The sequence below is a fragment of the Paracoccus sp. J39 genome, from assembly GCF_000518925.1.
Taxonomy (GTDB): Bacteria; Pseudomonadota; Alphaproteobacteria; order Rhodobacterales; family Rhodobacteraceae; genus Paracoccus.
In genome coordinates this window covers 1-112048 of sequence record NZ_JAEN01000009.1, presented here as the reverse complement: position 1 = coordinate 112048, position 112048 = coordinate 1, and the positions used below count along the sequence as shown (strand labels likewise).

102 protein-coding genes, 4 tRNA genes and 3 pseudogenes (1 of these 109 cut by a window edge) are annotated in these 112048 nt (G+C 68.7%); 44 read left to right on the top strand and 65 right to left on the bottom strand.

Annotated features, from left to right (window positions below; translation table 11 throughout):
- Nucleotides 1-36 carry the end of a LysR family transcriptional regulator gene (locus L632_RS0110800; protein ID WP_028713723.1) on the top strand. It extends 882 nt beyond the left edge of the window, so the window shows 36 of its 918 coding nt (coding positions 883-918); the start codon falls outside the window, past its left edge; its stop codon occupies nt 34-36.
- 31 nt (nt 37-67) lie between these two features.
- Here the strand turns inward: L632_RS0110800 and L632_RS0110795 are convergent, their stop codons facing one another.
- Entirely contained in the window at nt 68-1207 is a 1140-nt protein-coding gene (locus tag L632_RS0110795) for a hypothetical protein (protein ID WP_028713722.1), read from the bottom strand.
- 124 nt (nt 1208-1331) lie between these two features.
- Between L632_RS0110795 and L632_RS0110790 the strand changes: the two genes are divergently transcribed.
- The 11 genes from L632_RS0110790 to L632_RS0110745 all read left to right on the top strand — a co-directional run bounded on the left by L632_RS0110790 (nt 1332) and on the right by L632_RS0110745 (nt 12359).
- Nucleotides 1332-2345 carry an ATP-NAD kinase family protein gene (locus L632_RS0110790; protein WP_028713721.1) on the top strand — a complete coding sequence of 338 codons (1014 nt, stop codon included), beginning with the start codon at nt 1332-1334 and terminating at the stop codon, nt 2343-2345.
- 20 nt (nt 2346-2365) lie between these two features.
- Nucleotides 2366-3346, top strand: coding sequence for a thiamine pyrophosphate-dependent dehydrogenase E1 component subunit alpha (locus tag L632_RS0110785; RefSeq protein ID WP_028713720.1), 981 nt, complete (start codon nt 2366-2368; stop codon nt 3344-3346).
- A 13-nt stretch (nt 3347-3359) separates the two neighbouring features.
- Nucleotides 3360-4367 carry an alpha-ketoacid dehydrogenase subunit beta gene (locus L632_RS0110780; RefSeq protein ID WP_028713719.1) on the top strand — a complete coding sequence of 336 codons (1008 nt, stop codon included), beginning with the start codon at nt 3360-3362 and terminating at the stop codon, nt 4365-4367.
- A gap of 1 nt (nt 4368) precedes the next feature.
- Nucleotides 4369-5472, top strand: coding sequence for an acetoin dehydrogenase dihydrolipoyllysine-residue acetyltransferase subunit (locus tag L632_RS0110775; protein WP_028713718.1), 1104 nt, complete (start codon nt 4369-4371; stop codon nt 5470-5472).
- Between the two features lie 49 nt (nt 5473-5521).
- Nucleotides 5522-6310 carry an SDR family NAD(P)-dependent oxidoreductase gene (locus tag L632_RS0110770; protein ID WP_028713717.1) on the top strand — a complete coding sequence of 263 codons (789 nt, stop codon included), beginning with the start codon at nt 5522-5524 and terminating at the stop codon, nt 6308-6310.
- Entirely contained in the window at nt 6307-6636 is a 330-nt protein-coding gene (locus L632_RS0110765) for a carboxymuconolactone decarboxylase family protein (RefSeq protein ID WP_028713716.1), read from the top strand. Before L632_RS0110770 ends, L632_RS0110765 begins: the two co-directional genes overlap by 4 nt.
- Nucleotides 6637-6647: 11 nt before the next feature.
- On the top strand, nt 6648-7721 hold the full coding sequence (locus L632_RS0110760; protein ID WP_028713715.1) for a 2,3-butanediol dehydrogenase: 1074 nt from the start codon (nt 6648-6650) through the stop codon (nt 7719-7721).
- A gap of 80 nt (nt 7722-7801) precedes the next feature.
- Complete coding sequence (locus tag L632_RS0110755) at nt 7802-9697, top strand: sigma-54-dependent Fis family transcriptional regulator (protein WP_028716789.1); 1896 nt, start codon at nt 7802-7804, stop codon at nt 9695-9697.
- A 136-nt stretch (nt 9698-9833) separates the two neighbouring features.
- Nucleotides 9834-10235: a hypothetical protein gene (locus tag L632_RS23835; RefSeq protein ID WP_198021822.1), complete on the top strand. Its 402-nt coding sequence runs from the start codon at nt 9834-9836 to the stop codon at nt 10233-10235.
- Between the two features lie 78 nt (nt 10236-10313).
- Nucleotides 10314-10979: a hypothetical protein gene (locus L632_RS0110750; RefSeq protein ID WP_036697995.1), complete on the top strand. Its 666-nt coding sequence runs from the start codon at nt 10314-10316 to the stop codon at nt 10977-10979.
- A gap of 54 nt (nt 10980-11033) precedes the next feature.
- Nucleotides 11034-12359: a hypothetical protein gene (locus L632_RS0110745; protein WP_036697990.1), complete on the top strand. Its 1326-nt coding sequence runs from the start codon at nt 11034-11036 to the stop codon at nt 12357-12359.
- Here L632_RS0110745 and L632_RS0110740 read toward each other — a convergent pair.
- The 5 genes from L632_RS0110740 to L632_RS22505 all read right to left on the bottom strand — a co-directional run bounded on the left by L632_RS0110740 (nt 12331) and on the right by L632_RS22505 (nt 17158).
- Entirely contained in the window at nt 12331-12882 is a 552-nt protein-coding gene (locus L632_RS0110740) for a hypothetical protein (protein WP_028716786.1), read from the bottom strand. The two genes, L632_RS0110745 and L632_RS0110740, sit on opposite strands and share 29 nt — an antisense overlap.
- The gene (locus tag L632_RS23500) at nt 12879-13424 is read right to left on the bottom strand and encodes a hypothetical protein (RefSeq protein WP_051476430.1); all 546 of its coding nucleotides are present in this window, start codon (nt 13422-13424) and stop codon (nt 12879-12881) included. Before L632_RS23500 ends, L632_RS0110740 begins: the two co-directional genes overlap by 4 nt.
- Nucleotides 13421-13948 carry a hypothetical protein gene (locus L632_RS0110730; protein ID WP_028713710.1) on the bottom strand — a complete coding sequence of 176 codons (528 nt, stop codon included), beginning with the start codon at nt 13946-13948 and terminating at the stop codon, nt 13421-13423. The genes L632_RS23500 and L632_RS0110730 overlap by 4 nt, the downstream gene beginning before the upstream one ends.
- Nucleotides 13949-14080: 132 nt before the next feature.
- Nucleotides 14081-15847: a tetratricopeptide repeat protein gene (locus tag L632_RS0110725; RefSeq protein WP_028713709.1), complete on the bottom strand. Its 1767-nt coding sequence runs from the start codon at nt 15845-15847 to the stop codon at nt 14081-14083.
- Between the two features lie 246 nt (nt 15848-16093).
- Nucleotides 16094-17158: a hypothetical protein gene (locus tag L632_RS22505; protein ID WP_051476429.1), complete on the bottom strand. Its 1065-nt coding sequence runs from the start codon at nt 17156-17158 to the stop codon at nt 16094-16096.
- 143 nt (nt 17159-17301) lie between these two features.
- Here L632_RS22505 and L632_RS22500 point away from each other — a divergent pair, with 143 nt between their 5' ends.
- Complete coding sequence (locus L632_RS22500) at nt 17302-18027, top strand: Crp/Fnr family transcriptional regulator (protein WP_051416289.1); 726 nt, start codon at nt 17302-17304, stop codon at nt 18025-18027.
- Here the strand turns inward: L632_RS22500 and ald are convergent.
- Both ald and L632_RS0110705 read right to left on the bottom strand, forming a co-directional pair.
- Complete coding sequence (ald, locus tag L632_RS0110710) at nt 17999-19117, bottom strand: alanine dehydrogenase (protein WP_028713708.1); 1119 nt, start codon at nt 19115-19117, stop codon at nt 17999-18001. The genes L632_RS22500 and ald overlap by 29 nt on opposite strands.
- A 250-nt stretch (nt 19118-19367) precedes the next feature.
- Complete coding sequence (locus L632_RS0110705; RefSeq protein WP_051416288.1) at nt 19368-19715, bottom strand: metalloregulator ArsR/SmtB family transcription factor; 348 nt, start codon at nt 19713-19715, stop codon at nt 19368-19370.
- A gap of 66 nt (nt 19716-19781) precedes the next feature.
- On the opposite strand from L632_RS0110705, the gene L632_RS0110700 reads away from it, so the two are divergent.
- The 3 genes from L632_RS0110700 to L632_RS0110690 all read left to right on the top strand — a co-directional run bounded on the left by L632_RS0110700 (nt 19782) and on the right by L632_RS0110690 (nt 21665).
- Complete coding sequence (locus tag L632_RS0110700) at nt 19782-20225, top strand: co-chaperone YbbN (RefSeq protein ID WP_028713706.1); 444 nt, start codon at nt 19782-19784, stop codon at nt 20223-20225.
- Between the two features lie 69 nt (nt 20226-20294).
- Complete coding sequence (locus tag L632_RS0110695; protein WP_028716785.1) at nt 20295-21269, top strand: glutathione S-transferase family protein; 975 nt, start codon at nt 20295-20297, stop codon at nt 21267-21269.
- Nucleotides 21270-21589: 320 nt separating this feature from the next.
- Nucleotides 21590-21665, top strand: a tRNA-Ala gene (locus tag L632_RS0110690).
- A 144-nt stretch (nt 21666-21809) separates the two neighbouring features.
- Here the strand turns inward: L632_RS0110690 and L632_RS0110685 are convergent.
- Nucleotides 21810-22766: a hypothetical protein gene (locus tag L632_RS0110685; protein ID WP_084648092.1), complete on the bottom strand. Its 957-nt coding sequence runs from the start codon at nt 22764-22766 to the stop codon at nt 21810-21812.
- A gap of 12 nt (nt 22767-22778) precedes the next feature.
- Between L632_RS0110685 and L632_RS23830 the strand changes: the two genes are divergently transcribed.
- On the top strand, nt 22779-23006 hold the full coding sequence (locus tag L632_RS23830) for a CBS domain-containing protein (protein WP_232220966.1): 228 nt from the start codon (nt 22779-22781) through the stop codon (nt 23004-23006).
- A 234-nt stretch (nt 23007-23240) separates the two neighbouring features.
- Here L632_RS23830 and L632_RS0110680 read toward each other — a convergent pair whose 3' ends face one another.
- The 7 genes and pseudogenes from L632_RS0110680 to L632_RS0110650 all read right to left on the bottom strand — a co-directional run bounded on the left by L632_RS0110680 (nt 23241) and on the right by L632_RS0110650 (nt 33223).
- A complete protein-coding gene (locus tag L632_RS0110680; protein ID WP_198021821.1) occupies nt 23241-24308 on the bottom strand; it encodes a sodium:calcium antiporter in 1068 nt (355 codons plus the stop codon).
- Nucleotides 24301-26847, bottom strand: coding sequence for an NAD-dependent epimerase/dehydratase family protein (locus tag L632_RS0110675; RefSeq protein ID WP_028716782.1), 2547 nt, complete (start codon nt 26845-26847; stop codon nt 24301-24303). Before L632_RS0110675 ends, L632_RS0110680 begins: the two co-directional genes overlap by 8 nt.
- Before the next feature lie 23 nt (nt 26848-26870).
- Nucleotides 26871-27230, bottom strand: a complete 360-nt coding sequence (locus L632_RS0110670; protein WP_028716781.1) for a hypothetical protein — start codon at nt 27228-27230, stop codon at nt 26871-26873.
- A gap of 45 nt (nt 27231-27275) precedes the next feature.
- Nucleotides 27276-29540, bottom strand: a pseudogene (locus L632_RS22495) (acyl-CoA dehydrogenase).
- A 268-nt stretch (nt 29541-29808) separates the two neighbouring features.
- Nucleotides 29809-30117, bottom strand: a complete 309-nt coding sequence (locus L632_RS0110660; protein WP_028712463.1) for a hypothetical protein — start codon at nt 30115-30117, stop codon at nt 29809-29811.
- Nucleotides 30114-32579 carry a cytochrome c oxidase subunit I gene (gene ctaD / locus L632_RS0110655; RefSeq protein WP_028712462.1) on the bottom strand — a complete coding sequence of 822 codons (2466 nt, stop codon included), beginning with the start codon at nt 32577-32579 and terminating at the stop codon, nt 30114-30116. Before ctaD ends, L632_RS0110660 begins: the two co-directional genes overlap by 4 nt.
- Nucleotides 32576-33223: a cytochrome c oxidase subunit II gene (locus L632_RS0110650; RefSeq protein ID WP_036698012.1), complete on the bottom strand. Its 648-nt coding sequence runs from the start codon at nt 33221-33223 to the stop codon at nt 32576-32578. Before L632_RS0110650 ends, ctaD begins: the two co-directional genes overlap by 4 nt.
- A gap of 75 nt (nt 33224-33298) precedes the next feature.
- Between L632_RS0110650 and L632_RS22490 the strand changes: the two genes are divergently transcribed.
- Complete coding sequence (locus L632_RS22490; protein ID WP_051416181.1) at nt 33299-33847, top strand: DUF2231 domain-containing protein; 549 nt, start codon at nt 33299-33301, stop codon at nt 33845-33847.
- On the opposite strand, the gene L632_RS0110640 is transcribed toward L632_RS22490, so the two are convergent.
- The 3 genes from L632_RS0110640 to L632_RS0110630 all read right to left on the bottom strand — a co-directional run bounded on the left by L632_RS0110640 (nt 33814) and on the right by L632_RS0110630 (nt 35838).
- Nucleotides 33814-34278 (bottom strand): CopD family protein, encoded by a 465-nt coding sequence (locus tag L632_RS0110640; RefSeq protein ID WP_232220965.1) that lies wholly within the window; start codon nt 34276-34278, stop codon nt 33814-33816. The genes L632_RS22490 and L632_RS0110640 overlap by 34 nt on opposite strands.
- Before the next feature lie 8 nt (nt 34279-34286).
- Nucleotides 34287-35021, bottom strand: a complete 735-nt coding sequence (locus L632_RS0110635) for a cytochrome c oxidase assembly protein (RefSeq protein ID WP_028712459.1) — start codon at nt 35019-35021, stop codon at nt 34287-34289.
- Between the two features lie 241 nt (nt 35022-35262).
- Entirely contained in the window at nt 35263-35838 is a 576-nt protein-coding gene (locus L632_RS0110630) for a LysE family translocator (protein ID WP_028712458.1), read from the bottom strand.
- 192 nt (nt 35839-36030) lie between these two features.
- On the opposite strand from L632_RS0110630, the gene L632_RS0110625 reads away from it, so the two are divergent.
- Complete coding sequence (locus tag L632_RS0110625; RefSeq protein ID WP_028712457.1) at nt 36031-36963, top strand: sugar-binding transcriptional regulator; 933 nt, start codon at nt 36031-36033, stop codon at nt 36961-36963.
- On the opposite strand, the gene L632_RS0110620 is transcribed toward L632_RS0110625, so the two are convergent.
- The 11 genes from L632_RS0110620 to queC all read right to left on the bottom strand — a co-directional run bounded on the left by L632_RS0110620 (nt 36952) and on the right by queC (nt 47119).
- The gene (locus L632_RS0110620) at nt 36952-38403 is read right to left on the bottom strand and encodes an FGGY-family carbohydrate kinase (protein ID WP_028712456.1); all 1452 of its coding nucleotides are present in this window, start codon (nt 38401-38403) and stop codon (nt 36952-36954) included. The two genes, L632_RS0110625 and L632_RS0110620, sit on opposite strands and share 12 nt — an antisense overlap.
- Nucleotides 38404-38418: 15 nt before the next feature.
- Entirely contained in the window at nt 38419-39072 is a 654-nt protein-coding gene (locus L632_RS0110615; RefSeq protein ID WP_232220964.1) for an HAD-IA family hydrolase, read from the bottom strand.
- 6 nt (nt 39073-39078) lie between these two features.
- Nucleotides 39079-40542 carry a mannitol dehydrogenase family protein gene (locus tag L632_RS0110610; RefSeq protein ID WP_028712454.1) on the bottom strand — a complete coding sequence of 488 codons (1464 nt, stop codon included), beginning with the start codon at nt 40540-40542 and terminating at the stop codon, nt 39079-39081.
- A gap of 68 nt (nt 40543-40610) precedes the next feature.
- Nucleotides 40611-41609 (bottom strand): ABC transporter ATP-binding protein, encoded by a 999-nt coding sequence (locus tag L632_RS0110605; protein WP_028712453.1) that lies wholly within the window; start codon nt 41607-41609, stop codon nt 40611-40613.
- Nucleotides 41610-41622: 13 nt separating this feature from the next.
- Nucleotides 41623-42453: a carbohydrate ABC transporter permease gene (locus L632_RS0110600; protein ID WP_028712452.1), complete on the bottom strand. Its 831-nt coding sequence runs from the start codon at nt 42451-42453 to the stop codon at nt 41623-41625.
- A 5-nt stretch (nt 42454-42458) separates the two neighbouring features.
- On the bottom strand, nt 42459-43328 hold the full coding sequence (locus L632_RS0110595; RefSeq protein ID WP_028712451.1) for a carbohydrate ABC transporter permease: 870 nt from the start codon (nt 43326-43328) through the stop codon (nt 42459-42461).
- Between the two features lie 104 nt (nt 43329-43432).
- Complete coding sequence (locus tag L632_RS0110590) at nt 43433-44740, bottom strand: sugar ABC transporter substrate-binding protein (RefSeq protein WP_028712450.1); 1308 nt, start codon at nt 44738-44740, stop codon at nt 43433-43435.
- A gap of 140 nt (nt 44741-44880) precedes the next feature.
- The gene (gene queF, locus L632_RS0110585; protein WP_028712449.1) at nt 44881-45345 is read right to left on the bottom strand and encodes a preQ(1) synthase; all 465 of its coding nucleotides are present in this window, start codon (nt 45343-45345) and stop codon (nt 44881-44883) included.
- 15 nt (nt 45346-45360) lie between these two features.
- Nucleotides 45361-46068 carry a 7-carboxy-7-deazaguanine synthase QueE gene (gene queE, locus L632_RS0110580; RefSeq protein WP_028716779.1) on the bottom strand — a complete coding sequence of 236 codons (708 nt, stop codon included), beginning with the start codon at nt 46066-46068 and terminating at the stop codon, nt 45361-45363.
- On the bottom strand, nt 46065-46418 hold the full coding sequence (locus L632_RS0110575) for a 6-pyruvoyl tetrahydropterin synthase family protein (protein WP_028712447.1): 354 nt from the start codon (nt 46416-46418) through the stop codon (nt 46065-46067). Before L632_RS0110575 ends, queE begins: the two co-directional genes overlap by 4 nt.
- Nucleotides 46418-47119 carry a 7-cyano-7-deazaguanine synthase QueC gene (gene queC, locus L632_RS0110570; protein WP_028712446.1) on the bottom strand — a complete coding sequence of 234 codons (702 nt, stop codon included), beginning with the start codon at nt 47117-47119 and terminating at the stop codon, nt 46418-46420. Before queC ends, L632_RS0110575 begins: the two co-directional genes overlap by 1 nt.
- Before the next feature lie 168 nt (nt 47120-47287).
- Here queC and ligD point away from each other — a divergent pair, with 168 nt between their 5' ends.
- Complete coding sequence (gene ligD / locus L632_RS0110565; RefSeq protein ID WP_028712445.1) at nt 47288-48190, top strand: non-homologous end-joining DNA ligase; 903 nt, start codon at nt 47288-47290, stop codon at nt 48188-48190.
- A gap of 241 nt (nt 48191-48431) precedes the next feature.
- On the opposite strand, the gene L632_RS0110560 is transcribed toward ligD, so the two are convergent.
- The 4 genes from L632_RS0110560 to ugpB are packed head-to-tail and all read right to left on the bottom strand — an operon-like array spanning nt 48432 to nt 52579.
- Nucleotides 48432-49496, bottom strand: a complete 1065-nt coding sequence (locus tag L632_RS0110560) for a sn-glycerol-3-phosphate import ATP-binding protein UgpC (RefSeq protein WP_028716778.1) — start codon at nt 49494-49496, stop codon at nt 48432-48434.
- Nucleotides 49497-50360 (bottom strand): sn-glycerol-3-phosphate ABC transporter permease UgpE, encoded by an 864-nt coding sequence (gene ugpE, locus L632_RS0110555; protein WP_028716777.1) that lies wholly within the window; start codon nt 50358-50360, stop codon nt 49497-49499. It lies immediately after the preceding gene.
- Nucleotides 50353-51234 carry a sn-glycerol-3-phosphate ABC transporter permease UgpA gene (gene ugpA / locus L632_RS0110550; protein WP_028712442.1) on the bottom strand — a complete coding sequence of 294 codons (882 nt, stop codon included), beginning with the start codon at nt 51232-51234 and terminating at the stop codon, nt 50353-50355. The genes ugpE and ugpA overlap by 8 nt, the downstream gene beginning before the upstream one ends.
- A 49-nt stretch (nt 51235-51283) precedes the next feature.
- Nucleotides 51284-52579 (bottom strand): sn-glycerol-3-phosphate ABC transporter substrate-binding protein UgpB, encoded by a 1296-nt coding sequence (ugpB, locus tag L632_RS0110545; RefSeq protein ID WP_028716776.1) that lies wholly within the window; start codon nt 52577-52579, stop codon nt 51284-51286.
- A 477-nt stretch (nt 52580-53056) separates the two neighbouring features.
- On the opposite strand from ugpB, the gene L632_RS0110540 reads away from it, so the two are divergent.
- From L632_RS0110540 to L632_RS0110530, 3 genes are read left to right on the top strand one after another with little or no spacing between them, the layout of a single operon-like run.
- The gene (locus L632_RS0110540; RefSeq protein WP_028712440.1) at nt 53057-53935 is read left to right on the top strand and encodes a YcaO-like family protein; all 879 of its coding nucleotides are present in this window, start codon (nt 53057-53059) and stop codon (nt 53933-53935) included.
- Between the two features lie 7 nt (nt 53936-53942).
- Nucleotides 53943-55364, top strand: coding sequence for a hypothetical protein (locus L632_RS0110535; protein ID WP_028712439.1), 1422 nt, complete (start codon nt 53943-53945; stop codon nt 55362-55364).
- A gap of 13 nt (nt 55365-55377) precedes the next feature.
- Nucleotides 55378-56106: a hypothetical protein gene (locus L632_RS0110530; protein WP_028712438.1), complete on the top strand. Its 729-nt coding sequence runs from the start codon at nt 55378-55380 to the stop codon at nt 56104-56106.
- On the opposite strand, the gene L632_RS0110525 is transcribed toward L632_RS0110530, so the two are convergent.
- Nucleotides 56103-57995: a BTAD domain-containing putative transcriptional regulator gene (locus tag L632_RS0110525; RefSeq protein ID WP_028716775.1), complete on the bottom strand. Its 1893-nt coding sequence runs from the start codon at nt 57993-57995 to the stop codon at nt 56103-56105. The genes L632_RS0110530 and L632_RS0110525 overlap by 4 nt on opposite strands.
- A 217-nt stretch (nt 57996-58212) precedes the next feature.
- Nucleotides 58213-61683 carry a DNA polymerase III subunit alpha gene (gene dnaE, locus L632_RS0110520; RefSeq protein WP_028716774.1) on the bottom strand — a complete coding sequence of 1157 codons (3471 nt, stop codon included), beginning with the start codon at nt 61681-61683 and terminating at the stop codon, nt 58213-58215.
- Nucleotides 61684-61775: 92 nt separating this feature from the next.
- Here dnaE and L632_RS0110515 point away from each other — a divergent pair, with 92 nt between their 5' ends.
- The 4 genes from L632_RS0110515 to L632_RS0110500 are packed head-to-tail and all read left to right on the top strand — an operon-like array spanning nt 61776 to nt 66332.
- On the top strand, nt 61776-63290 hold the full coding sequence (locus tag L632_RS0110515; protein ID WP_028712435.1) for an ABC transporter ATP-binding protein: 1515 nt from the start codon (nt 61776-61778) through the stop codon (nt 63288-63290).
- A complete protein-coding gene (locus L632_RS0110510) occupies nt 63277-64347 on the top strand; it encodes an ABC transporter permease (RefSeq protein ID WP_028712434.1) in 1071 nt (356 codons plus the stop codon). The genes L632_RS0110515 and L632_RS0110510 overlap by 14 nt, the downstream gene beginning before the upstream one ends.
- The gene (locus L632_RS0110505; RefSeq protein ID WP_028712433.1) at nt 64344-65234 is read left to right on the top strand and encodes an ABC transporter permease; all 891 of its coding nucleotides are present in this window, start codon (nt 64344-64346) and stop codon (nt 65232-65234) included. The genes L632_RS0110510 and L632_RS0110505 overlap by 4 nt, the downstream gene beginning before the upstream one ends.
- Nucleotides 65235-65255: 21 nt before the next feature.
- Nucleotides 65256-66332 carry a BMP family ABC transporter substrate-binding protein gene (locus L632_RS0110500; protein ID WP_028716773.1) on the top strand — a complete coding sequence of 359 codons (1077 nt, stop codon included), beginning with the start codon at nt 65256-65258 and terminating at the stop codon, nt 66330-66332.
- A gap of 57 nt (nt 66333-66389) precedes the next feature.
- Here the strand turns inward: L632_RS0110500 and dps are convergent, their stop codons facing one another.
- The 5 genes from dps to L632_RS0110475 all read right to left on the bottom strand — a co-directional run bounded on the left by dps (nt 66390) and on the right by L632_RS0110475 (nt 70517).
- Nucleotides 66390-66863 carry a DNA starvation/stationary phase protection protein Dps gene (gene dps, locus L632_RS0110495; protein ID WP_028716772.1) on the bottom strand — a complete coding sequence of 158 codons (474 nt, stop codon included), beginning with the start codon at nt 66861-66863 and terminating at the stop codon, nt 66390-66392.
- A 145-nt stretch (nt 66864-67008) separates the two neighbouring features.
- A complete protein-coding gene (locus L632_RS0110490) occupies nt 67009-67242 on the bottom strand; it encodes an acyl carrier protein (RefSeq protein WP_010397399.1) in 234 nt (77 codons plus the stop codon).
- Nucleotides 67243-67378: 136 nt separating this feature from the next.
- Complete coding sequence (fabG, locus tag L632_RS0110485; RefSeq protein WP_028716771.1) at nt 67379-68116, bottom strand: 3-oxoacyl-ACP reductase FabG; 738 nt, start codon at nt 68114-68116, stop codon at nt 67379-67381.
- 64 nt (nt 68117-68180) lie between these two features.
- The gene (gene fabD, locus L632_RS0110480; RefSeq protein WP_028712429.1) at nt 68181-69107 is read right to left on the bottom strand and encodes an ACP S-malonyltransferase; all 927 of its coding nucleotides are present in this window, start codon (nt 69105-69107) and stop codon (nt 68181-68183) included.
- 72 nt (nt 69108-69179) lie between these two features.
- Complete coding sequence (locus L632_RS0110475; protein WP_028716770.1) at nt 69180-70517, bottom strand: ATP-binding protein; 1338 nt, start codon at nt 70515-70517, stop codon at nt 69180-69182.
- Nucleotides 70518-70575: 58 nt separating this feature from the next.
- Between L632_RS0110475 and L632_RS0110470 the strand changes: the two genes are divergently transcribed.
- The 3 genes and pseudogenes from L632_RS0110470 to L632_RS22485 all read left to right on the top strand — a co-directional run.
- The gene (locus L632_RS0110470; protein WP_028716769.1) at nt 70576-71439 is read left to right on the top strand and encodes an MBL fold metallo-hydrolase; all 864 of its coding nucleotides are present in this window, start codon (nt 70576-70578) and stop codon (nt 71437-71439) included.
- 105 nt (nt 71440-71544) lie between these two features.
- Nucleotides 71545-71619 (top strand) — tRNA-Asn (locus tag L632_RS0110465).
- A 396-nt stretch (nt 71620-72015) separates the two neighbouring features.
- Nucleotides 72016-72631: pseudogene (locus L632_RS22485) on the top strand (IS630 family transposase); the annotation flags it as partial.
- Nucleotides 72632-72922: 291 nt separating this feature from the next.
- Here L632_RS22485 and L632_RS0110455 read toward each other — a convergent pair.
- The 4 genes from L632_RS0110455 to phaC all read right to left on the bottom strand — a co-directional run bounded on the left by L632_RS0110455 (nt 72923) and on the right by phaC (nt 76788).
- Nucleotides 72923-73012, bottom strand: a tRNA-Ser gene (locus tag L632_RS0110455).
- A 50-nt stretch (nt 73013-73062) separates the two neighbouring features.
- On the bottom strand, nt 73063-73647 hold the full coding sequence (gene phaR / locus L632_RS0110450) for a polyhydroxyalkanoate synthesis repressor PhaR (protein ID WP_028712426.1): 585 nt from the start codon (nt 73645-73647) through the stop codon (nt 73063-73065).
- A 151-nt stretch (nt 73648-73798) separates the two neighbouring features.
- Nucleotides 73799-74272, bottom strand: a complete 474-nt coding sequence (locus tag L632_RS0110445) for a phasin family protein (protein ID WP_028712425.1) — start codon at nt 74270-74272, stop codon at nt 73799-73801.
- A 113-nt stretch (nt 74273-74385) separates the two neighbouring features.
- Nucleotides 74386-76788, bottom strand: a complete 2403-nt coding sequence (phaC, locus tag L632_RS0110440; RefSeq protein WP_028716768.1) for a class I poly(R)-hydroxyalkanoic acid synthase — start codon at nt 76786-76788, stop codon at nt 74386-74388.
- 114 nt (nt 76789-76902) lie between these two features.
- On the opposite strand from phaC, the gene phaZ reads away from it, so the two are divergent.
- Nucleotides 76903-78246 carry a polyhydroxyalkanoate depolymerase gene (gene phaZ, locus L632_RS0110435; protein ID WP_156929441.1) on the top strand — a complete coding sequence of 448 codons (1344 nt, stop codon included), beginning with the start codon at nt 76903-76905 and terminating at the stop codon, nt 78244-78246.
- 47 nt (nt 78247-78293) lie between these two features.
- Here phaZ and L632_RS0110430 read toward each other — a convergent pair whose 3' ends face one another.
- Entirely contained in the window at nt 78294-79037 is a 744-nt protein-coding gene (locus L632_RS0110430) for a carboxylesterase (protein ID WP_028716767.1), read from the bottom strand.
- Between the two features lie 166 nt (nt 79038-79203).
- On the opposite strand from L632_RS0110430, the gene thrS reads away from it, so the two are divergent.
- The 5 genes from thrS (at nt 79204) to L632_RS0110405 (ending at nt 86338) form a co-directional block, all read left to right on the top strand.
- Complete coding sequence (gene thrS / locus L632_RS0110425; RefSeq protein WP_028712421.1) at nt 79204-81150, top strand: threonine--tRNA ligase; 1947 nt, start codon at nt 79204-79206, stop codon at nt 81148-81150.
- Nucleotides 81151-81377: 227 nt separating this feature from the next.
- Entirely contained in the window at nt 81378-81584 is a 207-nt protein-coding gene (locus L632_RS0110420) for a cold-shock protein (protein ID WP_011747293.1), read from the top strand.
- Nucleotides 81585-81791: 207 nt separating this feature from the next.
- Nucleotides 81792-83249: a class I adenylate-forming enzyme family protein gene (locus tag L632_RS0110415; protein WP_028716766.1), complete on the top strand. Its 1458-nt coding sequence runs from the start codon at nt 81792-81794 to the stop codon at nt 83247-83249.
- Nucleotides 83250-83906 carry a DsbA family oxidoreductase gene (locus tag L632_RS0110410; RefSeq protein ID WP_028712419.1) on the top strand — a complete coding sequence of 219 codons (657 nt, stop codon included), beginning with the start codon at nt 83250-83252 and terminating at the stop codon, nt 83904-83906.
- Nucleotides 83907-84073: 167 nt separating this feature from the next.
- Nucleotides 84074-86338: an adenosylcobalamin-dependent ribonucleoside-diphosphate reductase gene (locus L632_RS0110405; RefSeq protein WP_028712418.1), complete on the top strand. Its 2265-nt coding sequence runs from the start codon at nt 84074-84076 to the stop codon at nt 86336-86338.
- 271 nt (nt 86339-86609) lie between these two features.
- Here L632_RS0110405 and miaB read toward each other — a convergent pair whose 3' ends face one another.
- Nucleotides 86610-87950 carry a tRNA (N6-isopentenyl adenosine(37)-C2)-methylthiotransferase MiaB gene (gene miaB, locus L632_RS0110400; protein WP_051416180.1) on the bottom strand — a complete coding sequence of 447 codons (1341 nt, stop codon included), beginning with the start codon at nt 87948-87950 and terminating at the stop codon, nt 86610-86612.
- Nucleotides 87951-88017: 67 nt separating this feature from the next.
- Here miaB and L632_RS0110395 point away from each other — a divergent pair, with 67 nt between their 5' ends.
- Both L632_RS0110395 and L632_RS0110390 read left to right on the top strand, forming a co-directional pair.
- Nucleotides 88018-88344 (top strand): TfoX/Sxy family protein, encoded by a 327-nt coding sequence (locus tag L632_RS0110395; protein WP_028712416.1) that lies wholly within the window; start codon nt 88018-88020, stop codon nt 88342-88344.
- A gap of 142 nt (nt 88345-88486) precedes the next feature.
- Entirely contained in the window at nt 88487-89848 is a 1362-nt protein-coding gene (locus L632_RS0110390) for an aminotransferase (protein WP_028712415.1), read from the top strand.
- A gap of 14 nt (nt 89849-89862) precedes the next feature.
- Here the strand turns inward: L632_RS0110390 and L632_RS0110385 are convergent, their stop codons facing one another.
- Nucleotides 89863-90132 (bottom strand): DUF3572 domain-containing protein, encoded by a 270-nt coding sequence (locus L632_RS0110385; RefSeq protein ID WP_028712414.1) that lies wholly within the window; start codon nt 90130-90132, stop codon nt 89863-89865.
- Nucleotides 90133-90245: 113 nt separating this feature from the next.
- Here L632_RS0110385 and L632_RS0110380 point away from each other — a divergent pair, with 113 nt between their 5' ends.
- The 3 genes from L632_RS0110380 (at nt 90246) to L632_RS0110370 (ending at nt 92893) form a co-directional block, all read left to right on the top strand.
- Nucleotides 90246-91649: a diguanylate cyclase domain-containing protein gene (locus L632_RS0110380; RefSeq protein ID WP_028712413.1), complete on the top strand. Its 1404-nt coding sequence runs from the start codon at nt 90246-90248 to the stop codon at nt 91647-91649.
- A gap of 102 nt (nt 91650-91751) precedes the next feature.
- Complete coding sequence (locus L632_RS0110375) at nt 91752-92171, top strand: DUF983 domain-containing protein (RefSeq protein ID WP_028716765.1); 420 nt, start codon at nt 91752-91754, stop codon at nt 92169-92171.
- Nucleotides 92168-92893: a DNA mismatch repair protein MutT gene (locus L632_RS0110370; RefSeq protein ID WP_028712411.1), complete on the top strand. Its 726-nt coding sequence runs from the start codon at nt 92168-92170 to the stop codon at nt 92891-92893. The genes L632_RS0110375 and L632_RS0110370 overlap by 4 nt, the downstream gene beginning before the upstream one ends.
- Nucleotides 92894-92915: 22 nt before the next feature.
- Here L632_RS0110370 and L632_RS0110365 read toward each other — a convergent pair whose 3' ends face one another.
- The 7 genes from L632_RS0110365 to L632_RS0110335 all read right to left on the bottom strand — a co-directional run bounded on the left by L632_RS0110365 (nt 92916) and on the right by L632_RS0110335 (nt 98726).
- Nucleotides 92916-93686, bottom strand: coding sequence for an enoyl-CoA hydratase-related protein (locus L632_RS0110365; protein WP_028712410.1), 771 nt, complete (start codon nt 93684-93686; stop codon nt 92916-92918).
- A 64-nt stretch (nt 93687-93750) separates the two neighbouring features.
- Nucleotides 93751-94203: a cytochrome c-type biogenesis protein gene (locus tag L632_RS0110360; RefSeq protein ID WP_028712409.1), complete on the bottom strand. Its 453-nt coding sequence runs from the start codon at nt 94201-94203 to the stop codon at nt 93751-93753.
- Nucleotides 94204-94206: 3 nt separating this feature from the next.
- Nucleotides 94207-96168 (bottom strand): heme lyase CcmF/NrfE family subunit, encoded by a 1962-nt coding sequence (locus tag L632_RS0110355; RefSeq protein ID WP_028716764.1) that lies wholly within the window; start codon nt 96166-96168, stop codon nt 94207-94209.
- Between the two features lie 88 nt (nt 96169-96256).
- A complete protein-coding gene (locus L632_RS0110350; protein ID WP_028716763.1) occupies nt 96257-96772 on the bottom strand; it encodes a holin family protein in 516 nt (171 codons plus the stop codon).
- On the bottom strand, nt 96763-97374 hold the full coding sequence (locus L632_RS0110345; RefSeq protein WP_028716762.1) for a holin-associated N-acetylmuramidase: 612 nt from the start codon (nt 97372-97374) through the stop codon (nt 96763-96765). Before L632_RS0110345 ends, L632_RS0110350 begins: the two co-directional genes overlap by 10 nt.
- Before the next feature lie 77 nt (nt 97375-97451).
- Nucleotides 97452-97895 (bottom strand): cytochrome c maturation protein CcmE, encoded by a 444-nt coding sequence (ccmE, locus tag L632_RS0110340; protein ID WP_028712405.1) that lies wholly within the window; start codon nt 97893-97895, stop codon nt 97452-97454.
- Between the two features lie 18 nt (nt 97896-97913).
- Nucleotides 97914-98726: a glutamate racemase gene (locus L632_RS0110335; RefSeq protein WP_028712404.1), complete on the bottom strand. Its 813-nt coding sequence runs from the start codon at nt 98724-98726 to the stop codon at nt 97914-97916.
- 331 nt (nt 98727-99057) lie between these two features.
- On the opposite strand from L632_RS0110335, the gene L632_RS0110330 reads away from it, so the two are divergent.
- Both L632_RS0110330 and purL read left to right on the top strand, forming a co-directional pair.
- On the top strand, nt 99058-99978 hold the full coding sequence (locus L632_RS0110330) for a LysR family transcriptional regulator (RefSeq protein WP_028712403.1): 921 nt from the start codon (nt 99058-99060) through the stop codon (nt 99976-99978).
- A gap of 341 nt (nt 99979-100319) precedes the next feature.
- Nucleotides 100320-102491 (top strand): phosphoribosylformylglycinamidine synthase subunit PurL, encoded by a 2172-nt coding sequence (gene purL, locus L632_RS0110320; protein ID WP_028712402.1) that lies wholly within the window; start codon nt 100320-100322, stop codon nt 102489-102491.
- Nucleotides 102492-102791: 300 nt separating this feature from the next.
- Here the strand turns inward: purL and L632_RS0110315 are convergent.
- The 10 genes from L632_RS0110315 to coaBC form a co-directional block, all read right to left on the bottom strand.
- Nucleotides 102792-102868 (bottom strand) — tRNA-Arg (locus L632_RS0110315).
- 47 nt (nt 102869-102915) lie between these two features.
- Nucleotides 102916-104127, bottom strand: coding sequence for a cysteine desulfurase (locus L632_RS0110310; protein WP_028716761.1), 1212 nt, complete (start codon nt 104125-104127; stop codon nt 102916-102918).
- Nucleotides 104124-104711, bottom strand: coding sequence for a YIP1 family protein (locus L632_RS0110305; RefSeq protein ID WP_028712400.1), 588 nt, complete (start codon nt 104709-104711; stop codon nt 104124-104126). Before L632_RS0110305 ends, L632_RS0110310 begins: the two co-directional genes overlap by 4 nt.
- The gene (locus tag L632_RS0110300; protein WP_028712399.1) at nt 104708-105196 is read right to left on the bottom strand and encodes a hypothetical protein; all 489 of its coding nucleotides are present in this window, start codon (nt 105194-105196) and stop codon (nt 104708-104710) included. The genes L632_RS0110305 and L632_RS0110300 overlap by 4 nt, the downstream gene beginning before the upstream one ends.
- Nucleotides 105193-106554: a SufD family Fe-S cluster assembly protein gene (locus tag L632_RS0110295; protein ID WP_156933639.1), complete on the bottom strand. Its 1362-nt coding sequence runs from the start codon at nt 106552-106554 to the stop codon at nt 105193-105195. The genes L632_RS0110300 and L632_RS0110295 overlap by 4 nt, the downstream gene beginning before the upstream one ends.
- A complete protein-coding gene (sufC, locus tag L632_RS0110290; protein ID WP_028712397.1) occupies nt 106554-107309 on the bottom strand; it encodes a Fe-S cluster assembly ATPase SufC in 756 nt (251 codons plus the stop codon). Before sufC ends, L632_RS0110295 begins: the two co-directional genes overlap by 1 nt.
- A 10-nt stretch (nt 107310-107319) precedes the next feature.
- The gene (locus L632_RS0110285; protein WP_028712396.1) at nt 107320-107631 is read right to left on the bottom strand and encodes a heavy metal-binding domain-containing protein; all 312 of its coding nucleotides are present in this window, start codon (nt 107629-107631) and stop codon (nt 107320-107322) included.
- Entirely contained in the window at nt 107628-109154 is a 1527-nt protein-coding gene (gene sufB, locus L632_RS0110280) for a Fe-S cluster assembly protein SufB (protein ID WP_028716760.1), read from the bottom strand. Before sufB ends, L632_RS0110285 begins: the two co-directional genes overlap by 4 nt.
- Nucleotide 109155: 1 nt before the next feature.
- Nucleotides 109156-110223, bottom strand: a complete 1068-nt coding sequence (locus L632_RS0110275; protein WP_028712394.1) for a cysteine desulfurase family protein — start codon at nt 110221-110223, stop codon at nt 109156-109158.
- A complete protein-coding gene (coaBC, locus tag L632_RS0110270) occupies nt 110220-111491 on the bottom strand; it encodes a bifunctional phosphopantothenoylcysteine decarboxylase/phosphopantothenate--cysteine ligase CoaBC (protein WP_028712393.1) in 1272 nt (423 codons plus the stop codon). The genes L632_RS0110275 and coaBC overlap by 4 nt, the downstream gene beginning before the upstream one ends.
- A 259-nt stretch (nt 111492-111750) precedes the next feature.
- Between coaBC and L632_RS24885 the strand changes: the two are divergent.
- Nucleotides 111751-111885 (top strand): annotated as a pseudogene (locus L632_RS24885) (IS3 family transposase); the annotation flags it as partial.
- Nucleotides 111886-112048 lie beyond the last annotated feature (163 nt).

Here is a 112048-nt window from a genome sequence, read left to right as displayed (position 1 = left end):
CTGTCCCGCCCCATGGACCATGCCGGGCCGGGCTGACCGCGGCGCGCGCCCCGCCTGAAGGCCGGGATCAGCGCCGGCCCCGGGCGGCCAGCCCCATCTCGGCGCGGTATTTCGCCACCGTGCGGCGCGACAGGGCGATGCCATGCCCGGCCAGCCGCTGCGCCAGCGCCGCGTCCGATATCCGCTGTCCCGCCGGCCAGTCCGCGATCAGCCGGCGCAGCGCCTCCTGCGCCTCGCCGCGGCTCAGATCGGGATTGCGCGGGCTGGCCGGGATGCGCAGCAATTGGCGCAGCAGCACCGTGCCGCGCGGTGTCCGCATGGCCACGCCCGCCACCGCCCGGCTGACGGTGCTTGTCGCAAGCCCCAGCCGTCCAGCCAGTTGGGCCATGGTCAGCGCCCGCAAGGCCCCCTGCCCGCGCAGCCAATCCGCCTGCGCCTCGGCCAGCGCCGAGGCGATGCGCAGCAGGCTGGCGCCGCGTGCCTCGCAACCCGTGATCAGGGCACGGGCAAGGGCGGCCTGCCCGGCGGCGCCCGCGCCGGCGCGCAGCGTCGGGGCCGGTGCGTCCAGCGGCAGGACACGGCCGTCCGCCGTCAGCTCCAGTTCGGGCGCCATGGAGGGTGTCATGTCCTCGGAGAGCGGAAAGGGCGACAGGGCGCGCAGATCGGCCAGCATCCCGGCCGCGTCCTCGGCATCGCAGCCGCAATGCGCCCGGATCGCCGCCAGATCGCCCGAGGCGGCCAGGTCCAGCCGCTGCAACAGCCGCTCGATCATCGGGTCCAGCCGTCCCCGCGCCCGCAATTGCAGCCGCAGGCACTCGGCCAGATCGCGAGCGAAGATGCCGGGCGGGTCGAGGCCCTGAAGGACGGGCAGCAGCGCCTCGATCCGCGCGGCCGGCACCGCCAGCCAGCCGGCGATCTCGGGCAGCGGGTCGGCGAGCCAGCCGCGCTCGTCCAGGCAATGCACCAGCGCCCGGGCCAGATCGGCCTCGTCCCGGGTCAGGCGCAGCAGCCCGATCTGCGCGGCCAGCGCCTGCCTTGCCGTCAGCGCCTCGGGCGTCTCGACCAGGTCCAGGCACGGGTTCCGCGCCGCCTCCAGCCGCAGACGGCGGCGCAGGCGCGCGCCATCCATATGCAGCAGGTCCAGCGACAGCCGCATCTGCTGGCTCAGCGCAAGGCCGCGGATCTGGCGCTGCTGCTGGTTCTGCATCCCCCACCCCTGTGGCGCCACAGTGTTGCACGGCCATGCAACAGCCCGGCGCGAAAACCCCGGCAAACCCTGCGCCAGAAAATTGGCACGGCCGTTGCTTGCATGATGGGCAGGGAGGACAGACATGGTCAAGGTCGGCATCATCGCCAATCCGATTTCGGCCCGCGACATCCGGCGGGTGATCTCGCATGCGGGCAACCTGCCCATCAACGACCGCGCCAATATCGTGCTGCGCATGATGGCCGGGCTGGCCGCGTCCGGCGTCGATGAGGTGGTGGTCATGCCGGAAAACGGCGGCATCCGCTTTCACCTGGAACGCAGCATCCAGCGCGAGCTTCGACTCGGCCACGGGAATTTCCCGCGCCTGCGCTATCTGGACATGCCCGTCACCGCCACGCCCGAAGACAGCGCCCGCGCCGCGCGGATGATGGCCGGGGACGGCGTGGGCGCCATCGTGGTTCTGGGCGGCGACGGCACCAGCCGCGTCGTGGTGGGGGCCTGCGGCGCGGTGCCGGTGGCCGGGGTCTCGACCGGCACCAACAACGCCTTTCCCGAGCTGCGCGAGCCGACGATCACCGGCCTCGCCGTGGGGCTGGCCGTCACCGGGCAGGTGCCCGAGGCCGTGGCGCTGCGGCCGAACAAATGGCTGGAGGTGACGCTGGGCGAGCGGCGCGAGATCGCGCTGGTCGATGTCGCCGTGGTCGAGGACCGCTTCGTCGGGGCCCGCGCCATCTGGAAGGCCGCCGGGTTCCGCGACCTGTTCGTGACCTTCGGCCTGCCGCAGGCCATCGGCATGTCGGCCATCGTCGGGCTCTGCGACCCGGTGGACCGCGCCACGCCCGAGGGCCGGCATGTCCGCCTGTCGCCCGATGCGCCGCGCCAGTTGCTTGCCCCCATCGCGCCGGGGCTGATCGACCGGGTGGGCATCGCCGGCATCGCGCGCATGGCGCCGGGCCGGGCGCATCGCCCCTCGATCCCCGCCGGCACGCTGGCCTTCGATGGCGAGCGCGAGCTGACATTCACCGAAAGCGACCAGGTCTCGGTGCGGCTGGTGCCCGACGCCTTCCGCACCATCGACGTGCCCGCCTGCATGGCCCATGCCGCGCAGGCCGGGCTGTTCATCCGCAACCCAGACTGAACCAGACAAGGGAGGAGTTCATGTCCAATCCGTTTCCGCTGCCCAAGGAGCGGCTGCTTGAAGCCTATCGCAAGATGCGCACCATCCGCGATTTCGAGGAACGGCTGCATGTCGATTTCGCCCGCGGCGAGATCCCGGGCTTCGTGCATCTTTACGCCGGCGAGGAGGCGACGGCGGTCGGCATCATGATGCATCTGCACGACCGCGACCGCATCGCCTCGACCCATCGCGGCCATGGCCATTGCATCGCCAAGGGCGTCGACGTCAAGGCGATGATGGCCGAGATCTATGGCAAGGCCACCGGCTGCTGCGCCGGCAAGGGCGGCTCGATGCATATCGCCGACCTGTCCTTGGGGATGATGGGCGCGAACGGCATCCTGGGCGCCGGCGCGCCATTGGTCTGCGGCGCGGCGCTGGCGGCCCAGAAGCTGGGCCATGACGGCGTCGGCATCACCTTCTTCGGCGACGGCGCCTCGAACCAGGGCACGGTGCTGGAAAGCATGAACCTGGCCGCGATCTGGAACCTGCCGGTGATTTTCGTGGTGGAAAACAACGGTTATGCCGAATCGACCTCGGTCGATTACGCCACCGCCTCGGACAGCTACGTGGACCGGGCGACCGGCTTCGGCATGCCGGGGATCACCGTGGACGGGCTGGATTTCTTCGCCGTCCACGAGGCGGCGGGCGAGGTCATCCGCCGCGCCCGCGAAGGCGCCGGCCCGACGCTGCTGGAGTGCAAGAACGTCCGCTTCTTCGGCCATTTCGAAGGCGACGCCCAGACCTACAAGGCGCCGGGCGAGAACGAATACAACCGCGCGCACAACGATTGCCTGAAGCTGTTCCGCCAGAAAGTGACCGAGGCCGGGGTGATCTCGGATGCCGAGCTGGACGCCATCGACGCCGAGGTGGCGGCGCTGATCGACGAGGCGGTGGTCGAGGCCATCGCCGCGCCGCTGCCCGGCCCGGAACAACTGACCACCGACGTTTACGTGTCCTATTGAGGGAGGGGAAACCATGGCACGCATCATCAGCATGAAGGACGCGGTGAACGAGGCGCTGGATCAGGAGATGAGCCGCGACCCCACCGTGATCATGATGGGCGAGGATATCGTCGGCGGCGCCGGCGCGCAGGGCGAGGACGACGCCTGGGGCGGCGTCCTCGGTGTCAGCAAGGGGCTTTACGCCAAGCATCCGAAGCAGATGATCGACACGCCGCTGTCGGAAAGCGCCTATGTCGGCGCGGCGGTGGGCGCGGCGACGGCGGGGCTGCGGCCGGTGGCGGAACTGATGTTCGTCGATTTCATCGGCGTCTGCCTGGACCAGGTGTTCAACCAGGCAGCGAAGTTTCGCTACATGTTCGGCGGCAAGGCGGAAACCCCGGTGGTGATCCGGGCGATGTGCGGCGCGGGCTTTCGCGCGGCGGGCCAGCACAGCCAGATGCTGACGCCGCTTTTCACGCATCTGCCGGGGCTGAAGGTGGTCTGCCCCTCGAACGCCTATGACTGCAAGGGTCTGCTGATCCAGGCGATCCGCGACAACGACCCGGTGATCTTCCTCGAACACAAGAACCTTTACGCCAGCACCTGCGACGTGCCCGAGGAACCCTATGCCATCCCCTTCGGCGAGGCGAACATCGTCCGCGAGGGCGCGGACGCCACCATCGTCACCTATGGCCAGATGGTCGGCCGCTCGCTGGAAGCCGCCGAGCTGCTGAAGAAGGACGGCGTCGATGTCGAGGTGATCGACCTGCGCACGCTGTCGCCCATCGACATGGACACGGTGCTGGAAAGCGTCGAGGCGACCGGCCGGCTGGTCTGCGTGGACGAGGCGAACCCGCGCTGTTCCATCGCCGCCGACATCGCCGCCACCGTGGCGCAGGACGCCTTCGGCGCGCTCAAGGCACCCATCCAGATGGTGACGCCGCCGCATGCGCCGGTGCCCTTCTCGCCCTCGCTGGAGGACGCCTATGTGCCCTCGGCCGAGCGTATCGCCGCGGCCGTTCGCAAGACGCTGGAGAACTGACATGGCAGACATCACCCCGATCCTGATGCCGAAATGGGGGCTCTCGATGCGCGAGGGCAAGCTGGCGGCCTGGCACGTGGCCGAGGGCGCCGAGATCAAGCCCGGCGACGAGATCATGGATGTCGAGACCGACAAGATCGCCAATGTGGTCGAGGCCGCCGACGGGGGCCTCTTGCGCCGCCGCGTCGGCATCGAGGGCGAGACCTATCCGGTGCGCGCGCTGCTGGCGGTGATGGCGCCGGAATCGGTGCCGGACGCGGAAATCGACGCCTATGTCGCCGCCTATCAGGCGCCCTCGGCCGGCGACGAGGACGAGAATGCCGGACCCGCCTATCAATATGCCGACCTGCCCATGGGCCGCATCCGCTATGCCGAGCGTCCGGGCGAGGGCGCGCCGCTGGTGCTGATCCACGGCTTCGGCGGCGATCTGGACAACTGGCTGTTCAATATCGACGCGCTGGCGGAAGCCGCGCCGGTCTATGCGCTGGACCTGCCCGGTCATGGCCAGTCGGTGAAATCCGCGCGCCCGGCCGGGCTGGGGCTGATGGTGGAAACCGTCCTGGCCTTCCTCGACCATATCGGCGCGGACAGGGCGCATCTGGCCGGCCATTCCATGGGCGGGCTGGTCGCCGGCACGCTGGCGGCGCAGCACCCGGCGCGCGCCGCCTCGGTCACGCTGATCTGTCCGGCGGGCCTCGGGTCCGAGATCAATGCCGAATACATCGACGGCTTCGTGCAGGCCGCCGGGCGCAAGGACCTGAAGCCGGTGCTGGCGCATCTGTTCAGGGACCAGTCGCTGGTCAGCCGCGCGATGGTCGAGGACCTGCTGAAATACAAGCGCCTCGACGGGGTGCAGGATTTCCTGGCCGAACTGGCCGGAAACCTGTTCCGCGAGGGCCGGCAGGCCGAGCGACTGGCCGAGGCGCTGGCCGCCTCGGGCGTGCCGGCGCAGGTGATCTGGGGCGAGGCCGATGCGATCATTCCCGCCGCCCATGCCGAAAGCCTGCCGGGGGCGTCGCGCCATGTCATCCCGGACGCCGGCCACATGGTGCAGATGGAGCAATCGGCCGAGGTCAACCGCCTGATCCGCGACTTCATCGCCTGACAATCCGGCCGTCCCCTCGGGGGCGGCCCTTTGCAATGGGAGGAGAGAGATGAGCAATTCCGTCGAAGGCCGCGTGGTCATCGTCACCGGCGCGGGCCGCGGCATCGGGCGTTCCATCGCCGAAGGGCTGGCGCAGGCCGGCGCCCGGGTGGTGATCGCCGACATCGCCGCCGATACCGCCGAATCCACCGCCGCCGAGATCCGCGAGGCGGGCGGGCAGGCCATCGGCCTTGCCGTCGATGTGACCGACCGCGCCAGCACGCGCGCGCTGATCGCCCGCACCGCCGCCGAACATGGCCGGCTGGACGCCATGTTCAACAATGCCGGCATCGCCCAGGTCAAGCCGTTCAACGACATCACCGAGGACGACTGGCACCGCGTCATGGACGTGAACGCCATGGGCGTGCTGATCGGCATCCAGGAGGCGGCGAAGCAGTTCATCGCCCAGGGCGGCGGCGGAAAGATCGTCAACACCGCCTCGATTGCCGGCAAGCAGGGCTACGAGCCCTTGGCGCATTACTCGGCCAGCAAGTTCGCCGTGGTGGCGCTGACCCAGGCCGCGGCCCGCGCCTTCGGCAGGCACGGCATCTGCGTCAACGCCATCTGCCCCGGCGTGGTCGCCACCGACATGTGGAAGCTGATCGACAAGGGCTTCAAGGACGAGGGGCTGACCCAACGCGACAACGAGGCTTTCGAGGGCTTCTCGGCCGACATCCTGCTGGGCCGCCCGTCGCGCCCCGAGGATCTGGCCGGCGTCTCGATCTTCCTCGCCTCGGCCGGGTCGGATTACATGACCGGGCAAAGCCTGGTCGTCGACGGCGGCATGGTGCTGCTATGAGCGCGAAACAGAAACTGGCCGAGATGAACGCGCGCGCCGCCGCGCTTTACAAGGCCGACGGCAAGACCATGTCCGCATTCCGCGGGCTGATGCTCGCCGCCAACCGCGAGGGCAAGGTCAGCCCCGCCATGAAGGAAATGATCGCCATCGCCGTCGCCATCGGGCGCGGCTGCGAGGATTGCATCGTCTTTCACGCCAGCGAGGCCAAGGCCCACGGCGCCAGCCGCGAGGAACTGCTGGAGGTGCTGGCCGTCGCCATCGAGATGTCGGGCGGGCCGGGCACGGTCTATGCCGCCAAGGCGCTGGCCGCCTTTGACGAATTGTAAGGGGGAACACCATGAAAGCCTTGCGTTTCCATGCCGCGCGGGACCTTAGGGTCGAGGATATTCCCGAACCGCCCCGGCCCGGTCCCGGGCAGGTGCTGATCCGCAACCGCCATGTCGGCATCTGCGGCACCGACCTGCACGAATACGCCTCGGGGCCGATCTTCATTCCGACCGCGCCGCATCCCTATTCCGGCGCCCATGGCCCGCAGGTGCTGGGCCACGAATTCGGCGGCGAGGTGCTGGCGGTGGGCGAGGGCGTGACCAAGGTGGCGCCCGGCGACCGGGTGGCGGTGCAGCCGCTGATCATGCCGCGCGGCGGCGAGCATTTCGCCGACCGCGGCTGGCACAACCTCTCGGGCAGTCTGGCGCTGGTCGGGCTGTCCTGGGTCTCGGGCGGCATGGCCGAGATGGCGCTGCTCAACGATTACAATGTCGAGAAGATCCCCGACGGCATGAGCGACGAGGAGGCGGCGCTGGTCGAGCCGACCGCCGTCTGCGTCTATGCCTGCGACCGGGGCCGGATCACCGCCGGGGATTCGGTGCTGGTGACGGGCGCCGGGCCCATCGGCATCCTGGCGCTGCTGACCGCGCGGGCCTTCGGCGCGACGCGGCTGTTCGTGTCGGACGTGAACGACACGCGGCTGCGGCTCGCCGCCGAGGTGGTGCCGGGTGTCGTCGCCATCAACCCCGCGCGCGAGGATGTGGGCGAGCGGGTGCGCGCCGGCACCCAAGGCGGCATCGGCTGCGACGTGGCGCTGGAATGCGTCGGCAATGAACGGGCGCTGCAATCCTGCCTGGACGCGGTGCGCAAGCAGGGGGTGATCGTGCAGACCGGCCTGCATCCCGGCAAGGGCAGCGTGGATTTCTTCCAGCTGACCTTCAAGGATGCCGAGATCCGCGGCTCGTGGTGCTATCCGACCCATGGCTGGCCGCGCACCATCGAGCTGATCGCCTCGGGCGCGATCCCGGCCAGGCGGGTGGTGACGAAGCGCATCGCGCTGGACGAGGCGGTGGCCGAGGGGTTCGAGGCGCTGCTGGACCCGGCCGGCAGCCAGCTGAAGATCCTGATCGACCTGTCGCGCTGACGGCCCGCGCCTGCGGCAAGATTTCTGCCCCGGCGCGGCCCGGCCCGTGCTATGGTCGCGCCGGGCTTTGGGAGGAGCCGATGCGGGGAATGCCGGATACCGGGACGCATGTCCTTGAAGTCATTCGCGTGGCCGAGGGCGAACCTTCGCCGCGCCGCGATGCCGATGTGCTGGCCTCGTGGCGGCGCTGCGTGAACGAACACCAGCTCGACCCCGGCCGCCATGCCGGGCCGCGCATCGTCACCCAGCAGGAACTGCGCCAGCACCGCCAGGAATCCGAGGAATTGCTGGGCATGGCCCGGCACGGCATGGAGGACCTTTACCGCCGCGTGAACACGATGGGCTATGTCCTGCTGCTGTCCAATGCGCGCGGCGTGACCGTCGATGCCATCGGCGACGCGGAACTGGACCGCGAGCTGCGCCATGCCGGCCTGATCGCCGGCTCGGAATGGCATGAAAGCCATGTCGGCACCAACGGCGTGGGCGCCTGCCTCGCCACCGGGCGGGCGATCACCGTGCATCGCACCGACCATTTCGACCTGGCGCTGACGCCGCTGTCCTGCACCGCCGTGCCGGTGCATGACACGCGCGGCGGGCTGATCGGGGTGCTGGACCTGTCGCATCTGCAGGCGCCGCAGGACAAGATGAGCCAGGCGCTGACGCTGGAGGTGATGAAATCCTGCGCCCGCCGCATCGAGATGGCCAATCTGGTGCGCCGGCACCGCGCCGACTGGATCCTGCGGCTGAACCCCTCGCCCGAATTCCTGGACGTGGACCCGATGGCCGCGGTCGCCATCGACGCCGGGGGCCGCATCAGCGGCATGACCAACAACGCGCGCGAGCTTCTGGCCGGCGGGCCGGCCGAGGCGCTGATCGGCCGGCGCTTCGACGACATCTTCGCCTGCGACCTGGACGACCTGCCCAAGCTGTCGCGCGCCATGGCCCCGGTCGACGGCGCGCTGGAGATGCAGGCCGGCGGGCTGATCTTTGCCCGCGCCGTGCCGCCCACCGCGCCGCCGCGCCGGGCCGCGGAGACCAGCCTGCCCCAGCCGCTGCGCGCGATCCATGGCGGCGACCCGGCCATGCAGCGCCTGGCCGAGCGCGCCGCCAAGGTGGTGGACCGCCAGATCAGCGTCATTCTGCGCGGCGAGACCGGCACCGGCAAGGAATTCATCGCCCGCGCCATGCATGCCTCGTCCCGGCGGCGGGGTTCCTTCGTGGCGATCAACTGCGCCGCCCTGCCCGAGGCGCTGATCGAAAGCGAGCTGTTCGGCTATGCCCCGAACGCCTTCACCGGCGCCCATGCCCGCGGCAAGAAGGGCCTGATCCGCGAGGCGCATGGCGGCACGCTGTTCCTGGACGAGATCGGCGACATGCCGCTGGCCCTGCAGGCGCGGCTGCTGCGCGTGCTGTCCGAGCGCGAGGTGCTGCCGGTCGGCGCCACCCGCGCCGAGCCGGTGGACATCCGCGTCATCTCGGCCTCGCATCGCGACCTGGGCGGGCTGGTGGCCGAGGGGCGGTTCCGGCAGGACCTGTATTACCGGCTGAACGGGCTGGTGCTGGACATCCCGCCGGTGCGGGCGCGGGCAGACCTGGAATGGCTGATCGCCCGCATCGCCGCCGCGACCGAGGGCAGGCCGCGTTTCTCGCCGCAGGCCATGGTGCTGCTGCTGGCGCATGACTGGCCCGGCAATGTGCGCGAGATCGTCAATCTTTGCACGCTTTGCGCGGCGCTCTGCGACGGCGCCACGGTCGGCCCCGAGGATCTGCCCGATGAGATCGGCGCGGCGCAGGCGACCGCCCGACCCGGCCCCGACGGGACCGAGCGCGCCGGGCTGCGCCGGCTGATCGCGGAATGCGAGGGCAATATCTCGGCCGTGGCGCGGCAGGCGGGGGTGGACCGCAGCACGATCTATCGCCGCATGCGCAGGCTTGGCCTGAACGAGGATCCAAGAGGTGGCCCGGCCGCTGGCTGACCGCCCGGTTCCTGGCCCGGCCGCCGGAATATCCGAAAGGAACGGAGCGAAAAAATCGGCCCCGCATGTCGGTTCCCGCGCTGGCCGGCCATGCGTTGGCCCTTGCATCCGCTGCGATCGAAGAAAGAAGACGATCATGCGCGCCATGGCATTGGTCAGGGCCGACGAGGACAGCGAGGCCGGCGTGATGCCGACCGCCTGGGAGCTGGAGGAAGTGACCCGCTTCAACGAAAGGCTTGCCGAGGCGGGGGTGATGCCGGCGAGGGGCTGCACCGCAGCAGCCGCGGCCACCGCATCCGCTTCGCTGCCGCCGGGCCGGCGGTGCTCGACGGGCCTTTCGCCGGGACAGGGAGCCGGTGGCGGGCTTCTGGCTCTGGAAGGTCGGCTCACTGCAGGAGGCGCTGGACCGGGCGAGGCAGGCCCCCTTCCGCAGCGGCGAGCCGGAGTTGCGCACGGTCTTCGAAAGCGAGGAATGCGGCGAGGAGCCGACCCCGATCTGCGCGCCCGCGAGACGGACCTGCGCCGCAAGCTGGAATAACCGGCGGCGCGGACAACCCTCTGGCGCAGCGCCCCGAAGCGATGGGATAAAGGTCCGTGCCGGGCCAAAGGGGGATGGATGATGCGCTATTTCGATTTCAGCTCGTGGCAGGGGATTCTGACGACGCTGCTGGGCCTTGCGCTGTTCACGCTGATCGGCGTGGGCATCCGGGTGCTGATGCTGCTGACCATCCAGCAGCGCCAGCAGCGCATGAACCGCCAGATCAACGAACGCCTGCGCACGCTGATCGCGGCCTACAAGGTGCTCGGCGGCTCGTTCACCGGCGAGCTTCTGGTCGATCCGGCGCATCTGCGCGACCTGCGGCAGCAGGCCCAGACCGCCGGCGCGGAAGAGGCCGGCGGCTCGGACCGCGCCCGCCGCATCCGCGACGCGGTCGAGGCGGCGCTGTCCGACATCATCCTGCTGGGCACCGAGGAACAGGTCCGCCTGGCCAGCCATGCCGCGGCCGAAATGGCCGCCGGCCGGCCGATCCATACCGCCGAGCTGGTCGTCTCGCTGCGCGATTTCATCCGCAAGGCGCTGGACCTGGCGCCGGTGCCCGGGGACGTGACCATTCCGCTGCAGGGCCCGGCGCGCCAGCAGGGCGGTTCGTCCCGGGGCGGGCGCGGCGAAGGCGGCGGCAAGACCGGCGGCGGCGGCGGCGGTGCCGCGATGGGCGGCGGCATGGGCGTGGGCATGGGTCTTGGCGGGCTGGGGCGCCACGCCGACGACGCGCGATCCTGAACCGCCGCCAGCGCCAGGCTTGCGATGCGAGGGCGATCCTGCGATCCTGCGGCCATGACCGGGGACCTGAAGATCCTGCGCCAGCATGTCCTGCTGGCGGCGCGGCTGTTTCGGAACTACGGCGCGGTGCTGGCCGCCACCTGGCTGGCCGGCACCCTGCTCGGCGCGCTGCTGATGATGCTGGCGGTCGAGATCGGCTTCGCCGACCGGCTGGCCGGGCTGATCGCGCTGGTGCCGGTGATCCTGCTGCAACTGGTGCTGTTCGTCGCCATGTTCGTGATCCTGCGCGATGGGCTGCCGGTGCTGCGTTTTCGCGCAAGACGCCGCCGCGAGGCGCCGGCCGCCGGAACGGAGGCGGCCGACGGCCGGCCCGGCATCGGCATGCTGGCCGGGGCGCTTCTGGCGGTGCTGATCCCGTTCTACGGCTATTATGCCGGCTGGGGCCTGCTCGGGAACACGCTGCGCGACTATTCCAAGGCGTTCCTTTCGACCTCGATGGAGCGCATCGACTTCACGGAGGTCTCGCCCGAGCGGGCGCCCACCGCGCTTGAGGTGCAAAGCACGCTGTGGGTGGTGGCGGCGGTGCTGCTGATCTGGGCGATCCGGCGCGGCGCGAAAGCCATGCACAAGCGCAGCGAGGCCGGGATCTGGCCGCTGCTGGTCGTCGCCTGCGAGGCGAGCTGGGCGGTGCTGGGCCTTTACGTCATCGCGGGCTGGCAGGAGGGCTTCGTCGCATGGCTGGCTCAGCTGCCCTCGCCCGGCGCCTTGTGGCAGAGCCTGTTCCCGCCCGCCGCGGCCGAGGTCGTCGATGCCGCGCGCCGCCCGGTGGACTGGCCGCCCGCCTTCCAGCCCTGGCCCTGGCTGGTGCGGCTGTTCTGGTATGCGCTGCTGCCGCTGATCTGGTTCAACCTCGGTGCCATCGTCTACGGCCACGACCTGAACCTCATGGCCGAGGAGACGCGGCGCTCGGCCGGCAAGGTGCTGGACCGCTGGCAGGGGCTGCCGAAACCGCTGACCGACTTTCTCGGGCATTTCTGGGCCGGGCTGGTCAGGCGCTGGCATGCGGTGGCAAACGGCGTGCTGCTGGCCGGATCGGCGGGGTTTTCGCTGACCGTCTCGGTGCTGGTGCTGTGGCGGCTGGCCGACTGGGCGGGCCGCTGGGCCTGGATCGGGCTGGCCGAGCTGATCGGGCCGCAGGACCTGCGGGTCTGGCAGGTGGCGCAATATCCGCTGAACCTGCTGTTCGGTGCGCCGGGCCAGCAGCAGGACGGGGTGCTGGTCTGCGTCCTGCAGTTCTGCATCCTCGCCGCCGGGCTGGAGCTGGCCGGGCGGGCGCAGGCGGCCCGGGCCGCTAGCGCAGATCGCGCAGCACCGGCCTGACCGGGAATTCCAGCGCCTCGGGCCGCGTTCCCAAGGCCGAGACGCGCAGCCGCGCCCCCTTCAGCAACTCGGCAGGCACCAGGAAAAGCTGGTCCGACAGAATCTCTTGCCCCTCGGGCGGCGCGTCATGGGGCAAGGGGTTGCAACGGCCCATGTTCTCGCCGTCGGGTGCGATCACCCGGACCGCCCCTTCGGCATCGGCGCTTGTCAGCGGCAGCCATTGCCGGCCGGCGGCGTCGCGCAGGCCGACATCGCAGCCGGCCCAGCCATGCCGCGCCGCCTCGGGACCGCGCAGCGCCAGGCGGACCAGGACCAGCGCCCGCTCGGGCAGGTTGGGCGCGGTTCCCGCCCAGACCTGAACGACCCGGACATGCACGCCGCGCAGCTCGGCCTCCGCCTCGCCCGCCTGCGTCACCTGCCATTCGCGCGCGCGGCGCAGGTCGGCGATCTCGGTCCAGCCGGCGACCACCACATTGGCAAGCAGCAGCACCGCGGCAAGGATGATCCACAGCAGGTGTTTCATGGCGCGAACCGGATGATCGGCTGGCGCTCGGGCAAGGCCGGCGGGGCGAGGTGCAGGGCGCTGTCGAAGACCGCGCTGGCGCTGCCCGTCAGCACCAGCGCCCCGCCCGCGACCTCGTCCTCGGGCAGCTCGAAGACGGCGATGGCGCGGTCGGTCAGGCCGGGCTGGAACCAGCGGCTTTCAAGCCCGCGCGGAATGTCCTCGGCGCGGTGCGACAGCGCATAGCGCCGCCCGCTCGCCCCCTGCCAGACCGCGTCGAGGCGCTGCGAGGCCAGCCTGGGCTCGGCCTCGATCTCGGCGATCAGGAACAGGCCGTCGCTGTCGCGGACCAGATCGCGGCCATAGCGGCGAAAGGCGATGCGCTCGGCCAGCCGCATGCCGGTGAAGCGGGCCCGGAAGCTGCGCGCCTCGCCGGTTTCGCCGGCCGCGACAGGGCTGCGGAACGGCTGCACGGTGCTGTCATAATCCGGCGCGCTCTGCATCATGGCGCCCAGCAGCGCCGCCCCGGCCAGAACGATCAGGACGCGCCCCGCCCGGATCATGGCGCCCCCTCTGGCGTGGTCGCCATGCGGCCGGCGGGCTGGAACAGCAGCCAGCTCGACTTGCCATAGAGATTGTCCCTGAGCTTGAAGGTCTGCCGCTGGAAGGTCAGCGAGACCGGCCCGGGCTGCCAGCCCGGCGGCACCCGCCAGGCCAGCGTCACCCGCTCGGCCAGCCGCGGCTGCAGGTGCCAGAGCAGCTCGCCGTCGCGGTCGAGCGTGACCTCCGGCTCGGGCCAGGCCACGCCTGCGGCAGCCAGTTCGGGCGGGTGCGGCGGAAAGCCGAAGACGGCGGACTGGGTCTCTCCGGTCAGGTTCAGCAGCCGGGCGCGCAACAGCAGCCGCCGGGGCTCGCCCTCGCGTTCCGGCGGTGCCAGCGAAAGCGACAGCGGCGTGATCTCGGTCCGGCCCAGATCGACCGGCTGCCCCAGCGCCACCGCAGGCGGCTCCTGCGGCGCCCGCGCTTCCTCGACCTTCAGCCAAAGGCCGAGCAGCACCGCGGCCGCGACCCCGATCGAGGCGGCCATGCGCACCCTCAGACGCCGCAGCAGAGAGGCCCGTTGCTTACCCGTCATGCGGGAATTAAGGCGCAAGCCGCCGGGCAAGCTCAAGACGCGGGCGGCCGGGTCGGCGGAATCCGGCCGGAAAACCGCCCCGGTTCAGCGCAGCCCGGCCATGCGCAGCGCATCGACATAAAGCTCAAGATCCTCGGGATGCTGCAGCGGCGGCACCTTGCGCCAATGCGCGATGGTGAAGTTCGGGTGCACGCGTATCACCTCGCGCGCATGGTGGCGGGCCTCGTCCATCTGGCCCAGCAGCGCGTGGCTGGCGGCCAGAAGCCGATGCGCCTCGGAACCGTCGCGCATGCGGGAAAGCGCCTCGATGGCCTCGGCATATTCGCCCATGTGGAAATGGGCGTCACCCAGGAACCACAGATAGGCGTCCGGGTGATAGGGATTCAGCCGCATCGCCCGCCGGATCAGCCGCACCGCCCTTTCGCCTTGCCGGACATAGGCCAGGCAATCCCCCGTATAGGCCAGCAGGTCGGCGTCGTTGGGGTTCAGCGCCAGCGCATGCTCATAGGCCGACGTCGCCTCGGCGTGCTGCTTCTTGTAAAGATGCGCCAGCCCCATCTCGGAAAAGCCGCGCGCGTCGAACCCGTCGCATTCCACCGCGCGCTTCGCCAGGTCCAGCGCCCGGTCCAGCGCCGCCTGCGGATCGCTGCTCCAGTTGTAGCGCCATTCCACGTTGAAGGTCCGCGACATCGCCGCATAGCTGCGGCCATAGAGCGGATCGAGCTCCTGCGCCTGCTCGAACAGGCGGCGCGCGTGCAGGTTCGCCTCGGGACGGAAGCGGAAGTCCAGTTCCAGCCCGCGCAGCACCAGCCCATAGGCGTAAAGCGCCGGGTGGGTCTGCTCGGCCAGCCGGCGCCGTTCGGCCGCCTCGATGCGCAGGGCGACGCGTGCGGCGGTCGTGGCGGCGATATCGTCCTGGATGTCGAGAATGCCCGCCATCGCCCCGTCGTAGCGTTCGGACCAGAGCGTGTTCTCGGTCTCGGCCTCGATCAGGTCCGCAGTGATCCTGATGCGGCTGTCCACGCGCCGGAAACTGCCGGCGAGCAGATAGCGCACCCCCAGCCGCCGGCCGATCTCGCGCAGCGACGCGACCTCGGCCGCCGCCAGGAAGGCGGAATGGCGGGCAATCACCATCAGGTGCCGGAACCGGCTGAGGCTGGTGATCAGATCGGCGGCAAGGCCCCGGCACAGATGCAGGTCGTTCGGGTCGCCCGAGAGGTTTTCCAGCGGCAAGACCGCCAGCGAGGCATCGGGCAAGGCCAGCGTCCCGGCGGCAGGCGGTGGCGCGGCAGGGATCGCGCGGGGCCCCGCCGCCGCCGAGGCGAGCCCGACCGCATAGATCTCGACCGGCGCCGTCATGTTCCTGAGCCGCTTGCGCCCCAGCGAGCGCAGGACCAGGTCGGGATGGCCGCGCACCAGCCGATAGACCGCTTCGGTGATGCAGACGCCGCCGGGCGCGGCGAAGCTCTGGATGCGCGCGGCCAGGTTGACGCTGTGGCCATAGACCCCGTCGCTGCCGGCAAAGACCTCGCCGATGGAGATGCCGATGCGATAGGCGATCGGCTCGGCCCCGCCGGTCCAGGCCGCGTCCTGCGACAGTTCCTGCTGCATCTCGAGCGCGAAATGCAGCGCCTGGTGGACGCTTTCGAAAACCGCCACCAGCCCGTCGCCGGCGGTATTCACCACCGAGCCGCCGTAATCGCCGGCCAGCCGGCGGATCAGGCGCAGCGAGCGCGCCAGCCGGGCGACGGTGCCGGCCTCGTCCCGCTCGACCAGCCCGGTATAGCCGTGCACATCGGCATAAAGCACGGTGAGCAGCCGGGGACCGGACAGATCGGACTGCGCGCTCATCACCCTGACATCGGCTCCCGGCTTTCCTGCATGGCGGCAATGCCTGCCGGAGACCGTGAAATCCGCCCTGAACTGAACTGTCAAGTGCGGAAACCCCGGAAGCGGGCGGCTCCCCGACAGGCGGAACCGGCCGGACGGGTGCCGCCGCGCGCGGAGCAGCCGGCCGGAACCGGGATCGCGCCGGCGGTGCGCGCCGGACCGGCCGGACCGAAAGCGACGCCGCCTTGCCGTTGTCGGATCGTCCCGTCAGGCCCGCGCCATCGGCGGGGGCGCAGGCGTCGGTCCGGGCTGCGATGGCGCTTCGGCGGCCGGCCCAAGCAGCGCCAGCGGTTCGGCAAGGGCGCGGGCCGCCTCGCGCCAGGCGGGCGCATCCAGGTCCAGCCGCCGCAGCACCGCCGCCCTGCCCTGCCCCCGCTGCGCCAGCTTGACCATGGCGCGGTAATCGGCGGCCAGTCCGCCCAGCAGCCGGTCCAGCTCTTGCAGGTCCTGCTCCAGCCGGGCGGCGACCGCGGATTGCGCGCTGGCCTGCGTGGCGATGGCCAGCGCCGCCGCCACCGGAACGCTGCCGGCCCGAAGCCCGCGATAGTCCAATTCCAGCCGGTCGAGCAGCGCGGCCGGCCGCGACAGCCGGCCGGCATGAGGCCCCGCCGCCCCCAGCAGCGCCTCGCCGCGCCAGTTCCCCGCCGCCGCCCGGGCCGCGGCGCCGGTCAGCGCCCGGCCCAGCCGGTGACGCTGCGCCAAGGGCATCTCGGTCCCGGCTTCCAGCAGCGCCTCGACCGCCGCCGCCAGCTTCTGGGCCAGTTCCTCGATGCGGGTGCAGGCCTGTATCATCGGCCCGTCGGCGCCCTCGGTCCGGTGCAGTTCGGCCGCCAGCGCGCCCCAGAGCCGCTGCGCGCTGAACCGGATCATCCCGGCGCCGCGCGGCGCGGTGCGGGTATGGCCGCGCAGGATGGAGCGGCAGCGATCCAGATCGCCCGCGGCGGCCTTCAGCAGCGCCGGCAGCTGCGCGGCCTCGCAGGGCGGCGCGGCCAGGCCGCGGGCCAGCGTCCCGGCCTGGACCAGCAGGCTGCGGGTGCGGGGCAGCAGATGGTCCAGGCAATAGCGCGACATGGCGCGCAGATCGGCCTCGGCCTTGGCGGCCGCGCCCTCCATGGCGCCGGTGCCGCGCCCGCAGACCGGGCCCGGCTGCCCGCCCTGCAAGCCGGCCCGGACCTGCAAAAGCAGCGCCGTCATCGCCAGCCGATGCAGGGCCGCCCCGGTCAGGGCCGGAAGATCGGGGGCATGGACGGCTGTGCATGGCGGCTTGGACATTGCGGCGGCTCTCGGGCTGTCATGGTTGCGCCTTGCTCCTGCCGTATCGATCGGCCACAATCAGTGCGCGAACGCACAGAGCCGGCATATTCGACCTGCAACCGGCCGGATCGAGGCCATGACACCGGAACAGGGCGCGGGTGATGACGGAAACGCTGGGGCTGGGCGATCTGGATTGGTTTGCCGGGCTGACGCCGCGGGATCTGGCCCCGATCGAGGCCGCCCTGAGGCGGCGGCAGTTCGACCAGGGACAGCTGATCCTGGAGCGCGGCGATCCGGGCGATACGGTGCTGTTCGTGCTGTCGGGCCGCGTGCTTGCCGTGCACTGGACGCAGGCCGGGCGCGAGATCGTCTATAGCGACATCGGGCCCGGCTGCGCCTGCGGCGAGCTGTCGGTGCTGTCGGGCAGCCCGCGCTCGCTGTCGCTTTACGCCCGCAGCGCCTGCACGCTGTTCGAGATGCCCGGCGCGCTGCTGCTGGAGCTGATCGGGACCCATCCCTCGGTGCGGCAAGCGATCATGGGCCATCTGGTGCGCCAGATCCACGGCCTGACCGACCGGGTGCATGCGCTGATCTCGCTCAGCGTCGAGGAGCGGCTGCGCGCCTATCTGCTGCGCATCGCGCTGGAGCGCGGCGGGCTTGAGCGCGGCCGCGTGCTGCGCGACCTGCCGACCCATGCCGAGATCGCCAATATCGTCGGCGCCAACCGCGAGGCGATCAGCCGAAACCTGGCCAAGCTTGGCCGCGAGGGCGTGATCGAGAGCGGCCGCCGCTTCCTGCGCATCCTGCGCCCCGAGGCGCTGTTCCCGCAGGCCGCCGAAACGGCCGCCCCGCCCGCGTTCAGCCCGCCAGAAGCTCGTCCGGAGTGACCGCCGCCAGCCCCAGCGCCTCGCCCACCGGCGGCGAGGTCAGCCGCCCCTCATGCGTGGCAAGCCCGGCGCGCAGATGCGGGTCCTGTTCCAGCGCGCGCCGCCAGCCCTTGTCGGCCAGCGCCAGCAGGAAGGGCAGCGTGGCATTGCCAAGCGCCTGGGTCGAGGTCCGCGCCACCGCGCCGGGCATGTTGGCGACGCAGTAATGGACGATGCCATCGACCTCGTAGATCGGGTCCTGATGGGTGGTCGGGCGCGAGGTCTCGAAGCAGCCGCCCTGATCGATGGCGACATCGACCAGCACCGCGCCGCGCGGCATGGTTTCCAGCTGGGCCCGCGACACCAGCTTGGGCGCCGCCGCGCCCGGCACCAGCACGGCGCCGATCACCATGTCGGCGGTCTGGATCAGCTCGGCGGTCGCCGCGGCGCTGGCGTGCTGGGTGGTCAGCTTGCCCATGAACAGGTCGTCCAGCCAGGACAGCCGGGGCAGCGAGCGGTCCATCACCGTCACGTTCGCGCCCATGCCGACCGCGACCCGCGCCGCCGCGGCGCCGACCACGCCGCCGCCGATGATCAGCACATTGGCCGGCCGGACCCCCGGCACCCCGCCCAGCAGCACGCCGCGCCCGCCATTGGCCTTTTGCAGCGCCCATGAGCCGACCTGCGGCGCCAAGCGCCCCGCCACCTCGGACATGGGGGCAAGCAGGGGCAGGCCGCCGCGCGCATCCGTCACCGTCTCATAGGCGATGGCCGTCACGCCCGAGTCGAGCAGGTCGCGGGTCTGCGCCGGATCGGGCGCCAGATGCAGATAGGTGAAGAGCACCTGCCCCTGCCGCAGCATGGCGCGTTCCTGGGCCTGCGGTTCCTTGACCTTGACGATCAGGTCGGCGGCGGCAAAGACCGAGGCCGCGTCCGGCGCGATCTGCGCCCCGGCGGCCAGATAGTCCTGATCCGCGAAACCGGCGCCCAGCCCGGCATCGGTCTCGACCAGGACCTGATGACCGTGGGCCACGGCTTCGGCGGCGGCGGCCGGCGTCAGGCCGACGCGGAATTCCTGCGGCTTGATTTCCCTGGGGCAGCCGATCTTCATGCTCATCTCCTCTCCTCGCGCTGGTTTCGGTGCGGGTGCGCGACCAGTCTGCCCTGCTTGGCCCGCAAGCTGTTGCGAAGATGGCCCCGGCTGGCGCGCCCGAACGGAACAGGACCCTCCGGATGGCGAGAAGAATCGAAGATCCTTCCATCGTCAAGCCGATTGGCGCAATGCCGCCCCCGTTTCCGGCCCCGCGGCGCGCGGAATGCCCGAATCGATGCGGAGGAAGAGCGGCGGCCTCGGCCGGCGATCAGCCGCCGGTGCAGAAACTGGCGTAAAGCACCGCCATCACCCGCCGCGCCGGCTCGCTTTCGATGCGATACCAGATCACCTGCCCGTCCCGGCGCCCGGCGATGATGCGGTCGCGGCGCAGCAGCGCCAGATGCTGCGAGACCGTCGAATCGCGGATGCCCAGAAAAGCGGCAAGCTGGCCCACCGACTTTTCTCCCGAACTCAGCGCGCAAAGGATCATCAGCCGGTGCTGGTTGCCCAGCGATTTCAGGAACTCGCTGGCCTCGGCCGCAGCCGCGCGCATCGCCTCCGGGTCGATCCCGGCAGCATCGGGTCGGGAGCAGTCTGGCTGGGTGTCGCTGGTCATTCTTGCATACCTACACGATTCCGAATATATGGTCAAGCTGCCCGCCCGGAACAACGAGGTTCGACCATGCCCGGCCCGGACAGCCAGATCGTCTGCATCGCCTGCGGCGCGGTGAACCGCCTGCCGCCCGCGCGCGATCCGGCCGCCGCGCGCTGCGGCAAATGCCGGAAGGCGCTGTTTTCCGGCCAGCCGGCCGAGGTGGACGGACGGATGTTCCAGCGCCAGATCGGCCGCAGTTCGATCCCGGTTCTGGTCGATGTCTGGGCGCCCTGGTGCGGCCCCTGCCGGATGATGGCGCCGGAATTCGCCCGCGCCGCCGCCCTTCTGGAACCGGCGATGCGGCTGATCAAGCTGAACTCCGAGGCCGAGCCGCAGGCCGCCGCCGCCCTTGGCATCCGCGGCATCCCGACGCTGCTTCTCTATCGCGGCGGGCGCGAGATCGCGCGGCAATCCGGCGCCATGGACGCGGCTTCGATCGCCGGCTGGGCCCAGGCGCGGCTGCGCGGCTGAGGGCGGCGCGGTTGCCCCGGCGGCACGCTCGGTTAAGCTGGAGGCCGGAGCAAGACGGGCGAGGACGACATGGGCCAACTGATCGACGGCATCTGGCATGACGAATGGTATGACACGGAAAGCAGCGGTGGACGTTTCCAGCGCAGCGTGACCGCCTATCGCAACTGGATCACCCCGGACGGGAGTCCCGGTCCCAGCGGCAAGGGCGGCTTTGGCCCCGAAAGCGGGCGCTACCATCTCTATGTCTCCTATGCCTGCCCCTGGGCGCATCGCACGCTGATCTTTCGCGCGATCAAGGGGCTGGCGCCGCATATCGACGTCTCGGCCGTGCATCCCGACATGCTGTCCGAAGGCTGGACCTTCGCCACCGACTTCCCCGGCGCGACCGGAGACCGGCTGTTCGGCCTGCCCTACCTGCGCGACATCTACCTGAAGGTGGATCCGAAGGCTTCGGGCCGGGTGACGGTGCCGGTGCTGTGGGACAAGGCGCAGGGCACCATCGTCAGCAACGAAAGCGCCGAGATCATCCGCATGTTCAATTCGGCCTTCGACGGGCTGACCGGCAATCGCGACGACTATTGCCCGGCCGACCTGCGGGAGCGCATCGACGCGATGAACGAGCGCATCTACGACCGGGTGAACAACGGCGTCTACAAGGCCGGATTCGCCACCTCGCAGGCAGCCTATGACGAGGCCGTGCAACCGCTGTTCGAAACGCTGGACTGGCTCGAGGGCCATCTGGGCGCCAACCGCTACCTGTGCGGCGACCGGATCACCGAGGCGGACTGGCGGCTTTTCACCACCGCGCTGCGCTTCGATCCGGTCTATCACACGCATTTCAAATGCAACCGCCGCTGGCTGCGCGAATATCCGAACCTCTGGGGCTGGACGCGCGAGCTTTACCAATGGCCCGGCGTCGCCGAGACGGTGCATTTCGACCATATCGTGCGGCATTACCATTACAGCCACGTCACGATAAACCCGCATCGCATCGTCCCGATCAATCCTCTGATCGACTGGGAGGAGCCGCACGGCCGGGGTTGAGACGAGGCGCCGCAGGGTTTTCCCCTGGACTGACAAGTCTGCCCGCACCAGCCAGGCGATAATCGCGCCGGTCGCCGTTCCTGGATCTGGAGATGTCGATCGGCGTCCGCGCGGAGGATGACGAGCAGGCCGAACAGGGCCCGGCCGGAATGGGAGGCCGGAGGGAGGTGATTTCCGGGGCGGAACCGGGGCTTTCAAAGGCGCTGCGCCGGCCCCGAGAAATTTTCCCGACGGCTGTATTTTTCCGCTTGCGCCCGCCGACGCGCCCTCCTATACGACGCCTCACACGGGCGCCGGAGACGCCGCCCGAGACCTCCGGTGGGGCCATAGCTCAGTTGGTAGAGCGCTTGAATGGCATTCAAGAGGTCAGGGGTTCGACTCCCCTTGGCTCCACCAGTTTAAATATATCATTGTATTTCAACAGGATAGGCGGAAATCTCTGCCTTGCTGCCTAGGCCATTCTGCCTAACTTGCCGAATAAAGCGCGGGCCGAAAAAAGCGGCCGCCCGAAGGTGACCGCCAAGTTTGCCATTAAGGCTCCTACTGCGAGTATTGCGGCAGGTCAGCCCCCATCATCGCGAGACCGTTGCGCACGATGAAGGCGTTCTGGAAGATGGCGAGGGAGGAGAGCGCCCGCCAGTCCTGCTGCGAAAGCTTATAGTCCGGACTGATGATGGATGCTGACGCGCCCGCCACCCCACGCTCCAGGTTCCTGAGAAGGTCCCCGGTTGGGTTGCTGGTGAGAGTTCCAATGATGCCGCCACCATTTGAAAGGCCGCTGGACCGGAAATCGAAGATCGGTTCAACCCCCGCAAAGCCGGCTACAAAATCAACACCAATCGGCAGGATGGAACTGAACCCGGCGCGCTGGAAGGACGCCCGAGCGATGGCATCAGGGGCCAGCCGCTTCTCCAAGTATTCGTCCCGGTCGGCCCTGCCCTGCGCGTTAACTGCCGTTTGGGCGGCATAGAACAGCCCCCCGAACAGCATGGATGACATGAAGGCCGAGAAGGTTTCCCAATCGCGGTGATGGATGCCGGCCAGAAGTTGCTTCGAGTAGGCCGCCAACATGAAGGACCGGAACTGGAAGACCGTCTTGCCAAGCTCCTTGGTCATAAAGGCCGGCATGTTGCCGGGGTCGTTCTCCTGCACGGACCTCTTGGCCCACCTATCGACCCCGTTAACGAAAGCGTTCCGGGCATCCAGATCGTCCCACTTCTCGATGTTGATGCGGGAGACCTTCCGGCCCAGCAGGCCCGTTGTCTGGTCCACATGCTTCTGCAACTGGGCTTGGATGCGTGGGTGAAGCTCGTCGGAAATTCCGAGGGCTCGCAGCCGCTTCTGGTTGATCGGGCGTCGACCCGTGGCGTCATCCATGAACCGCTGGACCAGAACCCTGCCGTTGAGGCGCTGAAGGACCATGTTGATGTGCGCCATCCCTGAGGAAACGGAGGTGACCATCTTGCCCCGCTGAAGGGTGTGATCCAGCAGTTGCATCTTGGTGGACCCGTGAGCTCGGAGGTCAGATATTGCTTCGAGGATGAAGAAGTCGAGCAAGTCCTGGAGAATATGGGAGACTTGCAGGTGCGGCGCCTGCCCGTTCTCAATCGTGACAAGCGGCTGGTCGGGATCATCTCTCTGGGCGACCTCGCGAGGAACGGCGAGGTGGCGGAAGCCGGCGAGGCTTTGAGCGACATCTCGGAGCCGGGCGGCGAGCATTCGCAAACGGCGCAATAGCACACATTCAGGGCGGACCCTTGCGGCCTTGGCCTCCTGTCGGTCAGCGACCCTCCCGCAAGCTCCCGGCGAGTGGCCCCGCAATGCAGGCGCAGGCTGGCCCCCTGCTTGCCTCCAAGGCCAAAGTCGGCCTTGCACCGGCCGGTCGCAGCCGGATGGCAATCAGCCGGTCGCTCACAGGTGCAAGCCAGGGGAACAGCCAAGGAGACCTCGCGGCCGGGGGCCAGCCGCTGTTCAGCCCCCGAAGCCGTAGAGGATCGCGACGCCGCCGAGAAAGACCGCAAGCATCGCGGCCGAATCGTAACCCATGCCGAGGACGGTCTTGTCTCTCCGTTCCAGCAGGCCGAGCAGCAGGATGCCTGTCATGACGATCGCCAGCAGGCTGGTGACGATCTCGAACCGCCCTACCTGATTCAACACCGGCCCGCCGACATAAAGGACATCGGTGAGAAAGACGAGAAGCAGGTTGAAGACATTGGAGCCCAGGATGTCGCCGACCGCCATTTCATGGCGCTTCATGCGCAGCGCGGCGGTGATGGTGCTCAGCTCCGGCAGCGAGGTCGAGATGCCGACCAGCAGGAATCCCACGAAGCTGGCGCCGAGGCCGGTCTGCTCGGCCAGCGCGTCCCCGGTCAGGGAAAGAAACAGGCCGGCGAGAAGGATGACCCCCGCCAGGGCCGTCAGCTTGAGACAGAGAGGCCCGAGGCTTTCCTGGCGATGCTTGTCGCGATCCGGCCCACCGTCGTCCCCGGATTCGTCGCCCGGTTTTTCGGTCTGGTCCTGGACGGTCCAGACCTTGCGATGCTCGTAGCGGGCGGACATCCACAACGCCCCCAGGCAGAGCAGGAAAAGCGCCGACGACCAAAGGCCGACCCCGAAGACCAGGACGTCGCCGACGGCCATGGCCAGGGCCGTGAAGGCCAGAAGAACGATGCCCATCGTTCCCTGGAACAGCATCGCGGGCTTGGCGATGAAGGAGGTCAGCGCCTCGCGGCCGGTCAGCGGATCGACGGCGGCAAGCAGAAAGAGATTGATCGACTCGCTGCCGAGAAGGTTGTTGAGCGCCAGCAGCGGGCTTCCGGTGAAGGCGGCAGTCGAGACGGTCGATATCTCTGTCAGCGAGACGATGCCGCCAAGCAGAAGCATTCCCGCAAAGCCCTTTCCCATTCCGGTCCGGTCGGCCAGGCGATCGACCAGCCGGACCATGCGGGTTCCGGCGATCCAGACGATCGCGGCCGCCGCGGCAAACAGCGTGACATTGAACCAGACGGAGCGGCCGCTGAAATCGAGCAGTTCAGACAATTGCCCGGTCCCAACCGCTGTAATGCTCGTCGCTGCGCGCGCCGCGCGGCAGGCTCAGCCCGATCAAGGCGATGCCCATCGCGATCTCGGCAGCGGTCGCGGCGCCCGACCCGCCGCCCAGCAGGAACGGCGAGGCGCAGATCCAGGCGCCGAGCGCAACATTGAGGAAACGCACCGCGCGCACCACTTCGGCCATGGCCGTGACAGCCACCATGACGACGAGGCAGCCGACGACATGGTCGCTGAAATAGAGCGGAGGCTGCGTTCCGAAGATCAGGGGCGTCGCCATCAGCACGACGCCGAGCGCCGCGCTGGCGGCGAGCGTCCAGGGGAAGGTCACGCCGCCGAACACGAAATCCTTCAGGAACGCGCCTGCGGAACGGTTCAGATCGGGCTCGGGCGTCTGGTTCTCGGACAGCGCCGGGCCCCCCTTCCAGAAAGTGCGCCAGAACGGCTCGCCCGCCCGCTTGGCACGCCAGAGATACTGGGCTGTCGCCAGCACCTCGTCGACCGAGTAGGGAATGAGGACGACCGTGACGGCCGCCTGGATGATGCAGAGCGTGCAAAGCGCGCCGATCAGCGGCGGCTGGATGATGATGAAGGACACGCTGACCACGCCGAGCGGGATGATCAGCAGGCCGAACAGGAAGACTATCCACGGCATGGTGCGCCAGCGGCGCCGGTCGCCGATGGCCCCGGCCAGGATGTCGACGGCGTAGGCGAAGGCGCCGAGCCCGGCGTCGGCGATGGGAAATCCTTTCGACACCCAGGAGGTCACGACCGCCTCGCTGCCGTTGCGGGCCGAGGTCTCTGCCGGGCCGAAGAACGGATCCCACAGCCCGTCTATATGGCCCATCTGGTAGGCGGCGAGATAGCGGGAGACGAAAAGCCCGACCAAGGCCAGCGCCACGATAGGAATGCGCTGCGTGAAGGATGAGGGCGAATAGCTCCAGCCCAGCGGCCGGTCATCATCGGCCGCCAGCGCCCGGCGGCTGATGCCGGGCGTCGGCGGAATCATCACCGCGAAGGCCACCACCAGCATGCCGACCAGCGTGTCGAGACCATAGGCGGCCGCGCTGGTGGTCCAGAACACCAGCGGCGCGAACATCACCCATAGCCCGACGGCGGCGGTGGCCCATTGCATCCAGCGGCGGCGGCGCGCCATGCCCGCCAGCGCCAGAACCGCGATGAGCAGGCCGGACAGGATTTCGCTGATGCCGAGCCGCATGTTCCGGACCTGCGGTTCGGCGATCTCGTGGCCGAGCGCGGGCGGCAACGTCGCCGAGACCGGATCGAAGAGCCCGAGCGTCATCGGCGCGGCCATCAGCCACAGGCCCAGCGCCGCATTCGCCATCGGCGCCCAGAGTGTCCAGAACCGATGCCGCTCGACGGCCTCCTCGACCTGATCAAGGCTGCGCTCGAGCGGCTGCCGAAGGCGTTCCTTGGCCTGATCCAGTTCCGGCTGCGACGCGGCGACCGCGGACGGGTCGAGCTTGTTCTTTTCATACCAGTCGGTGGGGTCCTGCTTGAGCCTGCGGATCATCTCGGGCAGCGTTCCGGTCAGGCTGTGCCTGGGCGCCCATCCAAGCAGCGAGCGGGCGCGCGAGATGTCGATCTCGTAGTGATCGTCGGAGTTTTCGATCATCCACGGCTTGATGTCGGTTTCCTCGTCCAGAACCTCGGTCTGGACCCAGGCGCCGGCCTTGGTCATGCCCTTGGGCAGGCTGAGCGTGCGCCACTCCTCGTTATGGATCAGCCGGCCTAGGCGCTTCTGCATCTCCTCGTAGGACGGCGTCTCCTCCTCGCCGATCAGCATGACCGTTTCTTCGGGAAGCGCGGCGCGACGATCCACGGTGCGCATGATCGCGTCGACCAGGTCGTCCTTGTGAAGATAGGGCTGGCCCGCAGTCAGATCGCCGGTGAAAAGATAGGCCGTCGGCAACCGCTCGAAGATGCGGGCGATCTGCTGGGCGACGAAAGCGGCCCGGCAGTCCTCGTCGTAGACGCCCGCGAGCCGCAGGATCACCGTCCTGACGTCGCCGCGCTCGCGGGCGATCAGCTCTTCGGTATCGGCCTTCGACTGGGGATAGGCCCAGGGCGGATCCAGCGGGGAATCCTCGTCGATGCGCACGCCCTTGCCGGGGCTCGGCGCATGCACCAGCAGGGTGCTGGAAAAGACGAACTGCTCGGCGCCCACCGCCTTCAGCGCCTGAAGCAGCCGGCGCGTGCCCTGCACCGTCACGGCGTCGTATTTGGGATTGTCCTCGCCGGTCGTGTCGTAATAGGCGGCCAGATGGATGACCGAGGCGATGGGCCCGCCGGCTTTGCTGGCCGCCTGCCGCACGGCGCCCTCGACGCTTTCGTCCGAGGTGAGGTCGATCTCGACCGTCTCCACGCCCTGGATCGGGTGCTTCGGTTGCGCGACGTCAAGGCCGATGATGCGATAGCGGTCGCGCAGGCCCCTGGCGATGGCCTCTCCCAGAAACCCCGAGCTTCCGGTGATCAGGACCGTCGGGCGGTTCGATTCGTCATTTGGCATCGTCATCCTCCCGAAAAGGACGCTCAGCGCAACGCATCCCCCGAGCTGGCTTGTTCCAGCGCCCATGTCAGCAGGCGCCTGCAGATCATCTCCCGAAAGCCGTTCGCCCTGCCAAGCTGCATCCGGGCGAGTTCTTCCCTGCGATCCGTGCGCCGTGCGCCTGCGGCCATCGCCGAGAGGGCGGCCGAGGCCGTCCCCCGCCGCGTGGCGGTCCTCTCCTTCAGGAACGAAAGCGCCGGGAGCAGTTTTCGTTCCCCGGGCGTGAAATCCGTTCCGAAGGGGAACGGCCCGCCGCCGCCGCGGTTGCGCGCCTCGCGCAGGCGGCCGGGACCCGCGTCCGGGCCGTTCGGGCAGCCGCCAGGCGCGTTCGATCTTTCCTGCATCGCGTGCCTGCCGCCTCGCCGCGCGTTCTGGCGGCTGCACAGCCATTATTCCGCGGCCTCGTGCAGCTTCTTGCCCCGACGATGCTGACTCGCCAGCGGCGAGATGTCCTCCATCGCAAAGCCATCGACGGCAATCACGCGCGCGGTCGCAGCCTCGGCGGCCCGGATATGGGCAAGCTCGTCGTCGCTGATCAGGCCGCGGCGGTGCGCCTGTTCGGGATCGCGGAGCTTTGCCTCGCGCATCTTCTTCTCGATCGGGGCGCTGGCGGCGACCAGGTGGAAGGCTTCCTCCAGATCCCGGACCGGATGACCGTCCCGGCCTTAGCCCAGATAGAGGTTCGGCGTCAGCCGCTCGCGTTGGGCCGTCGGCTCCAGCAGGATCGCGGCCACCTGATCGGCCAGCCTGTCGGGCGGATGGGCACGAGGAACGCCCAAGGGGAATGCGAGAAAGCGCACGAGCCACGCCGCCCAGCGTGCAGGCAGGTTGGCCAGCACGCCGTCGAAGGCGGCGGCGATGCGGTCGGTCCCCGTCAGCATGACGTAATCGACGATCGGCAGGTCCTCCTCCTGCCGGCCCTCGTCCTCGTATCGCTTCAGCACCGCGCCGAGCAGGTAAAGCTCGGCCAGGATGTCGCCCATGCGCGCCGACAGCATCTCCTTGCGCTTGAGCGCCCCGCCCAGCGTCAGCAGCGCCATGTCGGAAAGCAGCGCGAAAGCGGCGGACAGTCGGGACAGCCGGCGCCAATGATGCGGCAGCGCGGCACCGTCGGGCGCAGGTGCGATGCGGCCGCCGGTCCAGCCCCGCCCCCAGGTGCGGAAGACGGTGCGGAGGGCATGGCCCGCATGGGCCCAGAAGCTGCGGTCGAAGGCGTCGAGGCCGGCGGCCTTGTCGGCCTCCGACAGCGCCGTCATCTCGTCGAGCATGTAGGGATGCGACCGGATCGCGCCCTGGCCGAAGATCATCAGGTTGCGGGTCAGGATATTCGCCCCCTCGACGGTGATGCCGATCGGCACCGAGCGGTGCTGCCCGCCGAGATAGTTCCTCGGCCCGTCGATGATCGTCTTGCCGCCATGGATATCCATGGCCTTCTCGACCGATTGCCGCATGCGCTCGGTCGCGTGATATTTCATGATCGCCGAGATCACGGAGGGCCGATGGCCTTCATCAAGCGCCGCGACCGTCAGACGGCGCGCGGCGTCGATCAGGTAGGCATTGGCGGCAAGGTCGGCAAGATGTTCGCGCACGCCCTCGAAATCGCCGATGGGAAGGTTGAACTGCCGCCGGATGCGGGCATAGGCGCCGGTGACGCGCGCGCATATCGCCGCCGATCCCGCCGATTGCGACGGCAGCGAGATGCCGCGGCCGGCGGCAAGCGCCGTCATCAGCATCTTCCACCCCTGGCCGATCTGCTTCCTGCCGCCAAGGATCCAGTCCAGCGGAATGAAGACGTCCTTGCCGTGAAGCGGCCCGTTCTGGAAATGCGTGAACTGGGGCATATGGCGTTCGCCGTGGCTGACGCCCGGCGTCGCGGTCGGGATCAGCGCCACGGTAATGCCGCGCTCCACCCCCTCGCCCAGCAGGTTGTCGGGGTCCCGAAGCTTGAAGGCGAGACCCATCACCGTCGCCACCGGGCCGAGCGTGATATAGCGCTTGTGGAAGTCGAGCCTGATGCCCAGCGTCCGCTCGCCGTCGATATCCCCATGCTCGACGACGCCGGTATCCGTCATCGCCGCCGCGTCGGAGCCCGCATCCTCGGACGTAAGGCCGAAACAGGGGATTTCGCGGCCGTCGGCCAGCCGCGGGAGCCAGTAATCCTTCTGCTCCTCGGTGCCGAAATGCAAAAGCAACTCGCCGGGGCCGAGCGAGTTCGGCACCATGACGGTGACGCCGGCCACCACGCTTGCGGTGGACACCGTTCGAACCACCTCGGAATGCATCGCGTTCGAAAAGCCAAGCCCGCCATATTTCTCGGGGATGATCATCCCGAAGAATTTCTGCTCGCGCATGAAGCGCCAGACCTCGGGCGGCAAGTCGCGATCCTGCCAGGCGATCTTCCAGTCGTCGACCATCGCGCAGAGTTCGCGCACGGGCCCGTCCATGAAGGCCTGTTCGCGCTCTGTCAGCCTCGCCGGAGGCATCGCCAGAAGCGCCTTCCAGTCCGGATTGCCCGAAAACAGCGCGCCGTCCCACCAGACGGTGCCGGCATCGATCGCTTCGCGTTCCGTCTCCGAAATGGGCGGCATGGCGGCGCTGGCCCATCGGAAGACAGGCTTGGTCAGGTAATCCTTTCGAAGCTTGCGTAAACCCATGATGCGCTCGGATGCCTTTCCGGGTAATGCGCCTTCGTTCGGATTGGTTCCTTGAGCGTCGTCACAGCTTGGTGTGCCGTCCCGGATGTCAGGCCCAGGACCTGCGGGCCTGCGATGATCGGGGTCGAAGGGTCGGCGCCTGGCGCGGGCCGCCTGCGGATCCGGCTCGAATGCGGTTGCAACTGCCGCAAAGGCGAAATCTCGCCCCCTTTGTCCGGCCGCCTCTTGCGGCGACCTCGGGGGCTGGGCGCGGATCGCTCTTCCCTGCCTAGCCGCAGGTCGTCAGGCCCAGAACCGGAAACAGCGTTAGCAGGATGGCCAGGAAACCGATCCAGCCGCCCGCGCGGGCGATCCTGCCGCCTGCGTCCCCGGCTTTCGGCATCCGCCAGAGGATCAGCGCCCCGCCCATGAGCGATGCCAACCACAGCGAGATCAGGGCGAAGCGGTGCAGGTCGCCAACCGGGGCGGGACGGGCGGGCCAGTCCAGCGCACAGCCCAGCCCGTGAACGGCATAGATCGCCGAAAATGCCGCCGCCCAGAGCATCGGACCCAGCAAGGCGCGCAGGGGCCAGGTCATGACAGCACCTCCTGCGCGGCAACCAGGCCCGTCAGGACGGCGGTGGTCGCCAGGGTGTAGTCCTGCCAGATGCGCCAGACGGGCCAGGCGGAAACCCGGCCCGGCGCGATCCGGCCGTCCCGGCGCTGCACGAGGCACAGCAAGGCAAGCATCAGCGCGATCCCGACATGAAGCACGACATAGCCCAGCCCCGCCGCCCGCAGAGCATCCCGGGCATGGCGGGTCGGATCGTCCAGCCCGGCCGCAAGCAGCCCGGCGGCAGCCAGCGCCGCCCCCAGAGCCAACAGGGCAGCTGACGCCCCCCGCGCCAGCGACAGCCGCGCCAGGGCCGAGGCGGCGAGCAGCGACAGAAGCAGCAGCCCCGCCGGGATCGCCGCCCGCGCCGTGCCCGGGCCGCTTTCCGGCGCGGGCCAGTTCGGCGCGATCACCGACAGGAACCCCACCGCGAAAAGAAAGCAGGCAAACAGCGTGCCGTTGGCGATCAGAAGGCAGACCAGCCCGGTCCGGGCCAGACCGTCCTCTACCGCCCAGTTCGGCGGCAGGCGCAGTCCGGGAGAGACCTCGACCGGGCCGGCGTCGCGGCGGCAGCCCATGAACCCCTGCCACTGCCAGGCGGTCAGCGCGATGGCGGCCAGCGCGACCGCGGCGGGACGGTAGAAGCCAAACAGCATCAGCAGCACGAAGCCCCCGATCACCGCCGCCGTGACCACCGGCAGGAGGGTGTTCCCCGGCAGCACCGCCACATGTCGCGGCGCGCCGCCCAGGGCCTCGACCACCAGCGTTTCGCGGCGGTCCCGCGGCGCGCCGGGCAACATCCCTTCGCCGCGCGCCAGGTCCAGCGCGGTCTGCCCGGGCAAGGGCAGCGAGGCGATGTTGTAGCTGGGCGCCGGCATCGGCATGGCCCATTCCAGCGTGCCCGCTTCCCAGGGATCGCGGCGCGCGCGCGACCCGAAAACGACCTGAAGCAGCAGGTCCAGCAGGAACAGGGCAAAGCCCATTGCCATGACGAAGCCGAACAGCGAGCTGACGAGGTTGGGAAGGATCCATTCGGGATTGTCGGGATAGGCGTCGATCCGGCGCGGCATGCCCAGAAGGCCGGTCAGGTGCATGATCAGGAAGGTGCCGTGAAAGCCGATCAGGATCAGCCAGAAGGCGGCCTCGCCCACCCCCTTCACCCGCGCGCAGCCGCTGAACAGCGGCAGCCAGTAGACCGCGGCCGCCATCATCGGAAAGACGAAGCCGCCGATCAGCACGTAATGCAGATGCGCGGTGACGAAGGCCGTATCATGCGCCTGCCAGTTGAAGGGCACGATGGCCAGCATCACCCCGGTCAGCCCGCCCATGACGAAGGTCGAGAAGAAGCCCATCAGGTGCAGCATCGGCAGCCGCATCTGCGGCCGCCCCTGCCACATCGTCCCGATCCAGGCGAAGATCTGCACCGCGGTCGGCACCGCGACCAGCGCCGATGCGGCCGAGAAGAAGGCCAGCGCCATATGCGGGATGCCCACGGCGAACATGTGATGCACCCACAGGCCGAAGGACAGGAACACCAGCCCCAGGACGGCCGCGACGATGGCGCCGTAGCCCATGATCCGCGTGCGGCACATCACCGGCAGGATGGTGGAAATCGCCCCCGCCGCCGGCAGGAAGATGATATAGACCTCGGGATGGCCGAACAGCCAGAACAGGTGCTGCCACAGCAGCGGATCGCCGCCGCGCGCCACGTCGAAGAACGGCCAGCCGAAGGCGCGCTCGATCTCCAGCAGCACCGAGCCGAGGATCAGCGGCGGAAAGCCCACCAGCATCATCGCCGCCGTGCCCAGCATGTACCAGGCCATCAGCGGCATGTCGGTCAGCCGCATGCCCGGCGCGCGCATCCGCAGGACCGTCACGATGATCTCGACCGCCGCCGCCACCGCCGAGACTTCGACGAAGGTGATGCCCAGGAGCCAGACATCGGCATTGATGCCGGGGCTGTAGGTCTTCGACGACAGCGGCGTATACATGAACCAGCCGCCATCCGGCGCCACCCTGGCCAGCAGCGCCAGCAGGATGATCGCGCCCCCGAAGAGATAGCACCACCAGCCAAAGGCCGACAGGCGCGGAAAGGCCAGGTCGCGCGCGCCCAGCATCTTGGGCAGCAGATACATCCCCAGCCCCTCCAGCATGGGAATGGCAAAGAGGAACATCATGATGCTGCCATGCATGGTGAATATCTGGTTGTAATGCGCGGTATCGAGGAACGCGCCCCCCGGCGTCGCAAGCTGGGTGCGGATCAGCATCGCCAGCATCCCGGCGACGGCGAAGAACACGAAGGCGGCGATCATGAACCGCAACCCCAGCTCGCTGTGGTTCACCGAAGACAGGAAGCCCCGCAACCCCGGCGGCCGGCCCCAGACCCGGTCCAGCTCGCGATGAAGGCGCAGCGCGTTCTGCGGCGGATTGGGGCGCGGCGGGATCATTCGGACTCCTCCGCGGTCAGATCGGGCGGATCGTCCGGCGGCCAGACCAGCACCTCGAAGCGCATCCCGGCATAGCCGGTCCCGGAAAACTCGGCCGAAGTGCCGTGATAGAGGCCCGGCGCATCCGCCTGGATCCGCAGCAGGTTGTCCCGTCCGGGCAGCGCATCCATCTTGCCGGCAAGGCGCGGCACCCAGAAGCTGTGGATCACGTCCTCGGACCGGATCACCACATCGACCGGACGCCCGGCGGGGATATGCAGCTGGCCGCGCGTTTCGACCATGCGCCCGTCAGGCCCCGGCTGGCGGAAGCGCCAGTCCCATTGCCGGGCGATGGCCTCGACCCGGATCGCCTCGGGGTCCGGCCGGGCCTGCAGCCTTTCGCCCACCCAGATGCCGGCGCCCACCACCGCCGCCAGCACCGCCAGCGAAAAACCCAGCCCCATGCCGTGGATCCAGAAGCTTTCGCCGGGCCGAGGATGCGGCGGCGCGGCGAAACCGCGCCAGACAAGCGCCAGCACCATCAGCGTGATCAGCACCGCCCCGGCCAGCATCGCCCACCACAGAACCGCGATCTGCGCCGCCGCCGGCCCGGCGGGCGCAAGGCTGGACAAGGGGCCCTCGCAACCCGCCAGAAAAGGAACCATCAGCGCCGCCGCCGGTTGCGGCACAGGGGATGCGGGCGCCGCCCGGTCCCGGCAGGCAGCAGGGAAGGTCCGGGCATGGCGAGACGCAGGCGGCCCCGCCGCAGGTTCAGGGATCCGATTCACGAACACCGCAGCTTCCACCTGACGGAATCCCGCATCGCCATCGCCGGGCATCCGATCCATGCCATGCTGGTGACCTTTCCGATCGCGCTGTGCATCTGCACGCTGGGCGCCGATGCGCTCTATTGGTGGACGGGCGACCCGTTCTGGCCCCGGACCGCGCTCTGGGCGTCGGGCGTGGGTTTCCTCATGGGGCTGCTTGCCGGGCTCGCGGGCACGGCCGAGCTGCTGCTGGTGCCCGGCATCCGCATCCGCGCGGCAAGCTGGACCCATTTCGTCCTGGCGGTCATGCTGCTCTCGGTTCTGGGCGCCAACTGGGCGATCCGGCTGGACGATCCGGTCGCGGCGGTCCTGCCCTGGGGCGTGCTGACCTCGCTTCTCGCTGCGGGCATGACCGGCATGACCGGCTGGCACGGGGGCAAGCTGGTCTTCGATTACGGGCTGGGCACGCAGGGAGGACCGGAACAGGATCATGGGGCCGCTCCGCGGGGAACGAGGAACTGATCCGGGATCAGGGCCGTCAGCGCCGAAAGGTCGGGCTTGGTCAGAACCAGCGCCAGCACCACGCCGATCAGCGGCAGCGCCAGCGCCAGCCCGACCAGCGGATGGGCCGGCCGCGCGCGGCCCGGCTGCTCGCCCGAGCGCTGGATCAGATGGCCAAGCCAGACATGGACCAGCACCATGGCCGCGACGAAGGCCAGCTTCGCCAGAAGCCAGGGCTCGAAGACCCGGGCAAGGAAGACCAGCGCGGTTCCCGCCGCGATGGCGATCAGCGCGGCGGGCGTGGCGAAGGCGATGTAGCTGACATGGGTCACCAGGCGGAACCGCGCGAACTGCCGCTGGTCGCGCATCCCGCCATGGGCATGCATCAGCAGGGGAAGCGCGATCAGCGCCGCGCACCAGCAGGCAAGCCCGACGAAATGGATGAATTTCACCGCCGCGATCATGCCGCCGCGCCCAGCCGCCAGACCCGCCGCAGCATCAGCGCCGCGACCAGCGCCAGCGGCACCAGACCCGGCACCCACATGACCAGCCCCGCCGCCTGCTGATCGGCAAGGGCCTCCACCCCCCAAGCCCAGCTGCCGGCGAGATGCTGGGGATAGAGAACGCGGTCCGAAAAGGCCAGCACCGCGCCGATCAGCCCCATCGTCCCGGCCAGCGCCCCCACCAGCAAGGCATGGACAAGCAGAGCCTCGGCGCTTCGGTCTCCGGGAAGGAACACCGCGGACCAGAAGGCCCAGGCCGGAACGAACAGCGCGGCCTGCATCAGCCAGTAGAGGGCCGCGCTGTTCCACGCCGCCGAATAGGCGGCCGGCACATGCCAGATGACCAGGGCGAGGCCCGTGACGGCAAAACCTGCCGCGGCCGGAACCCGGCGAAACGGCAGGCCGGCGGCAAGCGCAGGCGCGGCCAGCCCGACCAGCAGCAGGTGATGAACCGCCCGCGCGGAGAAAAGCGCCGTGGTCAGGGCGCAGAGCGGCGAAACGAAGGCGAGAACCAGACCCGTCCAGCCGGCTAGGAAAAGAGTCCTTGCCTCCGCGTGCCGCAGCCCCCAGACCAGCGACAACAACAATGCCGCGATCAGGACCGGATCGAGGTTCCAGCTGCTCCAGAGCCCTCCGGGTTCGGGCGTGGGCCCGCAATAGGAGGTGCCGATTTGCGCCTGCTCGCTGTCCATGGGCGCCCTCCTCGCGGCGATCTCTGTCCGGTTGCGGTGAAGCATCTGTCCAGTGACAACCGGCAAAGGGGGCTGCGGTTTCATCCGCCCCGCATGCGCATCAGCCGGATCGGCCCTCGGCCTCCTCGCGCTTCCGCGGCCGTCAGCTCCGGTCGCGGCGGCGCATGAGGTATACATCAGGCCGGCGGCCCGATCGCACCGGCCCTTGCCCGACAGCTTCCCGGCCCGGCCGCAGCGGGCGTCACGCCGCGATCACTCCCGCGATCAGCGTGACCGAGACTGCCGCCAGCCAGGCCGAGGCCAGGCGCTGCACCACGCGCAGCCGGCCGAGACCGCGATCCCCGATCCGGGTCAGCGTCCCCGCCGAACCCCAGAGCAGCGCCGCCGCGACCACCATGGCGCAGAACAGTGCCAGCCTTGGCGCAAAGCCCGGATCCGCGGGCGCCGGCAGCAGCACCAGGCCGAAGATCAGCGCCTTGGGGTTCAGCACCGTGGTCAGCCAGACCCGCCGCGCCGTCACCTCGTCGCCCGCGCCATCCTCGCCGCCTCGCCCCCACAGGCGGACGGCCAGCAGCATGACCCAGAGCGCCGCCACGAGCTTCAGCCCCACCGCCGCCGCCGGCCAGCGTTCCAGCAGCCCGGCGCCGAGCCAGGCCAGCGGCAGGATGGCGGCCAGATAGCCCAGCAGCTCTGCCGGCATCAGGCGCAGCACGGCGCGCAGCCCCTTCTGCGCCCCGGCAAGGCCCATCAGCGTATTCGTCGGCCCGGGCGCGATCAGCAGCGCCAGGACGGCGGAAAGGAAGGCCATGACGCTCATCGCGCGAATCCCCGGCAGGTCTGTCCAGCCCCGGCGGTTTACGCCGGATCGGCCGGCCCTGAAATTGACATGGATCATCGGCGCGCGGCTTTTCCGGCGGGGCGGGGGTGCTGGACAGCCGGTCCGCCGGCAAGCTAGACACGGGATCGGGGGAACGCATCCCGGGCAGGCGCAGGACGGGAACCGCAACCGATGTCGAACCAGGGCCGGAAACTGGAACAGGCAGCCAAGGCGGCATGGCTTTCCTATGTCGCGGGCAAGACCCAGGACGAGATCGCCGGCATCATGGGCGTCTCGCGCCAGACCGCGCAGCGCCTGGTCGCGCAGGCCATGGCCGAGGGCATCGTCAAGATCCGCATCGACCATCCCTTCGCCCATTGCATGGACCTTGCCGTCGAATTGCAGCGGAAATACGGGCTGGAATTCTGCCAGATCGCGCCCTCGGACGCGCCCGAGGTCGGGGTGGCGCTGATGCTGGCCGATGTGATCGAGCAATGGCTGCGGCGGCCCGATCCGATGACCATGGCGATCGGCACCGGCCGCACGCTGCGCAGCGCCATCGCGCAATTGCCGCATATCGACTGCCCGCAGCACCGCATCGTCTCGCTGACCGGCAATATCGCGCCGGACGGCTCGACCGCCTATTACAACGTGCTGTTCACGCTCTCCGACCTGGTCAGCGCCCGCAGCTTTCCCCTGCCCCTGCCCGTCATCGCCCCCAGCATGCGCGAGCGGCAGGCGGTCAACAGCCAGCCCAGCATCGAGCGGCTGATCCGCATGTCGGCCGAGGCGGCGGTGGCCTTCGTCGGCATCGGCACGCTGGGCGAAGGCGCGCCGCTGATGCTGGACGGGTTCCTGTCCCAGCCCGATCTGGACGCGCTGGTCGCGGCCGGCGCGGTGGGCGAGATCACCGGCTGGGCCTATGACGCCCGGGGCGCGCTGGTGGCGGGGCTCAGCAACGACCGGGTGGCCTCGGCCCCGATCCCGCCGCGCGAGACGACGCTGGTAATCGGCGCCGCCCATGGCGCGGAAAAGGTGCCGGCGATCCGCGGCGCGCTGCAGGGCGGGCTGATCAGCGGGCTGATCACCGATGCCGCGACCGGCGCGGCGCTGCTAGAGGGCTGACATCGCGGCGATTTCGGCGCGCTGCTCTTGCATGCGCAGGAAGATGCGCCAGTCCCGCTCGCGCCGCGCCCGGGCCTGCGGATCGGGGCGGGTGATCTCGACCGGTCTTGCGAAACGGGCGCGCGCCGCGCGGATCCCGCCCATGAGCGGCGCGGCGGCGGCGATGGCGGTGCCGCGCAGCACCGCGTCCTCGGGCTGCCAGTGGATCTCGGCCCCGGTCGCATCGGCATAAAGCTGGCGCAGCAGGGCCGAGCGCGCCTGCCCGCCGGCCATGGCCAGCGCCGCGGGCGCCAACCCCATATGCGCGATGACCTGCCGCGTTCCCAGCGCGATGCCCACCGCCGCGCGCCAGTAAAGCGCATCCAGCGCCTGCGCGCTGCGTTCCAGCGTCAGGCCGTGGATCGCGCCGCGCATCAGCGGATCGGCGAAGGGCGTGCGGCTGCCCTTGATGTCGGGCAGGACATGCAGGCCGGGCTCCGGCTCGGGATCGGCGGCGATGCGGGCCAGGATCGCGTCGTGGCTGACCGGCTGCGGATAGAGCCCGCGCACCCGCTCCAGCAGCGCGCCGGTCGCGGACTGGCCGCCTTCGCTGACGCTTTCGCCGGGCAGGATGGCGCCGGGATAGGGCCCCCAAAGCGCGGGGCGCGGCGCCAGCCCGGTCGCCATCACGCAGTTCGAGGTGCCGGCGATCAGCGCCGGCATGTCCGGCGCCGCGCCGAGCGCCCCGGCAAAGGCGTCGATCAGCCCGGCAGCGACCAGCGTCTGGGGCTCCAGCCCCAGCTCGGCCGCGCCCTGCAAGGAAAGCGGGCCGATGCGCGCGCCGGGCGGCAGGACCGGCCCCGGGCGCGGGAAATCGGCGATCCCGGCCTGTTCCAGCAGGTCCGCCTGCCAGCCGCCGCGATCCGGCAGCCAGGGCCATTTCGCCGCCGTCGCGCAAAGCGAGCGCGCCTCGATGCCGGTGGCGCGAAAGGCCAGCTGGTCGCAAAGGTCGCGCACCCCGGCCAGAACCGCCCAGACCTCGGGCCGATGGCGCTTGAGCCACATCAGCTTCGGCGTCTGCATCTCGGGCGAGACCGAGCCGCCGGCCCGCGCGACGATCTCATGCGGGATGCGGCTGAGTTCGCCCGCCTCGGCCACGGCGCGATGGTCGTGCCAGGCGATCACGTCCGGGGCAAAGCCCGGCGCCTCGACCGCCAGCGAGCAGGTGGCATCGAAGGCCAGCGCCCCGACCTGCGCGGGGCTGGCGCCGGCCTGACGCCGCGCCTCGGCCAGGGCCTCGGCCACGGCCCGCCAGATCTCGGCGAAATCGTGCATGGCCTGCCGGTCGGGCCCCGCGATGGTGGCGAAACCCCGGCTCGCGCGGGCGATCAGCCGGCCGTCGAGGGTGAAAAGCCCCGCTCGCGCCCGGGCCGAGCCCACATCCACGGCCCCGATCAGCACGCCGATTCCCCTTCCCTAGCCCAGCTCGGCCAAAGTCTTGGGCAAATCCCGGGCGTGGTCAATCAGCGCGTCGGGGGCCAGCGCCGCCAGCTTTTCGGCCAGCCGGGCGGGTGCGGCATGGCTGCCGCCCAGAAAGCCGATCACCCGCATGCCTGCCGCGCGGGCGGCGCGCAGGCCGGCCGGGCTGTCCTCGATCACCACGCAATCGGCCGGTGCGATGCCCAGATGCCGGGCGGCGAACAGGAACAGGTCGGGCTCGGGCTTGCCGCGCGCCACCTGTGTCGCGGAATAGACATGCGGCCCGAAGAGCGGCGCCAGCCCGGTCAGCGACAGGGACAGCCGCAGCCGGTCCGGCGCGCTGGATGAGGCCACGGCGCGCGGCCCGGAAAGCCCCGCGACCGCCTCGGCCATGCCCGGCACCGGGCGCAGCTCGCGGCGAAAGCGCAGGGCCAGCGCCTCGGCATAGCCGGGCAGCGCCGGGCCCAGATCGACGCCCTGCCCCCGCGCCGCCTCGACGATGGTCGAGAAGGAGCGGCCCAGGAATTCGTCATAGATGCGGGCGCGGGTGATCGGCGCGCCCAGCCTTTGCAGCAGCGCCTCGATCTCGACTGCGGCGAGGGGCTCGGAATCGACCAGCACCCCGTCGCAATCGAAGATCAGCCCGCGCACCACCGCCTAGCCCTTGAGATAGGCGTCGAGCGTCGCGCGCGTGCCCCTGTCCCACAGCATGGCCAGCCAGCGCGCGAAGGGTTCGGCAAAGCGCGGATCGCGGCCGGTCGCGCCATAGATCTCGGCCATGTCCAGCCAGGCCGAGGGATCGGACTTCGCCGCCTGCGCCACCTGCGTCAGGTGGTCCCAGTTCGGATCGTTCGGCTCGATGGCCGCGCCGCTGTCCGTAGTTCCGGCGCAATAGCGGCACCACAGCGCCGATTCCAGCGCCAGCCCGTCCACGGGCAGGTCGCGCTCCAGCCGGTGGGCGATGGTCGGCACGATGAACTTCGGCTGCCGGTTCGAACCGTCGAGGCAAAGCCTGCGCACCGTATCGCCGATCTTGGGATTGGCGCAGCGTTCGGCCACCTTGGCGAAATAGGCGCCAAGGTCGGTGCCGGGCACCGGCGGCACGGCGGGGATGATCTCGTCCGCCTCGACCTTTTCCAGGAAGGCGCGGACCTGAGCGTCGGCCATCGCCTCATGCACGAAATGGATGTCCAGCATCCCGGCCGGATAGGCGATCACCGCATGGCCGCCGTTGAGGATGCGGATCTTCATCAGTTCCCAGGGCGTCACGTCGGCGACGAATTCGACGCCGGCCTTCTCAAGCGGCGGGCGGCCGGCGGGGAAGTTATCTTCGAGCACCCATTGGATGAAATCCTCGCAGAAGACCGGGGCGTCGTCGGCGATGCCGAAATCCTCGCGCACCATGCGGCGTTCGCGGTCGCTGGTGGCGGGGGTGATGCGGTCCACCATGGCGTTCGGGAAGGCGACATGCGCCGTGATCCACCGGGCCAGTTCCGGGTCCGAGAGCCGCGCGGTTTCGGCCACCGCCTCGCAGGTGATCTTGCCGTTATGCGGGATGTTGTCGCAGCACATGACGGTGAAGGGCGCATGGCCCGCCGCCCGCCGCGCCTTCAGCCCCGCGACGATCAGCCCGAACACGGTCCGCGGCGCGTCGGGATTTTGCGCATCCGCCGCGATGGCGGGATGGGCCGGGTCGAAATGCCCGGTGGCGGCATCGATGAAATAGCCGCCCTCGGTGATGGTCAGCGCCACGATGCGGATCGCCGGATCGGCCAGCGCGGCGATGACCCGCGCGGGATCGCCCGGCGCGATATAGTCCACGATCGGCCCCAGAACCCGGGCATCCGAGCGTTCGGCCGATTGCTCGACCAGCGTGTAAAGATAGTCCTGCGCCGCCAGCGTGTCGCGCATCCGCACGTCCCCCGGCATGACGCCGGCGCCGATGATGGCGAAGTCCTGCGCCAGCCCCATGTTCATCAGCCGGTCCAGATAGGCGGCCTGATGGGCGCGGAAGAAATTCCCGACGCCGAAATGCAGGATGCCGGGGCGCAGGGCGGCGCGGTCATAGCCCGGCACCGGCTGGCCGAGGCGGTCTAGGGTCTGGTTGGAAAGCCTGTCCATCCGAATTCATCCCGGTTCTGTCATGCAGGAACGAAGCCGCGGGCGCGGCCCCGATAGGGGCGGCGCGCTTACAGCGCCAGCCCCTGCTGGTCGAAGCGATAGACCCGGCCGTCCTGCGGGGTCAGCCAGATGCGGTCGCCGTGATCCACCGGGAACTCGCCCGCCGCCCGCGCGACGATGGGGGTGCCGCCGTCCAGCTCGATATGCAGGAAGGTGTCCGAGCCCAGATGCTCGGCCACGCCCACGGTGCCGGCGAACTGGCCGCCGGTGGTGGACATGGTGAAATGCTCGGGGCGCACGCCGATGGCATGGGCCCCCATGGCGGCGGCGGCCTCGCCCTCGATGAAATTCATGTTCGGGCTGCCGATGAAGCCCGCCACGAAGCGGTTCGCGGGCTGGCGGTAAAGTTCGAGCGGCGAACCCACCTGCTCGACCCGGCCGGCGCGCAGCACGACGATCTTGTCGGCCATGGTCATCGCCTCGACCTGGTCATGGGTGACATAGATCATCGTCGTCGCCAGCTTCTTGTGCAGCTCGGAAATCTCGACCCGCATGTTCACCCGCAAGGCCGCGTCGAGGTTCGACAAGGGCTCGTCGAACAGAAAGGCCGAGGGCTCGCGCACGATGGCGCGGCCGATGGCAACGCGCTGGCGCTGGCCACCGGACAGCTGGCCCGGACGGCGGTCCAGATAGTCGGTCAGGTTCAGGATTCCGGCCGCGTGCTGGACGCGCCGCTCCTGCTCGTCCGCCGCCATGCCCGCCATCTTCAGCGGAAAGGCGATGTTCTTCCTGACCGACATATGCGGGTAAAGCGCATAGGACTGGAACACCATGGCCAGCTTGCGCTTGGCCGGCGCCGCCTGGGTCACGTCCTGCCCGTCGATGACGATCCGGCCCGAGGTCACATCCTCAAGCCCGGCGATCAGCCGCAGAAGCGTGGACTTGCCGCAGCCCGAAGGGCCGACGAAGACCACGAATTCGCCGTCGCTGATCTCCAGATCGACGCCCGGAATGACCTCGACCTCGCCGAAGGTCTTGCGGACCTGTTGAAGCGTGATGCTACCCATCATTCCCCCCTTTTCATTTCACCGCGCCGAAGGTCAGGCCGCGCACGAGTTGCTTCTGGCTGAACCAGCCCAGGATCAGGATCGGGGCGATGGCCATGGTGCTCGCCGCCGAGAGTTTCGCGTAGAAGAGCCCCTCGGGGCTGGAATAGCTGGCGATGAAGGTCGTCAGCGGCGCCGCCTTGGAGGTGGTCAGGTTCAGCGTCCAGAACGCCTCGTTCCAGGCCAGGATCACGTTCAGAAGCAGCGTCGAGGCGATGCCGGGCACCGCCATCGGCGTCAGCACGTGCAGGATCTCGTTCCTGAGGCTGGCGCCGTCCATCCGCGCGGCTTCCAGGATTTCCGAAGGAATCTCGCGGAAATAGGTGTAGAGCATCCAGGTGATGATCGGCAGGTTGATCAGCATCAGGACGACGGTGATCCCTGCGCGGGTGTCCAGAAGCCCCCAGCCGCGGAACAGCAGATACATCGGGATCAGCACCCCGGCCGCCGGCATCATCTTGGTGGACAGCATCCACATCAGCAGGTCCTTGGTGCGCTTGGCCGGCTGGAAGGCCATCGACCAGGCGGCCGGAATGGCGATCAGCAGGCCAAGAAGCGTCGAGCCGACCGAGATGATGACCGAGTTCATGAAATGCCGGAAATAGGGCGAGCGCGACTGCACCTCGGCATAGTTCTGGGTCGTCCAGTCGAAGAACAGGAACTTCGGCGGGCTGGCGATGGCGTCGGCCTCGGACTTGAAGCTGGTCAGGATCGTCCACAGGATCGGGAAGAAGATCAGGAACGCCACGCCCCAGGCCAGGATGGTGAAGCCCCAGCGGCGGGTATCGGAAGTCTTGCGGGCCATGGTTCTTACTCCAGCGTCTTGCCGATCATCCGCATCAGGAAGATCGCGACGATGTTGGCAAGGATGACGGCGATGATGCCCCCGGCGGATGCGCCGCCCACGTCGAACTGCAGCAGCGCCTGCGAAAAGACCAGATAGGTCAGGTTGGTGGACTGGTAGCCCGGCCCGCCATTGGTGGTGACCAGGATCTCGGCAAAGACCGAAAGCAGGAAGATGGTCTCGATCAGGATCACCACGGTGATGGCGCGCGACAGGTGCGGCAGGATCAGGTGGGTGAACTTGGCCCAGGTCCCGGCGCCGTCCATCTCGGCCGCCTCCATCTGCTCGCTGTCGAGCGATTGCAGCGCGGTCAGCAGGATCAGCGTGGCGAAGGGCAGCCATTGCCAGGCGACGATCAGGATGATCGACATCAGCGGATATTGCGCCAGGAAATCGATGGGCTGCGCGCCCACCGCCTTGGCGAGCCAGGCGAAAAGCCCGTTCACCGGGTTCATGAACATGTTCTTCCACACCAGCGCCGAGACGGTCGGCATGATGAAGAAGGGCGCGATCACCAGGATGCGCACGATGCCCTGCCCGAACATCGGCTGGTCCAGCAGCAAGGCCAGCAGGATGCCGCCGCCCACGGTGATGACCAGTACGCCCCCGACCAGCAGCAGCGTGTTCTGCATCGCGGTCCAGAAGGCGGGATCGGACAGGAAATACTGGTAATTGGCCCAGCCGATGAAGCGTTCCATGCCGGGCGAGAGCAGGTTGTAGCTCTGGAAGCTGAACCACAGCGTCATGGCCAGCGGCACGATCATCCAGCCCAGAAGCAGCAGGACCGAGGGCGCGACCATCAGGCGCGCGAGTGTTTTCTGATGTCTGGTAGCCATCGGCGCGCCTCCCACGCGAGCGATGAAGGTTCGGGTTGGGTGGCAGGGGCCGGGCTTGCCGCCCCCTGCCCCGGCTCAGGTCCGGGTTGACTCAGCAACGCCTGTCACTTGGGATAGCCGGCCCGGGCCATTTCGCGCTCGGCGATCTGCTGGGCCATCTGCAGGGCCTGATCGACGCTGGCCTGCCCCGCCAGAGCGGCCGAGAATTGCTGGCCGACCGCGGTGCCAAGCGCCTGGAACTCGGGGATGCCCACCCATTGCGTGCCGATATAGGGCACTTCCACGGTGGTCGGGTTCGCGAGATCGGCCGACATGATGCTGTCGAGCGTCGGCTTGGCGAAGGGCGCGGCCTGCTGGTATTCCGGATTCTCGTAAAGCGAGGTCCGGGTGCCCGGCGGCACGTTCGCCCAGCCCTCTTCCGCCGCGACCTGCTCGGTATAGGCTTTCGAGGTCGCCCAGGCGACGAACTTCTTGGCCGCATCCGGCGCATCGGTCGAGGACGGGATCGCCAGCGTCCAGGCCCAGAGCCACATCTGCGGCTTCTCGCCCTCGGGCGCCAGCGCATAGCCGACCTTGTCGGCCACGGTCGAATCCTTGGGGTTCGACACGAAGCTTGCCGCCACGGTGGCGTCGATCCACATGCCGCATTTGCCGGTCTGGAACAGCGCCAGGTTCTCGTTGAAGCCGTTCGACGAGGCGCCGGGCGGGCCGGCCTCGTTCATGATGGTGACGTAATCGGTCAGCGCCTTCTTCCAGGCCTCGCCCGAGAATTGCGGCTTCCAGTCCATGTCGAACCAGGGCGCGCCGTAGCTTGCGCCCATCGAGGTCAGGAAGGCCATGTTCTCGCCCCAGCCGGCCTTGCCGCGCAGGCAGATGCCATAGACCTCGGCGGATTTGTCGGTCATCTTGCGCGCCGCGTCATAGACGAAATCCCAGGTCGGGCGCTCGGGCATTTCCAGCCCGGCCTTTTCCATCAGGTCGGTGCGATACATGATCATCGCGGATTCGCCGTAGAAGGGCGCGGCATAAAGCTTGCCGTCCAGCGACAGCCCCTCGGCGATGGGCGGCAGGATGTCGGCGGCGTCGTAATCCTCGCCCATGTCCTCGAGCGGCGTCAGCCAGCCCTGCTTGGCCCAGATCGGCACCTCGTAATTGCCGACCGTCACGATGTCGTATTGCCCGCCCTTGGTGGCGATGTCGGTGGTGACGCGCTGGCGCAGCACGTTCTCCTCCAGCGTGACCCATTCCAGCTGAATGTCCGGGTTCGCATCGGTGAACGGCTTGGTCATCTTCTGCATGCGGATCATGTCGCCGTTGTTCACGGTGGCGATGGTCAGCGTCTCGGCCAAGGCGGGCGCCGCCAGCGCCGTCATGGCGCAAGCCCCCATCAGGCCGCGCAGCATCATGCTCATTCGATTGTCCTCCCCTACGGATCGGCATTTGCTAATGCGATGGGCAAATGCTCACATACTCGCGAGGGGACTGTCAAGAAAAATCGGCGCGGCCCGATACTCGGGACCGCGCCGACTGATAGGTTCTTGCCGGGGCAGGTTCAGCCGCGGCCGCGATAGGGCGGAACGCCTTGGTCGGGGATCCAGACCCCCTCGGGCATGGGTCCGGTCTGCCAGAAGACATCGATGGGCATGCCGCCGCGCGGATACCAATAGCCGCCGATGCGCAGCCAGCGCGGCGCAAGGAACCCGGCCAGCCGCCGGCCGATCGAGACGGTGCAATCCTCATGGAAAGCACCATGATTGCGGAAGCTTCCGAGATATAGCTTCAGCGATTTCGACTCGACCAGCCAGTCTCCGGGCACATAGTCGATGACCAGATGCGCGAAATCCGGCTGCCCGGTCATCGGGCAGAGCGAGGTGAACTCGGGCGCGGTGAAGCGCACGTTATAGGACAGGTCGGCCTGCGGGTTCTGCACCCGCTCCAGCTCGGCCTTGTCGGGGCTTTCGGGCAGCACGGTGGCGCCGCCCAGCTGCTTGAGGCCGCTGTAGATCGTCTCGGTCATGGTTCTCTCCGAATGTCAGACGCCGCGCCGGTTGCCCCAGATCAGGACATGCAGCTGCGGCAGGATGCGCGGTTTCAGCCAGCCGCGGCCGACCGTGTTCTCGACCAGCCACAGCAGCCGGTCGGCCAGGGCCTGCGGATCGACCGGCAGGGCGGGATCGGTCTCGGGGTTGCCGGGTTGCAGGTAAAGCGGCAGCTGGGGATGGCGAGCCGCCACCCCGCGCGCCCAGTCCAGGTCGCGCTGGTCGAAGATCACGATCTTCAGCACCCGCTGGCCCGCGCCCTCGCCCGCCCGCAAGCAGCGGTCGAAGGCGTCCCAATCGACCAGCTGCCCGCTCGACGGCGGTTTCGGAGACAGCACCAGCATGGACAGGTCCGCGAACCAGGGCTGCGCGACCGAGCCCTGCGTCTCGCAGGCGAAACGATAGCCCGCGGCGCGTCCCAGCGCGATCAGCGGGGCGAAATCCTGGATCGCCGGATTGCCGCCGGACAGCGAGACGGTCAGCGGCTGGCCCCCGGACAGGCGCCGCACCTCGGCCCAGATCGCCTCGGCGCTCATCGGCCGCCATTCGTGGCGATGGCTGCTGTCCACGGCGTGCAGGCTGTCGCACCAGAAGCAGCGATAATCGCAGCCGCCGGCACGGACAAAGACCGTGGGCTCGCCGATCAGCGCGCCCTCGCCCTGGATGGTCGGGCCGAAGATTTCCGCGATGCGCAGCGTCATGGCCGATACTCGGCCCAGGTCTTGGGCGTCTCGGACACCCGGACCGCCACCGTCTCGGGCCAGCGCGCCTTGCACCAGTCATGGAAATGCCGCGCCATGTTCTCGGCGGTCGAAGGACCGTCCAGCACGTCGTTCAGGTGGCGATGGTCGAAATGCGTGTCGATATAATGCTTCAGCGCCGCAAGCTCGTGATAGTCGCGCACGAAGCCGTCGGCATTCAGCTCGGCCGCCGCCAGCTCGACCACGACGATGTAATTGTGCCCGTGCAGCCGGGCGCATTGGTGATCCGGCGGCAGATGCGCCAGCTGGTGCGAGGCCGAGAAATGGAACTCTTTGGCGATGCGGAACATCAGGCCCGCCCCCGTTCCGCGATGGCCTGCCGCCAGAAATCGGCATCCTCATAGGCGGTCGGGTCGGGGATGCCGGCCAGGTGGAAGGCCTCGCGCCGTTCGACGCAGGTGCCGCAGCGCCCGCAATGCAGGGCGCCGCCCTTGTAGCAGGACCAGGTCTCGGCAAAGGGCGTGCCGTGGCGGGCGCCCTCGGTGACGATGTCGGCCTTGGTGCGATGCACGAAGGGGGTCAGCAGCCGCAGTCGCGCATAGCCGTCCAGCGCCGCGTCCTGCATCTGCTGGAACGCTTCGGTGAAGGCGGGGCGGCAATCGGGATAGATGAAATGATCGCCGCCATGCACGGCGGCCGCCACCGCCTGATCGCCCACCGCCGCCGCCATGCCGAAGGCGATGGTCAGCATGATGGCGTTGCGGTTCGGGACCACGGTGATGCGCATGGTCTCCTCGGCATAATGCCCGTCCGGCACCTCGGCCCCGCCGGTCAGGGCCGAGCCGGTCAGCACCGCCCCCACCCCGCGCATGTCGATGACGTGATGCGGCACGTCCAGCCGCCGGGCGGCGCTGGCCGCGAAATCCAGCTCCTTGCGGTGGCGCTGGCCGTAGTCGAAGGAGATCAGGCGCGAAAGCCCGCCCTGCGCGGCGATCATATGCGCCAGCGACACGGAATCGAGTCCGCCCGAGCAGACAACTGTCGTCTTCATGATGTGACCCTTGTTTTGATGACCGGGTAGGCTGCGACCGGTATGGGCGCCCGACATAGCGGGCTTTGGCCGGCGGCGCAACCACCCCGGCCCGCCGGGGCGCCGCGGGCGGGGGCGAACCCAAACCGCCCGCCCGGCGTTGCCCCGCAGGCAGAAGAGGAGCCATCCATGCCCGAACGGATCGAAGGCGTCGCGATCTCGCATCCCGAGCGGGTGATCTTTGCCGATGCCGGCCCGGGCAAGGCCGGGCTGACCAAGGCCGGGCTTGCCCGCTATTACCAGCAGGTCGCGCCGCTGATGCTGCAGGAGGCCGCCGACCGCCCGCTGTCGATGCTGCGCCTGCCCGAGGGCATGGCGGGCGAGCGGTTCTTCCAGAAGCATCCGGGCAAGGGGTTTCCCAAGCCGGTGAAGCAGATGCAGATCACCGAAAGCGATGGCGAGGCGGCGCCCTATGCCTATGTCACCGATGCGGCCGGGCTGGTGGCGGCGGTGCAGATGGGCACGGTCGAATTCCACATCTGGGCCGCGCGCCGCGACCGGCTGGAGCGGCCGGACCGGCTGGTCTTCGACCTCGACCCCGACGAGGGGCTGGGTTTCGCCGCCGTGCGCGCCGCCGCCCTGGCGCTGCGCGGCCGGCTGCGGGACCTGGACCTGGACCCCTGGGCGATGCTGACCGGCGGCAAGGGGGTGCATCTGGTGGTGAACCTGCGCCGCAACCTGGGCTGGGACGAGCTCAAGCATTTCGCCCGCGGCTTCGCCACGCTCTGCGCCCGGGACGAGCCGGACCGCTATACGGTGGCGCTGTCCAAGGCCAGCCGCAAGGGGCGGATCTTCATCGACTGGCTCCGGAACGAACGCGGCGCCACGGCGGTCGCACCCTTCTCGGTCCGCGCGCGGCCCGGCGCTCCGGTGGCGGCACCGCTCGGCTGGGACGAGCTGACCGAAACCGAGACCGCCCGCGCCATCGACATCGACGCGGCGCTTGAGCGCGGCTGGGCCGGCATCGACCGCAGGCCGCAGACCCTGACCCGGCCGATGGTCGAGGCGCTGGACAAGGCGCTGGCCGAATAGGCGGCCGGCTATGCTGCCTTGCTTGCCACGGGACAGGCAGGCCCGTCATGTCGCAGGCCTCTCTCTTGGCACCCTGCCCGGCCATATCGGTCGGGGCGCGGCAATGGCAGGGCCGGCCCGACGCTGCCGGATGCCGCGCAGTCCCTGCCGGCGAAGCCCGGGAACGGTGCCCGCAGCATCCCCTCCGGGCGGCCGGCTTGCGGCCGCCGCGGCCCGCCTTTCGCGCTGGCTGATCGACCCCTCAACCCTCGACGCGGCGGCCGCTGCCGGGGTCGAAGAAATGCAGATGCGCCGGATCGGGCACCGCTGCGATGCGGTCGCCGCGCTCGGCCCGGCTGGTGCCGGGCAGGCGCAGCACCATCGGCACCTCCGAGCCCTCGATCATGCCATAGCCGAAGGCGTCCGCGCCCAGCCGCTCGACCGAGCGCAGCAGGACCGGGATCGCCGCCTCGCCCGGCTGCGCCAGCCGCAGATGTTCGGGGCGCAGCCCAAGGCGCAGGTCGCCGCCGCGCGGCACGCCGGGCAGCGGCAGGACCGCGCCGCCCGGCAGGGTGACGCCGCCCTCGGCCGTCCCGACGGTGAAGATGTTCATCGCCGGCGAGCCGATGAAGCCCGCCACGAATTCGCTGGCCGGGCGCTCATAGACCTCCAGCGGCGTGGCGATCTGCTCGGCCACGCCCTTGTTCATCACGATCAGCCGGTCGGCGAGCGTCATCGCCTCGACCTGGTCATGGGTGACATAAAGCGTGGTCTGGCCGGTGCGCAGGTGCATCTCCTTGATCTGCAGGCGCATCTGCACCCGCAGCTTGGCGTCCAGATTCGACAGCGGCTCGTCCAGCAGCAGCGCCGCCGGCTCGCGCACCAGCGCCCGGCCCATGGCGACGCGCTGGCGCTGGCCGCCCGACAGCGCGCGCGGCTTGCGGTCCAGATAGGGCTCCAGCTCCAGCATGGTCGCGGCCTTGGCGACGCGGGCCTCGATCTCGGCCTTCGGCATCCGGGCGATCTTGAGCCCGTAGGCCATGTTCTCGCGCACCGACATATGCGGATAAAGCGCATAGTTCTGGAACACCATGGCGATGTCGCGCTGGCGCGGTTCCAGGTCGTTGACCACCTTGCCGCCGATCTCGATGGTGCCGGCGCTGATCGCCTCCAGCCCGGCCACCATGCGCAGAAGCGTGGACTTGCCGCAGCCCGAAGGTCCGACGATCACCACGAATTCGCCGTCGGCGATCTCGATGCTGATGCCATGGATCACCTGATTTCCCGCATAGCTCTTGCGGACGTCGTTGAGCAGGATGCGGGCCATCTATTTCTCCGTCTCGACCAGGCCCTTGACGAACCAGCGCTGCATCAGCACCACCACCAGGATCGGCGGCAGGATGGCCAGCACGCTTGTGACCATCACGAGGTTCCAGGGCGTATCGGCATCGGCGAAGGAGATCATCTTCTTCAGCGCGATGACGATGGTGTTCATTTCGTTGGAATTGGTGACCAGCAGCGGCCACAGGTATTGCGTCCAGCCATAGATGAACTGGATCACGAAGATCGCCGCCACATTGGTCAGCGACAGCGGCCACAGGATGTCCCTGAAGAACCGCCAGGGCCCGGCGCCGTCGACCCGCGCCGCCTCCAGCAATTCATCGGGAATGGTCATGAAGAACTGCCGGAACAGAAGCGTCGCGGTGGCCGAGGCGATCAGCGGCAGGATCAGCCCCGGATAGGTGTCGATCAGCCCCAGGTCGACCATGACCTTGTAGGTGGGCTGGATGCGCACCTCGACCGGCAGCATCAAGGTGATGAAGATCAGCCAGAAACAGGCCATCCGCAGCGGAAAGCGGAAAAAGACGATGGCATAGGCCGAGGCCATCGAGATCGCGATCTTCCCCAGCGCGATGCCCATGGCGACGATGGTGGTATTGGCCAGAAGCCGCCACAGGCTGACCCCGCCGATGCGGCTGATCCCGCCCGAGAAGGCATCGGAATAGTTCCGCGCCGCCTCGGGTCCGGGCAGCAGGGGCAGCGGCGGGCGCAGGATGGTCTGCACCGAATGGGTCGAGGCGACGAAGACGTAATAGACCGGAAAGGCCACCACGATCACGCCCAGCACCATCCAGAAATGCGCCAGTAATCGCCCGGCGCCGCGCGCGGCCAGCGGAGAGGATTCAGCCATAATGCACCCTCCGCTCGATGAAGCGGAACTGGAAGGCGGTCAGCGCGATCACGATGATCATCAGGATCACCGATTGCGCGGCGGAATCGCCCATGATCAGGTTCACGAAACCGTCGTTATAGACCTTGTAGACCAGCGTCTCGGTCGCCTTGCCGGGGCCGCCGCCGGTCACGGCATGGATGATCCCGAAGGTGTCGAACAGCGCATAGACGGTGTTCACCACCAGCAGGAAGAAGGTCGTCGGCGCGAGCAGCGGAAAGGCGATGGTCCAGAAGGCATGCCGGCGCGAGGCGCCGTCGATGGCCGCAGCCTCCAGCAGCGAGCGGGGAATCGCCTGCAGGCCCGCGACGAAGAACAGGAAGTTGTAGCTGATCTGCTTCCATGTCGCGGCGGCGACCACCAGCGCCATCGCCTGCTCGCCGTCCAGCAGCGGGTTCCAGTAGATGCCCATCCGCCGCAGCGGCCAGGCCAGCGTGCCGAAGCTGGGATTGAACATGAACAGCCACAGCATGCCGGCGATGGCGGGCGCCACCGCATAGGGCCAGATCATCAGCGTGCGATAGAAGCCCTTGCCGCGGATGATCTTTTCCGCCTGCACCGCCAGGAACAGCGCGATCGCCATGGCGCAGAAGGCGACCAGCACCGAGAACACCACCGTCACCCGGACCGAGTTCAGATAGTTCGGATCGCTCAGCACCTTGCGGAAATTCGCCAGCCCCACGAAGGTCGTCTTCAGGCCGAAGGCGTCCTCGCGCAGCACGGACTGGCGAAAGGCCTGCGCCGCCGGCCAGTAGAAGAAGATCAGCGTGATCGCCAGTTGCGGCGCCAGCAGCAGCCAGGGCAGCAGCTTGTGCGGAAAGACCGTGCGTCTCATCCGTCCCCCTTGTCGGATCGGGCGGGCGCCGCAACGCCCGCCCCTGGTTTCAGCCGCCCGCGGCCTCGCGGATCGCGGCATTGCCGCGCTCGACGGCGTTCTTCAGCGCCGTGGCCGCGTCCTGCTGGCCGGCCAGCATCTTTTCGTATTCCTCGTTCTGGATGTCGCGCAGCTGCGGCAGGTTCGGCGCCCGCACGCCCTTGGAGTTCTCGGTCGGCTCCTTGCCCATCATCTGCAGGATCGGCGTCTCGCGGCCCGGGTTCTGCTGGTAGAAGTCCGAGCCCTTGGTCGCCTCGTAAGCCGCCATGGTCACCGGCAGATAGCCCGATTGTTCGTGCAGGTATTGCTGCACCTCGGTCTGCGACAGGTAGTTGAAGAAGGCGGCGACGCCCTTGTAGGTCTCGTCCGACTTGCCGCCCATCACCCAAAGCGAGGCACCGCCCGGCGTGGTGTTCTGCGGCGCGCCCTCGGCGGTCTCGTCATAGGGCAGCTGGCCGATGCCGTAGTTCATGCCCGATTTCACGATGTCGCCCAGCCCGCCCGAGCTTTCGGTCAGGATGCCGCATTCGCCCGAGGTAAAGTTCTGCTTGGCCTCGCTGGTGCGGCCGCCATAGACGAAGACGCCCTCTTTCGCCTGGTCCGCAAGTTCCTGGAAATGCTTGACGAACAGCGGGCCGTCGATCTTCAGCTCGGGCGTGCCGGCCAGGCCGTTCTCGTTCGTGCCCCAGCTGACATTGTTCCAAGCGGCGAAATTCTCGGTATGGATCCAGGTCAGCCAGGTCGAGGTATAGCCGCAGGTCGCGGCCCCCGATTCCTTGATCTGGCGCGCGGCGGCCCAGACCTCGGCCCAGGTCTTGGGCGGGTTGTCCACGTCCAGCCCCGCCTTCTCGAAGATGTCCTTGTTGTAATACAGGATCGGCGAGGAGGAGTTGTAGGGGAAGGACAGCATGTCCCCCTCGGGCGTCGAGTAATAGCCGACGATGCCGGGCAGATACTGGCTCTTGTCGAAGTCGTAGCCGCCTTCCTGCAGCACCTCGGCCACCGGCTTGATGGCGCCCTGCGCGCCCATCATCACCCCGGTGCCGACGTCGAAGACCTGGATGATGTCCGGGGCCTGGCCGGCGCGGAAGGCGGCAATGCCGGCGTTCAGCGTTTCGGGATAGGTGCCCTTGAAGACGGGCTTGACCTCATAATTCTCCTGGCTGGCGTTGAAATCATTGGCGATCTTGGTCACCACCTCGGCATTGGCGCCGGTCATCGCGTGCCACCAGGAAATTTCGGTCCTGGCCTCGGCCGCGACGGGCAGCACCATCAGCCCGGCAAGCCAGAATACGGTTCGTTGCATGTTTCCCTCCGAGTCGTGCCTTGCGGCGTCATCGTTCCCGAACGGCCTTGCCAGGGCCTCGGCCCTTGGGGGCCGCCCGCCTCCCTGTCCGGATTTGTCACCTGCCAGGGGCCGGGGTGTCAATTCGCAACTGGACTGTCTGGTATGGCAGGCGGCAGGCAGAGGCCGCGCCGGTCACGCCCCTCCAGTCGCACCGATTTGTAAATTTCCCATGACTGCAAGGGGTAAAAGGCGATTCCTGCAGCCGCTCCCTGCGCCGTGCGGGGGATGGCGGCCGGTCGTTCCGTCACGTCCGGACTTGGCTGTGTCAGTCGCGCGTGACGGATCGGGCCAGCCGCGCGCCGCCCGACCGTCCCCCGGCGTCGGACGAAACCGCATGACCGGGGTCGAGAACGCGGGCGGGCGGGGAAAATTCACGCCGCGATCACAGGCTTGCGCTAGGAACAGGGAAACCTGCTGCCAAGGACCCCTGCGCCGATGGAGAAACCCGGCCGAAGCGCCCATGACCTGACCGCAAGCTGGCAACGGCACGACTGGCGCGAAAGCTTCTTCGCGCCGGGGCTTGTCATCCTGCAGGCGCTGACCGCCGACGGCCGCACCGCCAGCGGCGCCGGCCAGAGCCGCGACGAGGCCTTCGACCGCTGCATCGGCGAGACGGCCGAGATCCTGGCGCTGGCCGCCTTCCGGGCGGGCGGCGGCGGTTTCGAGCCCTGGCGCGACGGGCTGGCCGCGCATCCCGATGCCGGGCAGGCACGCTTGGCCGCCATGGACGAAGCCTGCGAGCGACGGGCGGTCGCGGATTGGTGGCTGGGCCGGCGCCCCGCCCTGCCGGTGGCCGCGGACTGGATCCGGCTGGCCGGGCTGGCCGGGCGGCTGGATCGGGCCCGGGGCGGCGCGGCGCTGCGGCGGCGCACCGACTGGTGGCAGATCCAGACCCCGCGCGGCCCCTGCGCCATGATCTGCCGCAGCATGAGCCTGGAGGGTCAGGACCCGGTGCTGGGCTATGGCGTGCATCGCGACCCGGCACTGGCCGCGGACAAGGCCCTGCGCGAGCTTCTGCTGATGGAGCTGAACCTGATGGAGTTGCTGGCCGCCCGCTCTCTGGGCGGCGCGGACGCGCTGCAGCCGGTGCGCAACCGCATCCGCGGCTATGCCCGCCGCGCCGCCCTGCTGTTTCCCGAAGCCGCCGCCATCCACCCCGCCCCGCCCGGCGACCCGGATGCCGCGGGCTGCTTCGACACCCCGCCCGCCTGCCGCGAGATCTCGGTGCCCGAAGGGCCGCTCAGCGTCTGGGTCTGCCGGCCCGACGCCCCCCCTCCGCCTTTCACCGAAGAGACCGGCCTGCCCTATTTGTGAGGACCACATGCGTGATGACGGCCTGGCCATGACGGCGCCACGAGAGGAACCCCGACCGGGCGCCTGTCCCATGGGATGCGCGCCGATGCGCGGGGCGCTGCGCGACATGGGGGCGCTGGCCTCGCCCCTTTCCGCGCCGGACGACCGCGCCGGGATCGGCCAGCGCCTGCCCGAGATCCTGATGCGCACCACCCCGGACTGGCGCATCGCCTGCCTCGAACGGACGGCGCATATTCCCTCGGGCTATACCTATCTGGCCCAGCTCATGGGCCATGACATGGGCAGCAGCGTGCCGGCCGACAGCGTGCCCTATGCCCGCAGCGGCGGCGACGGGGACGCCAAGCCCGTGCGGCGCTACAACCTGATCGACAATCCGCTGACGCTGGAAACCGTCTACGGACCCGGCCCGGCCATGCTGACCCATGTCTATGATCCCGAGACCTGCCTGTTCCGCCTGACCCCGGGCGCAAGGCTGGCGCGGCTTTATGCGCGGGCGGCCGGCGCCATCTCGGACCCCGACCCGCGGCCGATCCGCGCGCTTTATGACGAGCGCAACCGCGACTCGCTGATGCTGCACGAGTTGACCGTGGCCTGGATGCAGTTCCACAACCGGCTGGCCCGCAGGCTGATGGCAAGGGGGGAGGAGCCGTTCCGCGCCTATGCGCTGTCCCGCGTCCACGCCGTGCGCTGCTGGCACGCCATCCTGACCGGCGACCTGCTGCCGCGCTTCCTGCATCCCGAGATCGCCGGGCTGGACGGCGACGCCCTGCCCGGCTGCTGGGCGCTGGACGAAACCACGCTGCTGCACGGGCTGTGCCGGGCCTTCCACGCCCTGCCGCTGGCGGCCTATCATCTGGGCCGCTCGGGATTGCACAATCTGGGCACGCTGCTCAAGCGCGGCTATGCCCCCAGCGAGGCCGAGACCGACTGGCGCATTGACTGGCCGCTGTTCTTCGGCGCAAGCCCCGGCGCGCCGCTGACCGGCATCTCGGCCAGCGTGGCGCCGGAATTGCGCGCCCCGGTGACGGCGGCGGCGGTCATCGCGATGGACAATGCCTCGGCCGCCATCGCCCTGCCGCTGCGGCCCGGCAACAAGGCGCTTCGCGCCGCCGTCGCCGCCCTGCCCGGCGACTGGCCCGCCCGCATCGCCCCCGCCCGCCTGGCCGCGGATTTCGCCGCCGCCCATCCCGAGGCGCCGATCCGCATCGACGCCGAAATGCTGGAATGGGGCCCGCTCTACCAGTTCCTGATGGTCGAGGCGCAGCTGCACGGCCAGCGGGGCGGCTTCGGTCCCTTGGGCAGCGCGCTGCTGCGCGGCTCGGTGCTGGGCTCGATCCGCCGGGTGGTGCTGGCCGGCGAGGACGAGGCGGCGGCCGGGCTGCCCAGGCCCGCGACCATGCTGGAACTGATCGCCCTCGCCAGAGAATGACGGAGACAAGACCATGACCGGGACGAAACGCAAATACATCATCGTCGGGGCCGAGGTGGACCAGCCCGAGGCCTGGCTGCACAAGGACGGCAGCATCAGCCCCCGCAAGGGCAGCGACGGCGAGCCGCTGAACGTCGAATATATCGGCCGGCTGATGGTCGAGCTGTCGCAGCGCGGCAAGGCCGGCGTGCCCAAGGCCGAGCTCGACGCGCTGGAGGAACGCGTCAAGCGCGCGCTGGTGGTGCAGGATTTCTCGGTGCATGACGGCGGCGCGGCGCTCAGCGACGCCGAACGCGAGGCGATCCTGAACAGCACCACCGTCCGCATCGAGTTCGAAAGCCGCCGCCGCGGCAGCAAGAAGCCGGACCGCAACACCCGTATCCTGGTGGTGCCATCGGACGAGACGCTGGGCATCGCCGATGCCATGCTGCGCGCCCAGGGCGAGGCCGAGGGCTTTCGCCCGCCCCTGTCCTACGAGCTGGACCGGGCGCTGATGCTGGCCGGCATGCAGACCGAGATCCTTGAAATGGTGCGCGAATTCGCCGGCAAGGCCACGCCGGGCTGGACCCCCGCGCTGCAGGCCGCGCTGGAGGCGCATATGGAAGAGGCGATCCGCGAGCGCAGCCGGTTCAAGGACGGCAACGGCCGCCCGGCCAAGGACGTCAAGAACGAGATCATGTCGAGCCCGCTGCGCGCCTTCCACCGCTCGGTCGGGATCTACGCCACCAACATGTGCCGCTAGACATGGAAGCGGCTGCGGGCCGCGGCGGCCTGTTCCAGCGTCTCGCGCAGCTCCTGCCGCCAGGCTTCGTCGCGCAGCGGAAAGACCGACAGGAACCAGTCCAGCAGCTGCGCATCCGTCGGCGCCGGCGGGCCGCGCCATTGTCCGCGCAGCTCGGCCAGATAGGCGTCGAGGCGGCGCGCCGCCGCCTCGGCCTCGCCCAGCCGCCACAGGGCGGCGCTGTGCCAGCCGCCCACCGTCGGCATCAGCCCGGCGCCGCTTTCGCATTGCCGCGCCGCCGCCGCGAAATCGCCGCAGAGGTAATCCGCCGCCGCCAGATAGATCTGGTGAAACGGCTCCATCACCGCGGCATGGCGCTTGGTCTCGGCGACCAGCCCGGCGGCCTTTCGCAGATCGCCCGAGAAGGCGAAGCCGAGCGCGCAGGAGGCCAGGGTCAGCGGGTTGTTGCGGTTCAAGACCAGCGCCTGGTCGAAATGGAACTCGGCCAGGTCGAAATAGCCCAGATGGCAGAAGCACCAGGCCAGCACGCGATGCGCGCGGGTGTCCAGCGGGTCCGCAGTCACCGCGACGATGGCGTGATGCATGGCGTCGCGCTTGAGCTCCTCGGTCTGGTAGGTGCCGGGCAGAAGCACATGGCGCACGTTCAGCGCGCCCGCCAGCTCGGCATGGGCGGGGCCGAAGGGCGGCGAGCGCGCGGCGATCTCGCGCAGGATGGCCAGCGCCTCGGCCTCGGTTTCGGGCGACCAGCTGTCCAGGAGCGCCTGCGCCCGAAGCCAATCGTCATAGATGCCCGAGCCGGAATCCGACAGCGAGCGGTCCGAGACCACCACGGAAAGCGCATTGGCGATGTTGGACAGCAGCAGGCGGACCTTGGCTTCCCAATCGGTCTGCGGCTCCTCGATCCATTCCGACCAGACCAGATGACCGCCGGCGCCGCGCTGCACCTCGGCGAACAGCCGCAAGCCGCCCTGCAGATAGAACGGCTTCAGCGTGATGCGCACCTGCGCCGGTTCGGGCGTGCCCTCCTCGACGATCCACCATTCGCGGAATCGGCCCATGCGCATGCGCAGGTCGGCGAAAAGCACGTTGGTCAGGCTTTCCAACTCGTGCCCGTCGCCCTCGGCGCGCCGCAGCGAGACCGACAGGCTGACCTGGGGCAGCCGGTCGCGCTGCGGACCGTGGCGCCCGCCGCCGCCGGGGTCCAGCTTGATCGCCGCCAGCAGCTCGACGGTCTCGGCCTCGGGTTCCTGGTCGAAAAGCTCGTCGAGATGGGCGTAAAGCGTGTTGTAGCGCTCGATGGCGCGGGTCGGCCGGCCCGCCTGCCAGTCGAGCCGCATCAGGAGCCGCGTGGCATTCTCGTTCGAAGGCTCCAGCGCGATGGCGAACTCGGCCAGCGCGCGCTGGGTGTCGGGGTCGGAACCGGCCAGCCCGGCCAGCCGGCGGTCCAGCACCTGCCGCAGCCCGGCCAGCAGGCTGGCGCGGGTGATCGCGAGCCAGCTGTCGAACGAGGCGCTGATCCCTTCAAGCTGCACGGTCTGGTCGATCAGCAGGCGCAGGCGACCCGCCTCTTCGGGGTCCCAGCCCGGCCCGGCCAGCCGCGCGGCCAGTTCCTGCTGCAGCACGAATCCGTCCGGCAGGCGCAACGCGATCTCGCCGGCATTGGTCTCCAGCGCCCAGCCGGGGGTGCCCGCCATGGCGCGGCGGATATGCTTGACCGCCTGCCGATACGAGGCCGAGGCCTTGTGTTCGTCCGAATTCTGCCAGAACAGGTCGGTGACCTTTTCCGTGCGATGCACCGGGGCCCGGTCGGCCAGCAGGAAATACAACAGCGCCCGCGCCTTGCGCAGGCGCAACGCATCGAGAACCTGCAAGACGGCGTCCAGCTGCATCCGAATCCCTTGCCGCGAGTCGCCCCAGCCCAACGACAGCCCGCAATCCATGAGGTTCCTTAGGATTCGCCATAACGCGGCCGTGATCAACGGTCCATCGCCGCCGCCCGGGGGTTTTTGCCGCCGGCGGATCAGGAACGGGCCATGCCGGGGGCGCGCGCCCGCGCCGCAGGCAGGCGCTTGACCATCGCCGCCGCATTGCCCGGAAGCGCCGGCGTTACTCCTCGACCACCTCCAGCACCCCCGGCAGCACGCGCAGCGCCTGGCGGGCGGGGGTGGTCAGGGGCGCGTCCTCGGCGATCTCGATATCGACCAGATCGCCGCCATCCTTCAGCCGCAGCGCGATGGGACCACGGGCGCGGGCGGGCGCGTTGAGCTCGGCCTGAATGCGGGCCAGCGCCTCGGCGATGCCCGGCACGGCATCCAGCCCGGCGATCTCGACCGCCAGGCGGTTCGCCCCGGCATCCGCCACCGCCTGATCCAGCGGCGTGACCGAGCGCGCCAGCAGCTTGACCTGATCCCCCGACGGCTCGACCTGCACCTGCAGGACGACGTTCTCGCCCGGCTCCAGATGCTGGCGATGCGCGTCGAGCGTGTCGGAAAACACCGTGACTTCGTAAAGCCCGGTCGGATCGGACAGGCCGACAAAGGCGAAGCGGGTGCCGCGCGCGGATTTCTTTTCCTGCCGATGCGCGACGGTGCCGGCCAGCTGCGCCACCAGCGCCCCGTCGGCCGCCGCCTGCGTCACCTCGGCCAGCGTCTGCACCCCCTTGCGGCGCAGCGCCGGCTGATAGTCGTCCAGCGGATGGCCGGACAGATAGAAGCCCACCGCCGCATGTTCCTCGGCCAGCTTCTCGGCCGGCATCCAGACCGGAGCGGCGACCGGGCGCGGCGGCGGCAGATCCTCGCCCCCGCCGAACAGCGAGGACTGGCTGGAGGCCGCCGCCTCCTGCACCGCCGCCGACCAGGCGACCAGCCCGTCCAGCGATTTCAGCACCCGCGCCCGGTTCGGCTCCAGCGCGTCGAAGGCGCCGGCGCGGGCCAGCATCTCCAGCGGCCGCTTGCCGACCCGGCGCATGTCCACCCGACGGGCGAAGTCGTGCAGGTCGGCAAAGGGCCGGTCGCCGCGCGCCTGCACGATCAGGTTCATCGCCTCGACGCCGACGCCCTTCAGTGCTCCGAGCGCATAGAGGATCTTGCCGTCCCGGACGCTGAACATGGCCTCCGAACGGTTCACGCAGGGCGGCATGGTCTCGATCCCCATCCGGTCGGCCTCGCGCTTGTAGACGGCGAGCTTGTCAGTCAGGTGGATATCGCAGTTCATCACCGCGGCCATGAACTCCACCGGGTGGTTCGCCTTCAGCCAGGCGGTCTGGTAGCTGACCACGGCATAGGCGGCGGCGTGGGACTTGTTGAAGCCGTAATTCGCGAATTTCTCAAGCAGGTCAAAGACCTCTCCGGCCTTCTTCTTGTCGATTCCCTGTGCCGCGCAACCATCGACGAATTTCGGCCGTTCCTTGGCCATTTCCTCGGCGATCTTCTTGCCCATGGCGCGGCGCAACAGGTCAGCGCCGCCGAGGCTGTAGCCGGCCATGACCTGGGCGATCTGCATCACCTGTTCCTGATAGACGATGATGCCCTGGGTCTCGGCCAGGATATGATCGATGGAAGGATGAATGGATTCAAGCGGCCGCAGGCCGTTCTTGACCTCGCAATAGGTCGGGATGTTCTCCATCGGGCCGGGGCGGTAGAGGGCGACCAGCGCCACGATATCCTCGATGCAGGTCGGCTTCATGCGCCGCAGCGCGTCCATCATGCCCGAGCTTTCGACCTGGAACACCGCCACGGTGCGGGCGCTGGCAAAGAGGTCATAGCTGGGCTTGTCGTCCAGCGGGATGGCGTTGATCTGGTTCTCGGCCCCACTGGCGGGCTCGTAGAGCACCCGGCCGTCGGCCGCGACATGCAGCGGCCGCCCGCCGGCATTGATCAGGTCCACCGCGTTCTGGATCACCGTCAGGGTCTTGAGGCCGAGGAAGTCGAACTTGACCAGCCCGGCCTGCTCGACCCATTTCATGTTGAACTGCGTCGCCGGCATGTCCGAGGCCGGGTCGCGATAAAGCGGCACCAGCCGGTGCAGCGGCCGGTCGCCGATCACCACGCCCGCGGCATGGGTCGAGGCGTTGCGCAGCAGCCCCTCGATCTTGGCGGCATAGTCCAGCAGGCGGGCGACGACCTCCTCCTTGGCGGCCTCGCGCAGGCGCGGCTCGTCGGCCAGCGCCTTGGTGACGCTGACGGGCTTGACGCCCTCGACCGGGATCATCTTGGACAGCCGGTCCACCTGGCCGAAGGGCAGTTGCAGCACCCGGCCGACGTCGCGGACTGCCGCCTTGGAGAGAAGCGCGCCGAAGGTGATAATCTGGCCGACCTTGTCGCGGCCGTATTTCTCCTGCACGTATTGGATCACCTCCTCGCGGCGATCCATGCAGAAGTCGATGTCGAAGTCGGGCATCGAGACCCGCTCGGGATTCAGGAACCGCTCGAAGAGCAGGCTGTAACGGATTGGATCAAGGTCGGTAATCGTCAGCGCATAGGCGACCAGAGACCCCGCACCCGAGCCGCGGCCGGGGCCCACAGGGATGCCGTGTTCCTTCGCCCATTTGATGAAGTCGGCAACGATCAGGAAATAGCCGGGAAAGCCCATCTGCTCGATGATGCCCAGCTCGAAGCGCAGGCGTTCCTCGTATTCCTCGACCGTGGCGGAATGCGGGATCACCGCCAGCCGGGCGCGCAGGCCGTCCCAGGCCTGGCGGCGCAGCTCCTCGACCTCGTCATCGGCGAAGCGCGGCAGGATCGGCTTGTGCTTCTTGACCGCGAAGGCGCAGCGGCGGGCGATCTCGACGGTGTTCTGGATCGCCTCGGGCAGGTCGGCGAACAGCGTCGCCATCTCGGCGGCGGTCTTGAAGTAATGCTGCGGGGTCAGCCGGCGGCGCGGCGCGGTCTGGTCGACATAGGCGCGGTCCGAGATGCAGATCAGCGCGTCATGGGCGTCGAAAAGCTCGGCTTTCGGGAAATACACGTCGTTGGTGGCGACAAGCGGCAGGTCGAGCGCATAGGCGAGGTCGATCATGCCGCCTTCCGAGCCCGCCTCCTCGGGGACCGGCTGGCCCTCGGCATCGTGGTGGCGCTGCAACTCGACATAAAGCCGGGTCGGGAAGGCGGCGGCCAGCCGCTCGGCCAGGGCGCGGGCCTCGGGCACGCGACCCTGCAGCACCAGCTGGCCCAGCGGCCCACCGGCGCCACCGGTCAGGCAGATCAGACCCTCGGCATGGGCTTCCAGTTCGGCCAGCGTCACATGCGGCAGCGCATTGTCGTCGCGCAGGTAAAGGCAGGTCGACAGCTCCATCAGGTTCAGCCAGCCGGCCTCGTTCTGCGCCAGCAGCACGACGGGGCCGGTCACTTCGGCCTGCAGCGTCACCTGGCAGCCGATGATCGGCTGCACGCCGGCATCCTGCGCCTTGACCGAGAATTCCAGCGCCGCAAACAGCGCATTGGTATCGGTCAGCGCCACGGCGGGCATGCCGTTCTGCGCCGCAAGATCGGCAAGCTTCTTGACCGGCACCGCGCCTTCCAGCAGCGAATGTTCGGAATGGGTGCGCAGGTGGATGAATCGGGGTGAATTTTCCGGCATGGCGCAATCTAGGTCCGACCTGACGGATTGTGCAATTGCCCCTCGGCGGAAAACCGCTAATCTTGTCGCAAAAAGCAGCGAGGCGCGCAACAGTGACCGATGTTTTCCGGGCCGAGGGCCTGGGCAAGAGCTATCCCGGCGTGCGCGCCAATGACGACGTGTCCTTCGCGGTCGCGGGGGGCGAGATCCATGCCCTGCTGGGCGAGAACGGCGCCGGCAAGTCCACGCTGGTCAAGATGATCTACGGCCTGGTGCGGCCGGACGAGGGGCGGATGGCGCTGCTGGGCGCGCCCTACGCGCCGCACGACCCGCGCGCCGCCCGCGCCGCCGGCGTCGCCATGGTGTTCCAGCATTTCAGCCTGTTCGATGCGATGACGGTCGCGGAAAACATCGCGCTGGGGATGGAGAACCCGCCGCCGCGCCCCGAACTCGCGCGCCGCATCGCGGAACTGTCGCAGGGCTACGGGCTGCCGCTGAACCCCGCCCGCCGCATCGCCAGCCTGTCGGCGGGCGAGCGGCAGCGGGTCGAGATCCTGCGCTGCCTGCTGCAAGGCCCGCGGCTGCTGATCATGGACGAGCCGACCTCGGTCCTGACCCCGCAGGAGGCCGAGATCCTGTTCGCCACCCTGCGCCAACTGGCCGAGGCCGGGACGGCGATCCTGTATATCAGCCACAAGCTGGAGGAAATCCGCAGCCATTGCGACCGCGCGACCATCCTGCGCCAGGGCAGGCTGGTCGGCACGGTCGATCCGCGCGCCCATTCCGCCCGCGAACTGGCGGCGATGATGGTCGGGGCCGAGATGCGGCTGGTGGACCGTTCCGGCCGCAAGCCCGGCGCCTCCGTGCTGGAAGTGCGCGGCCTGTCCACCCAGGGCGGCGAGGGCGTGGCGCTGCAGGAGATCGCGCTGAGCCTGCGCGCGGGCGAGATCCTGGGCATCGGCGGCGTCGCCGGCAACGGGCAGGAGGAACTGCTTTCGGCCCTGTCGGGCGAGACCGCGACCGCCCCGGGCACCGTGGTGCTGGAGGGGCGCGACCTCTCCGACGCCGGCCCCGAGGCGCGGCGCCGCGCCGGGCTGCTCGCCGCGCCCGAGGACCGGCTGGGCCATGCCGCCGTGCCCGAATTCAGCCTGGCGGAAAACACGCTGCTGACCGCCGGGGCGCGGCAGAACCTGATCCGGCGCGGCCTGATCCACCGCAAGGTGGCCACGGCTTTCGCGCAACAGGTGATCCGCGCCTTCGATGTGCGCACCCCCGGCCCCGGCACGGCGGCGGGCGCGCTGTCGGGTGGCAACCTGCAGAAATTCGTCATCGGCCGCGAGGTGCTGGGCCGGCCGCGGGTGCTGGTCGTCAACCAGCCGACCTGGGGCGTCGATGCCGGCGCCGCCGCCGCCATCCGCCAGGCGCTGCTGGACCTGGCTGCGCAGGGCGCCGGGCTGATCGTCATCAGCCAGGACCTCGACGAGCTCTTGGAACTGTCGGACCGCTTCTGCGCCCTGAACCAGGGCCGGCTGTCCGCCCCCCGGCCCACCGAGGGGCTGACGGTCGAGGAGATCGGGCTGATGCTGGGCGGCGCGCATGGCATGGAGGTGGCGCATGTTCCGGCTTGAACCGCGCGCCAGCGCCCCGCTGCTCTGGCAGGTCGCGACTCCGGTGCTTGCCGTCCTGGCCACCATGATCGTCGGCGGCGCGCTGTTCGCCGCCATGGGCTTCGACCCGCTGGCGGCGATCCGCACCATCTTCTGGGACCCGCTCTTCGGTCCCGCCGCCAGCTATTCGCGGCCGCAGCTTCTGATCAAGGCCGGGCCGCTGATCCTGATCGCCTGCGGCCTGGCGCTGGGGTTTCGCGCCGGGATCTGGAACATCGGCGCCGAGGGGCAATACATCATCGGCGCGATCTGCGGCGCCGCGGTGGCGCTGGCCGCCTATCCGCTGGATGCGTTCTGGATCTTCCCGGCGATGATCCTGGCCGGCGCGGCGGGCGGCTGGGCCTGGGGCATGGTCCCGGCGCTGCTGAGGAACTGGTTCGGCGCGTCCGAGATCCTCGTCTCGCTGATGCTGGTCTATGTCGCGCAGAAGGTCGCCGCCTGGATGGCCTTCGGGCCGATGAAGAACCCCGAGGGCTTCAACTTTCCCGGCTCGCGCAACCTGCAGCAATATGATGCCGCCGCGAATCCCGAGCTGATCGCGGGCTCCGGCCTGCACTGGGGCGGCGTGGCGGCGGTGCTGGCGCTGGCGGCGACCTGGTTCGTCATGTCGCGCCACGTGCTCGGTTTCCACATCCGCACCGCCGGGGCCGCGCCCTGCGCCGCGCGCTTCGCCGGCGTGCGCCCCGAGCGGCTGGTGGCGCTGTGCCTGGGCGTCTCGGGGGCGCTGGCGGGGCTGGCGGGGCTTTTCGAGGTCGCGGGGCCGGCCGGGCAGATCACCGAAAGCTTCGGCTCGGGCTACGGCTTCACCGCGATCATCGTGGCCTTCCTGGGCCGGCTGCACCCCTTGGGCATCCTGCTGGCCGGGCTGCTCATGGCGCTGACCTATATCGGCGGCGAGCTGGCGCAGATGATGCTGAACCTGCCCGCGGCGTCGGTCCAGGTCTTCCAGGGAATGCTGCTGTTCTTCCTGCTCGGCTTCGACATCCTGACCCGCTATCGCATCCGGAGGCGCGCATGATGATCGACCCGCTTTCCGTCTTCATCCTGCTGCTGGGCGCCGCCACGCCGATCCTGTTCGCGGCCTTGGGCGAGTTGGTCGTCGAACGCGCCGGCGTGCTGAACCTGGGCGTCGAGGGCATGATGATCGGCGGCGCGCTGGCGGGCTTTGCCGCAGCCCATGCCAGCGGCAGCCCGGCGCTGGGTTTCGTCGCCGCCGCCGTCGCCGGGGCTGCGCTGTCGATGATCTTCGCGGTGCTGACGCAATTCCTGCTGTCGAACCAGGTTGCCACGGGCCTTGCGCTGACGCTGTTCGGCCTGGGCCTGACCGCGATGTTCGGCAAGCCTTACGAAGGCGTCAAGGCGCCGCCGATGCTGGCCGGGCCGTTGCGGCTGAACCTGATGATCTGGCTGGGCCTCGCCCTTGTGCCAGCGGTCTGGTGGTTCCTGATGCGCTCGCGCCCCGGCCTCATCCTGCGCGCGGTGGGCGAGAACCACGACGCCGCCCATGCCCTCGGCTATCCGGTGCGCGCCCTGCGCATGGCCGCCATCGGCTTCGGCGGCGCGCTGGCCGGGATGGGCGGCGCCTATATCTCGATCGCCACGGTGCTGCAATGGACCGAGGGCATGACCGCCGGCGCCGGCTGGATTGCGCTGGCCATCGTGGTCTTTGCGCAATGGAACCCCTGGGGCGTGCTGGCCGGCGCCTGGCTCTTCGGCGGCGTCACCGTGCTGCAGCTGCGCCTGCAGGCGGCGGGGGTCGCGGTGCCGGTGCAGCTGCTCAGCATGGCGCCCTATCTGGCCACCATCGCCGTGCTGGTGCTGATCTCGGCCCGGCAGAAATTCGGCCGCTCGGGCGGGGCTGCTGCCCCCGGATCGCTGGGCAGGCCCTTCCACGCGCTGCGCTAGCGCAACCAACAGGAGACCATGATGAACCGCAGAACCCTTCTCGGCAGCGCCGCCGCCCTTGTGGCCGCCTCGGCCCTGCCCGCCTTTGCGCAGGATGAAAAGCTCAAGGTGGGCTTCATCTATGTCGGGCCGGTGGGCGACGGCGGCTGGACCTATCAGCACGACCTGGCCCGTCAGGCGGTCGAAAAGGAATATGGCGACCGGGTCGAGACCACCTATATCGAATCCGTGCCCGAGGGCGCCGATGCCGAACGCGCCATCACCCAGCTGGCGCTCTCCGGCCACAAGCTGATCTTCACCACCAGCTTCGGCTTCATGGACGCCACGATCAACGTCGCCAAGAAATTCCCCGACGTGAAGTTCGAGCACGCCACCGGCTACAAGACCGCCGAGAACGTCGCCACCTACGACGCCCGCTTCTACGAGGGCCGCGCCGTCATGGGCTCCATCGCCGGGCGCATGACCAAGTCGAACAAGATCGGCTATATCGGCTCTTTCCCGATTCCCGAGGTGGTCCAGGGCATCAACAGCTCGTATATCCACGCCAAGAAGGTGAACCCGGATGTCGAGATGAAGGTGGTCTGGGCCTATAGCTGGTTCGACCCCGCGAAAGAGGCCGACGCCGCCGCCGCGCTGATCGCCGAGGGCGTGGACGTGATTCTGCAGCACACCGACTCGACCGCGCCGCTGGCCAAGGCGCAGGAGGCCGGCGCCTTCGGCTTCGGCCAGGCCAGCGACATGGCGGCCTTCAAGCCCACGCCGCGGGTCTCGTCGATCATCGACAATTGGGCGCCCTACTACGTCAAGCGCGTGGGCGAGGTGCTGGACGGCAGCTGGACCTCACATTCGGTCTGGCTGGGCATCGGCGACGGCGAGGTCGAGATCGGCGAGATCACCGAGGCCGTGCCGCCCGAGGTCAAGGAGGAGGCGCTGGCGCTGAAGGACAGGATCGCCTCGGGCGAATACCACCCCTTCACCGGGCCGCTGAAGAAGCAGGATGGCAGCGACTGGCTGGCCGAGGGGCAAGTGGCCAGCGACCAGGACCTGTCCTCGATGAATTTCTATGTCGAGGGCATCACCGCGCCGATGCCGAAATAAGCGGCGCAGAAAGCAAGACCGGGGCCAAGGCCCCGGTTCGTCACTCTGGCAGGCCCCTCACTCCAGATGGCTTTCCAGGAACCACAGATCCTTGTCGGCGGCGCGCGAGGCGGCGGTGAACAGGTCGGCGGTATCGGCATCGCCCGCCTCGTCGGCGGCGTCGATGGCGGCGCGCACCTTCTCGCCGTAATCGCGCATCCGCTCGCAAACCGCCTTGATATGGTCCTCGGCCTTGGTCAGGTCGGTCGGGTATTCCTTCAGCGTGCTGGCCTTGGCCACCTTCTCGACCGTGCCGACAGCCACCCCGTCCAGCACCTGCACGCGCTCGGCCATCATGTCCACATGCTCGTCCAGCCGCGCCTTGACCGTGTCGAACAGCTCGTGCACCGCGATGAAGTTGCGGCCCTTGACGTTCCAATGCGCCTGCTTGATCGCCGCCGACAGCGCCAGGGCGTCGGCCAGGCGGGCATTCAGCTCGGCGATCGCGGTCTTGCGGGCATTGTCGCTGAGCCCTTTGACATTTACGGCCATGAAACTCTCCTTCGTCAGGTTCGCCCTGAAAACGAAGGCCGGGACGCGGCGGTTCCGCGCGACGTCGGGTCAAACCGCCGCAGGCAAAGAAAAAGGGCGGCGCTTCCCCGGGAAAGCACCGCCCTTCACGTCTCTCAGAGCAGGATCAGACCGCGCCCTGGATGAACTTCACCGCATCGCCGAAGGTCTGGATCGTCTCGGCGGCGTCGTCCGGGATCTCGATGCCGAACTCTTCCTCGAACGCCATGACCAGTTCCACGGTATCCAGCGAATCGGCGCCGAGATCGTCGATGAACGAGGCGGTTTCCGTCACCTTGTCCTCATCGACACCCAGGTGCTCGACGACAATTTTCTTCACGCGATCAGCGATATCGCTCATGTCTCTTCCTCGTTTTCGCGGGCAATCCGCCCAGATGTTCCAGCGATTGCCGGTCACAGCCCAGGGCGGTTCCCCTGCAGCCTTGCTTGCGGGATATAGCACGGAGACGTGATCTTGCAACCCGCATAAACCATCATCAGATCATCGCCATGCCGCCGTTGACATGCAGCGTGGCGCCGGTGACATAACCCGCCTCGGGGCTGGTCAGATACAGCACCGCAGCGGCGATTTCCTGCGCCGAACCCATGCGGCCGGCGGGGATCTGCGTCAGGATCCGGCCCTTCTGCTCGTCGTTCAGCTTGTCGGTCATCGCGGTCTCGATGAAGCCGGGGGCGACACAGTTCACCGTGATCCCGCGCGAGGCCACCTCATAGGCCAGGCTCTTCGACATGCCGACCAGACCCGCCTTGGCTGCGGCATAGTTGCCCTGCCCCGGGTTGCCGGTGGCGCCGACGACCGAGCCGATGTTCACGATCCGCCCCCAGCGCGCCTTCATCATGCCGCGCAAGACCCCCCGGCACAGCCGGAAGCTCGAGGTCAGGTTGACCTCGATCACCTGCGCCCATTCCTCGTCCGACATGCGCATGAACAGGTTGTCGCGGGTGATCCCTGCATTGTTGACCAGAATATCGACCGATCCCATGGCCTCGGCCGCCGCCTTGGGCAGCGCCTCGACCGCGGCCGCATCGGCCAGGTTGGCGGTCACGACATGCGCCCGCGCCCCCAGCTTCTCGGCCAGTTCCCGCAGCGGCGCCTCGCGCGTGCCCGACAGCGCCACCGTGGCCCCGGCGGCATGCAGCGCCTCGGCCACCGCGCCGCCGATCCCGCCCGAGGCCCCGGTCACCAGCGCATTCCTGCCCGTCAGATCAAACATCAAGCTCTTCTCCGTTTTCCAAATACCCCGGGGGAATCCCGCAGGGATGGGGGCGGAGCCCCCTTTACCCCTTCAGCGCCGCGATATCCGCCGGAGCGCCGATATTCTTCACCGCCGCCTCCCTGGCGATGCGCTTGATCATGCCCGACAGCGCCTTGCCGGCGCCGATCTCCCAGAACTCCGTCACGCCCGCGCCGGCCAGGAACTCGACCGACTCGCGCCAGCGCACGGCACCGGTCACCTGCTCGACCAGAAGCCGGCGGATGGCGCCCGGCTCGCTCACCGGCTCGGCGCGGACATTGGCGACCAGCGGCACGGCCGGGGCCGCGATCTCGACCGCGGCCAGCGCCTCGGCCATCACCGCCGCCGCCGGCTGCATCAGCGCCGAATGGAACGGTGCCGAGACCGGCAGCATCAGCGCCCGCTTGGCGCCGCGCTCCTTGGCCAGCGCCGCCGCGCGCTCCACCGCCGCCTTGTGGCCCGAGATCACCACCTGCGCCGGGTCGTTGTCATTGGCGGCCTGGCAGACCTCGCCCTCGGCCGCGTCGCGCGCGATCTGGTCGACGGCGGCGAAGTCCAGCCCGAGGATCGCCGCCATGGCGCCCTGCCCGACCGGCACCGCCTCCTGCATGGCCTGGCCGCGCAGGCGCAGAAGCCGCGCGGTATCGGCCAGGCTCAGCGCGCCGGCCGCGCAAAGCGCCGAATATTCGCCCAGGGAATGGCCGGCGACGAAATCCGCGTCCGCGATGCCGAAACCCTCGGCCTCCAGCGCCCGGAAGGCGGCCAGCGAGGTGGCCATCAGCGCCGGCTGGGCGTTCTGGGTCAGGGTCAGCGTCTCGATATCGCCGTTCCAGATCAGGTCGGAGAGGCTCTCTCCCAGCGCCTCGTCCACTTCGGCAAAGACTGCGCGCGCCGCCGGATAGGCCTCGGCCAGCTCGCGCCCCATGCCCACGACCTGGGCGCCCTGTCCCGGAAATACGAATGCCCGCATCGCGGAATCCCTTCTGTCTTATGTCCTTGTGACAGCCTTAGCCCGCCGGGGGGCGTCCCGCAACCGCGCCGCTCAGCGCGGAATCACGATCTCGGCCCGCAAGCCGCCCAGGCGTTCGCCCTCGCCCAGCCGCAGCTGACCGCCATGGGCGCGGGCGATGTCGGCGGCGATGGACAGGCCCAGCCCCACCCCCTGCCCGCGGTTCTGGTTGCGCGAGGGATCGAGCCGGGTGAAGGGCTTCAGCGCCTCCTCGCGCTTCTCTGGCGGGATGCCGGGCCCGTCATCCTCGACCGAGATGCGGAAATAGCTCGGCCCCAGCGCCGCATCGACCTCGGCGCGGTCGCCATAGCGCACGGCATTGCCGATCAGGTTCTCGACGGCGCGGCGCAGGCTGTCGCGGCTGAAGGTGGCGCGGCCCGCCTCTTCGCCCGCGACCGAATGCAGCACCACCCGCTGCCCGCCGCGCTCCGCGTCGGCGACGATGCCGCGCAGGAAATCCAGCGCCGGCACCGGCTCGGGCGGGCCGTCCTGGGCCGCGTCGCGGGCATGGTCCAGGAAGGCGTCGACCATCCGGCCCATCGCCGCCACGTCGCCTTCCAGCGTCGCGATCTCGTCCGGGTCGGGCGGATAGTCCGGGCTCAGCATCGACAGGCCCAGCCGCAGCCGGGTCAAGGGTGTCCTCAGATCGTGGCTCACGCCGGACAGCATCTGCTTGCGCTGCTCGTTCTGGCGCTCGATGCGGGCGCGCATCTCCAGGAAGGCGGTGCCGGCGCTGCGGATCTCGCTGGCGCCGCCGGGGCGATAGGGGATGATCCGGCCCTTGCCGTATTCCTCGGCGGCGCGCGCCAGGCGCTTGATCGGCCGCAGCTGGTTGCGCAGGAAGATCGTGGCGATGGCGGTCATCAACAGCGAGGTGCCGATCATCAGCACCAGCAGCTGATGCGGATTCGAGGCACTGACCCGGCCGCGCGGAAACACCAGCCGATAGTCGCCCCAGCGCCCCTGCAGCGTCACCCGCACCTCTCGGCGCTGGCTCAGATCGACGGCGCGCACCGCCGGGACGCGCTCGTGCAGCTCGGCGATGACGATGCGGCCGGAAAGATCGTAAAAGCCACGCCAGTCCGCGCCGGGCTCGGCCGGCAGGACCAGCTCCAGCCCCAGCGGGTCAGCCACCTCGCCGGCCGAGATGCGCGCCGACTCGATATCCGGCGCCGCCTCGATCCGCGCGGCGACCAGTGCGACCTCATGGGCCATGCCCGAGGTCATCTGCCGGGTCACGTCCTCGAAATGCCGCTGCAGGAACATGACGGTGACCACGATGGTCACCACCACGACCGGCAGGAACAGGATCAGCGCCGCCCGCCCGTAGAGGCCGCGCGGCATGACCCGTTTCAGCCAGTCGAAATTCATCGCCCTTCGCCTCATTGCGGCCTTGGAAAACCGGCCCGTCCCTGGCTAGGTTAGCCGCATGACAAGCGCCGAGAAAGCCCTGCGGATCATCACCGCCGACAATCCCTCGCCTCTGACCGGGCCGGGCACCAACACCTTCCTTTTGGGGCGCGAGCGGGTCGCCGTGATCGATCCCGGCCCCGACCTTGCCGCGCATCGCCAGGCGATCCTGGCCGCCGGGGCAGGCCGCATCAGCCATATCTTCGTCACCCATGCGCATCTGGACCATTCCGGCGGCGCCCGCGCGCTCACGCAGGCCACCGGCGCGCCGATCCTGGGCTTCGGCCCCGCCGAGGCGGGTCGCTCGGCGGTGATGGAGCGGCTGGCACGCGAAGGGGCCATCGAAGGCGGCGAAGGTCTTGACCGCGATTTCGCCCCCGACATCGCCCTGGGCGACGGCGCGGTGGTCGAGACCGACGAATGGCGGCTGACCGCGCTGCACACGCCCGGCCATTTCGCCGGCCACCTCGCCTTTCGCCAGGACGAGACGATCTTTTGCGGCGATGTGGTGATGGGCTGGTCCTCGACGATCATCTCGCCGCCGGACGGGGATCTGGCGGATTATTTCCGTTCGCTGGAGCGGCTCGATTCGGCGGGCGCGCGGCTGCTGCTGCCGGCGCATGGCGCGGCGGTGCACGATCCTTCGGCGCGTCTGGCCGAGCTTGCGGCGCACCGGCGCGCGCGCACGGTGCAGATCCTTTCGGCGCTGCGCGCCGGCCCCGCCACGGCCGAGTCGCTTGCGCGGCAAATCTACCAGGTGCCGCCCATGCTGATTCCCGCGGCGACGCGCAATGTGCTGGCGCATCTGATTGCCCTGTCCGAGCTGGGCGCGGTCTCGACCAGCGGTCCGATCACCTCGGGATCGGTGTTTTCCGCCCATTGAACACCCGGCTGAATACCCGGCAGCGGGAATTTCCGAGATCGAGGAAAAAAATCCGCAAACCCCTCTGGACGCCCCCAAAGAGCGAAGCTATACACCGCCCCGTGTTCCGGCGTAGCTCAGCGGTAGAGCAGTTGACTGTTAATCAATTGGTCGTAGGTTCGATCCCTACCGCCGGAGCCATTGAACTTCTCATAATCGCTTGAAGTCATTGGCAAACACAAATCCTCAACCGGATATGTCCCAAGTTGTGCCCCCTTTCTGCTACGGGGTTTGATTTCCCTCGTTTCCTGCGCGAATCGCCCGGCCCCTAACCACCACTGGACGATCAGAAACGAGGTTGTGATAGGCTACACAGAGCTTGAGAGAGGATACGGTCAGCATCGCTGGCGGTGGCATCCTCTACGACCAGCCCAAAGACGCTTCGTCTGACAAATGGTTATACGGATCGACACTTGAGGAAGCCTTGAACATGGCCGCGACCACATCGAGTCTAAGCCGACAGGACCGGTCAGCATGGCCTGGTCACCTGGAACTGTAGTTTCATATCCTTGACCCTGACGATTTTGGAGGGACGGTATGGTTGGTCGAGTGGCGGACGAGGTGGTTCTGAGTACCGATGAGCGCGACTTTCTCGAGGCGCATGTCCGGCATCGCAAGGCCGCGCGGTCGCTGTCGGACCGGTGCCGGACGATACTGCTCTGTGCGGAAGGGCTGCAAAGCAAGGAGGTCGGCGCGGCTCGGAGTGCATGAGCATACGGTCGGCAAATGGCGCAGGCGGTTCGTCAGGGACCGGATCGAGGAGCTGACCGACGAATATCGTCTTGGTCGGCCCCGCAGGGCGTCGGACGATCAGGGAGCCGAGGTGATCGGGCGGACACTGAACACCACGCCGAGAGATGCCACCCATTGGTCGATCCGCTCGATCGCTGCCGCGACGGGCCTGTCGCACACCACCATCCGCCGGATCTGGACTGCGTTCGGCCTGCAGCCGCATCGCAGTGAGACCTTCAAACTTTCCACCGATCCGCTGTTCGTCGACAAGGTGCGGGATATCGTCGACCTTTACATGGCCCCGCCGAACCGGGCCATCGTGCTGTGTGTGGACGAAAAATCCCAGATCCAGGCGCTGGATCGGGAACAGCCGGTGCTGCCGATGGCGCCGGGTGTCGCCGAGCTTCGAGTCCACAGCTATAATCCTGTTGACCATCAAGCCAACGATCCGGGCGGGCAGGAAGAGGACGAACCGGAAAGCTATGAGGCGCTTTTGGCTGGCCTAAGGCTGCCCTCGCCTTCGGCAATCCCCCGGGCATCTGACGATATTCCGGCGAGAATGAGGAGAAGGCCGCCGCCTCCGCAGAACTGACTCGCTTCAGGCACTCTTCCGGGCTACCAGCCACGCACCATATCAAGCGCTTCGCGCGTGGCGGGCACAATGGCGGGCGCGCTCCAAAAATTCATATTTATCAATTAAATCAACGGAATATGGCGGACGGTGAGGGATTCGAACCCTCGAGACGGTTCCCCGCCTACACACTTTCCAGGCGTGCGCCTTCGACCACTCGGCCAACCGTCCGTGGCGGCTCGTCTAGCGCGACGGGCCGGGCTGCGCAAGTCGCAGTTCTCTCAAAGCTTCGAAATCCGCTTCTGAAGCTCGGCCAGCTGCCGGCGGATCTCGGCCATGTCCTCGCCGCCCGAGCCCTTCTTGCCGCCGGAAGACGCCTCGCCCTCCATCTCGTCCATGTCGGGGCCGCTGCTGCCCGCGCCCCAGCCCGCTGCCATCGCCTTCAGGAACAGCTGCTGCTGGCGCTGCAGCGCCTCGAACCCCGGCATCGAGGACATCGGGTTGGGAAAGGTCGAAAGGTTCTCCATCATCTTGGACTGGCCCTCGCGCAGCATCTCGAAACTCGCGGCCAGGAATTGCGGCACCACCGATTGCGCCTGCGTGGTATAGCTGCGCACCAGGTCGATCAGCACGTCGATGGGCAGCACGTTCTCGCCCCGCCCCTCGTGCTCGGCGATGATCTGCAACAGATATTGCCGGGTCAGGTCGTCGCCGGTCTTGAGATCGACGATGCGCACCTGGCGCCCGGCACGGATGAAACCCGCGATGTCCTCCAGCGTGACGTAATCGCTCGTCTCGGTGTTGTAGAGGCGGCGACTTGCATAGCGCTTGATCAGAAGCGGGGTCGTGTTCTCGGCCTCAGCCATGGCTCCTCCGGCAATGCATTTGCAGCATGATGGGAAATGACCCGGAGAAATGCAAAGAAAATCGCCATGCTGGGCAAAGTGGGACGCCCCGGCGGGCATGAGAAAAGGGGGCAGAAACCTGCCCCCTTGTCCCGAAACGTCCGAGGCCGGATCAGGCCTTGGTCACCGTGCTGGCCGTGGTCGCGGCGGCAGCGGCTTTCTTGACCGCGGCCTGGGTCTCGCGCGTGGCCTTCTCGGCGGCCTTCTGGGCGTCCGAGGCCAGGTCCTTGCCGGCGGTCAGCATCAGATCGACGGTGTCCATCTGCACTTTCTTGGCGACTTCGGCGAAGGCGGCCATGTGCTCGGCGGCCATTTCGGCGGCGGCGGTGGCGAAGTCGCTCAGCGCCTTGGCGTATTCGGCCGGCTCTTCCTTGGACGAGGTCAGCTCACCCATGCGGGCGATGGTGTCCTTGGCCCACTGGGCCGAGATCTCGGTCGAACGCTCGGCAGCGGCCAGGGCAACCTTGGCCATCTTTTCGCCCAGGGCGGTCTGCGACTTGAAGGCGTCCTGGAACGACGAGGTATCGACCGGGAATTTCGCCATCACTTCTTGCATGGTCTTGGTAAAGTCAGGGGTCTTGGCCATTTGCTCTCTCCTAGGTCGGCGCGAAGCTTCGGCACCGGTTGAACTCTTCTGTCCCCCATATACTTTCTGCACTGCAGCATTGCAAGATTTTCTTGCTGCAGCGCAGAAAAAATTTACGCCCGCTCGTGGACGTAAAGCCCGGGCGCGGGGCCGAAACCATCGCCGGGGTCGCGCGCCTCGACCATCTCTCCTGCCCGCCGGGCCAGCCATTCGCCCCAGCGGCCCCACCAGCTGCCCTCATGGTGCTGCGCCCGGTCCAACCAGTGCTGCTCGTCCCGATCGAAGCCGGCATCCGAGGTGTAGTGACCGTATTTCTTCTTGCTGGGCGGGTTGACGATGCCGGCGATATGGCCCGATTCGGACAGGATGAAAGTCTTGTCCTTCGAACCCATCTGCGCGATGCCGCGCCAGCTGTCCTTCCAGGGCGCGATATGGTCGGTCTCGCAGGCGATGGCGCAGAGCGGCACGGTGACATCGCCGACATGCAGGCGATGGCCCATCAGCTCGAACCCGTCGCGGACGAAGCGGTTCTGCTGGCACAGGCTGCGCAGATACTCCACCGCCATGCGCCCGGGCAGGTTGGTGCCGTCGCCATTCCAGAACAGCAGGTCGAAGGCGGGCGGCATCTCGCCCAGCATGTAGCTGCGAATCGCCGGGCCCCAGACCAGATCGTTGGCGCGCAGGAAGCTGAAGGTGCGGGTCATCAGCTGTGCGCCCAGCACGCCGGTCCGCGCCGCCTCCTCCTCGATGCCCGAGACGAAATCCTCCTGCAGATAGGCGGTGAATTCGCCCTGGTCGGCGAAATCGGTCAGCGCGGTGAAGAAGGTGGCCGCGTTCACCCTGTCGTCGCCGCGCTGCTTCAGAAGCGACAGCGTCAGCGCCAGCGTGGTGCCGGCGATGCAATAGCCGACCACGTTCAGCTTCTTCTGGTCGGTCAGGTCCAGCACCCGGTCCATGACCTCGAGATAGGCCGAGACATAGTCGTCCATGCCGGTGTCGGCATAGCTGGGATCGGGGTTCTTCCAGGCCACCACGAACAGCGTATGCCCCTGATCGACGATCCATTTGATCAGGCTGTTCTGCGGCTTGAGGTCGAGGATGTAGAACTTGTTGATCCAGGGCGGAAAGATCACCAGCGGGATCTCGTGCACCTGCGGGGTGGTGGGCTTGTACTGGATCAGTTCGTAAAGCCTGGTGCGCGCGACCACCGTCCCCTCGCTGGTGCCGATGTTCTCGCCCACGCGGAAGGCGTCGCGGTCGGCCAGCGAGACGATCAGCTCGCCGCTGTTCTGCTCGACGTCGCGCACCAGGTTCTCTAGCCCCTTGACCAGGCTCTCGCCCTCGGTCTCCAGCGCCTTTTCCAGCGCGTCGGGATTGGTCGCCAGGAAGTTCGTCGGCGCCATCATGTCGATCATCTGGCGGGTGAACCACTCGATGCGGCGCCGGTCGCTCATCTCGGGCAGGTCGAGGGCGCTGGCCGCCTCCTGCAGCGCCTGGGCGTTGATGTGGTATTGCCGCTTGATGAAGTTGAAGAAGGGATGCGCCTCCCAGAGCGGGTTCGAGAAGCGCCGGTCCCGCGGCCCCTCGCTGGGCGGCGGGGTCAGCGTGCCGCGGGCCAGCGCGGCCTGGGCCTCGGCGAAATGGCGCAGAGTCTCGCCCCAATAGCTGACCTGCTGGCCGATCACCCGCTCGGGCTGCTCGGCCAGCAGCTTGATCCAGGCCGAGGTCGCGGTGGCGAAAAGGTCGGGGCCGGGCATCTCGACCCCGGGGCTGTGGGGGCGGCGCTGTGCCAGGGCGCTGATCAGGCGCTGCGTCAGCGATTCGATGCGCTCGATGTTCTGGGCCAGTTTCTCGGGCAGGCGGCTGCCGACGCCGAAGGCGGCCTCGGCAAAGGCGGCGGCGGAACCGGGTGCGGGCGACGCGTCGGCGGCGGGCTTTTCAGCCGCGGCGGGCGCCGGGGTCGTGGCGACGGGCGCGCCCATGGGCGGCAGGCCGCCCGGGCCGACGGCGCCCAGCGGACGCAGCGCCTCGTCCACGGCGCCCAGCGTCGCCGGCTCGGCCTTGGCCTTGGCCGCCGATTTGGCGGCCGGCTTGCGGCGCGTGCCGGTGCGGGGATCGCTGCGGCTGGCCGCCCGGGCCCGCGACGCGGCATTGCGCGCCCCCGACTTGGTCGCGGCTTTCGCGCCGCCGGGCTTTGCGGCGGCAGGCTTCGCTGCGGCGGGTTTGGGAGCGGCGGCCTTCGGCGCGGCCGGCTTCACCGGCTGCTCGGCGGCGGGCTTTGCGGTGGCAGGCTTTGCGGCGGCGGGTTTGGGAGCGGTGGCCTTCGGCGCGGCCGGCTGCTCGGCGACGGACGCGGATTTTGCCCGGCGGGTCCGTTTCGGCTTGTCCGATTCGGCCGGGGCGGCCTCGGCCTGCGCGGCTGCCCGGCCCTTCGCCCCCGCCTTGCGGCCCCTGCCCGGGCTGGCCGCAGTCTGGGCCCCGGTTTCGCTTTCCGGCTTTTCGTCTTTGCCCGCCATAATTGACAATCCTCCCTGAACCGTAAAATCATTATGCCCAGCACAATACGCAGGTAAAGCCGTGTCATTCCCCGGCAAGGCCGAATCCGGCGGGTTCACGGGAGAAGGTTGGGAATGACGACGTATAAAGGTTTGAGAGGTATCATCTCCTACGACGCGATGGAGACGATCCGGAACACCAACGAATGGATGGGCGCCAGCGCGCGCGCCCTGGCCTCCTATCCGGCCTTCGCGCTGATGCCGAATCCGCTGTTCAAGCTCATGTCGGCCTGGGGCCGGGTGACCGAGCGCAGCTTCGCCCGCATGGTCATCAAGCCCGACTGGGAGATTCCGCCCATCGTCTCCGAGGACGGCCAGGACCATGTCGTCTATGTCGAGCCGGTGATCGAGCGCCCCTTCGGCGACCTGGTGCATTTCCGCGTCGCGCGGCGCACGCCGCTGGCCCGCAAGGTTCTTCTGGTCGCGCCGATGTCGGGTCACTATGCCACTCTCCTCCGCACCACGGTCACATCATTGCTTCCGGACTGCGAAGTCTATGTGACGGATTGGCACAATGCCCGCGACATTCCGGTCAGCTGCGGCAAGTTCGACATCGACGACTACACCCAGTATCTGGTCGATTTCATCCGCCATCTCGGCCCCGACACCAATGTGATCGCGGTCTGCCAGCCGGCGCCGCTGGCCCTGGCCGCGACCGCGCTCCTGGCCGAGGAGGACCCCAAGGCCCAGCCCCGCTCGCTGATCCTGATCGGCGGTCCCATCGATCCCGACGCGGCGGCGACCGAGGTGACCGATTTCGGCAACCGCATCACCATGGGCGAACTCGACTACCTGATGATCCAGCAGGTCGGCTTCAAGTATCGCGGCGCCGGGCGCATGGTCTATCCCGGCCTCGCGCAGCTTTCCTCCTTCATCGCCATGAATGCCGAGACCCATGCCAAGGCCTTCCTCGACAAGATCTTCGCCGAGGCCCGCGGCCAGGCCTCCGAGGGCGACAAGCACAACACGTTCTACGACGAATATCTCGCCGTGATGGACATGACCGCCGAATTCTACCTCTCCACCGTCGAGCGCATCTTCAAGGAGCGCGAAATCGCGCTGAACCGCTTCACCGTGAACGGCAAGCCGGTCGATCTGGGCAAGATCACCGATGTCGCGGTGATGACGGTCGAGGGCGCCAATGACGACATCTCGGCCCCGGGCCAATGCGTCGCGGCGCTGGCGCTCTGCACCGGGGTGCCGGAAAGCCGCAAGACCCAGCACCTGGAGCCCGGCGCCGGCCATTACGGCATCTTCGCCGGCAAGAGCTGGCGGCTGAACATCCGCCCGCTGGTGCTGGACTTCATCGACGAACAGGTCCAGCCCGCCGGCCAGCGCAAGCGCCGCCGCAGCGGCCCGGTCCCGGTCGATTGCGGCGTCAGCAACCTCACCGAACACGATTCCAAGATCGCGGTCTGACGACCCGCGGGAACGGGGCGCGGCCCGCTCTGCCGGCCGCGCCCCTCTCATCCCCGCGCCAGGACCTCCTCGATCGCCGCGCCGATCTGCGCCAGGCAGTCGGGCGTCGAAAAACGGTGATCCGCCCCCTTCACCAGCGTCAGCCGCATGTCCTCGCCGCGCGCATGGTCCAGCAGGTCCAGCGCCCAGGACATCGGCACATCGGCATCCGCGGTGCCCTGCAGGAAGCGCACCGGGAAGGGCAGCGGCAGGGGCTGGTCCAGCACCAGATGGTCGCGCCCGTCCTCGATCAGCCGGCGGGTGATGACATAGGGCTCGCCATAGTCGCTGGGCTGCTCGACCCGGCCCCGCTCCTGCAGCGCCGCGCGCTCGGCGGGCGAAAACCCGGCCCAATAGCCGCGCTCGGTGAAATCCGGCGCCGCCGCCACCGTGACCAGCCCGGCCAGCCGTTCGGGCATGGTCCTTGCCAGCAGCAGGCTGATCCAGCCGCCCATCGAGGAACCGACCAGCACCTGCCGCCCCTCGGTCAGCCCGCGGATCGCGACCATGGCATCGGCGAACCAGTCGCCGATGCTGCCCTCCTCGAAGGCACCCGAGGATTCGCCGTGCCCCGAATAGTCGAAGCGCAGGAAGGCCCGGCCCCGCGCCCGCGCCCAATCCTCCAGCCACAGCGCCTTGGTGCCCTGCATGTCCGAGCGGAACCCGCCCAGGAACACCACGCCCGGCCCCCGCCCCTCGACCCGTTCATAAGCGATGCGCCGCCCCTGCGGCCCTTCCAGAAACTGCGTCATTTCTCTGTTTCCCAAATACCCTGCGGGGAGTCGCGCCTCGCGCGACGGGGGCGCAAAGCCCCCCGCGACCCTAGCCGCATTGACAACGCCCGGCAATCGGGCCACACCCGCCCGACATACCCGCAACCGGGCGTTCCGTGGGCGCCAAACCGACGAGGAGGACTCCATGTCCCAGATCTCCCTGACCTTTCCCGATGGCAATGCGCGCGACTACCCCGCCGGCGTGACGGCGGCCGAGGTCGCGGCCTCCATCGCCCCCAGCCTCGCCAAGAACGCCATCTCGGCCAGCCTCGACGGCCGCCATATCGACCTGCAATGGCCGATCACGACCGGCGGCAAGATCGCCATCAACACCATGAAGGACAGCGAGCCGGCGCTGGAGCTGATCCGCCACGACCTCGCCCATATCATGGCCCGCGCCGTGCAGGAGCTCTGGCCGGACGTGAAGGTCACCATCGGCCCGGTGCGCGATTACGGCTGGTTCTACGACTTCGACCGCGCCGAGCCCTTCACCCCCGAGGACCTGGGCGCCATCGAGGCGCGGATGAAGCAGATCATCGCCGCCCGCGATCCGGTGCGCACCGAGGTCTGGGACCGCGCCCGGGCGCTGGCCTATTACGAGGACCGCGGCGAACCCTTCAAGGTCGAGCTGGTGAACCGCATCCCCGAGGGCGAGGATCTGCGGATGTATTGGCACGGCGACTGGCAGGATCTCTGCCGCGGCCCGCATCTGCAGCATACCGGCCAGGTGCCAGCCGACGCCTTCAAGCTGACGCATGTCGCCGGCGCCTATTGGCTGGGCGACGCCTCGCGGCCGATGCTGCAGCGCATCTACGGCGTGGCCTTCAAGAACCGCGACGACCTCAAGGCGCATCTGACCATGCTGGAGGAGGCCGCCAAGCGCGACCACCGCAAGCTGGGCCGCGAAATGGAACTCTTCCATTTCCAGGAGGAAGCGCCGGGCATGGTGTTCTGGCACCCCAACGGCTGGTCGATCTATCGCGAGCTGGAAGCCTATATGCGCCGCCGGCTGATCCGCGCCGATTACAAGGAGATCAAGACCCCGCAGGTCGTCGACCGCATCCTGTGGGAGAAGTCGGGCCATTGGGAAGCCTATCGCGAGAACATGTTCATCGTCGAGGTGGACGAGGAAGGCGCCAAGGAAAAGCGCATCAACGCGCTCAAGCCGATGAACTGCCCCTGCCATGTCCAGGTCTACAACCAGGGCCTGAAATCCTATCGCGACCTGCCGCTGCGGCTGGCCGAATTCGGCTCCTGCCACCGCTACGAGCCCTCGGGCTCCATGCACGGGCTGATGCGGGTGCGCGGCTTCGTCCAGGACGATGCGCATATCTTCTGCACCGAGGACCAGATCGAGGCGGAATGCGCCGGCTTCATCGGGCTCCTGTCCTCGGTCTACAAGGATCTCGGCTTCGAGAAATTCGACATCAAGCTCTCGACCCGGCCGGATGTGCGCGTCGGTTCCGACGAGATCTGGGACAAGGCCGAGGCGGCGCTGAAAGGCGCCATCGAGCACCTGGGCCTGCCCTATGAGGTCAATCCCGGCGACGGCGCCTTCTACGGGCCGAAGCTCGACTTCAAGCTGACCGACGCCATCGGCCGGGAATGGCAATGCGGCACCTTCCAATGCGACTTCAACCTGCCGCAGCGGCTTGAGGCGGAATATGTCGGCGAGGACGGGCAGAAACACATGCCGGTCATGCTGCACCGCGCCGTGCTGGGCAGCTTCGAGCGATTCATCGGCATCCTGATCGAGAACTATTCCGGCAAGCTGCCGCTTTGGCTGGCGCCGCGCCAGGTCGTGGTCGCCTCGATCGTCTCGGGCGCCGACGATTACGTGCATCAGGTGGTGGCCGCGCTGCGCAAGGCCGGACTGCGGGCCGAGGCCGACACCCGCAACGAAAAGATCAACTACAAGGTCCGCGAGCATTCGGTCGGCAAGGTGCCGGTCATCATGGCCGTCGGCCTGAAGGAGGTCGAGGAGCGCAGCGTTTCCGTGCGCCGCCTCGACCGGCAGGGCAGCGAAAGCCTGGGGCTGGATCAGGCGATCCAGGCCCTCGCCGCCGAGGCCACGCCGCCCGATCTGCGCTGACCGGCGCAGATCAGCAAGAATCTGCCCATGGCACCGCGCAAGCTGACCTCGCGTCAACTTGCGCGACGCATTATTGCTTGCGTTTTTCCGCGAATCGTTCATCCTCTCGTCCGCGTGAGCACGACTTTCTACCGCCTCCCTTCACGGGGCAGCCGGACTTGACGGGAAAGGGCTGCACGGCCCGGGCGCAATCTCGCCCCGGGAGGACTTGAAGGAGAGACGGTATAATGGCTACCGGCACCGTGAAATGGTTCAACGCCACCAAAGGCTATGGCTTCATCGCGCCCGATGACGGCGGCAAGGACGTGTTCGTCCACATCTCGGCGGTCGAGCGCGCCGGCCTGACCGGCCTGAACGACAACCAGAAGATCGCCTACGAACTGCAATCCGGCCGCGACGGCCGCAGCTCGGCCTCGGATCTGAAGCTGCTCTGATTCGACAGCACCCGGAATTTCGGAACCGGCCGGCCCCGCAAGGCGCCGGCCGCTTTCATGCCGGCCCCCGGCTTCTTTCTTGCACAAGTATCCCGGGGGACGCGAGGCAGGCCCCGGAAGGGGCCGGCCTCGCGGGGGACAGAGCCCCCTTTCCAGCCGCGCTGCAAGCCTCTATCCCGAAGCCCTGGACCGGGCGGAGGTGACGGGATGAATCTGGCCGAACATGTGCTGCAAGCCGGGCTGGCGGTGCCGGACAAGCTAGCCATGTCGGTCCTCGGCCTCAGCCGCGCCGACCGCTGGTCGCACGCCCGGCTGCGCCGGGCGGTGCTGGGCACCGCCACGGGCCTGCTGCAAGCCGGCCTTGCACCCGGCGACCGGCTGCTGATGCGGCTGGGCAACAATCCCGGCTTCCCGGTGACCTATCTCGGCGCCATCGCCGCCGGCATCGTGCCGGTCCCGACCTCGCCGATGCTGACCGCGCCCGAGATCGGCAGGATCGCCGCCGCCATCCGCCCGGCGATGATCGTCGCCGACCAGGGCATCGCGCTCCCGGACCACCCGGCCCCGGTTCTGCCCGCCGCCCGGCTCGCCGATTTCGCCGCCCTGCCGCCGGCCGGCTTCGCGCAACGCGATCCCGACGACCTGGCCTATATCGTCTTCACCTCGGGCACCTCCGGCCAGCCGCGCGCCGTCTGCCACGCGCATCGCGCCATCCTCGCCCGCCGGATGATGTTCGACGGCTGGTATGGGCTGACGGCGCAGGACCGGCTCTTGCATGCCGGCGCCTTCAACTGGACCTTCACGCTCGGCACCGGGCTCATGGACCCCTGGACCGTCGGCGCCACGGCGCTGATCCCGGTCGAAGGCGTCGCGCCCGAGCAGATCCCGCTGATCGCCAGCCGCCACGGCGCCACCATCCTCGCCGCCGCGCCCGGCGTCTTCCGCCGCATTCTGCGCGCCGAGTGGAAGCCTTGGGCCGGGCTGCGCCATGGCCTCACCGCCGGCGAGCGGCTCGACCCCGGGTTGCGCCGCGACTGGCAGGCGCGCACCGGCACCGACCTGCACGAGGCCATGGGCATGTCGGAATGCTCGACCTTCCTGTCCGGCAGCCCGGCCCGGCCGGCGCCCGAGGGCACGGCCGGCTTCCCCCAGCCCGGCCGCCGCATCGCCATCCTCGACGATAGCGGCGCACCGGGCCCGGGCCCCGGCATCCTGGCCGTGCACCGCTCGGACCCCGGCCTGTTCCTGGGCTATCTCGACCAGCCCGAGGAGACCGCCGCCCGCTTCCGGGGCGACTGGTTCCTGACCGGCGATCTGGCCGAGGCCACGCCCGAGGGGGCAATCCGCACCCTGGGCCGCGCCGACGACATGATGAATGCCGGCGGCTTCCGCGTCGCACCGGGCGAGGTCGAGGACGCGCTTTCCGCCCTGCCCGATGCCGGCGACGTCGCCGCCGCCGAACTGCCTGTCGGCCCCGGCACGAGCATCATCGCCGCCTTCTGGACCGGCCCCGCCACGGCCGAGGCGATGCGGCGGCAGGCCGAGGCGGCGCTGGCGCGCTACAAGCAGCCGCGCGAATACATCCGCCTGCCCGCCCTGCCCCGGACGCCCACGGGCAAGATCAACCGCCGCGCCCTGCGCGACATCCATCGCAAGGATCGCTGAATGACCGACCCCCTTCCCGGCCAAGTGCGCCTCGACATCTTCGCCGACCCGGTCTGCCCCTGGTGCCTGATCGGCAAGGCCGAGCTGGACCGGGCGCTGGAAAGCCGCCCCGGCCACCCTTTCGCCATCACCTGGCAGCCCTTTCGCCTCGACCCGCAGATGCCGCAGGCCGGGATGGATTACGTCGCCTACATGAAGATGAAATTCACCGACGAGAAGGGCATCATCGCCGCCATGAAGCCGGTGATGGAGGCCAGCGAGCGGCTGGGCCTGTGGATCAACCCCTCGCTGATCGAGCGGGTGCCGAACACGCTCGACGCCCATCGCCTGCTCTACTGGGCCGGGCTGGAGGGTGTGCAGAGCCCGGTCATGTCCGGCCTGATGCGGGCGCATTGGCGCGAGGGCCGGAACATCTCGAACCCGGACGTTCTGGTCGAGATCGGCGAGAAGGCCGGGATGGACGGCCGGATGATCCGCCGCCTGCTCGCCACGGCCGAGGACCGCGACCAGATCGCCAGCCGCGAACTGCATGCCCGGCAACGCGGCATCAACTCGGTGCCGACCTTCATCGTCGCCGACACCCATGTCGTCACCGGCGCGCAGCCGGCCAGCCTGTGGCAGAACGTCATCGACGAGCTGGGCGGCGGGCAGCAATAGCCTGCCCCCACAGGTTGTGCGGGCCGTGCGCGCGCCCGCAAGATCTGGAAATCGGCGCCGGTTTCGCCTATATTCATACCTCTCATGTTTTTCCGACTCCAACCGGGCGGGCGCGGCTGTATAAGACCCGCTCGCCCCGATTCCGACCCTAGCCAAGGACGCCTGCCATGAGCCGATTCTCCGCCCCTATCGCCGAGCAGATCTGGGACATGAAGTATCGGCTCAAGGACGCCGAGGGCCAGCCGATCGACCTGTCGGTCGAGGACAGCTGGCGCCGCGTCGCCCGCGACCTCGCACGCGTCGAGAAGGAGCCGGCGCTGTGGGAGGACCGCTTCTATGCCGCGCTGGAGGATTTCAAGTTCCTGCCCGCCGGCCGCATCCTGGCCGGCGCCGGCACCGGGCGCGAGGTGACGCTGTTCAACTGCTTCGTCATGGGCACGATCCCCGACAGCATGGCCGGCATCTTCGACATGCTCAAGGAGGCCGCGCTGACCATGCAGCAGGGCGGCGGCATCGGCTATGACTTCAGCACCATCCGCCCGCGCGGCGCCGAGGTGAAGGGCGTGGCCGCCGACGCCTCGGGGCCGCTGTCCTTCATGGATGTCTGGGACGCCATGTGCCGCACCATCATGTCGGCGGGCTCGCGCCGCGGCGCGATGATGGCGACGATGCGCTGCGACCATCCCGACATCGAGGCCTTCATCGAGGCCAAGCAGGACAGCGCCCGGCTGCGCATGTTCAACCTGTCGGTGCTGGTGACGGATGCCTTCATGCAGGCGGTCAAGGCGGATGCCTCCTGGGACCTGCAATTCGACGGCAAGGTCTATCACACCGTGCGGGCGCGCGACCTGTGGAACCGCATCATGCGCGCGACCTATGACTATGCCGAGCCGGGCGTGATCTTCATCGACCGCATCAACCAGCAGAACAATCTGAACTATGCCGAGACCATCGCGGCGACCAATCCCTGCGGCGAACAGCCCCTGCCGCCCTATGGCGCCTGCCTCCTGGGCTCGGTCAACCTGGCCCGGCTGGTCGAGGCGCCCTTTACCGCCGATGCGCGCCTGAACCCCGAGGCGCTGGACGAACTGGTCCGCACCGCGGTGCGGATGATGGATAACGTGGTCGATGCCTCGAAATTCCCGCTGCCGCAACAGGCGGCCGAGGCGCAGGCCAAGCGCCGCATCGGGCTGGGCGTCACCGGGCTGGCCGATGCCCTGCTGATGCTGGGCCTGCGCTATGGCGCGGCGGATGCGGTCGAGCAGACGCGGGCCTGGATGAAGGCCATCGCGCGTTCCGCCTATCTCGCCTCGGTCGATCTGGCCCGCGAAAAGGGCGCCTTCCCGCTGTTCGACGCGAAGAAATACCTGGCTTCGGGCTTCATGCAGCGCATGGATGCGGATCTGCGCGAGGCGGTGGCGCAGCACGGCATCCGCAACGCGCTGCTGACCTCCATCGCGCCGACCGGGACGATCAGCCTCTATGCCGGCAATGTCAGTTCCGGGATCGAGCCGGTCTTTGCCTATGCCTATACCCGCAAGGTGCTGCAAAAGGACGGCTCGCGCACCGAGGAGGAGGTCGTGGACTACGCCGTGCAGATGTGGCGCGACCTGAAGGGCGACGCGCCCCTGCCGGATTACTTCGTCAACGCCCAGACCCTGGCGCCGCTGGACCATGTCGCCATGCAGGCGGCGGCGCAGGACTGGGTGGACAGCTCGATTTCCAAGACCATCAACTGCCCCGAGGATATTTCCTTCGAGGATTTCAAGGACGTCTACCTGGCCGCCTGGGACAAGGGCTGCAAGGGCTGCACCACCTATCGCCCGAACGACGTCACCGGCTCGGTCCTGTCGGTCAGCGAAAAGACCGAGGAGGCGCCGCAGGCCGACAAGGGCGCCGACGTGGTCTATCTGACCGAGCCGCTGGACCGCCCGGCGGCGCTGGAGGGCGCGACCTACAAGCTGAAATTCCCCGGCAGCGAGCATGCGATCTACATCACCATCAACGACATCGTGCAGGGCGGCCACCGCCGGCCGTTCGAGGTGTTCATCAACTCGAAGAACATGGAGCATTTCGCCTGGACCGTGGCGCTGACGCGGATGATCTCGGCGGTGTTCCGGCGCGGCGGCGACGTGAGCTTCGTGGTCGAGGAGTTGAAGGCGGTCTTCGACCCGCGCGGCGGTGCCTGGATCGAGGGGCGCTACGTGCCCTCGATCCTCGCCGCCATCGGCGGGGTGATCGAACGGCACATGATCGCCACCGGCTTCCTGGCCGGCGAGGGCATGGGGCTGAAATCCGACCCCCAGGCCGAGGTCATGGCGGTGGGCGAACGCCCGCGCGGCCCGGCCTGCCCGGCCTGCGGCCAATACGGCATGCGCATGATCGAGGGCTGCATGACCTGCCCGTCCTGCGGCCATTCGAAATGCGGGTGAGAGGGCGGCCGGCTGTTGTTTGCCGGCCAGCCATGACCCAGGCATTCCCGCCCTCGTTCCCGCCCGGACGGGGCCGTAACTGACGACCGCCTGAGCCCGGCGGCGGCCCCCGCCGCCGGAGAGGGTGGCGGCAGGGTGCGCCACGCGCGGCTGGCCGATCAGCCCCCCGGGCGGTTTTGGGCGATGCAGCGCACGGAAAACCACTTCTGCAGGGCGGCAAGGCGCGACGCCCAAGAAACGGCACGCGCCCGGCGGCGCGGGCCAGTGCCGTTCAGGCGGCCAGCACGCCCGCCAGCGAATTCGGCGCGCTGTGGGTGATGCGCACCCGCACCAGGTCGCCGACCCTGGCCTGGGGCGCCTCGACGAAGACCGCGTGCAGATAGTCCGACTTGCCGACCATCTGCCCCGGGTTGCGGCCGGGCTTCTCGAACAGCACGCCCAGCTCGCGGCCGACCATGCCTTCCTGCGCGGCCTTCTGCTGGCTGGTCAGCAGCGCCTGCAGCTCCTGCAGGCGGGCATCGGCCACGGCGCCCTCGACCTCCGGCCGCTCATAGGCTGGGGTGCCGGGACGCGGCGAATACTTGAAGCTGAAGGCGGTGCCGAAGTTCACCGCGCGCACCAGCGCCAGCGTGTCCTGATGGTCCTGGTCCGTCTCGCCGGGGAAGCCGACGATGAAGTCGCTGGTCAGCATGATGTCGGGACGCGCCTCGCGGATGCGCTCGATCAGCCGCAGATACTGGTCCACCGTATGCTTGCGGTTCATCGCCTTGAGGATGCGGTTCGAGCCCGACTGCACCGGCAGGTGCAGATAGGGCATCAGCTTCGGCTCGTCGCGATGCGCGGCGATCAGGTCCTCGGCCATGTCGTTGGGGTGGCTGGTGGTATAGCGGATGCGGTCCAGCCCGTCGATTTCCGCAATCGCCCGGATCAGCCGGCCGAAGCCCCATTCGGCCCCTTCGGGCCCCTCGCCGTGCCAGCCGTTGACGTTCTGGCCCAGAAGCGTGATCTCGCGCACGCCGCGGGCGACAAGGTCGCGCGCCTCGGCCAGGATGCGCGAGACGGGGCGCGAGACCTCGGCCCCGCGCGTATAGGGCACGACGCAGAAGGCGCAGAACTTGTCGCAGCCCTCCTGCACGGTCAGGAAAGCGGCGGGGGCGCGGCGGGTGGCGGCGGCGGGCTTCGGCAGGTGCTCGAACTTGTCCTCGGCCGGGAATTCGGTATCGACGCCGCCTCCGGCCCGCGCCATGGCCGGCAGGCGATGATAGGCCTGCGGTCCCACCACCAGATCGACGATCGGCATGCGGCGCTGGATCTCCTGCCCCTCGGCCTGGGCGACGCAGCCGGCCACGCCGATCTTCAGGTCCGGCTTTTCCGCCTTGAGCGGCTTCAGCCGGCCGAGGTCGGAATAAAGCTTCTCGGCCGCCTTTTCGCGGATGTGGCAGGTGTTCAGCAGCACCATGTCCGCCTCGGCCTGGTTCTCGGTCAGGACATAGCCCTCGGCGCCCATGGCCTCGGCCATGCGCTGGCTGTCATAGACGTTCATCTGGCAGCCATAGGTCTTGATGAAGAGTTTCTTCACCGCCGGGGCGGATTTCGGGGCTTGGTCGCTCATGCCGTGCTGTCCTTGGGGTTCGCGCGCTGATACAGGAAATCGGCTGCCTTGGAAAGTCTGGGCGAAGATGAGCGACCTGACCACGATCCCGAATATCGGCCCCGCGACCGCCCGCGCCCTGGTCGCGGCCGGCATTCCCGATGCGGCCGCCCTGCGCCGCTGCGGCGCGCACGAGGCCTATCGCGCGCTGCTGGCCGCCGGCGAGCGGCCGCATTTCATCGGCTATTACGTGCTGCACATGGGCTTGCAGGGCCGGCCCTGGAACGATTGCCGGGACGAGGAGAAAGCCGCGCTGCGCCGCCGCTTCGACGCGCTGGTGGCCGAGACGCGCGCCGCGCCGCTTTCCGCCATCGAGGCGGCACTGGACCGGATCGGCCTGCCCCGCCCGCGCTAGGCGGCGTTTTCGCCGCACCGTCGGGCAATTCGCCGGGCGGGCCGCGCCGCGGCCGGCACTTGGCCCGAACCGCGACGGCGCCCCATTGAACCGCCCCCGGCGCCCGGCTAGCCTGCCCGCAAAGCAGATGGAGGCTGACGACATGAACCAACCGCAAAGCTGGGAAGCCCGGGCCGAGACCTATTCGCTCTATGGTTTCACCGACATGCCCTCGGTCCATCAGCGGGGCACCGTCGTCGTGACCCATGGCGAGGGTCCCTATATCGTCGATGTGCATGGCCGCCGCTATCTGGATGCGAATTCCGGCCTGTGGAACATGGTCGCCGGCTTCGACCACAAGGGCCTGATCGAGGCCGCCAAGGCGCAATACGACCGCTTTCCCGGCTATCACGCCTTTTTCGGCCGCATGTCCGACCAGACGGTGATGCTGTCGGAAAAGCTGGTCGAGGTCTCGCCCTTCGACAGCGGCCGGGTCTTCTATACCAATTCCGGCTCCGAGGCGAACGACACCATGGTCAAGATGCTGTGGTTCCTGCACGCCGCCGAAGGCAAGCCGCAGAAGCGCAAGATCCTGACGCGCTGGAACGCCTATCACGGCGTGACCGCGGTTTCGGCCTCGATGACCGGCAAGCCCTACAATTCGGTCTTCGGCCTGCCGCTGCCCGGCTTCATCCACCTGACCTGCCCGCATTACTGGCGCTATGGCGAGGAAGGCGAGACCGAGGCGCAATTCGTCGCCCGCCTGGCCCGCGAGCTGGAGGATACCATCACCCGCGAGGGCGCCGACACCATCGCCGGCTTCTTCGCCGAGCCGGTGATGGGCGCGGGGGGCGTGATCCCGCCGGCCCAGGGCTATTTCCAGGCCATCCTGCCGATCCTGAAAAAGCACGACATCCCGATGATCTCGGACGAGGTGATCTGCGGCTTCGGGCGGACCGGCAGCACCTGGGGCTGCCTGACCTACGACTTCATGCCCGATGCCATCATCTCGTCCAAGAACCTGACGGCGGGCTTTTTCCCCATGGGCGCGGTGATCCTTGGCCCCGACCTCGCGAAACGGGTCGAGGCCGCCGTCGAGGCGATCGAGGAGTTTCCGCACGGCTTCACCGCCTCGGGCCATCCGGTCGGCTGCGCCATCGCGCTGAAGGCCATCGACGTGGTGATGAACGAGGGGCTGGCCGAGAATGTCCGCCGCCTCGCCCCCCGCTTCGAAGAGGGGCTGAAGCGCATCGCCGACCGGCCGAACATCGGCGAATATCGCGGCATCGGCTTCATGTGGGCGCTGGAGGCGGTCAAGGACAAGCCGAGCAAGACCCCCTTCGACGGCAAGCTTTCGGTCAGCGAGCGCATCGCCAATACCTGCACCGATCTGGGGCTGATCTGCCGGCCGCTGGGCCAGTCCATCGTGCTGTGCCCGCCCTTCATCCTGACCGAGGCGCAGATGGACGAGATGTTCGAGAAGCTGGAAAAGGCGCTCGACAAGGTCTTCGCCGAGGTCGCCTGAGGCGGCGGGCGGCCCTACCAGGGGTCGCCCCCGCCCAGCACGGCGCGCGCCATCTGCACCCGCTGCGGCGCGATCTGCGCGACCTGTGCGAAGTCCAGCACGCGCTGGTCCTGCTCCAGCAGGAAATCCAGCACGAAGACCGCGAATTCCGGCCGCGCCGCCATGGCGCGCAGGCCCGCCACGTCGCTGCCCGATTGCGCCAGCAGCGCCCCCGCCAGATCGGCGTCCCCGGCGATATGGGCGAAGCCCGCCTCCGCGATGTCGCGCGCCTCGTTCGGTGTCATGCGTCTCTCGCCTTCTTCGAGGCCGCGGCGAAATCGTCGCGGCCGGAAAGGATTTGTTAACCATTGTCGCGCAAGATGCGGGCCAGGGCAGCGGGTGTAAAGCGGGCATGACCATGGCGGGACGTATTCTTGTCGTTGACGGCGTGCCGACGAATCGCATCACCATGAAGGTGCGGCTGGTCTCGGCCTGCTACGAGGTCTCGACCGCCGCCTCGGGGGCCGAGGCGCTGCGCATGGCGCGGCTGATCCACCCGCAGATCGTGCTGATCGGCGCCAGCCTGCCCGATATGGCCGGGCCGGCGCTTTGCGCGGCACTGCGCGCCCTGCCCTGCGGCGCCGAGCTGCCGGTGCTGCTCCAGGCCAGCGGCCCGGATCGCGTGGCGGCGCTGCGCGCCGGCGCCGCGGCGCTGGTCGAACCGGGCGACGAACTGACGCTGCTGGCCCGGATCCGCGGGCTGATCCGGCACGAGGCGGGCGCGTTGCCAGACCCCCTTCCCGGCCTGGCCGAGGCGGCGGCGGGCTTTGCCCATGACGCCCATGACGCCCATGACGCCCGGCCGCGCGCGGTCTTCGTCGCCGACCAGCCGGCCACCGCCCTGGGCTGGCGCCACGCCCTGCAGGGCCGGGTCGATTTCGCGATCTCGGTCAGCGATCCCGAGCGCGCCCTGGCCGAGGCGGCGGCGGGCCGGGTGGCCGACCTTTACCTGATCGCGGCGGATATCCAGCAGCCGGGCGACGGGCTGCGCTTGCTGTCCGAGCTGCGCTCGCGCCCGCATTCGCGCGAGGCGGGCTTCGTCGTCGCACTGCGCGCCGGGCGGGCCGAGATGATGCCGGTGGCGCTGGACCTCGGCGCCGGGGACGTGCTGGCCTGGGATCTCGCCGGTCCCGACGCAGCGCCCGAATCGGCCATGCGCCTGCAAGCCCAGCTTGCCCGCAAGCACGAGGCCGACCGCCGCCGGCATGAAACCCGGCGCAACATGCGCTGGGCGATGACCGACCCGCTGACCGGGCTGCACAATCGCCGCTATGCCCTGCCCCGCCTGGCCGAACTCGCGGCCGAGGCGCAGGAGGGCCGGGGCGATCTGGCGGTCATGCTGCTGGACCTGGACCGTTTCAAGCAGGTGAACGACGTCCACGGCCATCCCGCCGGCGACGCGGTGCTGGCCGAGATCGCCGCCCGCCTCGCCGCCGCGCTGCCCGAGGGCGCGCTGCTGGCCCGGATCGGCGGCGAGGAATTCCTGGCCGTGCTGCCCGATTGCCCGGCCCGCAGCGCCCGCCGGATCGCCGAGGCGCTGCGCCATGCGGTGATGGCCGCGCCGGTCGCCCTGCCGCATGGCTGCGCGCTGCCCGAGCTGGACGTCACCATCTCGGCGGGCGTGGCGGTCGGCCATCCCGGTCCGCATGCGCCGGCACTGGACCCCGAGGCGCTACTGACCAGCGCCGACCGGGCGCTGCTCAATGCGAAATCCTCGGGGCGCAACCGGATCGTCATGGCCTCGCAGATGATCGCGGCGTGAGGCCGCTGCGTCGCTTTGCCGCTGCCGCCGCGGTCGGCCGCGGCGCTTTTCTTTGCGGGCCTCTTGTCCTACATAGGGGCGGAACAGGAAAGGAACGCGCCGATGCCTCATGCCTATTCCGATGCCACCCTGCCCGAACGTCCCGTCAAGCCGGCCATGCTGCGCGGCGCCCTGGGCCGTTGTCCCGCCTGCGGCGAGGGGCGGCTGTTCCGGGGCTACCTGTCGGTCCGCCCGGCCTGCCCGCATTGCGGCGAGGAACTGCACCACCAGCGGGCCGATGACGGGCCGGCCTATCTGACCATCCTGCTGGTCTCGCATCTGGGCGCGCCGCTGCTGCTGGCGGTCTACATGATGTATCGGCCCTCGGCCATGGCGATGCTGATCGGCTTCAGCCTGGGCGCGGTCGTGCTGTCGCTCTTGCTGCTGCCGCTGATCAAGGGCGGGATGATCGGCTTCCAATGGGCGCGCCGCATGCATGGCTTCGGCGCCGGGCCCGCGGGAATCGAGGCTGCCGCGTCGTGAGCGCCGAGGCCGGAACCGCCCCCGCAAGCCGCAGCGCCGCCGAGCCGCCGATCCGCGACGCCGCCACCGTCATCGTGCTGGACCGCAAGGCCCGCGGCGGGCCGTCGGTGCTGATGGGGCAAAGGGGCGCCTCGGCCGTGTTCATGCCCTCGAAATACGTCTTTCCCGGCGGGGCGGTGGATGCCGCCGATGCGCAGGTTCGGCTGGCCGGCGACCTGCCGCCCCGGACCTCGGCGCTGCTGGCGGCCGAGCCGCGCCCCGACTCGGCCGCCACGCCGCTGGCGCTGGCCGCCGCCGCCCTGCGCGAACTGGCCGAGGAAACCGGCCTGCTGACCGGCCGGCCCGGCCCCGCCCCCAGCGGCTGGGACCATTATTCCGGCGCCGGGCTGGCGCCCGATCCTTCGGCGCTGATCTACCTGTTCCGTGCCATCACCCCGCCCGGCCGGCCGCGCCGCTTCGACGCCCGCTTCCTGCTGCTGGATGCCGAGCGCCTGCATGGCGACCGCAACGATTTCAGCGCCGCCTGCGACGAGCTTTCGCATCTGCATTGGGTGCCGCTGCCCGAGGCGCGGGCGCTGGACCTGCCCTTCATCACCGAAGTGGTGCTGGCCGAAGTCGCCGGCCTGCTGGCCGCGGCCGGGGACAGCCCGCTCGTCCCGCCGCCGACGGTGCCCTTCTTCGACAACCGCGACTCGGCGCCGCGCTTCCTGCGCATCGGCTGAGCCTGGCCGCAGCGCGCCCGGCTCAGCGTCCGATGAACCGCGGCGCGCGCTTTTCCAGAAAGGCCGCGACGCCCTCGGCGAAATCCCGGCTGCGCGCCATCTCGCCCTGCAGCCGCGCCTCCAGCTGCAGTTGCGCCGCCATGTCGTTGCCGCTTGATGCCCGCAGCGCCTGGCGGATCGCCAGGAAGGCCGCGGTCGGCCCCTCGGCCAGGGTTCGCGCCCGCTCTGCCACCACGGTCGCGAATTCCGCGTCCGGCACCGCCTCCCAGATCAGCCCCCATTCCGCCGCCCGGGCCGCCGGGATGCGGTCGGCGAACAGCATCATTCCCATGGCGCGCGGCACGCCGACCGAGCGCGGCACGATGAAGGTGCCGCCCGCATCCGGGATCAGCCCGATGCGGCTGAAAGCCTGCACGAAACTGGCGCTTTCGCTGGCGATGACCACATCGGCAGCCAGCGCCAGATTGGCCCCCGCCCCGGCCGCGATGCCGTTCACCGCCGCGATCACCGGCACCGGCGCGTCCGAGATGGCGGCCAGCATCGGCTCGTATTCCTCGCGCAGGATGGTTTCCACGTCGAAGCCGGCCGTGGCGTCGGTCAGGTCCTGGCCCGAGCAGAAGCCGCGCCCGGTCCCGGTCAGCACCACGCAACGCGTGCCCTGCGGCAGGTTCGTCATCGCCGCCACGATCTCGGCCCGCATGGTGCGGTTCAGCGCGTTGACGGTGTCGGGCCGGTTCAGCGCCAGCCGCGCAATGCCGTCCCGATGCGTGAATTCGATGGTCTGAAAGCTCATCCGGTCCCCCTGCTTTCGGCCATCCTGCCCAAGCACCGGCCAGGGGAAAAGGCCCGACCCTGCGTCAGTCGCGCATGATCCGGTCCAGCCGGGCCTTTTCCTCGTCCGAGAGCCGGGCCGGACCTTCTTCGGGCAGGTTGCGCGAGCGCACGAAGCGCCAGCCCAGCAGCAGCGCCAGGACCGCCATGACCGGCCCGGCCAGATAAAGCAGCCAGTTCACCCCGCGCGCCGGCGGCTCGAACAGCACGTATTCGCCGAAACGGTCGGTGACAGCCTGCACCGCCTCGGCATCGCTGTCGCCCGCGACCAGCCGCTCGCGCAGGTAAAGCCGCAGGTCGCGGCTGATCGGCGCATTGGATTCGTCGATGGTCTCGCCCTGACAGACCGGGCAGCGCAGGATCTTCGAGATCTCGCGCGCCCGCGACTCCAGCGCCGGGTCGGACAGCACCTCGTCGGGCTGGACCGCCAGGGCCGGCAGCGCCAAGAGCAGCGACAGGGTCAGGATCAGCGCGCGCATCGCCTACTCCGCCGGCTGGGCCGCGGCCCGGCTCTGCCGTGCGCCGGCGGCGACGCGATAGCGCCGGTCGGACAGGCTGATGCAGCCGCCAAGCGCCATCAGCGCCGAGCCCAGCCAGATCCAGCTGGCGAAGGGCTTGATATAGCTGCGCACCGCCCAGCCGCCGGCCTGCTGCTCGTCGCCGATCACCAGATAGAGGTCGCGGAACAGCCCGTTCTGGATCGCCGCCTCGGTCGTCGGCATGGCCTGCACCGGATAGACCCGCTTTTCGGGATGCAGCAGGGCGACCTGCCGGCCGTCGCGGCCGACCCTCATCGTGGCCACGATGGAATCGTAGTTCGGGCCGGTGCGCTCCTCGACCGCCTCCAGGGTGATGTCATAGCCGGCGACGGTAAAGGTCTGGCCGACCTGGGCGACGCGGATGTCCTCGACCTGCCAGGCCATCAGCAGGCTGATGCCGATGAAGGTGACGCCCAGCCCGGCATGGGCCACCGCCTTGCCCCAATCGGCGCGCGGCAGGCGGCGCAGGCGCGCAAGGCCGGAATTGCCGGTGCGCAGCCACAGGTCGGCCACCGCGCCGCCGACCAGCCAGGCACCCAGCCCGGCGCCGATCACCGCCAGCGCCGAATGCCCGGTCGAGACGGCAAAGACCAGCGCCATGACGGCGGCGGCAAAGACCAGCGCGCCGCGCAGCGGATAAAGCACGCGCTTCAGCCGGCCGCGCTTCCAGGGCAGGATCGCGCCCAGCGGCAGGATGATCGCCAGCGCCACCATGAAGGGGGTGAAGGCCTTCTCGAAGAAGGGCGCGCCGACCGAGAGCTTCTTGTCCCAGGCCATCTCGGCCACCAGCGGCCAGACCGTGCCGATGAAGACCACGAAGGCCGAAACCGCCAGCAGGATGTTGTTCAGCACCAGCGCCCCCTCGCGCGAGACCGGGGCGAAGGCGCCCCGCGCCTGCATCGAGGCCGCGCGCACGGAAAAGAGCAGCAGCGCCCCCCCGACGAAGAAGGCCAGGATCGCCAGGATGAACACGCCGCGCTCGGGGTCGCTGGCGAAGCTGTGCACCGAGGTGATGATGCCCGAACGCACGATGAAGGTGCCGATCAGCGAGAAGCCGAAGGCCATGATGGCCAGCAGGATGGTCCAGCTTTTCAGCACCTCGCGCTTTTCCACGACGATGGCGGAATGCAGCAGCGCGGCGGCGATCAGCCAGGGCATGAAACTGGCGTTCTCCACCGGGTCCCAGAACCAGAACCCGCCCCAGCCCAACTCGTAATAGGCCCACCAGGACCCCAGCGCGATGCCGATGGTCAGAAAGACCCAGGCCGCCAGCGTCCAGGGCCTGACCCAGCGCGCCCAGGCGGCATCGACCCGCCCCTCGATCAGCGCCGCCACGGCGAAGCTGAAGGCCATGCTGAGCCCGACATAGCCGAGATAAAGGAACGGCGGATGAAAGGCGAGGCCGGGGTCCTGCAGCAGCGGGTTCAGGTCGCGCCCGTTGAAGGGCGGGCTCGCCATGCGGGCGAACGGGTTCGAGGTGAACAGGATGAAGGCCAGAAAGGCCGCGCCGATCGCCGCCTGCACCGACAGCACCCGCGCCCGCAGCTTGGGCGGCAGGTTGGCGTCGAAGCTGGCCGCCGCCGCGCCGAACAGCGACAGGATCAGCACCCAGAGCAGCATCGAGCCCTCGTGATTGCCCCAGACGCCGCTGATCTTGTAGAGCATGGGCTTGGCGGTATGCGAATTCTCGTAGACCAGCGCGACCGAGAAGTCCGAGGTCACGAAGGCCATGGTCAGCGCCGCGAAGGAAATGCCGATCAGCCCGAATTGCGCCAGCGCGGCGGGGCGGGCGCTGTCGATCCAGCCGCCCCAGCCCCTGGCGGCGCCGATCATCGGCACGATCATCTGGAAAAGCGCCACGGCAAAGGCAAGGATCAGGGCGAAATGGCCGATTTCGGCGATCATGGGCTTCCTCCGGGTGGCTGCCCCGCAGAATAGCCGTGGCGCGGGCGGCAAGCCAGCCCCCCGCGCCTGCCAGATTGTCACAGCATCGCTATTTCGCGGCTTCCGCCTCGGCCCAGTCGCGCAGGGCCGGATTGTCGCCGAAGGACCCGCCGGCCTCCGGCGCCGGCAGCGTCAGCGGCGTGGCCGGGGGCGTGTGGCGGATGACGGGCCGGCTGCGAAAGTAATGCGCCTCGCGCGCGCCGAAATAGAAGCTGATGACGGCGCCCAGCAGCCACCAGAGCGGCTCGGGCACAAGGTTCAGGTTCTGCATCCGCAGCCCGAAGCCCTCGGGCTCGACCATGGCATAGCCGAAGAGCGCCAGCGTCCCCAGCGTCATCATGGGACGCGGCAGCCGGTTCAGCCCGTTCATCATGCCGTCGAACCAGCCCCGCGGCGCGGCGGCGAATTCCGCGCCGTGCTGGGTGATGGCGCGGGCATAGGCTTGCTCGTCCAGCTCCATGCGGCGGGTGGCGTTCTCGCGGAACACCTCGGCCATGCCGGTGGCGGCATTGGCGACGGTGGCGGCGGCGGCGCCCGCCCCCAGGAAACGGTCCATCAGCCCCATGCCGCCACCCTTGCGCGATGCTCGGCCAGCGACAGGTGATAGCGGGGCGAGATGAACTCCTCGGCCCGCAGGATCCAGCCGCCCTTGCCCCCCGATTGCGTGCGGGCGTATTTGCGGCTGGCCGGGCGCGCATCGCCCAGCGAATAGTAGTAGTTGCGCCGCGCGATGCCGTAGGCATCGGCGAAATGGCCGGGCGCCGCCGCCTCGGCCTGCCGGGCGGCTAGGATGGTGCGCGGCCCGACCAAGCCGTCGTCGGTCGCGGCAAAGCCCATGCGCGTCACCAGCCGTTGCAGGATCTTCACCGCATTGGTGCCGGCATTGACATACATGTCGAAGACCGAGGCCTGCACCGAGGCCGGCAGTTCCGCCAGACGCGGCCGGCGGAAGTAATGCTCGACGAAGATGCGCTCGGCATCGGCGCGGGTCAGCGCCTTGACGTCGCGGATGTCGACGCGCCCGTCGCCGGTCTTGTCGATGCCCAGCCGCTGCAGCGTCGCCAGCGTCACGCCGAAATTCGTCGCCCCGCCCGGATCGTCGGGATCGTTGACGTAGCCCCCCTCACGCGCGACGATCTCGGCCGCGATCTGTTCCACTGTCTTCATGCCAGCCCCCACTTGCGGAAATGGGGCCAAGGCTGGGGGAGTGCGGTTAACGCCCTGTTAACCGGGCGCGCGTTGCGTCAGGAGTTCGGGTCCTCGTAGACGCCCTGCTCCTTGAGCGAGTCGATGACCTCGCGCGGCATGTAGTTCTCGTCATGCTTGGCCAGGATCTCGGTGGCGACGAAGGTGTCGCCCTCCATCCGGCCGGTGCCGATCATGCCCTGACCTTCGGCGAACAGGTCGGGCAGCACGCCGGTAAAGCGCACCGGGATCGAGGCGCCGCCGTCGGTGACGCGGAAGCTCACCGTCTCGCTGGCGCCGCGGATCAGGCTGCCGTCCTCGACCAGCCCGCCCAGACGAAAGACCTCGCCGGCCTCGGGGGGGCTTTCAGCCATCTGGCTGGGCGAACGATACAGGTTGATGCCGTCGCGAAACCCGTAGCCGATCAGCCCGACCGCCAGCACCAGCGCCAGGGCGGCGGCGACAATGATCTGGATGCGGCGCTTTTTCTTCAGTGATTTCATTGTTCAAGCTTTCCAGTTTCAGGCGCTTTCGAACCTGATCGGATGGCGGAGGAATTGCGTGGCCTTGCCCGACACGCGCTCGGCATCGCCGGTGGTCAGGAAGCGCGAGACGGTGCCGCTGCCCAGCATCTCCGGATGGCGCTTCAGGTAGTCCTCAAGGCTTTCGGCGACAAGATCGGGCTGGGAATAGACCTTGACCTGCGGCCCCAGCGCCTTCTGGAAGGCGGCCTGCACCAGCGGGTAATGCGTGCAGCCCAGGATCGCCGCCTCGGGATGCGGCATGCGGCGCAGCAGCGCCTCGACATGGCTGGTCACCAGCGCCTCTGCCAGGATCTCGTCGCCCATCTCGATCGCGTCGACCACGCCGCCGCAGGGCTGGGCCTCGACATCGACGCCGATGGCGCGGAAGGCCAGTTCGCGCTGGAAGGCACGGCTGGCGACGGTGGCCGGGGTGGCGAACAGCGCCACATGCTTGACCGCCACCTCGCGCGGCGGCGAGTTGTCGCCCCAGCGCCGCTCGGTCAGCGCCTCGATCATCGGCACGAAGACCCCCAGCACGCGCTTGCCCTCGGGCAGCCAGGTCTCCTGCATGCGCCGCAGCGCCGCGGCCGAGGCGGTGTTGCAGGCCAGGATCACCAGGTCGCAGCCTTCGTCCCAAAGCCGTTCGACCCCGGCGCAGGTCAGGTCGAAGATATCCTCGGCGTCGCGCACCCCATAGGGCGTGTGCTTGTTGTCGCCCAGATAGGCCAAGGGCAGGTCCGGCATGCGGGCGGCAATCGCGGCCAGAACCGTCAGCCCGCCCAGACCCGAATCGAAAACCCCTACCGCCATGACTAGCCTCCTGCTCGCGACGCGCCTTTTTAGGACGCAAGGCGAGGGAACGCCATGATTTATGTCATGCGGCCAGGGCCCGCGGCGGCCCATCCCGATGCCGCCGGCGTTCAAAAGCCCGTGACGGCGCCCGGCGGAGAATCGGACCCCGCGGGCGGTATTCTGCACGCTTGTCCGGCCCTTTCCGGGCGGATGGCGGTTCGGCGGGCAGTGTGCGTCAGCAACACTGACGGATAAAGGGTTTTCCGGGCGTTTTGCAGGCTTGTTCCGCTAACCTTCTGTGGTAAGGGTTGCACGGATTGCATGGCTGATGCCGCAAGAAAGCACTGTTATGGATTGGGATAAGTTAAGAATATTTCACGCCGTCGCCGACGCGGGCAGCCTGACCCACGCGGGCGATGTTCTGCACCTGTCCCAATCCGCCGTCAGCCGCCAGATCCGCGCGCTGGAGGATTCGCTGGGCACCACGCTTTTCCACCGCCATGCCCGGGGACTGATCCTGACCGAACAGGGCGAACTGCTGTTCGAGGCGACCTCGTCCATGGTCCGCAAGCTCGACACCACCGCTGCCCGCATCCGCGACAGCGAGGAGAACGTCTTCGGCGAGCTCAAGGTCACCACGACCACCGGCTTCGGCACCATGTGGCTGGTGCCGCGCCTGGCCAAGCTCTATGACCGCTATCCGGACCTCAAGATCGACCTGATGCTGGAAGAGCGCGTCCTCGACCTGCCCATGCGCGAGGCCGATGTCGCCATCCGCATGAAAGAGCCGAACCAGCAGGACCTGATCCGGCGCCGCCTGCTCAATATCCGCATGCGGCTTTACGCCACACCTGAATATCTGGAAAAGGCCGGCGTGCCCCACACGCTCGAGGATCTGGCGCCGCACCGGCTGATCTGCCAGAGCCCGCAGACGCCGCAGGTCAGCTCGGGCGCCGTGCTGTCGCAGATGTTGCTGGCGCGGACCATGAAATCGACGCTGATGGTGAACAACTATTTCGGCGTGCTGCAGGCGGTGCTGAACCACGTCGGCATCGGCGTGCTGCCGGATTACCTCAGCGCCGATTTTCCCAACCTTACCCGCGTCTTGCCGGATATCGAATCCGGCGAGGTGCCGGTCTTTCTGGCTTTCCCGGAAGAACTGCGCGCCTCGCGCCGGGTCGCGGCCTTCCGCGATTTCGTGCTGGAGGAAATCCAGTCGCTGCGCAGGCAGCAGACCGAGGAACAGGCCGGCGACCGCCCCCTCGGATGAGCGGCAAACGGGCAGTTGCCCGGCCGTTCTGCCCGAGGCATTCGCAGAATGCATATCGGCCATGTGCCGCAATGCGGAAATCATCCTTGAACCGTTCGCCGACTGCACATATTTCCGATCTCGAAGGGGATGATTTGAAGCAATTCTCATCACCTTCAACCTCCCTGTTGGACTTGAGCCGGGCTTCATGCCCGGCTTTTTTTTTGCCCGCCGGCCGCGCCTTCGCCGCGGCGCGGCAGAACCGTTTCGGATCGCCGCCGCGCCGGGCCGCGCGCGGCCCCTTTCCTAAAGCCCCGCCTGCGCTTAAAAGGCCCGGGAAACCGGGGAAAAGGGCGCCAGACATGAACGAACCGCAGATCACCGAGGAACTGATCGCCGCGCACGGGCTCAAGCCCGACGAATACCAGCGCATCCTCGAGATCATCGGTCGCGAGCCGAGCTTCACCGAACTCGGCATCTTCTCGGCGATGTGGAACGAGCATTGCTCCTACAAGTCCTCGAAGAAATGGCTGCGCACCCTGCCGACCAAGGGCCCGCAGGTGATCTGCGGCCCGGGCGAGAACGCCGGCGTCGTGGATATCGGCGACGGCCAGGCCGTGGTCTTCAAGATGGAGAGCCACAACCACCCCTCTTATATCGAGCCGCACCAGGGCGCCGCGACCGGCGTCGGCGGCATCCTGCGCGACGTCTTCACCATGGGCGCCCGCCCCATCGCCGCCATGGACGCGCTGTCCTTCGGCCGGCCCGAGCATCCCAAGACCGCGCATCTGGTCAAGGGCGTGGTCGAGGGCATCGGCGCCTATGGCAATGCCTTCGGCGTGCCGAACGTCGGCGGCGAGGTGCGCTTCCACCGCAGCTATGACGGCAACTGCCTGGTGAACGCCTTTGCGGCGGGCCTCGCGGACAGCGACAAGATCTTCTATTCCGCCGCCTCGGGCGTCGGCATGCCGGTGGTCTATCTGGGCGCCAAGACCGGGCGCGACGGCGTCGGCGGCGCGACCATGGCCTCGGCCGAGTTCGACGACACCATCGAGGAAAAGCGCCCCACCGTGCAGGTCGGCGACCCCTTCACCGAGAAATGCCTGCTGGAGGCCTGCCTGGAGCTGATGCAGACCGACAGCGTGATCTCGATCCAGGACATGGGTGCGGCGGGCCTTACCTGCTCGGCGGTCGAGATGGGCGACAAGGGCGGCCTGGGCATCAAGCTGGTGCTCGACGCCGTGCCGCAGCGCGAAACCAACATGACCGCCTATGAGATGATGCTGTCCGAGTCGCAGGAACGCATGCTCATGGTGCTGAAGCCCGAGAAGGAGGCCGAGGCGCGGGCGATCTTCGAGAAATGGGATCTGGACTTCGCCATCGTCGGCGAGACCATCGCCGAGGACCGTTTCCTGATCGTCCACGGCAACGAGGTCAAAGCCGACCTGCCGCTGTCCAAGCTCAGCTCCAGCGCGCCGGAATACGACCGTCCCTGGATCGAGACCCCGGCAGCGGGCGAGATGTCCGCCCTGCCCGCCATCACCCCCATCGCTGCGCTGAAATCGCTGATCGGCAGCCCCAGCTACGCCCACAAGGGCTGGGTGTGGGAGCAATACGACACCCAGGTCGGCGCCGACACCATCCGCCGCCCCGGCCTCGGCGCCGGCGTGGTGCGCGTGCACGGCACCCGCAAGGCGCTGGCCTTCACCAGCGACGTGACGCCGCGCTATGTCAAGGCCAACCCCTATGAGGGCGGCAAGCAGGCGGTGGCCGAGGCCTATCGCAACCTGACCGCCTGCGGCGCCCTGCCGCTGGCCACCACCGACAACCTGAACTTCGGCAATCCTGAGAAGCCCGAGATCATGGGCCAGCTCGTCGGCGCCATCAAGGGCATCGGCGAGGCCTGCGCGGCGCTGGACTTCCCCATCGTCTCGGGCAACGTCTCGCTTTACAACGAGACCGACGGCAAGGGCATCCTGCCCACGCCCACCATCGGCGGCGTCGGGCTGATCGCCGACCTGGACGATCTGATCGCCGGCCTGCCGGCCGAGGGCGACATCGCGCTGGTCATAGGCGAGACCCGCGGCCATCTTGGCCAGTCGGCGCTGGCCGCCGAAGCCTTCGGCATCGAGGCGGGCGACGCGCCGCATGTGGACCTGGCCGCCGAGCGGCGCAACGGCGAGTTCCTGCGCGCCCATGGCAAGCTGGTCTCGGCCGCGACCGACCTGTCGGATGGCGGGCTGGCGCTGGCCGCCTTCGAGCTGGCCGAGGCGGCGGGCCTGGGCGTCACGCTGGACAGCGCCGATATCGCCCAGCTTTTCGGCGAGGATCAGGCCCGCTATCTGGTCGCCTGCAGCGAGGAGAATGCCGCGCAACTGATCGCGGCGGCCCAGACGGCAGGCGTGCCGCTGGCGCGCGTCGGCCGCTTCGGCGCCGACCGGGTCTCGCTTGGCGGCGACGCCGCGCCGCTGGCCGAACTGTCGCAGCTTTATCGCGGCGCCTTCGAGAAGCGGCTGAACCTGGAACTCGCCTGACCCTGTCCTGGGTCTTCCTTTGCGCCCGGCTGTCGCCTCCGCGATGGCCGGGTTTTTCACGCGCCCAAGGCAAACCCCACGGATGACGCCGCGTCACGGGTGATCCCGCATTCCCCTTTGCCGCGGCCGCCCCCAGATAGGCTGCACAGGCCGGTCCCCGGATCAGTCACCCAGAGGCTGCGGAATTTTTCCTCCCGAGATCCGCAGCGAACGCAAGCCCCGCTCCTGCCATGAGCGGGGCTTCTTTCCATCGCAGCGCCGGATCAGGAAACGCGGCGGCAGGGCGGATGAAGGGGAAAATGGCGGTCCCAACACGATTCGAACGTGTGGCCTCTACCTTCGGAGGGTAGCGCTCTATCCAGCTGAGCTATGGGACCGCGAGCCCCCGTTGATTACCCGCAAACGCGCGGCTCTGCAATGGGGTTCAGGCGAAAAGCTCGCGGCAGAAGGTCAATCCGTCGATCAGCGCATCGACCTCGGCGCGGGTGTTGTACATGGCGAAGCTGGCGCGCGCCGTGGCCGTGACGCCGAAATAATCCAAGAGCGGCATGGCGCAATGCGTCCCCGCCCGCACGGCGATGCCGCGCTTGTCGAGGATGGTCGAGATGTCATGCGCATGCGCGCCCTGCATGGTCATCGAGAAGATCGCGCCCTTCTCGGCCGCGTCGCCCTGCACCGACAGCCAGTTCAGGCTGCGCAGCCGGTCGCGGGCATAGTCGCGCAGGTCGCGTTCATGCGCGGCGATGTTCTCCATGCCAAGCGCCATCAGGTATTCCAGCGCCGCGCCCAGCCCGATCTGGTTGGCGATGCCGGGCGTGCCGGCCTCGAAGCGCAGCGGCGGGTCGGCATAATCGACGCTGTCGCGGGTGACGGTGCGGATCATGTCGCCGCCGCCCATGAAGGGCCGCATCTCGGCCTGCCGTTCGGCCCGGATCCAGATCGCGCCCGACCCCGAGGGACCATAGAGCTTGTGCCCGGTGATGCAGTAGAAATCGACGCCGAGCGCGGACAGGTCCACCGGCATGTGCACGGCGGCCTGGCTGCCGTCGGCCAGAACCGGCACCGAGGTGCCGCGCGCGATGGCGCCGATATCGACCACGGTGCCGGTCACGTTCGACATATGGGTGACGGCGATCAGCCTTGTCCGCGGCCCCACCGCCGCCAGCACCTTCTCGGGCGGCAGGCTGCCGTCGGGCTCGGGCTCGACCCATTTCAGCTGGACGCCCTGGCGCTCGCGCAGGAAATGCCAGGGCACGATATTGGCGTGATGCTCCAGCACCGACAGCACGATCTCGTCGCCCGCCTGCAGGCGCGGCGCGGCCCAGCCATAGGAGACGAGGTTGATGCCCTCGGTCGCGCCAGAGGTGAAGATCACCTCGTCCTCGCGCGGGGCGTTCAGGAAGCGGGCGATGATGGCGCGCACGCGCTCATAGTTCTCGGTCGCGAGATTGGACAGGAAATGCAGCCCGCGATGGACATTGGCATATTCCGCCTCATAGGCGCGGGTGATGGCATCGATCACCGCGCGCGGCTTCTGCGCCGAAGCGCCATTGTCCAGATAGACCAGAGGCCGGCCGTTCACCTGCCGCGACAGGATCGGGAAATCGGTGCGGACCTTTTCGACGTCGAAGCTCATGGTGTCACCTCGGGGACGATGCCGAATGCCGCCGCGATCAGCGACAGCACGAAGCCAAGCAGGAAGACGCTGCCGATCAGGCCCACCACCACCTTGCCGGTGCTGGTGAAGCCGTGCAACGCCTTGGTCATGGTCACGGCAAGATAAAGGAAAAGGCCAAAGGCCAGCATGGAGAGCAGCGTGGCCGTGGCAGGAAACAGCGCCATCATCACCACCTGCACAGCCTGCAGCCCGACCAGCATCAGCTCGACCCAGCCGACGATCAGCAGGGCGTCGGGAAAGGTGCCATGGCCGCCGAACAGCCGCCCGATCTGCGCAACGAACAGGGCCGACAGCACCATGGCGCCCAGCTGGATGCCGGCCAGCGTCATCGGTTCGGAAAGCATGCGCGAGACGGGGTTGTCCACCTCGACCGGGAACAGCAGCAGCGACAGCGCAGCAAGCAGCGTGGAGAGCGTCACCGCCAGCAGCAGCACCATCCAGCGCGCCACCATCGGCAAGTCCAGCTCGCGCAGCACGCGGACGGCTGCCTCCGGGTCCCGCAGGGTCAGGACCGTCAGGTCGCCAAGATCGCCCAGTTTCATCTGTTCCCCGCCAATGCGCGCAGTCCCGCGCCCCATATCACGAGAAAGCCCAGACCCGCCACCGCCCGCGTCAGGCCAAGCGCCGGACCGGGGCCGACCAAGCCGGCGGTCAGCCCCACCAGCAGCATCGCCGGCGCCACCGCCAGCAGCGCCCAGAACAGCGCCAGGCGCGAATCCAGCGGCGCCACCGGCCAGGGCGTCAGCCGCGACAGGCCCGAGACCAGCGCCGCCACCGCATAGGCCAGCAGCGGCATCATGAACATCACCGCCAGCAGCGCCCCGCCCATGCGCGCGCCCAAGGGCACCTCGGGCATGAGCTGCGCATCCCGGGCATGGCCCGGGGCCTGCGCGACCAGAAACACCAGCATCGCCGCCATCAGCACGACGATCAGCGCCCGGTCGGGCATGCCGCGCAGGGATCTGACCACCCTGCCCGGCGCCCACCAGCTTTCCAGAATGCGCGGGACGATGCCGGCCCGGCTCATGCCCCGCCCGAACCGGCCTTGCCCGGATTGCCCGCGCGCGCCGTCAGCCAGTCTTCCAGCCGGCCGAGGATGTCGTCGCGCAGCCGCTGGTCCTCGATCTCGTCCAGCGCATCGGCCAGGAAGGACAGCACCAAGAGCACGATGGCGCGTTCCTTCGGCACCCCGCGCGAGCGCAGGTAGAACAGCGCCGTCTCGTCCAGCGCCCCGGTGGTCGAGCCATGCGAGCATTTCACGTCGTCGGCATAGATTTCCAGCTCGGGCTTGGCGAGGAACTGGCTGCCCTCGTCCAGCAGCAGCCCCTGGCTGATCTGGTAGCCGTCGGTCTTCTGCGCGCCGGGCTTGACCAGGATCTTGCCCTGGAACACGCCCTCGGCGCCGTTCTTCAGCACCTTCTTGAACACCTGCCGGCTTTCGCAACGCTCGGCGGCATGGGTGATGAAGACGGTGTCGTCGTGGTGGAAGCGGCCGATGTCGCCGTCACCCAGCACCGCCGCGGCGATATGCGCCACCGCATCGTCGCCGGCAATGTCGATCACCGCCTCGTTGCGCATCATCAGCCCGTTGACCGTCAAGGTGAAGGACTTGAACAGCGCCTCGGCGGCGACGCGGGCAAAGATATGGCCCAGCCCCAGCTTGGGATCGTTGGCGCGCTTGGCGCTGATGTGGTGGAAGCGCGCGCCCTGGCCCAGATCGGCCTCGATCACCACGTTCGAGCGCGCGCCGATCGAGCCGGTTTCCAGCAGCGTCAGCTCGGCCCCCTCTTCAAGCTTGACGACGTGATGCAGATGGACGTCCGCATCGGCGGCCGAGCGGCGATAGGTGATGTGCACCGGCCGGTCCGGCTTGCCGGTGACGCGGATCAGCACGCCCTCGGCGGCGGCCAGCGTATTCAGCGCCGCGAAGGGACGCTTGACCGGCACCTGCCCGGCGGCTTCCAGCCGGCCATAGAGCCCGGCGGCCCAGTGATCCGCCCGCGCCTCGGCGGCGGCGAGGCTTTCGATCTCGACCCCCTCGGCTTCCAGCGCATCCGAGGCGGCGGCATCGAGGCGCCCGTCCACGAAGACGATGTTCAGCCGGTCAATGCCGGTGAACAGGGTGCTGGTATCGGCAGCCAGATCGACCGGCTGCGGCCGGGCGGCGTTGAAAGCTGCCGGATCGGTATAGCGCCAGTATTCGTCGCGCGCGCCGGGCAGGCCCATGGCCTGCAGCCGCTGCGCCGCATCCTCGCGCGCCGGACGGGTAAAGCCGCCGCGCGGCAGGTCCAGCGCGTCCAGGCGCGCCGCCAGGGTGGTGTCGCCGGGACGGGCCTTGCCCTCGACCGCGGGAACCTGCGCGGCAAGAACAGCCGTGTCCGCCATTACCCGACCTCCGCCAGAAGATCGCCGTAGCCGTGCTGCTCGACCTGCAGCGCCAGTTCGGGCCCGCCAGTGCGCACGATGCGGCCGTCGGCCATGATATGCACCACGTCCGGCCGGATATGGTCCAGCAGCCGCTGGTAATGCGTGATCACCAGGAAGGCCCGGTCGGGCGAGCGCAGCGCGTTCACCCCCTCGGCCACCAGCCGCATCGCATCGACGTCGAGGCCGGAATCGGTCTCGTCCAGGATGCACATGCGCGGCTCCAGCATGGCCATTTGCAGGATCTCGTTGCGTTTCTTCTCGCCGCCCGAGAAGCCGACATTGACCGGGCGCTTCAGCATCTCGGCGTCGATCTTCAGGGTGCGGGCCTTTTCGCGGATCAGCTTCAGGAACTCGGCCGAGGACAGCTCTTCCTCGCCGCGCGCCTTGCGCTGCGCGTTCACGGCGGTGCGCAGGAAGGTCATGTTGCCGACGCCGGGGATCTCGACCGGATACTGGAAGGCCAGGAACAGGCCGGCGGCGGCGCGCTCCTCGGGCTCCATCTCCAGCAGGCTCTCGCCCTCCAGGCTCGCCTCGCCCTCGGTCACCTCATAGCCGTCGCGGCCCGAAAGCACATAGGACAGGGTCGACTTGCCCGAGCCGTTCGGCCCCATGATGGCATGGACCTCGCCAGCCGGGACGGTCAGATCGACGCCTTTGAGGATCTGCTTGTCCTCGTCCTCAAGCTTGACGTGCAGATTCTTGATTTCCAGCATGGTTCGGTTCCTATTCGACGGTCACGGCGGTGCCGGAGGCCGACACCATCAGCATGTTGTTGATGACTTCATAGTCCAGGTCGACGCCGACCACCGCATTGCCGCCCAGGGCGGTCGCGCGGTCCTGCATCTCGGACAAGGCGGTTTCGCGGGCCGAGGCCAGCGCGGATTCATAGGCGCCGGAACGGCCGCCCACGATGTCGCGGATCCCGGCGAAGATGTCGCGGAAGATGTTGGCGCCGATAATGGTCTCGCCCGTCACCACGCCGTGATAGGCGCTGATGCGGCGGCCCTCGATGCCGGGGGTGGTGGTGACGATCATCCGACCGACCCTTCCAGGCTGATGGCGACCAGCGACTGCGCCTCCATGGCGAATTCCATCGGCAGCGCCTGCAAGACCTCGCGGCAGAAGCCGTTCACCACCAGGGCGACCGCCTCCTCCTCGTCCATGCCGCGCTGGCGGCAATAGAAGAGCTGGTCGTCATCCACCTTCGAGGTCGTCGCCTCGTGCTCGACGCGCGAGGAGGTGTTCTTGACCTCGATATAGGGCACGGTATGGGCGCCGCATGTGTCGCCGATCAGCAGGCTGTCGCATTGCGTGTAGTTGCGGCTGTTCTTGGCGCGCGGATGCATCGACACGAGGCCGCGATAGGTGTTCTGCGCCCGCCCGGCGGAAATCCCTTTGGAAACAATGCGCGAGCGGGTATTCTTGCCAAGATGGATCATCTTGGTCCCGGTATCCGCCTGCTGGTGGTTGTTGGCAATGGCGATGGAATAGAACTCGCCCTGGCTCTCGTCACCGCGCAGGATGCAGGACGGGTATTTCCAGGTGATCGCCGAGCCGGTCTCGACCTGGGTCCACATCACCTTGGCCCGCGCCTCGCGGCAATCGGCGCGCTTGGTGACGAAGTTGTAGATGCCGCCCTTGCCTTCCTCGTCGCCGGGGAACCAGTTCTGCACGGTCGAATACTTGACCTCGGCATCCTCCAGCACGACGATCTCGACCACCGCCGCGTGCAGTTGCGCCACGTCGCGCTTGGGCGCGGTGCAGCCTTCCAGATAGCTGACGTAAGAGCCCTTGTCGGCGATGATCAGCGTGCGCTCGAACTGGCCGGTATTCTCGGCATTGATGCGGAAATAGGTGGACAGCTCCATCGGGCAGCGCACCCCCGGCGGCACATAGACGAAGCTGCCGTCCGAGAAGACCGCCGAGTTCAGCGTGGCGAAGAAATTGTCCGATTGCGGCACGACCGAGCCCAGGTATTTCTTCACCAGTTCGGGATGCTCGCGGATGGCCTCGCTGATCGAGCAGAAGATCACCCCGGCCTTGGCCAGCTCGTCCTTGAAGGTGGTGCCGACGCTGACGCTGTCGAAGACCGCGTCCACCGCGACCTTGCGCCCTTCGGCCGGCGCGCCCTCGGCGCCCTCGATCCCGGCCAGGATCATCTGCTCCTTCAGCGGGATGCCCAGCTTTTCATAGGTGGCCAGCAGCTTGGGATCGACCTCGTCCAGCGACTTCGGCTTGACCTCCATGCTTTTCGGGCGGGCGTAGTAATACTGCTCCTGATAGGCGATCTCGGGATAATGCAGCATCGCCCATTTCGGCTCGGTCATGGTCTGCCAGCGGCGAAAGGCCTGCAGCCGCCACTCGGTCATCCATTCCGGCTCCTCGTTCTTCTTCGAGATCAGCCGGACGATGTCCTCGTTGATGCCCTTGGGGGCATATTCCATCTCGATCTCGGTGTCCCAGCCGTATTTGTAGGACCCCATGCTTTGAACGGTCTCGACGGTCTCGCGGTCTACGCCCTCGCGGACTTCGATGGCCTCGCCGGTCTCAACAGACATCTCACACCCTTCCCGCGGTCGCCCGCTGATCATTCCTTTGCCGCCAGCGCGCATAAGCCGCCAGCCAGGCATCCGCAAAACGCACGACGTCCCGAGGGTCCGTCGTCGGACCGATCGAGACGCGGATCGCATCGCCCGCCCATTCCGGCGCGATTCCCATGGCCGTCAGAACGGAGCTTGGCCGGACCTTGCCCGAGGAACAGGCCGAGCCTGCCGATACGGCAAATCCGGCGAGGTCCATCTGCATCACCTGCGTCTCTCCGCGCCATCCCGGCGTCAGGATCGACAATGTATTCGGCAGGCGGCGGGATTCGCGCCCCGGGAATGTAACCATTTCTGCCCCGGATTCCAGAGTAGCCATCAGGGAATCGCGGATTTCCGACACTTTTTCCCCGATTCCTTGATCCAGATCATTCTGCGCCGCTTTCGCCGCCGCCGCAAAGCCCATGATGCCGATCAGGTTCTCGGTCCCGGCGCGGCGGCCCTGTTCCTGCCCGCCGCCCCGGATAAGGGCCTCGATCTCGGTGCCGCGCCGGACCACCAGCGCGCCGATGCCGCGCGGACCGCCAAGCTTGTGGGCGCTGACGAAACCGGCCTCGATCCCCAGCCAGTTGAAGGCGAAGGGAATCTTTCCGAAGGCCTGGGTCAGGTCGCTGGCCGCCAGCCCCTGGGGCAGGTCCTGGATGACGCCGGTTTCGGAATTGGCCAGTTGCAGCGCCGCACGGGCCGGATCGGGGACGATCACGCGCCCCGAGGGCTCCGTCTGCAGCGAATTGTCGCACCAGGCCAGCACGGCGGCATGTTCCACCGCCGAACAGGCCAGCCCGCGGCCCTGCAGCGCCAGCGCCGCCGCCTCGGTGGCGCCCGAGGTGAAGATCACATCCGCCCCCTCGGCGCCCAGGGCCGAGGCGATCTCCTCGCGCGCCCGTTCCAGCGCCGATTTCGCCGCCCGCCCCTCGGCATGGACCGAGGACGGGTTGCCGACGATCTCGCTGGCCGCCAGCATGGCCTCGCGCGCCTCGGGGCGCAGCGGCGCAGTGGCGTTCCAGTCCAGATAGACCCGGTTCATGCATGCCCCTCCGCCATGCCGTCCCCGGCGTTCAGCGCATCGGCGATGCGCGCGGCCAGCCGGTGCGCCACCTCGTCCTTGGAGAGCCGCGGCCAGCTTTCCGCCCCGGTCTCGGAGATCAGCGTCACCGCATTCTCGGTCCCGCCCATGATCCCGGTCGCCGGGCTCACGTCATTGGCAACGATCCAGTCGCAACCCTTGCGCTTGCGCTTGCGGGCGGCGTTGTCCAGCACGTCGTCGGTCTCGGCGGCAAAGCCCACCACCAGCGACGGACGGTCGCGGCCCAGCTGGCTGATCCAGGCCAGGATATCGGGATTCTCGGCGAATTGCAGCTCGGGCAGCCTGCCGGAGCCGTCCTTCTTGATCTTGCCCGGCCGGGCATTGGCGACATGCCAGTCGGCCACGGCAGCGGCCATCACCGCGGCATCGGCGGGCAAGGCGGCCTCGACCGCCTCGCGCATCTCGCGCGCCGTCTCGACGGCGATCACCGCGACGCCCTCGGGCGGGGGCACCTCGGCCGGACCGGTAACGAAGCTGACCCGCGCGCCCAGGTCGCGCAGCGCCGCGGCAATCGCCGCGCCCTGCGCCCCGCTGGAGCGGTTGGCGATATAGCGCACCGGGTCGATCGGCTCATGCGTCGGGCCCGAGGTCACGATGACATGCCGCCCGCCCAGCACCCGCGCGGGCAGCGAGACCACCGCCTCGGGCGGCAGGCGCAGCGGCTTCTCGCGCCCCAGCGCCGCGCGGATCGCCTGTAGGATCGCCTCGGGCTCGGCCATGCGCCCGGGACCGTATTCGCCGCAGGCCATGTCGCCCTCGTCCGGGCCGACAAACCGGACGCCGTCATTCTCCAGCAGGTCCAGGTTGCGCTGCGTCGCCGGGTGCTGCCACATGCGCACGTTCATCGCCGGCGCCGCCAGCACCGGCTTGTCCGTGGCCAAGAGCAGGGTCGAGGCCAGGTCGTCCGCCATCCCCGCCGCCATCCGCGCCAGCAGGTCGGCGGTCGCCGGCGCCACCACCACCAGATCGGCGGCGCGCGACAGCTGGATATGGCCCATCTCGGATTCGCGGGTCAGGTCGAACAGCTCGGTATGGCAGGGCGCCTCGGCCAGCGCCGACAGGGTCAGCGGCGTCACGAACTGCCCCCCCGCCCGCGTCAGCACCGGCACGACCGAGCCCCCCTCGCGCCGGATCATGCGGATCAGCTCGGGGATCTTGAAGGCGGCGATGCCCCCGCCGACGATCAGCAATATGCGGCTGCCTTGCATGGTCGCTTCCTCTGCCGTGACGTTCGCCCTGCACATAGGCCGAAGCGGGCCGCGGAACAAGCAAGCCGCGCCCGTTAACCAATCTTTAAGCTCCGGCGGGTTAACCAGAGCCCCTGTGACATGGGGAGAGGTGATGGCGGCGATTGCCTATACCGTGGCCTTCGACGGGGTCGAGGCGCGGCTGGTCGAGGTGCAATGCTCGGTTTCGCCGGGCCTGCCGGGATTCGGCATCGTCGGCCTGCCCGACAAATCGGTCAGCGATGACTACGCGCGGACCCTGACCGCCGCAATCGCCCGCCCCGCTGCGCGAGATGAAAGCTCCGCGCGTCGGGCGATTGCTCAACCTGCGCCAATTGGCGTAAACACTAACCGGGCTCCGGTCGCGGCTGGATGAAAGTTCAGGGGCAGGTCACGGAATCCAAGACTAAGCCATGCGCCGTATGCGGTGAACTATTCACCTACAAACGTTCGACAGCGAAAACATGCAGCGACCGTTGCCGAGACGTGGCATTCCGCGCGAGGAAGAACAAGGATGTTCCACAGCATCTCGTCTGCCA

Bases quoted from the DNA above. Each gene is read 5' to 3' on its own strand.
- L632_RS0110795 (WP_028713722.1), bottom strand. From the start codon at position 1,207: ATGCAGAACCAGCAGCAGCGCCAGATCCGCGGCCTTGCGCTGAGCCAG.
- L632_RS0110790 (WP_028713721.1), top strand. From the start codon at position 1,332: ATGGTCAAGGTCGGCATCATCGCCAATCCGATTTCGGCCCGCGACATC.
- L632_RS0110785 (WP_028713720.1), top strand. From the start codon at position 2,366: ATGTCCAATCCGTTTCCGCTGCCCAAGGAGCGGCTGCTTGAAGCCTAT.
- L632_RS0110780 (WP_028713719.1), top strand. From the start codon at position 3,360: ATGGCACGCATCATCAGCATGAAGGACGCGGTGAACGAGGCGCTGGAT.
- L632_RS0110775 (WP_028713718.1), top strand. From the start codon at position 4,369: ATGGCAGACATCACCCCGATCCTGATGCCGAAATGGGGGCTCTCGATG.
- L632_RS0110770 (WP_028713717.1), top strand. From the start codon at position 5,522: ATGAGCAATTCCGTCGAAGGCCGCGTGGTCATCGTCACCGGCGCGGGC.
- L632_RS0110765 (WP_028713716.1), top strand. From the start codon at position 6,307: ATGAGCGCGAAACAGAAACTGGCCGAGATGAACGCGCGCGCCGCCGCG.
- L632_RS0110760 (WP_028713715.1), top strand. From the start codon at position 6,648: ATGAAAGCCTTGCGTTTCCATGCCGCGCGGGACCTTAGGGTCGAGGAT.
- L632_RS0110755 (WP_028716789.1), top strand. From the start codon at position 7,802: ATGCGGGGAATGCCGGATACCGGGACGCATGTCCTTGAAGTCATTCGC.
- L632_RS23835 (WP_198021822.1), top strand. From the start codon at position 9,834: ATGCGCGCCATGGCATTGGTCAGGGCCGACGAGGACAGCGAGGCCGGC.
- L632_RS0110750 (WP_036697995.1), top strand. From the start codon at position 10,314: ATGATGCGCTATTTCGATTTCAGCTCGTGGCAGGGGATTCTGACGACG.
- L632_RS0110745 (WP_036697990.1), top strand. From the start codon at position 11,034: ATGACCGGGGACCTGAAGATCCTGCGCCAGCATGTCCTGCTGGCGGCG.
- L632_RS0110740 (WP_028716786.1), bottom strand. From the start codon at position 12,882: ATGAAACACCTGCTGTGGATCATCCTTGCCGCGGTGCTGCTGCTTGCC.
- L632_RS23500 (WP_051476430.1), bottom strand. From the start codon at position 13,424: ATGATCCGGGCGGGGCGCGTCCTGATCGTTCTGGCCGGGGCGGCGCTG.
- L632_RS0110730 (WP_028713710.1), bottom strand. From the start codon at position 13,948: ATGGCCGCCTCGATCGGGGTCGCGGCCGCGGTGCTGCTCGGCCTTTGG.
- L632_RS0110725 (WP_028713709.1), bottom strand. From the start codon at position 15,847: ATGAGCGCGCAGTCCGATCTGTCCGGTCCCCGGCTGCTCACCGTGCTT.
- L632_RS22505 (WP_051476429.1), bottom strand. From the start codon at position 17,158: ATGTCCAAGCCGCCATGCACAGCCGTCCATGCCCCCGATCTTCCGGCC.
- L632_RS22500 (WP_051416289.1), top strand. From the start codon at position 17,302: ATGACGGAAACGCTGGGGCTGGGCGATCTGGATTGGTTTGCCGGGCTG.
- ald (WP_028713708.1), bottom strand. From the start codon at position 19,117: ATGAAGATCGGCTGCCCCAGGGAAATCAAGCCGCAGGAATTCCGCGTC.
- L632_RS0110705 (WP_051416288.1), bottom strand. From the start codon at position 19,715: ATGACCAGCGACACCCAGCCAGACTGCTCCCGACCCGATGCTGCCGGG.
- L632_RS0110700 (WP_028713706.1), top strand. From the start codon at position 19,782: ATGCCCGGCCCGGACAGCCAGATCGTCTGCATCGCCTGCGGCGCGGTG.
- L632_RS0110695 (WP_028716785.1), top strand. From the start codon at position 20,295: ATGGGCCAACTGATCGACGGCATCTGGCATGACGAATGGTATGACACG.
- L632_RS0110685 (WP_084648092.1), bottom strand. From the start codon at position 22,766: ATGCAACTGCTGGATCACACCCTTCAGCGGGGCAAGATGGTCACCTCC.
- L632_RS0110675 (WP_028716782.1), bottom strand. From the start codon at position 26,847: ATGCCAAATGACGAATCGAACCGCCCGACGGTCCTGATCACCGGAAGC.
- L632_RS0110670 (WP_028716781.1), bottom strand. From the start codon at position 27,230: ATGCAGGAAAGATCGAACGCGCCTGGCGGCTGCCCGAACGGCCCGGAC.
- L632_RS0110660 (WP_028712463.1), bottom strand. From the start codon at position 30,117: ATGACCTGGCCCCTGCGCGCCTTGCTGGGTCCGATGCTCTGGGCGGCG.
- ctaD (WP_028712462.1), bottom strand. From the start codon at position 32,579: ATGATCCCGCCGCGCCCCAATCCGCCGCAGAACGCGCTGCGCCTTCAT.
- L632_RS0110650 (WP_036698012.1), bottom strand. From the start codon at position 33,223: ATGGTTCCTTTTCTGGCGGGTTGCGAGGGCCCCTTGTCCAGCCTTGCG.
- L632_RS22490 (WP_051416181.1), top strand. From the start codon at position 33,299: ATGGCGAGACGCAGGCGGCCCCGCCGCAGGTTCAGGGATCCGATTCAC.
- L632_RS0110635 (WP_028712459.1), bottom strand. From the start codon at position 35,021: ATGGACAGCGAGCAGGCGCAAATCGGCACCTCCTATTGCGGGCCCACG.
- L632_RS0110630 (WP_028712458.1), bottom strand. From the start codon at position 35,838: ATGAGCGTCATGGCCTTCCTTTCCGCCGTCCTGGCGCTGCTGATCGCG.
- L632_RS0110625 (WP_028712457.1), top strand. From the start codon at position 36,031: ATGTCGAACCAGGGCCGGAAACTGGAACAGGCAGCCAAGGCGGCATGG.
- L632_RS0110610 (WP_028712454.1), bottom strand. From the start codon at position 40,542: ATGGACAGGCTTTCCAACCAGACCCTAGACCGCCTCGGCCAGCCGGTG.
- L632_RS0110605 (WP_028712453.1), bottom strand. From the start codon at position 41,609: ATGGGTAGCATCACGCTTCAACAGGTCCGCAAGACCTTCGGCGAGGTC.
- L632_RS0110600 (WP_028712452.1), bottom strand. From the start codon at position 42,453: ATGGCCCGCAAGACTTCCGATACCCGCCGCTGGGGCTTCACCATCCTG.
- L632_RS0110595 (WP_028712451.1), bottom strand. From the start codon at position 43,328: ATGGCTACCAGACATCAGAAAACACTCGCGCGCCTGATGGTCGCGCCC.
- L632_RS0110590 (WP_028712450.1), bottom strand. From the start codon at position 44,740: ATGAGCATGATGCTGCGCGGCCTGATGGGGGCTTGCGCCATGACGGCG.
- queF (WP_028712449.1), bottom strand. From the start codon at position 45,345: ATGACCGAGACGATCTACAGCGGCCTCAAGCAGCTGGGCGGCGCCACC.
- queE (WP_028716779.1), bottom strand. From the start codon at position 46,068: ATGACGCTGCGCATCGCGGAAATCTTCGGCCCGACCATCCAGGGCGAG.
- L632_RS0110575 (WP_028712447.1), bottom strand. From the start codon at position 46,418: ATGTTCCGCATCGCCAAAGAGTTCCATTTCTCGGCCTCGCACCAGCTG.
- queC (WP_028712446.1), bottom strand. From the start codon at position 47,119: ATGAAGACGACAGTTGTCTGCTCGGGCGGACTCGATTCCGTGTCGCTG.
- ligD (WP_028712445.1), top strand. From the start codon at position 47,288: ATGCCCGAACGGATCGAAGGCGTCGCGATCTCGCATCCCGAGCGGGTG.
- L632_RS0110560 (WP_028716778.1), bottom strand. From the start codon at position 49,496: ATGGCCCGCATCCTGCTCAACGACGTCCGCAAGAGCTATGCGGGAAAT.
- ugpE (WP_028716777.1), bottom strand. From the start codon at position 50,360: ATGGCTGAATCCTCTCCGCTGGCCGCGCGCGGCGCCGGGCGATTACTG.
- ugpA (WP_028712442.1), bottom strand. From the start codon at position 51,234: ATGAGACGCACGGTCTTTCCGCACAAGCTGCTGCCCTGGCTGCTGCTG.
- ugpB (WP_028716776.1), bottom strand. From the start codon at position 52,579: ATGCAACGAACCGTATTCTGGCTTGCCGGGCTGATGGTGCTGCCCGTC.
- L632_RS0110540 (WP_028712440.1), top strand. From the start codon at position 53,057: ATGGAGAAACCCGGCCGAAGCGCCCATGACCTGACCGCAAGCTGGCAA.
- L632_RS0110535 (WP_028712439.1), top strand. From the start codon at position 53,943: ATGCGTGATGACGGCCTGGCCATGACGGCGCCACGAGAGGAACCCCGA.
- L632_RS0110530 (WP_028712438.1), top strand. From the start codon at position 55,378: ATGACCGGGACGAAACGCAAATACATCATCGTCGGGGCCGAGGTGGAC.
- L632_RS0110525 (WP_028716775.1), bottom strand. From the start codon at position 57,995: ATGCAGCTGGACGCCGTCTTGCAGGTTCTCGATGCGTTGCGCCTGCGC.
- dnaE (WP_028716774.1), bottom strand. From the start codon at position 61,683: ATGCCGGAAAATTCACCCCGATTCATCCACCTGCGCACCCATTCCGAA.
- L632_RS0110510 (WP_028712434.1), top strand. From the start codon at position 63,277: ATGTTCCGGCTTGAACCGCGCGCCAGCGCCCCGCTGCTCTGGCAGGTC.
- L632_RS0110505 (WP_028712433.1), top strand. From the start codon at position 64,344: ATGATGATCGACCCGCTTTCCGTCTTCATCCTGCTGCTGGGCGCCGCC.
- L632_RS0110500 (WP_028716773.1), top strand. From the start codon at position 65,256: ATGAACCGCAGAACCCTTCTCGGCAGCGCCGCCGCCCTTGTGGCCGCC.
- dps (WP_028716772.1), bottom strand. From the start codon at position 66,863: ATGGCCGTAAATGTCAAAGGGCTCAGCGACAATGCCCGCAAGACCGCG.
- L632_RS0110490 (WP_010397399.1), bottom strand. From the start codon at position 67,242: ATGAGCGATATCGCTGATCGCGTGAAGAAAATTGTCGTCGAGCACCTG.
- fabG (WP_028716771.1), bottom strand. From the start codon at position 68,116: ATGTTTGATCTGACGGGCAGGAATGCGCTGGTGACCGGGGCCTCGGGC.
- fabD (WP_028712429.1), bottom strand. From the start codon at position 69,107: ATGCGGGCATTCGTATTTCCGGGACAGGGCGCCCAGGTCGTGGGCATG.
- L632_RS0110475 (WP_028716770.1), bottom strand. From the start codon at position 70,517: ATGAATTTCGACTGGCTGAAACGGGTCATGCCGCGCGGCCTCTACGGG.
- L632_RS0110470 (WP_028716769.1), top strand. From the start codon at position 70,576: ATGACAAGCGCCGAGAAAGCCCTGCGGATCATCACCGCCGACAATCCC.
- phaR (WP_028712426.1), bottom strand. From the start codon at position 73,647: ATGGCTGAGGCCGAGAACACGACCCCGCTTCTGATCAAGCGCTATGCA.
- L632_RS0110445 (WP_028712425.1), bottom strand. From the start codon at position 74,272: ATGGCCAAGACCCCTGACTTTACCAAGACCATGCAAGAAGTGATGGCG.
- phaC (WP_028716768.1), bottom strand. From the start codon at position 76,788: ATGGCGGGCAAAGACGAAAAGCCGGAAAGCGAAACCGGGGCCCAGACT.
- phaZ (WP_156929441.1), top strand. From the start codon at position 76,903: ATGACGACGTATAAAGGTTTGAGAGGTATCATCTCCTACGACGCGATG.
- L632_RS0110430 (WP_028716767.1), bottom strand. From the start codon at position 79,037: ATGACGCAGTTTCTGGAAGGGCCGCAGGGGCGGCGCATCGCTTATGAA.
- thrS (WP_028712421.1), top strand. From the start codon at position 79,204: ATGTCCCAGATCTCCCTGACCTTTCCCGATGGCAATGCGCGCGACTAC.
- L632_RS0110420 (WP_011747293.1), top strand. From the start codon at position 81,378: ATGGCTACCGGCACCGTGAAATGGTTCAACGCCACCAAAGGCTATGGC.
- L632_RS0110415 (WP_028716766.1), top strand. From the start codon at position 81,792: ATGAATCTGGCCGAACATGTGCTGCAAGCCGGGCTGGCGGTGCCGGAC.
- L632_RS0110410 (WP_028712419.1), top strand. From the start codon at position 83,250: ATGACCGACCCCCTTCCCGGCCAAGTGCGCCTCGACATCTTCGCCGAC.
- L632_RS0110405 (WP_028712418.1), top strand. From the start codon at position 84,074: ATGAGCCGATTCTCCGCCCCTATCGCCGAGCAGATCTGGGACATGAAG.
- miaB (WP_051416180.1), bottom strand. From the start codon at position 87,950: ATGAGCGACCAAGCCCCGAAATCCGCCCCGGCGGTGAAGAAACTCTTC.
- L632_RS0110395 (WP_028712416.1), top strand. From the start codon at position 88,018: ATGAGCGACCTGACCACGATCCCGAATATCGGCCCCGCGACCGCCCGC.
- L632_RS0110390 (WP_028712415.1), top strand. From the start codon at position 88,487: ATGAACCAACCGCAAAGCTGGGAAGCCCGGGCCGAGACCTATTCGCTC.
- L632_RS0110385 (WP_028712414.1), bottom strand. From the start codon at position 90,132: ATGACACCGAACGAGGCGCGCGACATCGCGGAGGCGGGCTTCGCCCAT.
- L632_RS0110380 (WP_028712413.1), top strand. From the start codon at position 90,246: ATGGCGGGACGTATTCTTGTCGTTGACGGCGTGCCGACGAATCGCATC.
- L632_RS0110375 (WP_028716765.1), top strand. From the start codon at position 91,752: ATGCCTCATGCCTATTCCGATGCCACCCTGCCCGAACGTCCCGTCAAG.
- L632_RS0110365 (WP_028712410.1), bottom strand. From the start codon at position 93,686: ATGAGCTTTCAGACCATCGAATTCACGCATCGGGACGGCATTGCGCGG.
- L632_RS0110360 (WP_028712409.1), bottom strand. From the start codon at position 94,203: ATGCGCGCGCTGATCCTGACCCTGTCGCTGCTCTTGGCGCTGCCGGCC.
- L632_RS0110355 (WP_028716764.1), bottom strand. From the start codon at position 96,168: ATGATCGCCGAAATCGGCCATTTCGCCCTGATCCTTGCCTTTGCCGTG.
- L632_RS0110350 (WP_028716763.1), bottom strand. From the start codon at position 96,772: ATGGGGCTGATGGACCGTTTCCTGGGGGCGGGCGCCGCCGCCGCCACC.
- L632_RS0110345 (WP_028716762.1), bottom strand. From the start codon at position 97,374: ATGAAGACAGTGGAACAGATCGCGGCCGAGATCGTCGCGCGTGAGGGG.
- ccmE (WP_028712405.1), bottom strand. From the start codon at position 97,895: ATGAAATCACTGAAGAAAAAGCGCCGCATCCAGATCATTGTCGCCGCC.
- L632_RS0110335 (WP_028712404.1), bottom strand. From the start codon at position 98,726: ATGGCGGTAGGGGTTTTCGATTCGGGTCTGGGCGGGCTGACGGTTCTG.
- L632_RS0110330 (WP_028712403.1), top strand. From the start codon at position 99,058: ATGGATTGGGATAAGTTAAGAATATTTCACGCCGTCGCCGACGCGGGC.
- purL (WP_028712402.1), top strand. From the start codon at position 100,320: ATGAACGAACCGCAGATCACCGAGGAACTGATCGCCGCGCACGGGCTC.
- L632_RS0110310 (WP_028716761.1), bottom strand. From the start codon at position 104,127: ATGAGCTTCGACGTCGAAAAGGTCCGCACCGATTTCCCGATCCTGTCG.
- L632_RS0110305 (WP_028712400.1), bottom strand. From the start codon at position 104,711: ATGAAACTGGGCGATCTTGGCGACCTGACGGTCCTGACCCTGCGGGAC.
- L632_RS0110300 (WP_028712399.1), bottom strand. From the start codon at position 105,196: ATGAGCCGGGCCGGCATCGTCCCGCGCATTCTGGAAAGCTGGTGGGCG.
- L632_RS0110295 (WP_156933639.1), bottom strand. From the start codon at position 106,554: ATGGCGGACACGGCTGTTCTTGCCGCGCAGGTTCCCGCGGTCGAGGGC.
- sufC (WP_028712397.1), bottom strand. From the start codon at position 107,309: ATGCTGGAAATCAAGAATCTGCACGTCAAGCTTGAGGACGAGGACAAG.
- L632_RS0110285 (WP_028712396.1), bottom strand. From the start codon at position 107,631: ATGATCGTCACCACCACCCCCGGCATCGAGGGCCGCCGCATCAGCGCC.
- sufB (WP_028716760.1), bottom strand. From the start codon at position 109,154: ATGTCTGTTGAGACCGGCGAGGCCATCGAAGTCCGCGAGGGCGTAGAC.
- L632_RS0110275 (WP_028712394.1), bottom strand. From the start codon at position 110,223: ATGAACCGGGTCTATCTGGACTGGAACGCCACTGCGCCGCTGCGCCCC.
- coaBC (WP_028712393.1), bottom strand. From the start codon at position 111,491: ATGCAAGGCAGCCGCATATTGCTGATCGTCGGCGGGGGCATCGCCGCC.